This is a genomic window from Pseudomonadota bacterium, from assembly GCA_036339585.1.
Lineage (GTDB): Bacteria > Pseudomonadota > Alphaproteobacteria > UBA8366 > UBA8366 > UBA8366.
Map to the genome: position 1 here is coordinate 1 of JAYZAS010000019.1, position 86,216 is coordinate 86,216.

80 protein-coding genes are annotated in these 86,216 nt (G+C 44.9%); 40 read left to right on the forward strand and 40 right to left on the reverse strand.

Features of this window, described 5'->3' with window-relative positions; all coding sequences use genetic code 11:
• The 6 genes from VX941_11230 to VX941_11255 all read right to left on the reverse strand — a co-directional run.
• On the reverse strand, positions 1-234 hold a 234-nt coding region (locus tag VX941_11230; protein ID MEE2933974.1), incomplete at its 3' end, for a hypothetical protein.
• A 7-nt stretch (positions 235-241) separates the two neighbouring features.
• On the reverse strand, positions 242-1,795 hold the full coding sequence (gene guaA / locus VX941_11235; GenBank protein ID MEE2933975.1) for a glutamine-hydrolyzing GMP synthase: 1,554 nt from the start codon (positions 1,793-1,795) through the stop codon (positions 242-244).
• A gap of 64 nt (positions 1,796-1,859) precedes the next feature.
• Entirely contained in the window at positions 1,860-3,158 is a 1,299-nt protein-coding gene (locus VX941_11240) for an RsmB/NOP family class I SAM-dependent RNA methyltransferase (GenBank protein MEE2933976.1), read from the reverse strand.
• A gap of 27 nt (positions 3,159-3,185) precedes the next feature.
• Complete coding sequence (gene guaB, locus VX941_11245) at positions 3,186-4,649, reverse strand: IMP dehydrogenase (protein ID MEE2933977.1); 1,464 nt, start codon at positions 4,647-4,649, stop codon at positions 3,186-3,188.
• A gap of 123 nt (positions 4,650-4,772) precedes the next feature.
• Positions 4,773-5,468: an RlmE family RNA methyltransferase gene (locus VX941_11250; GenBank protein ID MEE2933978.1), complete on the reverse strand. Its 696-nt coding sequence runs from the start codon at positions 5,466-5,468 to the stop codon at positions 4,773-4,775.
• Complete coding sequence (locus tag VX941_11255) at positions 5,458-6,537, reverse strand: Ppx/GppA phosphatase family protein (GenBank protein ID MEE2933979.1); 1,080 nt, start codon at positions 6,535-6,537, stop codon at positions 5,458-5,460. Before VX941_11255 ends, VX941_11250 begins: the two co-directional genes overlap by 11 nt.
• 410 nt (positions 6,538-6,947) lie before the next feature.
• On the opposite strand from VX941_11255, the gene VX941_11260 reads away from it, so the two are divergent.
• The 6 genes from VX941_11260 to VX941_11285 all read left to right on the forward strand — a co-directional run bounded on the left by VX941_11260 (position 6,948) and on the right by VX941_11285 (position 12,549).
• On the forward strand, positions 6,948-7,181 hold the full coding sequence (locus tag VX941_11260; GenBank protein ID MEE2933980.1) for a hypothetical protein: 234 nt from the start codon (positions 6,948-6,950) through the stop codon (positions 7,179-7,181).
• Positions 7,182-7,710: 529 nt separating this feature from the next.
• Entirely contained in the window at positions 7,711-8,688 is a 978-nt protein-coding gene (locus VX941_11265; GenBank protein MEE2933981.1) for an amidohydrolase family protein, read from the forward strand.
• 228 nt (positions 8,689-8,916) lie between these two features.
• On the forward strand, positions 8,917-10,017 hold the full coding sequence (locus VX941_11270) for a mandelate racemase/muconate lactonizing enzyme family protein (GenBank protein ID MEE2933982.1): 1,101 nt from the start codon (positions 8,917-8,919) through the stop codon (positions 10,015-10,017).
• Positions 10,018-10,174: 157 nt separating this feature from the next.
• Positions 10,175-11,032 (forward strand): TauD/TfdA family dioxygenase, encoded by an 858-nt coding sequence (locus VX941_11275; GenBank protein ID MEE2933983.1) that lies wholly within the window; start codon positions 10,175-10,177, stop codon positions 11,030-11,032.
• Entirely contained in the window at positions 11,029-12,015 is a 987-nt protein-coding gene (locus VX941_11280) for an NAD(P)-dependent oxidoreductase (GenBank protein MEE2933984.1), read from the forward strand. Before VX941_11275 ends, VX941_11280 begins: the two co-directional genes overlap by 4 nt.
• A 384-nt stretch (positions 12,016-12,399) precedes the next feature.
• Positions 12,400-12,549: a hypothetical protein gene (locus VX941_11285; GenBank protein MEE2933985.1), complete on the forward strand. Its 150-nt coding sequence runs from the start codon at positions 12,400-12,402 to the stop codon at positions 12,547-12,549.
• Positions 12,550-12,562: 13 nt separating this feature from the next.
• Here the strand turns inward: VX941_11285 and pssA are convergent, their stop codons facing one another.
• From pssA to VX941_11300, 3 genes are all read right to left on the reverse strand, one after another.
• The gene (pssA, locus tag VX941_11290) at positions 12,563-13,414 is read right to left on the reverse strand and encodes a CDP-diacylglycerol--serine O-phosphatidyltransferase (GenBank protein ID MEE2933986.1); all 852 of its coding nucleotides are present in this window, start codon (positions 13,412-13,414) and stop codon (positions 12,563-12,565) included.
• A complete protein-coding gene (locus VX941_11295; protein ID MEE2933987.1) occupies positions 13,414-14,118 on the reverse strand; it encodes a phosphatidylserine decarboxylase in 705 nt (234 codons plus the stop codon). The genes pssA and VX941_11295 overlap by 1 nt, the downstream gene beginning before the upstream one ends.
• Before the next feature lie 132 nt (positions 14,119-14,250).
• Entirely contained in the window at positions 14,251-15,273 is a 1,023-nt protein-coding gene (locus tag VX941_11300) for a LysM peptidoglycan-binding domain-containing protein (protein MEE2933988.1), read from the reverse strand.
• Positions 15,274-15,416: 143 nt separating this feature from the next.
• Between VX941_11300 and VX941_11305 the strand changes: the two genes are divergently transcribed.
• Both VX941_11305 and VX941_11310 read left to right on the forward strand, forming a co-directional pair.
• Positions 15,417-15,974 (forward strand): TIGR00730 family Rossman fold protein, encoded by a 558-nt coding sequence (locus VX941_11305; GenBank protein ID MEE2933989.1) that lies wholly within the window; start codon positions 15,417-15,419, stop codon positions 15,972-15,974.
• Between the two features lie 114 nt (positions 15,975-16,088).
• Complete coding sequence (locus VX941_11310; protein ID MEE2933990.1) at positions 16,089-18,329, forward strand: NADP-dependent isocitrate dehydrogenase; 2,241 nt, start codon at positions 16,089-16,091, stop codon at positions 18,327-18,329.
• A 406-nt stretch (positions 18,330-18,735) separates the two neighbouring features.
• Here the strand turns inward: VX941_11310 and VX941_11315 are convergent, their stop codons facing one another.
• From VX941_11315 to flgB, 10 genes are all read right to left on the reverse strand, one after another.
• A complete protein-coding gene (locus VX941_11315) occupies positions 18,736-19,911 on the reverse strand; it encodes a VWA domain-containing protein (protein ID MEE2933991.1) in 1,176 nt (391 codons plus the stop codon).
• 102 nt (positions 19,912-20,013) lie between these two features.
• Positions 20,014-20,877: a MoxR family ATPase gene (locus VX941_11320; GenBank protein MEE2933992.1), complete on the reverse strand. Its 864-nt coding sequence runs from the start codon at positions 20,875-20,877 to the stop codon at positions 20,014-20,016.
• Positions 20,874-23,540, reverse strand: coding sequence for an alanine--tRNA ligase (gene alaS, locus VX941_11325; GenBank protein MEE2933993.1), 2,667 nt, complete (start codon positions 23,538-23,540; stop codon positions 20,874-20,876). Before alaS ends, VX941_11320 begins: the two co-directional genes overlap by 4 nt.
• 225 nt (positions 23,541-23,765) lie before the next feature.
• On the reverse strand, positions 23,766-24,893 hold the full coding sequence (recA, locus tag VX941_11330; GenBank protein MEE2933994.1) for a recombinase RecA: 1,128 nt from the start codon (positions 24,891-24,893) through the stop codon (positions 23,766-23,768).
• Positions 24,894-25,366: 473 nt separating this feature from the next.
• Positions 25,367-26,455, reverse strand: a complete 1,089-nt coding sequence (gene flhB, locus VX941_11335) for a flagellar biosynthesis protein FlhB (protein MEE2933995.1) — start codon at positions 26,453-26,455, stop codon at positions 25,367-25,369.
• A gap of 30 nt (positions 26,456-26,485) precedes the next feature.
• Positions 26,486-27,256 (reverse strand): flagellar biosynthetic protein FliR, encoded by a 771-nt coding sequence (locus VX941_11340; GenBank protein ID MEE2933996.1) that lies wholly within the window; start codon positions 27,254-27,256, stop codon positions 26,486-26,488.
• A gap of 3 nt (positions 27,257-27,259) precedes the next feature.
• Positions 27,260-27,526: a flagellar biosynthesis protein FliQ gene (gene fliQ, locus VX941_11345; protein ID MEE2933997.1), complete on the reverse strand. Its 267-nt coding sequence runs from the start codon at positions 27,524-27,526 to the stop codon at positions 27,260-27,262.
• Positions 27,527-27,553: 27 nt separating this feature from the next.
• Complete coding sequence (fliE, locus tag VX941_11350; protein ID MEE2933998.1) at positions 27,554-27,862, reverse strand: flagellar hook-basal body complex protein FliE; 309 nt, start codon at positions 27,860-27,862, stop codon at positions 27,554-27,556.
• Positions 27,863-27,905: 43 nt separating this feature from the next.
• Entirely contained in the window at positions 27,906-28,319 is a 414-nt protein-coding gene (gene flgC, locus VX941_11355; GenBank protein ID MEE2933999.1) for a flagellar basal body rod protein FlgC, read from the reverse strand.
• Positions 28,320-28,343: 24 nt separating this feature from the next.
• Positions 28,344-28,754 carry a flagellar basal body rod protein FlgB gene (gene flgB / locus VX941_11360; protein ID MEE2934000.1) on the reverse strand — a complete coding sequence of 137 codons (411 nt, stop codon included), beginning with the start codon at positions 28,752-28,754 and terminating at the stop codon, positions 28,344-28,346.
• 577 nt (positions 28,755-29,331) lie between these two features.
• Here flgB and VX941_11365 point away from each other — a divergent pair.
• Genes VX941_11365 through fliP form a run of 4 tightly spaced genes read left to right on the forward strand, consistent with a single transcriptional unit; the run spans position 29,332 to position 31,261 of the window.
• The gene (locus VX941_11365; GenBank protein ID MEE2934001.1) at positions 29,332-29,715 is read left to right on the forward strand and encodes an EscU/YscU/HrcU family type III secretion system export apparatus switch protein; all 384 of its coding nucleotides are present in this window, start codon (positions 29,332-29,334) and stop codon (positions 29,713-29,715) included.
• Positions 29,705-30,064, forward strand: coding sequence for a hypothetical protein (locus tag VX941_11370; GenBank protein MEE2934002.1), 360 nt, complete (start codon positions 29,705-29,707; stop codon positions 30,062-30,064). The genes VX941_11365 and VX941_11370 overlap by 11 nt, the downstream gene beginning before the upstream one ends.
• A 55-nt stretch (positions 30,065-30,119) precedes the next feature.
• Entirely contained in the window at positions 30,120-30,476 is a 357-nt protein-coding gene (locus tag VX941_11375) for a flagellar biosynthetic protein FliO (GenBank protein ID MEE2934003.1), read from the forward strand.
• On the forward strand, positions 30,473-31,261 hold the full coding sequence (gene fliP / locus VX941_11380) for a flagellar type III secretion system pore protein FliP (protein ID MEE2934004.1): 789 nt from the start codon (positions 30,473-30,475) through the stop codon (positions 31,259-31,261). The genes VX941_11375 and fliP overlap by 4 nt, the downstream gene beginning before the upstream one ends.
• 120 nt (positions 31,262-31,381) lie before the next feature.
• Here the strand turns inward: fliP and VX941_11385 are convergent, their stop codons facing one another.
• The 8 genes from VX941_11385 to VX941_11420 form a co-directional block, all read right to left on the reverse strand.
• Complete coding sequence (locus tag VX941_11385; GenBank protein MEE2934005.1) at positions 31,382-35,053, reverse strand: hypothetical protein; 3,672 nt, start codon at positions 35,051-35,053, stop codon at positions 31,382-31,384.
• Positions 35,050-35,772 carry a flagellar motor protein MotB gene (locus tag VX941_11390; protein ID MEE2934006.1) on the reverse strand — a complete coding sequence of 241 codons (723 nt, stop codon included), beginning with the start codon at positions 35,770-35,772 and terminating at the stop codon, positions 35,050-35,052. The genes VX941_11385 and VX941_11390 overlap by 4 nt, the downstream gene beginning before the upstream one ends.
• Positions 35,773-36,453, reverse strand: a complete 681-nt coding sequence (locus VX941_11395) for a hypothetical protein (protein ID MEE2934007.1) — start codon at positions 36,451-36,453, stop codon at positions 35,773-35,775.
• A gap of 45 nt (positions 36,454-36,498) precedes the next feature.
• Positions 36,499-36,885 carry a response regulator gene (locus VX941_11400; GenBank protein ID MEE2934008.1) on the reverse strand — a complete coding sequence of 129 codons (387 nt, stop codon included), beginning with the start codon at positions 36,883-36,885 and terminating at the stop codon, positions 36,499-36,501.
• A 95-nt stretch (positions 36,886-36,980) separates the two neighbouring features.
• Entirely contained in the window at positions 36,981-37,658 is a 678-nt protein-coding gene (locus VX941_11405) for a hypothetical protein (protein MEE2934009.1), read from the reverse strand.
• A 4-nt stretch (positions 37,659-37,662) separates the two neighbouring features.
• Positions 37,663-38,160: a DUF6468 domain-containing protein gene (locus tag VX941_11410; GenBank protein MEE2934010.1), complete on the reverse strand. Its 498-nt coding sequence runs from the start codon at positions 38,158-38,160 to the stop codon at positions 37,663-37,665.
• Between the two features lie 3 nt (positions 38,161-38,163).
• Positions 38,164-39,237, reverse strand: coding sequence for a flagellar motor switch protein FliM (gene fliM, locus VX941_11415; protein ID MEE2934011.1), 1,074 nt, complete (start codon positions 39,235-39,237; stop codon positions 38,164-38,166).
• An 88-nt stretch (positions 39,238-39,325) separates the two neighbouring features.
• Positions 39,326-39,832 carry a flagellar basal body-associated FliL family protein gene (locus VX941_11420; GenBank protein ID MEE2934012.1) on the reverse strand — a complete coding sequence of 169 codons (507 nt, stop codon included), beginning with the start codon at positions 39,830-39,832 and terminating at the stop codon, positions 39,326-39,328.
• Positions 39,833-40,259: 427 nt separating this feature from the next.
• Between VX941_11420 and flgF the strand changes: the two genes are divergently transcribed.
• Genes flgF through flgH form a run of 4 tightly spaced genes read left to right on the forward strand, consistent with a single transcriptional unit; the run spans position 40,260 to position 43,590 of the window.
• A complete protein-coding gene (flgF, locus tag VX941_11425) occupies positions 40,260-41,006 on the forward strand; it encodes a flagellar basal-body rod protein FlgF (protein MEE2934013.1) in 747 nt (248 codons plus the stop codon).
• A gap of 40 nt (positions 41,007-41,046) precedes the next feature.
• The gene (flgG, locus tag VX941_11430) at positions 41,047-41,832 is read left to right on the forward strand and encodes a flagellar basal-body rod protein FlgG (GenBank protein MEE2934014.1); all 786 of its coding nucleotides are present in this window, start codon (positions 41,047-41,049) and stop codon (positions 41,830-41,832) included.
• 6 nt (positions 41,833-41,838) lie between these two features.
• On the forward strand, positions 41,839-42,813 hold the full coding sequence (flgA, locus tag VX941_11435) for a flagellar basal body P-ring formation chaperone FlgA (GenBank protein MEE2934015.1): 975 nt from the start codon (positions 41,839-41,841) through the stop codon (positions 42,811-42,813).
• A gap of 12 nt (positions 42,814-42,825) precedes the next feature.
• Entirely contained in the window at positions 42,826-43,590 is a 765-nt protein-coding gene (gene flgH / locus VX941_11440) for a flagellar basal body L-ring protein FlgH (GenBank protein MEE2934016.1), read from the forward strand.
• 272 nt (positions 43,591-43,862) lie between these two features.
• Here flgH and VX941_11445 read toward each other — a convergent pair whose 3' ends face one another.
• Positions 43,863-44,282, reverse strand: coding sequence for a flagellar assembly protein FliX (locus tag VX941_11445; protein ID MEE2934017.1), 420 nt, complete (start codon positions 44,280-44,282; stop codon positions 43,863-43,865).
• Positions 44,283-44,608: 326 nt separating this feature from the next.
• Between VX941_11445 and VX941_11450 the strand changes: the two genes are divergently transcribed.
• From VX941_11450 to VX941_11475, 6 genes are all read left to right on the forward strand, one after another.
• Complete coding sequence (locus VX941_11450) at positions 44,609-45,709, forward strand: flagellar basal body P-ring protein FlgI (GenBank protein ID MEE2934018.1); 1,101 nt, start codon at positions 44,609-44,611, stop codon at positions 45,707-45,709.
• Positions 45,709-46,035: a rod-binding protein gene (locus VX941_11455; GenBank protein MEE2934019.1), complete on the forward strand. Its 327-nt coding sequence runs from the start codon at positions 45,709-45,711 to the stop codon at positions 46,033-46,035. The genes VX941_11450 and VX941_11455 overlap by 1 nt, the downstream gene beginning before the upstream one ends.
• Complete coding sequence (locus VX941_11460) at positions 46,032-46,481, forward strand: hypothetical protein (GenBank protein ID MEE2934020.1); 450 nt, start codon at positions 46,032-46,034, stop codon at positions 46,479-46,481. The genes VX941_11455 and VX941_11460 overlap by 4 nt, the downstream gene beginning before the upstream one ends.
• 33 nt (positions 46,482-46,514) lie before the next feature.
• The gene (flgK, locus tag VX941_11465; protein ID MEE2934021.1) at positions 46,515-48,626 is read left to right on the forward strand and encodes a flagellar hook-associated protein FlgK; all 2,112 of its coding nucleotides are present in this window, start codon (positions 46,515-46,517) and stop codon (positions 48,624-48,626) included.
• 11 nt (positions 48,627-48,637) lie between these two features.
• Entirely contained in the window at positions 48,638-49,591 is a 954-nt protein-coding gene (locus VX941_11470; GenBank protein MEE2934022.1) for a hypothetical protein, read from the forward strand.
• A gap of 108 nt (positions 49,592-49,699) precedes the next feature.
• Positions 49,700-51,769 (forward strand): tetratricopeptide repeat protein, encoded by a 2,070-nt coding sequence (locus VX941_11475; protein MEE2934023.1) that lies wholly within the window; start codon positions 49,700-49,702, stop codon positions 51,767-51,769.
• A 148-nt stretch (positions 51,770-51,917) separates the two neighbouring features.
• Here the strand turns inward: VX941_11475 and flaF are convergent, their stop codons facing one another.
• The 6 genes from flaF to VX941_11505 form a co-directional block, all read right to left on the reverse strand.
• The gene (gene flaF, locus VX941_11480; GenBank protein ID MEE2934024.1) at positions 51,918-52,364 is read right to left on the reverse strand and encodes a flagellar biosynthesis regulator FlaF; all 447 of its coding nucleotides are present in this window, start codon (positions 52,362-52,364) and stop codon (positions 51,918-51,920) included.
• Positions 52,351-52,743: a flagellar biosynthesis repressor FlbT gene (locus VX941_11485; protein MEE2934025.1), complete on the reverse strand. Its 393-nt coding sequence runs from the start codon at positions 52,741-52,743 to the stop codon at positions 52,351-52,353. The genes flaF and VX941_11485 overlap by 14 nt, the downstream gene beginning before the upstream one ends.
• Before the next feature lie 192 nt (positions 52,744-52,935).
• Positions 52,936-53,763, reverse strand: coding sequence for a flagellin (locus tag VX941_11490; GenBank protein MEE2934026.1), 828 nt, complete (start codon positions 53,761-53,763; stop codon positions 52,936-52,938).
• Between the two features lie 323 nt (positions 53,764-54,086).
• Complete coding sequence (locus VX941_11495; protein MEE2934027.1) at positions 54,087-54,914, reverse strand: flagellin; 828 nt, start codon at positions 54,912-54,914, stop codon at positions 54,087-54,089.
• A 225-nt stretch (positions 54,915-55,139) separates the two neighbouring features.
• Positions 55,140-56,249 (reverse strand): DegT/DnrJ/EryC1/StrS aminotransferase family protein, encoded by a 1,110-nt coding sequence (locus VX941_11500; GenBank protein ID MEE2934028.1) that lies wholly within the window; start codon positions 56,247-56,249, stop codon positions 55,140-55,142.
• Positions 56,250-56,280: 31 nt separating this feature from the next.
• Positions 56,281-58,023, reverse strand: a complete 1,743-nt coding sequence (locus VX941_11505; GenBank protein ID MEE2934029.1) for a tetratricopeptide repeat protein — start codon at positions 58,021-58,023, stop codon at positions 56,281-56,283.
• A gap of 76 nt (positions 58,024-58,099) precedes the next feature.
• On the opposite strand from VX941_11505, the gene VX941_11510 reads away from it, so the two are divergent.
• Positions 58,100-58,750, forward strand: coding sequence for a WbqC family protein (locus tag VX941_11510; protein MEE2934030.1), 651 nt, complete (start codon positions 58,100-58,102; stop codon positions 58,748-58,750).
• Here VX941_11510 and VX941_11515 read toward each other — a convergent pair.
• The gene (locus VX941_11515) at positions 58,747-60,915 is read right to left on the reverse strand and encodes a tetratricopeptide repeat protein (GenBank protein MEE2934031.1); all 2,169 of its coding nucleotides are present in this window, start codon (positions 60,913-60,915) and stop codon (positions 58,747-58,749) included. The genes VX941_11510 and VX941_11515 overlap by 4 nt on opposite strands.
• Complete coding sequence (locus VX941_11520; GenBank protein ID MEE2934032.1) at positions 60,908-62,995, reverse strand: tetratricopeptide repeat protein; 2,088 nt, start codon at positions 62,993-62,995, stop codon at positions 60,908-60,910. Before VX941_11520 ends, VX941_11515 begins: the two co-directional genes overlap by 8 nt.
• A gap of 66 nt (positions 62,996-63,061) precedes the next feature.
• On the opposite strand from VX941_11520, the gene VX941_11525 reads away from it, so the two are divergent.
• Positions 63,062-63,724, forward strand: coding sequence for an acetyltransferase (locus VX941_11525; protein MEE2934033.1), 663 nt, complete (start codon positions 63,062-63,064; stop codon positions 63,722-63,724).
• Positions 63,724-64,632, forward strand: coding sequence for a hypothetical protein (locus VX941_11530; protein MEE2934034.1), 909 nt, complete (start codon positions 63,724-63,726; stop codon positions 64,630-64,632). The genes VX941_11525 and VX941_11530 overlap by 1 nt, the downstream gene beginning before the upstream one ends.
• Here VX941_11530 and VX941_11535 read toward each other — a convergent pair.
• Entirely contained in the window at positions 64,629-65,438 is an 810-nt protein-coding gene (locus VX941_11535; protein ID MEE2934035.1) for a phytanoyl-CoA dioxygenase family protein, read from the reverse strand. The genes VX941_11530 and VX941_11535 overlap by 4 nt on opposite strands.
• Positions 65,439-65,478: 40 nt before the next feature.
• On the opposite strand from VX941_11535, the gene VX941_11540 reads away from it, so the two are divergent.
• From VX941_11540 to VX941_11600, 13 genes are all read left to right on the forward strand, one after another.
• Positions 65,479-66,120: a class I SAM-dependent methyltransferase gene (locus VX941_11540; protein ID MEE2934036.1), complete on the forward strand. Its 642-nt coding sequence runs from the start codon at positions 65,479-65,481 to the stop codon at positions 66,118-66,120.
• Between the two features lie 365 nt (positions 66,121-66,485).
• On the forward strand, positions 66,486-66,920 hold the full coding sequence (locus tag VX941_11545; protein MEE2934037.1) for a flagellar protein FlaG: 435 nt from the start codon (positions 66,486-66,488) through the stop codon (positions 66,918-66,920).
• A 286-nt stretch (positions 66,921-67,206) separates the two neighbouring features.
• A complete protein-coding gene (locus tag VX941_11550) occupies positions 67,207-68,817 on the forward strand; it encodes a flagellar hook-length control protein FliK (protein ID MEE2934038.1) in 1,611 nt (536 codons plus the stop codon).
• Positions 68,818-68,849: 32 nt separating this feature from the next.
• Positions 68,850-69,530, forward strand: a complete 681-nt coding sequence (locus VX941_11555; protein ID MEE2934039.1) for a flagellar hook assembly protein FlgD — start codon at positions 68,850-68,852, stop codon at positions 69,528-69,530.
• Between the two features lie 117 nt (positions 69,531-69,647).
• A complete protein-coding gene (locus tag VX941_11560; protein MEE2934040.1) occupies positions 69,648-70,976 on the forward strand; it encodes a flagellar hook protein FlgE in 1,329 nt (442 codons plus the stop codon).
• Between the two features lie 628 nt (positions 70,977-71,604).
• The gene (fliF, locus tag VX941_11565; protein MEE2934041.1) at positions 71,605-73,341 is read left to right on the forward strand and encodes a flagellar basal-body MS-ring/collar protein FliF; all 1,737 of its coding nucleotides are present in this window, start codon (positions 71,605-71,607) and stop codon (positions 73,339-73,341) included.
• A 26-nt stretch (positions 73,342-73,367) separates the two neighbouring features.
• A complete protein-coding gene (gene fliG / locus VX941_11570) occupies positions 73,368-74,387 on the forward strand; it encodes a flagellar motor switch protein FliG (GenBank protein MEE2934042.1) in 1,020 nt (339 codons plus the stop codon).
• 69 nt (positions 74,388-74,456) lie between these two features.
• A complete protein-coding gene (locus VX941_11575; GenBank protein ID MEE2934043.1) occupies positions 74,457-75,233 on the forward strand; it encodes a FliH/SctL family protein in 777 nt (258 codons plus the stop codon).
• A gap of 18 nt (positions 75,234-75,251) precedes the next feature.
• A complete protein-coding gene (fliN, locus tag VX941_11580; GenBank protein MEE2934044.1) occupies positions 75,252-75,626 on the forward strand; it encodes a flagellar motor switch protein FliN in 375 nt (124 codons plus the stop codon).
• A 17-nt stretch (positions 75,627-75,643) separates the two neighbouring features.
• Entirely contained in the window at positions 75,644-76,486 is an 843-nt protein-coding gene (locus VX941_11585) for a MotA/TolQ/ExbB proton channel family protein (protein MEE2934045.1), read from the forward strand.
• A gap of 61 nt (positions 76,487-76,547) precedes the next feature.
• Positions 76,548-77,888 carry a sigma-54 dependent transcriptional regulator gene (locus VX941_11590; protein MEE2934046.1) on the forward strand — a complete coding sequence of 447 codons (1,341 nt, stop codon included), beginning with the start codon at positions 76,548-76,550 and terminating at the stop codon, positions 77,886-77,888.
• Positions 77,889-77,927: 39 nt separating this feature from the next.
• Positions 77,928-80,033 carry a flagellar biosynthesis protein FlhA gene (flhA, locus tag VX941_11595; protein ID MEE2934047.1) on the forward strand — a complete coding sequence of 702 codons (2,106 nt, stop codon included), beginning with the start codon at positions 77,928-77,930 and terminating at the stop codon, positions 80,031-80,033.
• Between the two features lie 93 nt (positions 80,034-80,126).
• Positions 80,127-81,653 (forward strand): hypothetical protein, encoded by a 1,527-nt coding sequence (locus tag VX941_11600; GenBank protein ID MEE2934048.1) that lies wholly within the window; start codon positions 80,127-80,129, stop codon positions 81,651-81,653.
• Positions 81,654-81,733: 80 nt separating this feature from the next.
• Here VX941_11600 and VX941_11605 read toward each other — a convergent pair whose 3' ends face one another.
• The gene (locus VX941_11605; protein MEE2934049.1) at positions 81,734-82,147 is read right to left on the reverse strand and encodes a flagellar FliJ family protein; all 414 of its coding nucleotides are present in this window, start codon (positions 82,145-82,147) and stop codon (positions 81,734-81,736) included.
• Complete coding sequence (fliI, locus tag VX941_11610) at positions 82,147-83,730, reverse strand: flagellar protein export ATPase FliI (protein ID MEE2934050.1); 1,584 nt, start codon at positions 83,728-83,730, stop codon at positions 82,147-82,149. Before fliI ends, VX941_11605 begins: the two co-directional genes overlap by 1 nt.
• Positions 83,731-84,087: 357 nt before the next feature.
• On the opposite strand from fliI, the gene VX941_11615 reads away from it, so the two are divergent.
• Positions 84,088-84,786 carry a DUF364 domain-containing protein gene (locus VX941_11615; GenBank protein MEE2934051.1) on the forward strand — a complete coding sequence of 233 codons (699 nt, stop codon included), beginning with the start codon at positions 84,088-84,090 and terminating at the stop codon, positions 84,784-84,786.
• Here the strand turns inward: VX941_11615 and mobA are convergent.
• The gene (gene mobA, locus VX941_11620) at positions 84,783-85,415 is read right to left on the reverse strand and encodes a molybdenum cofactor guanylyltransferase MobA (GenBank protein ID MEE2934052.1); all 633 of its coding nucleotides are present in this window, start codon (positions 85,413-85,415) and stop codon (positions 84,783-84,785) included. The genes VX941_11615 and mobA overlap by 4 nt on opposite strands.
• A gap of 379 nt (positions 85,416-85,794) precedes the next feature.
• Between mobA and VX941_11625 the strand changes: the two genes are divergently transcribed.
• A partial coding sequence (locus VX941_11625; GenBank protein ID MEE2934053.1) for a radical SAM protein occupies positions 85,795-86,216 on the forward strand: 422 nt, incomplete at its 3' end.

An 86,216-nucleotide genomic window follows, 5' to 3' on the forward strand; every position in this document is an offset into this window, starting at 1 on the left:
AATTTTGTTAATAATTTGTTTTAATTTATGTTCAATTTCTACTTTTAAAAACTCTGAAACTTCAGAGGCACATTTATGAACTGCGGCATTATTCATTGTTCCAAAATCTTTTATGCATTCTGAATACTTGCTTGATTTATCTTTAGCAAATGCCGTAGTAAAAATTATATTTAATGGTATTAAGCAAACAAAAACAAAATATATTTTTTCAAATAAGTTACTGTTTTTAAACAATTTTTATTCACTCCCACTCAATAGTGCCTGGAGGCTTGGATGTGGAATCGTAAGTTACTCGATTGATACCTTTCACCTCATTTATAATTCTGGTCGAAACGTGAGACAGAAAATCAGGTTCAAAGGGATAAAAATCGGCTGTCATCCCATCAGTTGATGTAACAGCTCGGAGCGCACAAGCGTAATCGTAACTGCGAGCATCACCCATCACACCAACTGTTCTGACAGGAAGCAAGACGGCAAAAGCCTGCCAAATTTTATCATAAAGTCCTGCCTTGCGGATTTCATCAAGGTATACGGCATCAGCTTGCCGTAACGTATCTAACTTTTCTTTGGTTATGGATTGACCTGGGATACGTATAGCGAGGCCTGGCCCTGGAAATGGGTGCCTTGCAATAGCGGGCTCCGGCATACCGAGCTCGCGCCCTAAAGCACGGACTTCGTCCTTGAAGAGATCGCGTAAGGGCTCCACTAATTCCATATTCATACGATCGGGGAGCCCACCTACATTGTGGTGCGACTTAATTGTTACGCTTGGTCCACCATCAAATGAGACAGACTCAATCACGTCAGGGTAAAGTGTGCCTTGGGCAAGAAATGCGGCTCCTCCGAGTTTTTTTGCCTCCTCTTCGAATACATCAACAAAAAGACCGCCAATGATTTTCCGTTTAATTTCCGGATCAGTCACATCTTCTAATTGCCTCAGGAAAAGATCGCTAGCATCACGATGCACAAGTGAAATACTGAAGTGATCACGAAACATCGAAACTACATCGTTAGCTTCATTCAAACGCATAAATCCGTGGTCAACAAAAATGCAGGTAAGTTGTTCTCCAATCGCCTCATTTAGAAGTACGGCTACGACCGACGAGTCGACACCACCAGAAAGGCCGCAAATAACTCGTCCATCGCCTACTTGATTCTTAATTCGTGTCGTTACCTCTGACCTGAAGGATGCCATTGACCAACAACCGCTGCATCCTGCAATTTTGTGCGTAAAATTTTTTAAAAGTGCGGCTCCGCCGGGCGTGTGAACAACCTCTGGATGGAATTGAACACCGTAGTACTTCCGTTTATCATCGGCAACAATCGCATAGGGAGCCCCCTCGCTAATACCAACAGCTCTAAATCCAGGAGGCAAGTGCGTAACCCGATCACCATGGCTCATCCAAACCTGGTTAGAGCTACCCACATCCCATGTGCCATCGAGTAAACTACATTCTTCTGAGACTTCAACCATGGCTTTTCCAAATTCGCGATGGTCATGTGGCTCAACAACACCCCCCAATTGATTACACATTATTTGCTGGCCGTAACAAATACCAAAGATTGGCAAAGCACTCTCAAATACAGCCTCAGGAACCCTGGGTGCATTATCTTGAACTGCACTAGAGGGACCCCCTGAGAGAATTATACCGTTGGGCTTATAAGACGTGAAAATGTTATGATCGATACGGTTGTAGGGATGGATTTCGCAATAAACACCACTCTCGCGAACCCGCCGCGCTATTAACTGTGTAACTTGACTGCCGAAATCAATAATTAAGATATTATCTGTCATGATTACCGTTGATAGCTGACAAAAGTCAGACTCTACAAGTTCGGAACCAAGAAGAGACTCCTTATCACTTGATGCGCTTAAGAACAGCAGCAAAAAAACCATCAACTCCATGATGATAGGGGGTAAGTCGCATGTAATCGCCGCTAAACGGAGAGGAGTTACCAAAAGCAGATCTCCACACGTCTCTGATTGGAATGACAGTAAAACTGCCCGACTCCAATAAGAATTTTTCGATTTGTTCCTCATTCTCTTTTGCGAGAAAAGAACAAGTGGCGTATATCAACTGCCCATGAAGCGCCACCAGACGTGAAGCACTTTTCAGTAATTTTCCCTGCAAAAGGGTCAGTTCACTATATCGGGTTTGAGTTAGCGTGAAGCGTCCTTCTGGGTGTCTCCGCCAGACCCCAGATCCCGTGCAGGGCGCGTCTAGCAACACTCTATCAAAGTCGCCCATCGAAGATAGTTCTGAGGGGCTGCGATCCGGGTCTATTGTTTTTAATGTATAATTATTCGCGCCTGCACGTCTAAGTCGAATCAATGCACGATTTAGGCGTTTTTGATCAATATCACAAAGCGTTATGTTACCTTTATTTTGCATTATTGCTGCTAAAGCAAGGCTTTTCCCTCCCGCGCCTGCACAAAAATCAAGAACATTCATGCACTCTTGAGCCGAGCACAGATGTGCAATAATCTGAGAGCCTTCATCCTGTATCTCAATACAACCATTTTTGAACAATGGCAGCCGCTCAATTGATTGCGGCAACATGAGGCGCAAACCACTAGGTGCATATTTTGTTTTTAAAACTTTAATACCCGAGGCCCCAAGAGTGTCTTCGGCGCGGCCTCGGCTCATTTTGAGTTCATTAACGCGAAGATCTAAGGGGGCTATCGTATTAAGCGCAGCAAGTTCCTGCTCCACGTTACCATTAAAAACTCGTACCGCCTCATCATACAACCATCGAGGCAAATTACACCTGACTGCATCCGGCTGAATTGGGGAGAGATAGCCCCCACCACTCTTGAGCTTTCTTAAATTTTGAATCTCGCCAGATGTAAGAGGCCTAGGTCTATATTTTTGCCCGTCACACCATCCAACAAGATCTTCCATATTTGCGTTTCCTGAAAGTATGCTAGCAGCCAGCGTCAGTGATCGGGCCGATGCGTCTCCACCCGTCCACCAAGCAAGTCGATGAAAGTTACGCAGTACCGCATACATAAGATTTTTTATGAAAGCTCTATCCTTTGAGCCCGCATATCTTCTTTTGCGAAACCAACGCGCAAACAATCGATCTGCCGAATGATTGCCAGACATCAGCTCGTCAATTAGTTCAATAGTTTCTTGTATTCGCGCGCCAGGCGTCATAACTCAACTGAAAAATCGGAAGAGATATCAACCACCAGAACTGCGGTAGTTTGGAGCCTCATGTGTAACAGTTATGTCATGGACATGACTTTCTCGCAGCCCGGCATTCGTAATTTTCACAAACGTTGCGTCATTTTGGAGATCGCTGATTGTTTGACAACCCGTGTATCCCATAGCCGCTTTTAAACCACCGACAAGTTGATGAATAACGTTACCCACAGGACCTTTGTAGGGCACACGCCCCTCCACTCCCTCGGGCACGTATTTTAAAGTTTCTTCAACCTCTTGCTGAAAATAACGGTCAGCTGATCCTCGGGCCATAGCACCCAAAGATCCCATGCCACGATAGGTTTTGTAAGAGCGGCCTTGAAATAGGGTAACCTCCCCCGGTGCTTCATCAGTACCGGCAAATAAAGATCCGAGCATGGCGCAGTCAGCTCCCGCTGCAATAGCTTTTGGCAGGTCACCAGAGAATTTTATCCCCCCGTCCGCCACGACTGGGATATTCTGTTTACGCGCCTCTTCGGCAGCGGTCATAATTGCGGTAAGTTGCGGCACCCCGACGCCCGCGACGATACGTGTTGTGCAGATTGAGCCGGGCCCAATACCAATCTTTATTGCATCAGCACCCGAGTCAATCAGTGCCTTGGCACCATCACCTGTTGCAACATTACCAGCAAGCACCTGAGCAGAATTACTAATCTGTTTAACCTTTTCAACTGCCCGTAGCACCCCTACACTATGGCCATGCGCGGTATCGATTACGACCACATCGCAACCGGCGTCTAACAATGCCTCAGCTCGCGCAAGGCCATCATCACCTGTCCCGATTGCACCTGCAACCCTAAGACGACCGTGTTCGTCCTTGCACGCATCTGGATATTGTTGTGCCTTTTCAATATCTTTAACGGTTATCAACCCGACACAACATCCGTGACGATCAATAACCAGCAATTTCTCAATTCGATGTTCGTGTAAAAGTTTTTTGGCCTGAAGATGATCGACACCCTCGCTAACAGTGACTAGTTTTTCAGTCATCAGCTCTGCCACTGGCTGTTCCGGATCACTAGCAAAACGTACGTCGCGATGAGTCAATATACCCACAAGTTTTCCGTTTTTATTTTCAGTCACCGGGATACCAGAAATCTTGTGGTAATCCATCAGTTCATGCGCGTCGGCGAGTGTTTGATCAGGACGAATGGTGATTGGATTTACAACCATCCCAGCCTCAAACCTTTTTACGCGGCGCACTTCTTCCGCCTGGCGATTTATGTCGAGATTTTTGTGGATAACACCAAGCCCGCCAGCTTGAGCCATAGAAATGGCAAGTGCATGCTCTGTAACCGTGTCCATCGCAGATGATATTAGAGGAATGCCCAAATCAATTGTCGCTGTGAGACGTGTACTAGTATTTGTTTCAGATGGTAGAAAAACGGATTCGGCGGGCTGTAAAAGAACGTCGTCGAATGTCAACCCTTCCAAAATTTTCATGCAAACCCCTTATGAGCGATTTACAAGGCATCATACACAATGGATTTTTCCAGCCAAGCCTAATTCCACATTTGATCAGAGTTTTTTAGCCTATTGAAAAAGCCACTCCAAAAAGTTCTTTTTTTATTCCTTGATTTGCAAACCCATCGCCACCATGTACATTTCTGCAGATTCAACCCTACTTGATTTGGGTTTTGCGTGCCGCACTTTAGCAAAGTCGCGTTTCAATTTTTCAAGTAAGTCACGATCCGTACCACCTTGGAAAACCTTCGTTACAAACGTGCCCCCCTTAACCAAACGAGGCCTTGCAAAATCATAAGCCGCTTCAGCCAATGACATAATTCTGAGATGATCTGTAGAAGCATGCCCTGTACTGGGAGCAGCCATGTCGCTCAATACAACATCCACCTGAGTACCAATCTTTAAGTCTAGCAATGATACCGACTGTTCACTAAAGAAGTCAGCCTCTACCATATCTACGCCAACCAAAGGCTCGATCGATACCAGATCGAGCGCTACAACTGATCCGCTGTTTCCTACACGGTCTTTTGCAATCTGGCTCCACCCTCCCGGCGCTGCTCCCAAGTCAACAACTCGAGCACCCTTTTTCAAGAATTCATATCTGTCATCAAGCTCTAACAATTTAAATGCGGCCCTACTGCGGTAACCAAGCCGCTGTGCTTCCCTTACAAAAGGATCATTAAATTGCCGGTGTAACCAACGAGTGGATGACGTTTTGCGGCCGCGAGCGGTCTTTACGCGCACGTGTTTGCCACGACCATAACCACGGGCACCTTTTCCTTGTCCCTTAGACACCATAAATACCCCGTAGCTTATTGCCCGCTTTGTCCAATGGACCGCAATGTCCTTCGCGATCCGCCTCAGCCATCAATTCTCGCAGTATCCCCTCGCGAATACCTCGGTCAGCCACTCGAAGTTTTCCAACTGGCCAACGCCTACACATTGCTTCTAGAACGGCACAGCCAACAATCACCAAGTCGGCTCTATTTTTACCGATACAGGGTACTTTTGCTCGTGTGCTGATGTCCATGCGACACAGGTCATTGCAGAGTTTACGAATTGCTGCGAAGGTAAGAGTTGAACCATCAACTTGTTTGCGATCATAGTACACTAACCTTTTTTCAATACCAGCAAGCGTCGTAACTGTTCCGGAGGTGCCAATCATTTGCACCTGCCCAGCGACACAGCGCTCGGCAATCTTATGACAGGCGCAAAATGCAGCAAGCTTTTCGCCAACCTCATCTATAATCTGTTGGTATAGTTTTGGGTGAAGGCTCCCAGAACCATATTTTTCACACAATGTAACCACTCCAAACGGCACAGAAATTGTTCCATGTAGTAAATCTTTTTGACTATCGAGCGAAAGCCATGCCACCTGGGTACTACCGCCCCCAATATCGAAAACCACGGCGAAGGGCTCGGGCCCATTAAGTAGCGAACGACAACCAGAAACGGCAAGCCTAGCCTCTTCTCTCCGATTTATGACTTCGATGGTTATTCCGGTTCGCTCCAAAGCATCATCAAGGAATTTTTGTGCATTTTTAGCGCGCCTACAGGCTTCAGTCGCGACACTACGAAAGCGACTGACACCATGCCGCCTCATTTTTTTTGCACATATTTCCAGAGCATACAAAGTACGTTCTATCGCTCTTTGGTTGAGCTCATTTCCTGACTCAAGTCCTTCACCAAGCCTAACCGGCTTTGAAAAGGAGTCAATCACATGGAACCCATTTTGAGTGGGCCTCGCCACCAACAATCGACAATTATTGGTTCCGAGGTCTAGCGCAGCAAAAGTTTGACCCCTTCGACCATACTGCGATTTTAGATACCCTTCACGCGGTTTTCGCATTGGAGCGTATCTTGCCATAAATCCCCCCACCGAGATATTAACGTCTGGTAGTACTTAAAACATTTGCTGTTATTTTATCTTAAATGATTTGCATTTCCCTAAAACTTTGTGAAACCAAAAGTTTCCCTTGAGCAATCAATATCGGATTTCGTACTGATTAACATTCCATGTTTTTTGATTTCACTAATTTATTATTGTTGTCGCGCTAGTTGGTTTTAACGCTTTTGAAAAACCCATAATTTCCAATTTTTTCGACGCATTAAGAAAAATAGAATAACTGAGCCACCCGTCTTTGACGATAACTTTCGATGGCGTTCACATGAATTGTTAACTTATCGGCGAGACGGCAAGGAATTCAGCATCTAACCCCTACGACTTTGAATAGCTGAAAATTAATTTCTGCAGCTTGTCTTGCCCCGTCGGTCGGTTTGAGTGAATCATGGCAGTTGGTGATTGTCGCAGATCCCGACCGAAGGTCAGGGTTGCGCCGTAATTTTGAGGAAGATAATAACGACTCGCTAAATAGTTATGCCGGTGATAAGGCAAAACTATGTGCTAAGCTGAAACTTTCAGGCATGAGCACAGCGCCTCTCCAAATAGCAGTATTCGCAAATCAGCATACAAGACTAGGGCATGGCCTTGAGCCCAGGCGACGCCATTAACAGTGGCATACTCTTTTGCCACTGTTAATCAAACTATTTAGATCACTGCGAGGTCTGAAGGACTTGGTTTGGGTTGGGTGTCGATCCTTGACAAGGCTCTCGTTAATAAGGATTTGGAGGTTTCAGAAGATGGTCGTTCATTGCCTATCTGTGCATTGGCTTGCCGATGGCGGGCTCATCTCCTCCATCGCTGGAATATTCTAAAGCGGACGAAGGAGAAAGGTACCAAGCTTTATTTTTCGGGGATAGCTTTAATGAAGGAATAAGAAAGAACATGGTTATCGGCCTAGCATTTTTAACTTAACAAGAGCCAATGATTTTCCAGTGATATTCAACACCACGCCTTATTTAATGCTCGCTGGGCATTAAAATTCTTCCCCAAAGTGCGTCACAAGTAGTAACTACCCCTTACCGTATCAGTCGGCGGAGATAAAGATTGAATGTCTTAAACCGATCGCCCATGGAAAATACAAGATTAAAGATTTTATAAAATGTTAAAGGTAAGTCACTAACAATTAAAGAGAGTCAAATGGCAATTGATACACACGCCCATTTTATACCGCAGGCAATGCTTGAGGACCTTCGTAATCGGATTTCTGATTTCCCTAATATAGATATGATCGAACAAGAAGGCAGTTTCCGGCTCGCTTTCGCCGGCGGGAGCCCAAGCCGCCCAATAATGGCGCGACTGCGCGAGATTGAAAACCGCAATACCTGGATGAAACAAAATGGAATAGATCTTCAAATTTCTGGGGGTTGGGTCGATGCGTTTGGTAACCAATTACCTGCTGATGAAGGAGCAGAGTGGGCTCGATATTGTAACAAATGGCTGATCAAGGCATGCGCAGATGATTCTGGTGTCATACCGCTAGGTATCCTACCAACGCAAAGTGGTAAACACTCGGCAGAAGTAATGCAAGAGGCATTAAATGATGGGTTTAAGGGATTCATGATTGGGGCTCAAACGAGGGGTGTTGGGGGTACCCTGGATGATCCTGATCTCGATCCTTTTTGGGCAAAAGCCCATGAAACAAGTACCACTATCTTGGTGCATCCCGTTTTTGACGCTTCGGACCCTCGAGTTCGAGATTTCGATATGGTTAATGCCGTGTCAAGAATCAATGATCAGACAACTGCCCTAGCACGAATTCTATTTACTGGTCATTTAACACGGTATTCTGGGGCAAAAGTCATCGCTTCAACAGGCGGTGCGGCATTGCCGTATGCACTTGGTAGGTTGATTCGAAATTTTAAAGCTCACCCAGGTAAATATTCAGATCCAAGGGAGGGATTTTCGCAACTTTATTTTGACAGCATAGTTTTCGAGCCAGAAGTTTTAGATTTTCTTGTTGCTCGGGTCGGGGCTGAGAGAGTGCTACTTGGCTCGGATTGGCCATTTCCCATTGGAGATTTAGAGCCATGTGAAGTTGTAAAAAAATCATCATTGAGCTCAAACAACAAAGCACGGATTCTAGAAACAAATGCACAAGCTTTATTCGGACTTTAACATTCTCGGAAAACTACTTGTCAGATTTTTCTTAGACACAAGTGCTTACTCGGGTGCCATATCAACAATCTCAAAATCCTTATTTACTAAAATGCGCCGCAAACAGATTGAGATAAAGGCCCGCGATAGTAATTACCATCCAGTGATAAAACTTTTTCAGCATTACAAAGTTCGGTGCGCTCAGCGCCACCACGGTCTTATTCAATTCAGTGCGCCTCGAGATGTTCAATGTTGAAGGTGACCAGTGCCCGAGTTCATATCATACCCGTAAATCACCGCGGCAATTGGGTGCTAGTAGAGATCGAGAGCGCCAATCACCACAGGGGCTGGGGGGAAGCATCGGATAGCAAAAATGACAGAGCTTGCATTGAAGAAATTAAGCGCTACATCGAAAATTTAAAAGATAAAGATATCGATCCCATTGCTGCGGCTGATTCATTAATACATGGCGTGCCAAATAAGCGCTTTTTGCGAACAGCACCGAGCGCAGTGGCACAAGCTCTATATGATCTTTCTTGTCGCAACGAAGGGATCTCTGTAGCCGATAAGCTTTCGCAAGGGCATAAGGTGCCAAACACTGTTAAATTCTACTGTAACATTAATCGAAAAAGTGCCAGTCGGGCACCTGCCAGTATCGCGGCTGCAGGTTGTGAAGCATTAAAGGCAGGTTGCACCAACATAAAAATAGCACCATTCGACGAAGTCTCTCCACAAAATAATCCAACTGAGGTGAAAAATCTTCTAGGACCCGGCGTTGCGAGATTACGGGCCCTTCGCGATGCCGTTGGACCCCAAACACAACTGATGATTGATTGTCATTGGCGTTTTACAAAAGAAACAGCACCAATGCTTGCCGCAATTTGTAATGATCTAGAAATTACATGGATCGAAGATCCTCTCGACATCTGGGATAAGTCTACATGTGATGAGCTGCGAAACATTACAGGCGGACGCATTTGTGGCGGCGAGAATTTTTATACTTTCAACGAATTAGAAAACCTAGCAAGATCAGGTTGCATTGATGTTCTGATTGCTGACGTAAAATTTACCGGGGGCCCCGGGAAATTGGATGAGGTTTGCAAAATGGCTGCCACTCATGGCCTCACATTTGCTCCACACAATCCATCTGGCCCTATTTGTACTGCGGCAAGTGCCCAAGTCACCGCCGCCAACCACAATGCTGAAATACTTGAATATGCCTTTGGCGAAGTTCCTTGGCGACTGGCATTCGCAAAAGGAGAGTATCTGTTGGGTACTGAAATTGCTGTAAAGGGACCTGGGCTAGGAATCGACATCGATTTTTATTCTCAGGGGAAACCGGCAGACTAGACGATTCCTGATATTCTTTGCTAGACAATAACCTGAGGTTAATAGTGCAAGTTTTGGCGATAAGAAAAGTTCTTATTCCAAAAAAACGTCAAAGTTACTTTAGGGGCTTGTGCTGTTTTGCATTTACTCACTCTAATATTTATAGGGGCAAAAGTTTATGACTATGTCAATCAAACCTCTTCGCAACGGATTTGCGTCAGAAGTTACCGGACTAGATCTGCGTGTTAACCAAGAAGAAGAAATAAGAGCCGCTCTTTACCAAGCCTTCGCGGAACGCTCCGTCTTGGTAATAAGGAACCAAAAATTGGAACCCCCGGAGTTTCTAGATTGTTCGCGCATATTTGGTAATCCGATGATGCAAACCTTAGAACAGTTCCGCATTCCGGACTGCCCACTTGTTGGTTTCATCTCGAGTCGGGACAAAGGTTCAAATGGTAAAGTAATAACGAGGGGCAGCAACTGGCACACCGATCATTCGCATACAATCCAGCCTCCAAAAGCTACTATGCTCCATGCCATTACCCTACCTAACCACGGAGGCGATACCCAATTTTGCTCTATGCACCTCATGTATGACGCGCTATCCGAAAAATTGAAAAAGCAAATTGATAGGATACACTGTCTACACATATGGATGAGTCGTCGGTGTCCACGCCCTATGGCTCCAGCGGAGGAGGGCTTTGATCCACGTGTTTGGCACCCGTTAGTTCGAGTGAACCCAGATACAAATCGAAAAGCAATCTACATCAACACGGCTAGAATAGATGACTTCCAAGGCATTGATATGGAGGATGGATTTGAACTTCTCGATGAATTCATGAAAATGGCCGATCAAGCAGAGTTTGAATATCGGCATAAATGGGAAGACGGTGATATCGTTATTTGGGATAATCGTTCAGTCTTACACCAGGCCAATGGCGATTATGGTGACGAATATCGTCACCTGTATCGTATCATAATCGAAGGAGAGCCGGTGTTAAATGCAAATGGCGAACAGATGGAATCAGCGGCATGACCCGGCACAAGATTGCCATTTTAGACGTATGGGCCGAAGCTGTACGAGATCAAACTCGCGCTGTTGCACCAGAAAATTTCGAGTTACACTTCGCCGAAAGCTACGATGAAGATCATCAAATTGAGATAGCTCAAATATGCGATTTCATTGTTTGTGGAACTGCACCGATTTCCCGACGTTTGTTGGATGCGGCACCCAACGTTAAATTTATCCAGAAATGGGGCATAGGTTTTGATAAAGTGGACCTTGACGCCATACGTGACCACGGTCTTGGCCTTTGCAATACAGCCGGAGCGAATAGTTCAGTTGTCGCAGAACATACAGTCTTATTGATTCTGGCGGTTTATCGCCACCTCCTTGAAATTGACGCAAGATTAAGGAATGGGGAATGGTTAGATATCAAAATCATGCTAAGAAATAATGCGTTGCAGATGCGCGGGAAAACCATCGGAATTTTGGGGTTCGGGAATATTGGGCGGTCAGTAGCACAACGATTGATCGGTTTTGAAACAAATGTAATCTACAATGACATAACACGAGCAACCGAGGAAATAGAACGTAAATTTCAAGCAAGCTATGTCAGCTTGGAACACCTTTTTAAGAAATCTGACATATTAACAATACATACGCCTTTGGATGAATCGACGCGCAACATAGTTGACGCCAACGCTATCAACCAAATGAAAGATACAGCAATTATCATTAATTGTGCTCGAGGTGGTGTATTGAATGAAAAGGCACTTTTTAACGCGATTAAGGCAGGACGTATTCGCGGGGCCGGAATTGACGTTTGGGAGCCTGAACCTACCGAGCCTGAAAACCCACTCTTTTCATTAGATAAGGTTGTTGTTACGCCGCATGCAGCCGGATCAGCATTCGATAACGTCGGCAATGTTTCCAAACACTGTTTTAAAAATATTCAGCTATTTTTGGATGGTAAAGCATTGCCGGAGGCCGACGTCATCATTCCGATACCAGCGTGAATCCCTTGTGCTCCTTAAGGGGCCAAAGAATGAGCAACAACAGCAAAAAATAGGCAAATTAAATAAATACTCGTTGAAACGCAATCGGGGGGCGCTTAATCTACGTTCGAACGGATGTGTGATGCACTAGAGGTTCCCGACCTTGTTAAAGACCCACGTTTTTTAGACAATATGAAAAGAATTTAGCACGCCATAGAGTTAGACGAGGCATTGCAGACTGCAATCTCAAAATTCGACCGAGACCGATTAATCCAACTCTTCGGCCAGTCTGATGCAGCCGCCGCGCCTTGTCATAATATCGCAGAATTTTTTTAAAGTCCTCATTTTGCTGCTCGCGAGAAAATTATATCAATCCAAGATGCCGAACTAGGAGGACCAATAAGAATGCAAAATGTAGTCGGAAAACTATCCAAGAATCCAGGTGCAGTACGGCATGCGGGGCCCAAGCTTGGATCGAGTAATGCCGATATATTGATTAACCGGTTAGGCTTTAATAGAGAGGACCTCGAACGAGAGGGATATAATTTTGATTGAAGGCGCGCTTACTTTATCCAGTCGTTGTTTTGATATCGTGTTCGACTTTCGTGTCATCGGAATTTAGAAAACCATCACATGCCTGTATCCGCGCTGCCTCAGCCTCCAAACGCCTACGAGTAAAAACTGCAAATGGAATTGTTGTGACATAAATACCAGCAACAATGCTAAGTGTAAGCCAAGGTTTTATAATGAGAGCAGCTACAACCAGTCCGCCACAAGCCAGCACTGGCAAAACGAAGCCATGTGGCACTTTGAAACTTTTGAATGAATAAGTCGGCAAATGACTTACCATACAAATCCCTACTGTAACAATCCACACACCAACTATCCACTGTTCACCAACAAAACTGTTGCCAAACTGAAATGTGAGTACCATGGGCAGTATGCACATGCATGCGCCCGCTGGGGCGGGCATTCCAATAAAATAGTTGTATGCATATGGGGGTAGTTCGGTGATGTTGAATCGTGCTAATCGTAAGGCACAACAGATCGTAAAAAATAAGCCTGCGACCCAGCCATAGTCGCCAATATCCTGCAATGCCCATAAGTAAACAACAAATGCTGGCGCCACCCCAAAGGCAATCACGTCTGATAATGAATCTAATTCAGCGCCAAACTTGCTTGCAGCTTTCAGAAGTCGAGCCATCCGTCCATCCAAAGCATCTAAGACAGCAGCAACTAATATAGCGGCAACTGCGTGCATCCACTCACTCATGATTGCAAAGCGCACCGCTGTTAACCCCGCTGCAAGCGCACAAACCGTAATAAAATTCGGCACCATCCTATTTATAGTTTGACCTTTTAGGCGAGGTATCCGACGAAAATGTCGTCGCCGGACCACCTTCTTATGTTTTCGTGTCATTAATGTATTTTCCCTTCCCGGGCAGCTTCCGTATCTTGAAGGTCAGCTATTACGGTCTCCCCCGCAACAGCCCTTTGGCCCTCAATAACAAGGATCCTTGACTTAGCCGGCACAAAGATATCAACACGACTTCCAAACCGAATCATACCTATTCGTTCACCAGGACTCATCGCTTGGCCCTCAGCTACTTCGCAAAGGATGCGACGTGCAATAAGGCCGGCGATCTGAACGCACCCGATCTCCGTTCCATCAGCTGTTTTGAATAAGAGGCCGTGCCGTTCATTGTGCTCACTGGCCTTATCGAGACTGGCATCAAAAAATTTTCCTGGACGGTAACTCGAGCGTTCAATCGTTCCTGCAACGGGGGCTCGGTTCACATGAACATCAAATACATTCATAAAAATACTAATTCTGGTCCAAGGTCCTTCACCCATTGCTAACTCGGGCGGCGGTTTTATATCGACTATAGCCTGTACGACACCATCGGCAGGCGCGATCACCAGTCCGGCACCTAGCGGTGTTACTCGCTTAGGATCTCTAAAGAAAAAAACACACCATGTTGTCAGAATTATTCCAACAAATAAAAGCGGTGTCCAAAGCCACGTCATAAGTAGCGTCAGAATTGCGAATATTGCTACAAAAACCCGGCCTGCCTTATGGATGGGAAATAACACCGATTTTATAGTAGCCAGGTGTATACTCATGGCTTAATCAAATCCTTCTATACAGCTCCCCAGAAAGGACGTCCCCGACGCCTGCTCTGATGCTGTGTAGTCATACCATCAACGATGTTTTTGCAAAAACAGTAATAATAAAAAAAAGTACCAATTGGACACCTAATTAACCTTGGGAATTTCCAAAATTTGACCCGGGAAAATTAGGTTTGGATCTAAAACCTTTTGCTTATTAGCCTTATAGATAATCGTGTACCGCGTGCCACCCCCCAGCTCACGCCGAGCTATACGCCAAAGGGAATTCCCCGGCTGTACTATCACGAACTCCTTTGTCGTGTTTTTTATCGGTTTTTCTACTTTTACAAACGGTACTTCGATACGCATTTTAACATCGTTTCCATAACATTGGTCAACTCGAAGGTTGTGGGTACCTGGGGACAGCTTATCTTTAAGCCGAACTATCCACTCACCAGCATTGTTTACCTTACCCTCTCCCAAATTTTGGTTATCAGCGTAAATTTTAATCACGTGACCGATTTCGCCCGTACCAGCCATAATGGTATTTCCTTGATCATCATAATCAACTGATTTGAATATTAATTTTCTGTTTTGAACTGCTAACTCAGGTGCGTGTTTTTGTAAAATTCTCGCAGTGCCTTGCGGTTTACGCGGCAGAAGCACTACCAAGGGCTGTACTTTGCTATCTCTTTCTGGAACTTTCAAAACTACTACATGATCCGCGCTGACTTTTGCTCTACCATGCTGCTCGCTTTCAACTCTGAGCTCAGTATCACCCGGTGTTAGAGGCCGATTAGGAACGAGCACCCATTCACCCTGCCTATTAGCAGTAACAATGCCAATCACCTGGCTGCTATTTGAAACAGTAACTTTTGCTCCTGGTAAGGCACGGCCAGCCAATACTGCAGATCCATCCTTTGCAATTCTTACTACATCAAATTGCGGCAGCACTACTTCTGCATTCATGGGATTTTCTTGTGGATCCGTTGCCACTAACTCCTTTATTGGAAGATTGACTGCAACCTTTTCATGCGAAGCATTATTCTCGACGTTCTCAACGGTGCTACCCGCCATAAAGCGAGAAAATGTATAGATACTGCAAATCACCACAAAGATTATAACTGCGCCTGACCGTAATATGCCAAAATTAGAGAGAGGGCGTGTCAATTTATTACCTTTTCCAATAAATTATTAGTAACTCTTTGTGGTAATTTGTTTGTCTGCATATGTCCATGTATCCGATTTCTAGCAGGCAGATCGACTACCACTTGTTGGTAGCGAATAAAATAAAGGGGCAAGGGGAGTATAGCATGATTGCAGTGGCAAATATTTGCATATTTTGTGGATCATCCAACGCAGTATCACAAGATTATCTTGATTATGCATCTAAGATGGGTCGCCTTTGCGCAAACGCCCGCATAACCGTCATTTATGGGGGTGGAAGCATTGGCCTGATGGGGGCTCTTGCTGATGGTGCAATGGGTGCTGGTGGCACCGTAATTGGGGTGATACCAGATTTCCTCAACAAGAAGGACGTCGCCCACCCTGGCATCTCGGAAATGGTAATAACCTCAGACATACATCAACGAAAGGCAAAAATGGCAGAATTTGCCGATGCTTTCGTAGTATTACCAGGTAGCATTGGCACGCTCGAGGAAATGTTTGAAGTCATTGCATGGAAGCAACTAAAATGCTTTGACAAGCCTATAATATTAGCAAACGTAAATGATTATTGGGCTCCCGCCCTTGCTCTCCTGGACCATATGGTATGCGAGTCTTTCTTAAGCCAACAACACCGTAATTTGATACATGTTGTTGACCACATAGATGCTGTTTTACCCGCCCTTGGCGTTCGACCTGTCTCATAATGATAAATGGACTTTCAGCGCAACACGGTGCTTGTCGAAAATAACTAGCCTGCTATTGTGCGAGCAAAATCATTCTAATGAGCTCTTATTTATACAATCACGGGGAATTTCGACATGGTGGACAATAGTTCCGAACCAAATATAGTCTACACGAAAGTAGACGAAGCGCCAGAATTAGCGAGCGCGTCCTTTTTACCAATAATAAAGTCGTTTACGAAACCGGCAGGTATCACAGTAGGGCGACGTGATATTTCCCTCGCCGGCCGTATTCTCGCGAATTTTCCTGAAAATCTTACGGATGAACAAAAACAATCAGACGATTTGGGCATGCTGGGAGAAATGGTTGAAAATGCGGGAGCCAATGTCATTAAGCTACCTAATATTAGCGCCTCTATTCCACAATTACAGGCAGCCATACTCGAATTACAGGAAAAAGGCTACGAGATACCCGATTATCCAGAAGATCCTAAGTCTACGGAACAGAGGGTAATCCAAGCGAAATACAACGTGGTGTTAGGTAGTGCTGTAAATCCTGTTTTGCGGCAAGGTAATTCCGATCGTCGCGCACCAAACGCAGTTAAAGCTTATGCAAAGAACAACCCTCACTCCATGGGCACTTGGGATAAGACGTCAAATACCGAAGTAACCTCGATGCCCGACGATGATTTTTTTGCAAATGAGGTTTCTACAACACTTGATTCAACACAAACAGGTATGGGCCGTATCGAATTTCAATCTACTGATGGCAATGTATCGATACTTAAAAGCGAAATCGTCTTTGAGCTCGGCGATGTTATAGATGCTACCGTTATGCGAGCCGCAAAGTTACGTTCGTTTCTTGAGCATGAAATTGCGGACGCAAAGAAGAAGGGCGTTTTGTTCTCGATGCATGTTAAAGCGACAATGATGAAAGTGTCTGACCCGATAATATTCGGACACACCGTCGCTGCTTATTTCAAAGAAGCGTATGAAAAGCATTCTGATATTTTCCAAGAACTCGGGATTGATCCAAATAATGGCGTAGGCGACATAGCTTCGAAAATAAAAACACTTCCAATCGAAAAACAGAGAGAAATTGAGGAAGACCTGACGTCGTGTTACGAACAAAAAGCTGATTTGTATATGGTTAATTCTGATCGTGGGATTACGAATCTACATGTACCTAGCGATGTAATTATCGATGCCTCTATGCCGGCTTTGATACGTGCCGGGGGCAAAGGCTGGGACGCAAATGGAAAACCAGTGGATACGAAGTGTGTTATACCAGACAGGAGCTATGCGGTCGTATACGACGAAACCATTAGTTTCTGTAAGGCAAATGGTGCCTTTGATCCAAAAACAATGGGTGCTATATCAAATGTCGGCTTAATGGCACAAAAGGCAGAGGAATATGGTTCGCATCCATTTACCTTTGAGGCGCCGGGAAAAGGCACCATCCGCATTTTGGATGGTAATAATAACGAACTACATTGCCACTCTGTTAGTACTGGCGATATTTGGCGCATGTGCCAAACCAAAGACGCTCCGATACGTGATTGGGTGAGCTTGGGTGTTAGACGTGCGCGCGCAACTGGAGTACCCGCAGTATTTTGGCTCAATCAAAACCGCGCTCATGACAACCAACTTATCAAAAAAGTCGAACGTTATCTTTATGATCATGACACCACCGATCTTGATATCCTTATCAAATCACCACGAGAGGCGACTCGCTACTCTCTCGAACGCATGAAAAATGGAGTTGATACAATTTCGGTGACCGGCAATGTATTACGAGACTATTTAACCGATTTGTTCCCAATCCTAGAACTCGGTACCAGTGCAAAAATGCTATCAATAGTGCCACTAATGAACGGCGGTGGTTTATTCGAGACAGGCGCCGGTGGATCAGCTCCAAAACATGTTCAGCAACTTGCTGAGGAAGGTCATTTGCGTTGGGATTCACTCGGTGAATTCGCAGCATTAGGAGCGTCCCTGGAACATTATGCTGGCTATGCAGAAAACCACGAAGCTAAAGTCTTGGCCGATTGCTTAGATAAGGCAATTGAACAGGTTTTAATAAATGGTAAATCGCCTGGTCGCAAGGTTGGTGAGCTTGATACCAGAGGAAGTCATTTTTATTTGGCTCTCTATTGGGCAAAAGCATTGGCAGCACAAAATGATAATTTAAACCTCAAGGAACACTTCAAAAATATCGCCGCTTCTCTCACCGCAAAAGAAAGCAAAATTTTAGAGGAACTGAACTCCGTCCAAGGGACAAAAGTGGATTTGGGGGGTTATTTTCTCACAGACCCGGCTAAAACTGCAGCTGCAATGCGCCCGAGCCATACATTCAATGATATAATTGACGGTATGTAGGAAGGTTACTACAGCATCGGAAGTTGTATTACCGTGCGCTACGATCTTGAAAGCTGTCTCAATCAGGGTGTTGGCGCGATGCATAAAAATGTCACGCGTGCTTTGGAAACCACTGGACATTCATTTAATACAAGGTCGTGCGAAAAAATCCTCACGTTCGCACCGGGAAGGAGACAATTCTTTTGTGCGAGTTTTTTTATTGTGCCCTCGTCCGTGTTATCTGCATTATAGCATATAGATACATATTTTTGGTCTTGCGCACGAGGGAGATATTGTGGGTCTTCAGTAACAAACGGCTGTCCTCCGACGTTCATTGTAGGTGTGCAACTAGTCAGCATGAGACAACTTCCGACTACCAAAATCAGCGCAAATAACAGTTTAAAATGCATAACAATGGGGCTCCCCATCAACTTATCGCGCGCATAGCTTCATCCAAACCCTCAATAGTGAGGGGATACATTCTGTCTCCCATAATCTCACGCATAATTCTAATTGAGTCATAATAATCCCATGTTCTTTGTCCTTGTGGGTTTAACCATACAGCGCTTGGGTATGCCGATAGCAAACGTTGCATCCATACCCCGCCCGGTTCTTCATTCCAATGCTCCACACTCCCACCAGGGTAAGTTATCTCATAGGGGCTCATGGTTGCGTCCCCTACGATTATAACTTTGTAGTCCGACGAGTAGGACCGCAGTAATTCTAATGTAGATAGAACTTCAGAATGACGGCGCCTATTGTCGCGCCACACCCTCTCATATAAGCAATTATGAAAATAAAAAAATTCTAAATTTTTAAATTCGCTACGAGCAGCCGAAAACAGCTCCTCGCAAACTTTAACATGATCATCCATAGACCCGCCAGCATCCAAAAATAGTAAAACCTTGACCGCATTCCGGCGTTCCGGAACCATTTGTATATCAAGGTAACCGCCGTTGTGCGCCGTTGACTTAATGGTGTTGGGCAAATCAAGCTCAATCGCCGCCCCATCGCGGGTGAGTCTCCTCAACCGCCTCAGAGCAACCTTTATATTGCGAGTGCCGATTTCAATAGTGTCATCTAGATTTCTATACTCTCGTCTATCCCAGACCTTGATCGCACGGCGATGACGTGATTTGTCTTGGCCAATACGAACTCCCTCTGGATTATACCCATAAGCACCATATGGTGATGTTCCAGCAGTACCAATCCACTTACTTCCCCCCTGATGGCGGCTTTTTTGTTGTTCGAGCCGTTTTTTTAAGGTCTCCATTAGCTTTTCAAAGCCGCCCATCCGTTCGACTTCGGCTTTTTCTTCCTCGGTAAGGTGAAGTTCTGTTATTTTTGCCAGCCATTCCTCTGGCAATGCCGTCTCCATATCTTCACCTCCACCCTCCAAACCCTGAAAACATTGACTAAAAACTCGGTCAAAACGATCGAGGTACCGTTCATCCTTTACTAATGTCGAACGACTAAGATAGTAAAATTTATTTACTTCATAACACGCTAAATTGTGGGTCATGGCCTCTAAAAGGGTCAGGTGTTCTCTAAGTGAAACCGGAATCCCGGCGTTCTTGAGCTCAAAGAAAAACCTTATAAACACCAGCAACCTCTACAATATTTACAATTGCAAATTTCAACCTGCCATTGAATAAACCGCCTCGGCAGTAGATTTTTAAGTACGCTCGGGGACGAGCCCTCTCTTTTATGTCTTGCTTTTATCACGTCGTGCAATGAAAGCGAGTTGTTCAAATAGCTGCACATCCTGTTCATTTTTCAATAGTGCACCATGTAAAGGTGGAATTAACTTTTTTGTATTGCTGTCCCTAAGCGCATCTGCAGGTAAATCCTCTGCCAAGAGTAATTTAAGCCAGTCAAGAAACTCGGAAGTTGACGGTGGTTTTTTTATACCGGGAGTATCCCGAAGTTCGTAGAAAGTTTTTAATGCGTCTCGGACCAAAAATCCTGTCAAATCCGGAAAATGAACATCGACAATAGCACGCATCGTATTCTCATCCGGAAAAGATATGTAATGAAAAAAACATCTCCGTAGAAATGCATCTGGTAATTCCTTCTCATTATTTGATGTAATAATCACGATCGGTCTTTGTTTGGCTACAATACGTTCCTGCGTCTCATATACAAAAAATTCCATGCGATCGAGTTCCAGAAGAAGATCATTCGGGAATTCGATATCTGCTTTATCAATTTCATCTATCAAAAGTACCGGACGAGCCGTCGCAGTAAATGCATCCCACAGCTTTCCCCGTACTATGTAATTACCAATCTCATGCACTCGCTCGTCACCGAGCTGACTATCGCGGAGGCGCTTGACAGCATCATATTCATACAAGCCATGTTGGGCCTTAGTAGTCGATTTGATATGCCATTCAATCAGTGGGGCTCCAATAGCCCCGGCCACTTCATGAGCAAGAACTGTTTTCCCTGTGCCGGGTTCTCCCTTTATAAGCAGGGGTCTTTCCAGAGTAACAGCCGCATTAACTGCCACCATAAGATCTTCCGTTGCAACATATGTGTCTGTTCCTTGAAACTTCGTTTGTTTCTTCATTTTTCTTCTGCCTTACATAATGCGCTTTCAATATCGACAAGGGCTTGCGCTGCCCCAGCACTAATTGGGCCACCCGTCTGTGCCATGTCAGGTCGACCACCACCTGCTTTCCCTCCGATTGCGGGTGCGCCTACACGGACCAAATCTACCGCGTCTATCCGATCAACTAGGTCTTTGGTCACCCCTACTACCAATGATGCCTTTGAGGAATTCACTCCAGCGATAGCAATGATGCCAGAGCCCACTTGCTTTTTAAATGTATCAACCAAAGATTTTAATTCTTTAGCAGGAATTCCCTCGATTACTTTTGCTACGAATTCCATTCCGCCAATATTTTTGCTATCCGAAGTACCTCCTTTTGCCTTCCCATCACCCACGGCTAATTTTTGACGAAGTTGTGATACTTGCTTTTCTAAGCTGCGTCGTTCCTCTAACAACCCTGAGACGCGTTCTGGAATTTCACTAGAAGACGCTTTAAGCACCATTGAGGTCTCCATAAGCAGATGTTCCTGATTTGCCACATATTTTAAAGCCGCAGCACCTGTGCAGGCCTCGATCCTGCGAACCCCTGCAGCAACCGCACTCTCTCCCAAAATCTTAAAGAGGCCAATGTCTCCTAACCTTTGTACGTGCGTCCCGCCACATAGTTCTCTGGAAAATATCCGGCCCTCTGAGTCAGTATCGCCCATTGAAACAACACGAACCTCGCTTCCATATTTTTCCCCGAATAGCGCTAAAGCACCAGCCTCCACAGCATCATCTGGCGTCATCAGAAGTGTACTTACAGATCCATTACCACGTATTTGCTCATTAACCGACTCCTCGACTTGGGTAAGCTCCTCACGTTCCATTGGTTTCTGATGACTAAAGTCAAATCGAAGGTACTCTGTTGAAACCAAGGAACCTTTTTGGGTAACGTGCACTCCCAGTGTTGCCCGGAGTGCACTGTGCATCAAGTGTGTAACCGAGTGGTTAGCGCTTAGTTTTTTACGACAACCTTGGTCAACTTTCAGATCAAGTACACCACCAACATTTATTTCACCATGCACTACTTTGGCGCTGTGTAAGTACATGTCATCAAGTTTTTTCTTAGTATCAGTCACCTCCAATCTTGCGCCAACCGCCCCTACAGCAAGGCCGCGATCACCCTTTTGACCGCCTGATTCAGCGTAAAAAGGTGTCTGATTCATAATAAGTGTTATTTCATCACCCTCTTTGGCATTATCGGTTGTTTCGCCATCGACAATGATCGCAGAGATAATTCCCTCTGTACGCTCTGCGTCGTAGCCTAAAAACTCGGTTGGACCGATTTGCTCACGAAGATCAAACCAAAATGTTTCTGTTAACACCTCCCCGGAACCCATCCATGCTTTTCGGGCAGTTTCGCGTTGATTGGCCATGGCAATGTCAAATCCGGTAATATCTAGTTTTTGGTTCTGTCCCCGAAGGATATCTTCCGTGAGATCACGCGGAAATCCGTATGTATCATAGAGTTTAAAAGCTACGTCACCCGGCAGTTGGCCACCTGGGGGTATGTGGGCTGATTCCTGATCAAGCAATCTCAAACCTCTAGCCAACATTTCCTTAAACCGCTCTTCCTCGAGTTTTAATGTTTCGCCAATTAATGGCTCAGCACGAATTAATTCGGGATATTGTTGCCCCATAGCCAAAACTAGGTTTGGGACTAACTTACTCATCAACGGATCTTTACAGTTAAGTAAATGAGCGTGCCGCATTGCACGTCTCATAATTCTTCGTAGAACGTAGCCTCTACCCTCGTTCGACGGTAACACTCCATCAGCAATTAAAAAGCTGCAAGCCCGAAGGTGATCAGCGATTACCCGGTGTGAAGTTGCCGCCACTCCGTCAGGATCTGTACCACTAGCTTTTGCGGAGGCTTCTATCAAATCGCGCAATAAATCGATGTTGTAATTGTCATGTGTACCCTGAAGGACAGCAGCTATGCGTTCAAGTCCCATACCCGTGTCAATAGAAGGTCGAGGTAAGTTAATTCTCTTATTTTCCGACACTTGGTCGTATTGCATAAAAACGAGATTCCAAATTTCTACAAATCGGTCTCCGTCCTCATCTGCTGTTCCGGGCGGCCCGCCCGCTATATGTTCGCCGTGATCATAAAATATTTCTGAACACGGCCCACATGGGCCCGTATTCCCCATTGCCCAAAAATTGTCTGAACTTGATATTGGAATTATTCTACTATCGGGAAGGCCGGTTATTTTGCGCCAAAGATCGTACGCCTCTTCGTCCTCATTAAATACCGTTACCAGTAGGCGTTTCTTCTCAATCCCATAACCTTTTGTTATCAACGACCACGCACAATCAATTGCATGTTCCTTGAAATAATCTCCAAATGAAAAATTGCCAAGCATTTCAAAAAAAGTATGGTGGCGAGCAGTATGTCCAACATTCTCTAAATCGTTGTGCTTACCACCAGCGCGAACACATTTCTGCGACGTTGTGACTCTAGAGAATATTAGTGGCTCGACACCTGTGAATACGTTTTTGAATTGCACCATTCCTGCATTAGTAAACATCAATGTAGGATCGTTCCGCGGAACTAATGGTGAGGAATTTATGACCTCGTGACCATCTTTACGGAAAAATTCTAGAAATGCAGTTCTTATTTCGTTTGTGCTGGTCATCTCTCTCATTAACAAAAGATTCGGCGTAAAAACACTTATTTTGCCAAAGTCGCGTTTTAACTTGAGAAAAGCAGCCTGTCCAGCTTATCCGACCATCACTTGGAGTAACCGCGATAAAATCCATTAGCAATGGTCAAATAAAGTAGGCATTTGAATTATTTATTTATTTTGCAGTATTTATGCATTATTTTTAAATTACTTTTATTTTTTACTTTTACATAAAAACTATTTATTGTCTCTTGTTTCTATTTCAGGAAGAACTAATCCATTTTTTTCTTGTTCTGGACTAGTTTCAGCATCATTTTTATTACCCTCGAGCATCACTTCCTTTAAAATACCCGCGCTTTCTCTAACCTGGCGCTCAATATCACATGCAATATCAATATTTTCTGACAAAAAGGCCTTTGCATTCTCACGGCCTTGCCCAATACGTTGGTCCCCATATGAAAACCATGAACCAGACTTTTCAACAATACCTGCATTGACACCAAGATCGAGCAGTTCGCCAGTTTTTGAAATGCCTTCACCGTACATAATATCAAACTCAACAACCTTAAAAGGCGGCGCAACTTTATTTTTCACAACTTTCACACGTGTTTGATTTCCAACAATATCGTCTTTATCTTTAATTGCACCAATACGCCTAATGTCTAGGCGCACGCTAGAATAAAACTTTAGCGCATTTCCTCCTGTTGTTGTTTCGGGACTACCAAACATCACGCCGATCTTCATGCGAATTTGATTTATAAAAATTACCATGGTTTGAGAACGTGAAATTGAGCCTGTTAGCTTACGAAGAGCTTGACTCATTAGCCGCGCCTGAAGCCCAACATGAGTATCTCCCATTTCTCCCTCTAACTCTGCCCGCGGCACCAAAGCAGCAACTGAGTCCACAACTAAAACATCAATTGCACCGGAACGTACTAACGTATCGGCAATTTCAAGTGCCTGTTCGCCTGCATCCGGTTGAGAAATAAGAAGGTCATCAAGGTTCACTCCCAACTTTTTCGCGTAAGATGGATCAAGAGCATGCTCTGCATCGACGAATGCACACGTACCACCGTCTTTCTGAGCTTCCGCAAGTACATGTAATGCCAACGTTGTCTTACCAGAACTTTCGGGCCCGTAGATCTCAATAATTCTACCTTTGGGTAATCCACCGATACCGAGAGCAATATCAAGCCCAAGTGAACCTGTTGAGACTTCCTCAATATCTACTGCCTGATTCTGTTGACCAAGCTTCATGATCGAACCTTTCCCATAGGAACGTTCAATCTGGCCTAACGCCGCTTCAAGAGCTTTTTGCTTATCCATGGTGTCCTTTTCAACAAGACGCAATGCCGATTGCGACATACTAATTTTCCTTTCCCTTATTTCACAGCAAACTCTGCCTGGCAACCTAAGTACCAACGAGTGCCTAGCCCCTCCGCAAAGTTGAACAAACCAATATTGCTACAATATGTACCTGTTTTGTTCTTTATTGCAAGTTCTTTTTTTGTTCTTTTTGAAAAAATTTATCCAATAAGAACAGTGATTTATTAGAATCACTTTCCAGCGCATATTTTCGGTGTAGATTTAAAAACAATAAATATGGTTTATAATTTTTTTCCTAAAAATATGAACAAGTGGAATATTTAATTAGAATTCAAAATCTAATCATAGTCGGCCATTTTCTGTTCCCGATTCTCTGAAAAGTAGCCATCACAAATTAAAGTTAGGATTGTTGCCGTTCCCATTTTTAAAAAGATTTACTTACGCAATATCAATCAGCTCATCACTAAAAGGTGTGGCAAACTTCAAGTTGGAGTTTTGTAACAAGCGGTCTATTAGGCCAAGCCTTCAGTTTCCGTCTTCCCTCTTCGAAGTCCCCAAACATAGCTGATTACCTCTGCAACCGCCTGATAGTGTTCAGGGGGAACCTCATCATCCAGATCAACACTTGCAAAAAGAGCTCTGGCCAATGGCGGGTTTTCGACAATTGTAATGGAATTTTCTTCCGCTATCTCGCGAATGCGTTGTGCAATTAAGTCTTGTCCCTTTGCAACTACCTTAGGAGCTTCCATTTCATCTGAGTCATATTTAAGTGCCACTGCAAAGTGAGTTGGGTTTGTAATTACCACATCTGCATCAGGAACTGCTGCCATCATGCGCTGACGAGCACGATCCTGGCGAATCTGGCGTAATCGCTGCTTAGCAGTTGGATCACCTTCAGCTTGTTTGTGTTCTTCCTTTACTTCCTGTTTTGTCATTCTCAGTTGTTTTTTGTGCCGATGACGCTGAAAGATAAAATCAGCTATTGCTATCGCTGCAAGAACAGTCAACACCGCCACTAGCATCTTTAAAAGAGTATCATGCAAAATACTCAAAAAATCTTGCGTCGAGTAGGAAGTGAGCGAATCAAGCCCCGGGATTAGAGGCAGAACTGGAAGTGCCCCAATGATCGCTACTATGCATATTTTTAAAACTCCTTTTGCAAACTCATTAAGTTGGTTGCCAGAAAAAAGCCGCTTCGCACCTTTTGATGGGCTGATTTTTTCAAACTTAAATCCTACTGCTTTTGGAGAGAACACGGGTCCATTTTGGATCAACGGGCCTGCAATTGCCACCAATACGATAATCAATAAAACCCAAGCCAATGCACTTCCCACATTTAAAAGTGTGTTAGCAAACACTGCAAACACATCACCCGGTTGCATTATGAACAGATGAGGAGCCTCCACAAATGGAATCAATGCGACCTTTACACTATGCAGCGCAGAGGGAAATGCAAAAGTGATTAGAAGCCCCCCTGCAAACAGCATCAACCACGTATTGATCTCTCGGCTGACCGCTATGTTACCTCGTTCACGGGCTTCATTCAGCTTTTTCGGTGTCGGTTCTTCTGTTTTTTGAGACTCATCAGCCTGTTCGGACATCGAACTTTCCTTTTGCGACAGGTTCTTGCGCTAAGGCGCTAAAAAACGGCCCATATTAAATTGAAAATAATCAAGAAACCACATTAAGGCAGCTGGAAATGCTACCATCATCACAAATAATCCGATCCAAATTTGTACTGGAAGCGCCACGAAAAAAACTGGCAGCTGTGGGTTCAATCGAGCAAGTAGACCAAGTCCGGTATAAAAAAGAATTCCAACAAACAGAAATGGGGTAGCGATTTGGAAGCCGAGGACAAAACTGCGAGCCACAAACTTAACGAATGTTTCAGCTAGGTCTCCAAACTGCGGCACCATTCCGGGCACAAATAAACTGTAACTATCCACCACTCCCATCAACATGAGGTGATGGGTATCCGTTATAAAAATTAGTAGCAGTCCCAGTATCGACAAAAAAACCGCTGGTAAACCGCCAGTATCGGAAAGCAGTGGATTAAAAAGTAAAGCATTTGCGAAACCCGCATAAAACCCAAGAATTGTGCCGGCTGTAGCTAACCCCGAAATCAAAACTCTTGCGATACCACCGATAAAGAAACCGATCAGCATCTCACCAACAACAAGTATAATCAAAGAAATCGGATCAGTCGGAGCCGGAGGGAGATTAGGCTCTAAAACAGGAGCCAAAACGGCAGTTATCATCAATGCTGCCAGCAGCCTAATGCGAGCAGATATATAGACTTCGCTGAATCCTGGCATGACAGCCAGAGCTGCCCCTACTCGGGTAAAAATCAAAAAAAACGCGAAGGTCTCGGCTGGAAGAAATTCCTGCAGATAAGAATCCATGTGTTATGAAATGCCTACTATTCGATCGACAATTCCTTCCATATATTTAGTCATAGTTTCAAACATGAAAGGTAACAAAACGATCAAAGATACAAAAACAGCAAGAATTTTAGGGACAAATGTGAGTGACATTTCCTGTATTGACGTTAACGCTTGAAATATTGCCACTGCTAACCCAACAACTAACCCAATAAGCATCACCGGCGATGCCACGGTCAACATAACCAAAACCGACTCTCTAGAGAATTGAAGAAATTGCGTTTCGTCCATACACCAAAAACCATATAGTCTGTGCCATTAAATTGGCATTCGGAGAATTTCCTGATAGGCGGTAAGCACTCTATCTCTTACTGCAACGACAGTCTGCAAAGTGGTTTGAGCATTGTTGAGCGCCATAACTACATCGGTCAAATCAGCTTTACCAGCAACTGCATCAACGGTCACTTTTTCTGCTTCACGACTACTCTTCACCATCTGCTTGGTTGCCGAACCAACCATATCTGCAAAGGTACCAGATTTTGGGGTATCAGGCGCTGGCATACCCGAACCGCTGAGGTTTTGAGCTCGTTTAAAAGCATTTATTGCATCTGTCGGGTTAATTGCCATTTTAATTCCTTTTCAAACTTTTACGTAGGCGCAACTTTAAAAGCTAACGCAACAAATCTATAGTTCGTTGAATCATGCGTTTGGACGAATCAATCATACTTAAATTCGCTTGATAGGAACGCTGCGCCTCACGCATATCAACCATCTCTATCAGAGTATTCACATTGGGCATCTTAATGTAACCATCCTTATCGGCAGCCGGATGATTTGGGTCAAATTGAAGCCTGAATGGACTTTTATCTTTAAATGGGCCTCTCATTTTGACTAAATCTGCCTCAAGAGTTCGATCAAAAACATTCTTAAAGGTTACAACCCGACGGCGATATGGATCATCGCCCACCTTCTCTGGGCCCGAATTGGCATTTGCTAAATTCTCCGATATGGTGCGCAAACGTGCGCCCTGTGCGCGCATGCCAGAAGCCGATACAAACATCGAGGTTTTAAGATCGGAAGGCATTAAACTTCTCCTTGAGCTTTTTCACTATCGGCCTGCACCGCGGCCAAGCGCGATACGAAACAACGATATATGCTTACGATATAAACTAGTAACTAGCTGGTGATCACCCGCATTTTGAGTAGATTTCAACATCTGCTCTTCAAGCACAACACTATTACCTGATGGGTTTATCTCGTAATCTGCATTTTCACGAGTGATGCGAAAAGACTGGGCAGTACCAGAGCCTTTTATGTGTCCTTCGTGTGTTCTAGTCAACGCGTTACTAAATACCTTGTTGGTAGGCACCTTTCTAAAATCGATCTGCTTCAAATCTTGAGCTCGATAATTAGGCGTATCAGCATTTGCGATATTCTCTGCTATCACCCTCTGCCGCTGGTTCAACCAACCCAACTTTTGTTTCATCATACGAAAAACAGGAAAATCACCTAAATCCATTTCTGCCTCTTTTTGCTCAATACCGCCAAACATACACCAGTATGGATTTAACGAGCTGCACGACCCGTGCCAGACCCAAACGTACAATTTGAAACACTGCCTAGTAAAAAAAATACTGTACTTAAAAAATCCTATGCAGTGTTTGTAAACATCTATGCTGTTATTATAGTAATTTTTTAAGTAAAAGGTCAAAGTTATTATTTGGTTTTATTTAGTATGTCTTTACTAATATCAAACGAACTACGTTGATTTCACATTGTCTTTTCCGCATGTTCGCCCAAAAACGTAAACAGCGTTTTTACGATTCTATGTTTTTGAGAGACTTCTCCTCGTTCGCAGCAATGTGTAGTTTATTTTACAGATGCAAATGCCCTATCGGCGGAATGAGTAGGCAAACGAGATAATAATAAGTAATTGATTTTACAATTTTATTTATTTATTTCAGCAGTAAGTTTAAATTACACCCAAATATTTAAGTTTTTTAAATGTAGGAGAGAAAATCTTTGTGAAGACCGCGAGCACAGGGTAGGTTACTACTACTCCACCCTTGGCCATCGCAGGCAAACCGAGGAATATTTTGCGTCACAAACCATCCGAGAGAAGTAAGTCTAATATCAGACCGGCAAGAAAACGCCCCGGTGTAACAAATACTTTAAATAGGGCAAAATCTGCCGTCGATGAGAAAGTAGCAGTTGCTCTCTCATACGATCCAAGGGATGAATACAGTGCTCCAGAAGTTGTAGCGACCGGTCGTGGACATATCGCAGAGCAACTTCTTAAACTAGCTCTCGAATACGGAGTTAAAATACACGAAGACGCCGATTTAGCAGAAATACTTCATGCACTTGATATAGGCGACGAAATACCCGTCGAAGCTTTCGTCGCTGTAGCTGAAATATTACGCTACATTTACGATAATGAGGGCGTCCAACCACCGGAGATTGCCGCCAATGCCAAGTAAATCAGACCTTCTAAATGATATAAACGCCATGGCTACGGAAGTAGGCACAGCGATGGAAAAACTTCAAACTAATGAGATGGTGACTCTCGATGAGATCGAACCAAGGATCCGTGAAGTTATGGAGGCTGTTGCCGACTTGCCGCCTGATGACGCAGTAGAGATGCGGCCAGCGCTCGTATCACTCCTCGAAAAAATGGAAACTTTTTCAAGTTCATTACAAGAAAAAATAGATCAGCTGAGAATTATAGAAGCAGATACATCTCAAAATCCGCCTACTTCAAATACGGATTCCACCGACATAACAGAAGACAACAAAAATCTGGATGAAGATATAAATGCGAAAGATTGAAAGCCAAACACACTGCAAATAAATCGGTTCCAGCTTTATCTCGAGAACAGCCTAAATGATAGAATTAGACTACTCCCGGTTCGTTTTGGCACTCATGATTGTCGTGGGGCTTATCGGCCTATTCGCTTTCGTGCTCCGTAGAATCGGATTCGGCGGTATAAGAACAAGTTCGAGTTCCGGACAGCAACGGCGCTTGAAAATACAAGAAGTAGCATCCATTGACGCGCGTCGGAAGTTAGTTTTAGTCCGCAGAGACGACACTGAACACCTCGTTTTGCTTGGCCTATCACAAGACTTGCTTATCGAGAGTGGCATCCCCGTTTCTGACAGCGACGAAACTTTTACAAAAGGCATAAAGGAAGAAAGCTCATTCAAACGGGCAATAACAGATGTGCTGAGTAAAACAAAATGACTATACACTCACGCTTACCCCTTGATGGCCATTTAGTAAGCAAAGGCGTCGTGCTTGTCATAATCGTGGGTGTGCTGATCCTATCCTGTAAGACGTCATTTGCACAAAACGTTACAATGGATTTTGGGCAAGGCGGTGCAGCCGCGGGTCGTATTGTGCAACTCATAGCTTTATTAACAGTGATTACGCTGGCACCTTCTATATTGGTGATGGTTACATCCTTTGTTCGTATTGTTGTAGTGCTGTCACTTCTTCGCACTGCTCTTGGCACCCAGGGCACACCGCCTAACACGGTCATCATTAGCCTCGCACTATTCATGACCTTTTTCATAATGCAACCCACACTTGAGAAAGTCTACGATGATGGAATATCACCCCTTATTTCCGAAAGTATTACTGAAGAGCAAGCCTTCGAAAGATCTGTAGCACCGCTGCATGCATTTATGATTAGGCATGTCCGCGACAAAGATTTGGCACTTTTTTTAGAAATGGCAAACGTGCCAAAAGTAGAGGAAGTAAAGAATACGCCACTACGAGCTCTTATCCCGGCTTACATGATATCAGAATTACGGCGTGCCTTCGAGATTGGCTTTTTAGTGTTCGTTCCCTTCTTGATCATAGATATGGTGGTAGCCTCGGTGCTCATGTCCATGGGCATGATGATGCTACCTCCGGTAATGATCTCCTTACCCTTTAAACTGATATTCTTTGTGCTAGTTGACGGCTGGTACTTGATCACCGGAAGCCTAGTAAAAAGCTTTAATATTGGCGCGCCCATTGGTTAACCGTGGCATGCCAAGCTTATTTTTCATGTGAGGTATTTCATTTTGTCCCACTTTAACACCAAGGGTGGTATTTAAATTTCGACTATCCGTATTTTGACTATTTACTTGATACGTCCTAAATCATTTCTCTTTCGACTCACTTTTCAAAAGTCGCTTTCGGTAATTGTCCAAAAATGCTTCAAAGTTGTCGATTTCAGTTATTTTTTTGGATATGCCTTCCATGTCACCCGTCACTGTCTGACGTGGACTGGCTATGTACGAAAAAGAATCACCCAATGGACTATTTTTCATTGCCGGGCCGTATAGCTCCCGAGCCAGTTTAAGTCCTTGTTCGTCCTCATCAAGACGCATCGCTACGGCCCAATTAAGGACCCTCTGCGCACCTTTAAGATCGTATCGATCTTTCGTTAAAGGCTCACCCGCTAACCGCTGCAACACCTTACCTGCCTCGCGATAATTCTTGCCTCTCCAATAAATATCTGCACGCAACTGATCAGCAGCAATACTCACATCGCCAGCAAGAAGTGCTATTGCCTCGTCATCTTTGCCAAGCTCGAACATGGCTTTAGCACGGATCCGTCGCCTATCATCTTGGGTATTTTGTGATAACCCGGGACTAAAAGTAGCCCTAAGTGTCTGAAGAGCCTCACGTGGCTTCCGGTTCATCAGGTGGACGAGTGCTAATCTAGTGCCTGCTTGTGACTTCTTGACGCCTTTGAGCCTAAAGCGGATATGATGTGCCAGCAAATCTGTCGCACGATCTAAAAGATCTACATCAACCAACCTGTCGGCAAGACGTCCAATCATAAAATCTCCATCCGGCCCGGCGGGCGTGAGCTCCCGATATTCGTCAAATATAGCCAATGACGTAAGTGGTTGTAACTTATCCGCTTCCCCGTCTAAAAAAAGTTTCCTAAAAGTTTTTGTCATCCGCTTGGCTATATCAACAGTACGTTTACTTTTGGGGAAATTGCTCATCGCAACACGCAAGCGTAGCAAACCCTTACTATATTCGCCTTTATCAAGATAATGATTTCCAAGTGTCTCTAAGACGTTCAATTCAAGCTCGTCACCACGCCAACGATAGCGAAGCCGCTCTAGACGCTCTATGGCCTGATCTCTAGTCACTATTTCTTGTTTTATACCCAATTTGATTAAGGCTAATTCGCTTCGCGCTCCGCTAAACGGATCCCCACTGTCCTTAGACTGCTGCCAAAATGTCTCTGCACTATCTAAGTCGCCGTTTGCCCTTGCAAGAAGTCCCAAACTATATTTAAGCCGTGCCCGATGATCACGCCGCATATTCTTTTCGTTTGGTTTGATAAGGTCCACCCAATCTTTTGCTGATTCTGAATTGAATGAACGAAGCGCCGCCTCAATTCTCTCCAGACCAATTATGGTTTTCAATGGCTCGGGATAAGTTCTGAGTACCGTATCACTATTGCGAAAATCAGACGATGCCTGTTTCCACTCGCCACGTCTTGCATTTAAAAAGCCACGCCAGAGTTTGGCTTCACGGAATTTGTTTAAACGCGGATCATCAAGATCCTCTCTTGCTAGAACTAAACGATTAGAGAGCACCCGAGATGCGCCCCGCAATGCGATAAATTCTGTTCGCATCTTCATTTTTGGATTAACTCGCTCGAGAACGCGAAGAATTCCCAAAGCTTCAGGTCCAAGACCTCGAGCAAAATAGAAGCGTGCAAGGTTCAGTCGAGCTTGCTCTCGCTGCGCCTCAGGCACTTCAACTACACTCAGTAAAGCTGCCTGCCGTTCAGGTATAAAATCAGCATCTCCGCCGTTTTTCCAAACCTGCGGCTCAAACAGTCTCTCGCCAAGCAATGGATCATTCCGTATTTTATTTTCCTCAGGGGAAATGGCTGATACAAATAACCCTCCATCAGTAGCCACAAGCATTCCCCTGCCACCCGAATTTCCGAGGCTTAATTGGTCCGACAGAGGAATCAGTGCTACTCCTTGGCTTGATGCCAACACCTGAAATTCAGGATAGACGTGCTTTTCCCCTATACCCCTTCCAGGCACCGCCATGGGCGCAACCTTTATCGAATCACCAATATCAGGATCCTTGATTGTAACTATGCTGTCAGCTGCAACACCAGCAAAAAGGAGCTGAGCCCCCCCTCCTTCATCAGCTGTAAAATCAATTGGTATCGGAATGTCGGGGGTGATAGGCCAACTACCAAAACTAACTTCCCAATTTGTGCCTATTTGGCTCACTTTTGGGTTTATTCCTGCCTTGGTTTTGAGGCGTAATACCGTGGCTTCATTAGCAGGAAGCTGTACAATATTACTTACCAGCGTTTGGCCAGCGGCCCTGAGTGAGTCCAGCTTGAGCGGCTTTGCACGGTCGAAAACCACCCAAATAAAATCCCCTCGCCGAAACACCGCAGCACCGACAGATTCTGGCCAACCAAAGACAAAGCTGACAGATTTTGACAAAGCTTCATTGTCGACACCATTCGCGTTGTTATTAGATTTTGCAGACGATCTTAGAGATCGGTCGGCCTTATTCTGCACAAAGAGTTTAGATAGGGTTTTTTGAGCGGTTTCCTTGTCTACCTTCAGGTTCACCGAAGGTGGTGATTTGGAAGCTGCTTTAACCGATGGAGCCGGTAATAATTTTGGTGATATTTCAACCTTTGGCGTTGGAGCCGCCTGCGGCGTTACATTAGGCACCACTTCAGCTTTTTCCTCGCTAACTGCACCTGGCAATACTACTGAAGAAACTTTGTCATTGGCTGTGGCAGCTATAGAAGAGTTTTGAATAATCTTGCTTTTATTTGCAGTATGCTCTCGCTGTTTTTTAGTCCCGGCGAGTGACTTTAAACCAACAGCCTTTTTGATACTTTTTCTATCAACTGATTTAGGTTTTGATAACGCCAACCCTCTCGAATTCCCTGACTTTTTCTGTTTGCCCCCCCCCGAGATATTTACCGATTCTGTGTTTGTTGTTTCCGATGGTACATTTGAACTTTTTGCTTTCTTACGTGGCTCAACACGACTTATTTTTGACGGGATAATCCGCTTAGCATTCTTTTCTGCTGCAGGTTTGGGATCATAGATATCCAATACAATACGATTACCAGCACGAAAACTGCGCGATGCTCGGTTAGGGGTTTTTTCAACAGAGAATTCTAATCGCCCAGCGAGATTTAAAGCGATCGGATTGGTTATACCTGATGGCAAACGTTTTTTTAGCTTAGGTAGATCAAGTTTAGCCTCTTGATCAAAACTAAGCGAAACCTTTGTGGGCGAACTGCGAACACGATAGTTAATTCTGCGTTTCCAATCGAACACCAAGCGTGTGAATCCCTTATTACTGCCTACCCTAACGTTAATGCTAGTTGGCGCCTCGGCTTTAGGAAGAGCCAGCCTCTTCCCCTCTATTTCATTTACTCCTAAACGTCTCAGATCTAAAATAATTGAATTACCCCGGGGGTATGTTCGAAGCTGAAAGTTACCTTTCAAACCGAACGTCACCACCCGTCCTTGGCCGGAGACTGTACCTTCAACAAGGTAGTCTTTCAGAGTTATTGGTAACTGTTTCAAATCAGAATTAAACTGACGTTCAAAACTAACAATTAGTTTGCTGCCGTTTATCACCGCCTGATATTTTACCGGGCGTGGCCAATCGAAAACAATTCTTCCGAAACTTTCGCGCGCCCACCCTTGAACTGCTACTTTTTCCTGGGCTGACAACGGAGCGATCAAAGTTGTTCCGTAGATAGCCGCTGCATATGCCACAATCCTGAAAATGAGTGTGAGCCTCATCTGAAATCGCCTTTTTCAGGATGAATTATTATATCAACACGTCTCGCCAATTTATCTGGCCAACCAGAGGCGAAGCGTTCATCGAGCAACTGAGACTGCGACGCACCATGCCCGAGAACTACAAGCATTTTGTTATAGCCACTTTTTTCAAGTTCAGTTGAAACTGCCAATGCTCGAGCCAATGACAGCTTCCAATCAGACGCTAAAATCTCATTGTGATCTTCATTCGGTGCACTGTGCCCCTCAATATCAATTCGATTTCCAAGTGTCGAAATTACACCGCCTAGGTTGAATAGTATTTTCTTGGCTTGGTCGGATAAATCTGCTTCACCAGCACTGAAAAGAGCTTCATCGGGTAAAGTCACAATTAAGGAATTCTGCACTTGGTAAACACCTGTTGTTTTTAATATTGGATCTGCCTTAAATGTCTCCTTTAATACTTCACTGAGATAGCCGAGCGGTAATGCAGGTGCACGCTCTCTAAAAGTTGGTGCAGCATTCTTGCCTGGAATTGGCTCCTCCCTCTCAAGACCGGATTTGGATGAAGCCAGCCCGGGAACTAATTCTTGCCATTTCTCTGATTGCAGTGTTGACATGGAAAACAGCAGGACAAAAAACGTTGTCAATATTGCGGTGAGGTCTCCGAAACTTAAGAGCCATGAAGGAGCCGCTCCTTTTTCCGTTTTGCTTCGAACTTCGAAGTTGTTGAAGTTGACCATCTACCGCACCAGTCTTTGTAATTTGTATTTCAGCTGACTGATATTATTTATTCCAAATTTTACCAGCACCGAATTTTCTTTGCCTTCATACAACCCTAACGAAACTCTGGATGCCGGAGCACCAAAATCTATAATTTTCTGAGCGAGCACTTCCGCACGTTTAATAGCTAATTCTGTGTCATGCTGCATTCGTCTGCTAGGTTCATTTTTACAGCTAAAAATTAGTTGAATGTAGCTGACAAAGCCTGGCGTCTCAGCACTCAATGCAGTTGCTGTCCGATTAAGCAAATCGTGACGGTCACGTCTCAATTGTGCCTCGCCGCCAAGAAAAAGTTCATTCGCTGATAAAATGATCTGTACATTGTTTGGCATATGCGAGGTTATGAGATTTTCTCTTTCGACAAAACTAACCCACAAATACTTTATCTTTGACAGAAATGCTTCTGGTGAAAGCATTTTCCCGAAGACGGGCAAAATAGACCGATCAGGACCATCAGAAAAATTGTTTGTTTGAAAGGTCTCTGCGAGCGAAATCAACACACCCCTTACTTTACTCGCTTCAAATTTTGCGGTGGCGTTCAGAAGTATGAAAAAAGCGAGCAGCAACAGAAAAAGGCATATCAACAAGTAAGGGTTCTTGTTTTCTGACAGGAGTAATTTCTGTTTATCATATCGATTCATCTGAAAACCATAGCTCCGTTACGCAAAAAACAGCCTGACATAAAGTTAAAAATTACCTACTAAGGTTGTTAATTTAGATTTCAATTCTGCCACATTGAAGGGTGTTTGAATGTAAGTGGAAAATTTAGCAAATGACGGATCAGTTATTTCAGACTTCTTGCCTTGGCCAGTCACTAAAAAACAGGGAGTATCTTTAAATTTACGATCCGAACAAATTTTATCTATCACACCCAGTCCCCCCACATGAACCATGTTATCATCTGCTATAACCAAGCCGTATTCCTTGCAATGCAGCATTTCCACAGCTATTTTTCCTCCAGGAGATTGATCGATATTCTTAAGCCCCAGTTGCTTAAGTAAGTTACGGACAATCTGGCGCATTTCCAAATGATCATCGATAATTAGGACGGGCATATTCAGGTCAACATTCAACTTCGTCGCGCCTCCTGAAACTAAAAAACTTCTACCTCAAACAGCCTTGAACCCCACCCACGATACCTCGAGCACAAATTCGACAAACTCTCTATTTATTTTGGCAGGGAAAATGGTTTCTTTTGCTCAGCTAGCTCGCGTGTAACAACACGGGCTTTTTTCACTTCCATAGCTGAAATGATCATTGCCACCTTCCGAACACTCATTTTAGCAACAACTCCCATTAAAACATTCATATCAAGTTCATTAAAAATTCGCGCAGCATCTTTTGGTTTCATGCTTTCATAAATTTTTACCAAATTTTGCAACCGAGCCTTTTCTTTCTCATCGGCCGCACCCAACAATGATTTGATATCCTGACGTATCTTTTTTAATTCGCCCTGCTTGGTGACTAATTTCAATTCTGCAGCTTGCAACAAACCCTCTCGACGCGTTATCTGCCGCTCCCGACGATCTAACGCCTTGCGACGCTGAGACAGTTCCTGAAGAATCAAAATTTCGGAACGACTGAACTCTAAGGGATCGATATTTTCTTCCTGAACTTTATCACCAGGCTGAGTTGAAACAGGCGACTTTCTTGTTTTGTTCGCCTTCTCCTCGTCGGATTTCTTTACCTGTGGGTCAAGCTGCGGCGTCTCCTGCGCTCGCGCTGTTTGCACTTCAATACCCCCCTCAATATCACCGAACTCAACCCAAATGGAGCCCGCCTTTATAGTCAGAATTAAACTGGCAACGAAAATAAATACCGGCAACAAACGAACACGGCTAAGCATTTTTTCACCTCATGCCTTCTAGAGCTCTGAGAAGATCCGATTTTTTTTCTTGGCGCTTGCTCTCGGTATCGATACCGTCATCCTGTTTTAGGCTTAAATCCGAAACACTCTCGTCATCTGAGGCAGCGGCCACGGATTTATCTTGCGATCTACCAAAACTCTTTGGTTGAGATCGCCGACCAGTATTAATTGCGGCCTCTAACCTGTCAGCCATTTCATTGGCCCGCTCTACCATAAATGATAGTTCATCGCGCAACTTAACTGCATTCACTACTTTTTCTTCCAGCACCTCCACCGTTTCACTAGCCTTACTTTTGAGCCTTAAAATACTATCTTCAGCGCGCTCCGTGGATGTAGCAAATGTCGTCAGCAATTTTTCCAACTCAAACTTATCGTTTCTTAGATCACTAAGTTTCTCGTTAAGGCGCCAAGCATAATAAATCATCATTGCCAACATACCCACGAGCAATATCTCGAATAAAATGGAGATTTCGGGGAACATAAATTAAGTCTCCATATCAGTTTCAACACGCACAGCGATATTGCCATCTCTTTGTCCCATTGAACCATGAAACATCAGCAATTCACCACAATGGAGGGCAACTAGAGATTCTGGTGTCGCCTGCAATTGGAGTCGCGAACCTACACGCCAGTTTACAACATCGTTGAGTGTAACTGTTACCTCGTCAAGAACCGCTTGCAACCCAACCTCGGTATGCCAGACTTCTGTTGCCAGATGATTTTCCCAGATGGGATCACGACCAAACTTTTCACCCATAAACATTTGAAGCAAAAGCTCGCGCACTGGCTCTATCGTCGCATACGGGAGTAATAGTTCGAGTTGCCCTCCACGGTCCTCCATATCAATGCGAAGTTTTGTCACTATTGCTGCATCTGTAGGCCTTGCAATAGTAGCAAAACGAGGATTTGTCTCAAGTCTGTCGAACTGAAAAGCAATTGAGCTGAGCGGATCAAAAGCCGCTGATAAATCAGAAAGGACGACTGCAAGCATGCGCTCCACTAGACTACGCTCGATAGTGGTGTAGGGCCGCCCCTCGATCCGCATAGCTGCGGTACCCCGACGCCCGCCCAGCAACACATCAACGATTGAGTAAATCAGCGAACTATCAACCGTGATGAGACCAAAATTATCCCACTCCTCCGCTTTGAAAACACCAAGCATAGCAGGTAGAGGCAATGAGTTGAGATACTCGCCAAAGCGGATCGATGTGATACTATCGAGGCTCACTTCCACATTATCCGAGGTGAAATTGCGCAAACTTGTAGACATCATTCGCACTAAACGGTCAAAAACCACCTCAAGCATGGGGAGCCGTTCATACGACACCATCCCACTATCGATAATAGCCTTAATCCCGGTTTTTTGGATTGCGCTGTCGCTTCCCTCATTGATCCCTAGGAGACTATCTATTTCTTTTTGATTAAGAACTCGCGATGCAGCATCAGGGCCATCGATTTTCGCGCTTGGCTCTTCTTTCTCCTCGCTACCTTCGTCTTGCGCCGAAGCATCTAGCTCTTGCTCGACTTCCGTCTCTAGATTTTCGTCTTCATCAGCCATGCCATCAACCCTTCAGTTTTTCGGCCATTCCTCAACAGTAACAGCCAAAGCTCATCCGCCACTTTCTGGACATGTAGAAAGCAGCCCGTCACTGAACTAGCATTTCCTTAAATAAAACATCTTTAATTTTTACTGGGTGTGCAGCAGCGTTCACTCGTGCGAGCAGTTCTTCCTTCACCCTGTATAGCCCATGTGAGCCCTGCAATTCCTCGATCCGAAGTTCGCGCAAAAACACTTGAAAGTTATCTACGATACGCGGCATGACCTGCTCTATTCGCCCTTGATCACTAGCCTTTTGCAACTCTAGATTTATTCGCATTTTGAGAAAACTTTGTTTGCGTCCTGGCCCAGCACTAAGTGTCACGACCATTTCGTCTAACTCCAAATAACTTCCGGGCTCGTCAGCCTCGGCAGGATCGGTCGCAATTTCTGTCTTCTCAGCTTCCTCGCTTGTTTCAGAACTAAACATACCAGAAAAATATGCACCGGCCCCCCCACCTATTAACAGTACCAACGGAACCACTACAAAAAGAATGATTTTTTTTCCGCCTTTTTTGCCGTCCGCGCCGTCAGCTAAATCGTCATCTTCGGCCATTTATTTTTCCCTTACCGATCCTGCGAGTACTTATTTTGATAATTACAAATAAAAACAATAATTACAAATAAATTTTTTAAAAAAACATAGTCAATGCAGTCAAATGTAATAATAGCAAATGATGAGAACAGTTAAAAACAAGTCAATGTAAGTGAAAAACAAATTCAACAAATTGAATATTTTTACATGATTTTACACGTCTATCTCAAAATCATTCAAACAGCCACAGATACTTTTTAATGTTGGGACAGCCAATGGCACGGCAGAAAATACCCGGCAAAGCCTGCCAGACAACAACTAATTGCTTGATATAGTGAGGGAAATATAATCTCAAATCATTGAAAAATAACCTTAATTTTTATGGCACAAGGCATGCACAACGATATTGGGATTGTAGAATGATTTATTAAGGAACAGCAAAAGCAATATGGAAAATACCATTTACATTGCGCTTTCTAGTCAAATGGTCTTGCGGCGCCAATTATCCATGGTGGCAAATAATTTAGCCAACGTTAATACGCCCTCATTCAAAGGCGAGGAAATGCTGTTTTCTGAGTATTTAACAGACGCAAAAAATACAAGATTTGGTTCTAATGACTCAAAATACCATTTTGTCAAAGCACTCGGCAATATGCGCGATCTTGCCGAAGGGCCAATGACCCGGACAGGCAACGAGCTCGACGTTGCTATTGATGGTGAGGGCTACTTCGTTGTCAATACGGAAGAAGGCAAACGATACACACGCCATGGTCGATTCCAACTCAACCAAAATAATGAGCTGATAACGGCGGCGGGCCACGTTGTGCAATCTGAGAACGGCGGACCTATCACGATACCGATCGAAGCAGTAAACATATCCATTTCAACAGATGGCACCGTGGCAGATGGTGACCAAAACATTGGAAAGTTAGCATTAGTAACTTTTGAGGATCAGCAAAAACTCGAACGAGGCCAAAATAACTTATATCAAACCGATCAGATTGAGAAACCACCGGAACGAACAAATGTTGTTCAAGGAATGCTTGAGCAATCGAATGTAAATTCAATTATCGAATTGACGCAGATGATCGAAATACATCGCAAGCACGACAGCGTCAAACGGGTTATTGATGACGAACATAGGCGTATTGAAAGAATGATTAATCGTCTAGGGCAATCAAGTGGCCAATCTTAACAAAAGTATAATGAACAGTGACCTCTAAAGGAAAATAACGATGCGTTCACTTAATATCGGCGCTACTGGCATGTTAGCTCAACAACTCAATGTTGAGGTAATTTCCCACAATATCGCTAACATGAATACTACGGCGTACACACGCCGTAGAGTGGAATTCCAAGATCTCTTATACCAAAACTTGCGGCGTGTCGGTTCGACATCATCCGATACGGGGACGATTGTACCGGCGGGTGTCCAGGTTGGACTAGGCGTTAAGACTGCTGCTGTATACCGTATTACCGAGCAAGGAAATTTGACCCTTACCGAAAATTCCCTGGATGTAGCAATTAATGGAGAAGGTTATTTCCAAGTAACATTGCCGAGTGGAGAAACCGCCTATACTCGATCAGGGGCATTTCAGTTGAGTGAGGACGGAGAGATTGTGACTGTAGATGGCTTTACCATCCAGCCCGGCATCACGGTGCCTAGCGATGCCGTAGATGTCACTATCAATTCGAGTGGGCAAGTAGAAGTGAAACTCGACGGAACCGTAACACCAACCGTAGCCGGACAATTAGAACTTGCAGTCTTTGCAAATGAGGCGGGGCTGCTTGCAATTGGCGATAATTTATTTCTGGAAACCCCAGCTTCCGGCACAGCTACTACGGGCAATCCTGCTGCAACCGGATTTGGGAGTTTGCAACAGGGATTTCTTGAAACCTCAAATGTAAATGTCGTTGAAGAGATTACCAATCTCATCACCGCACAACGAGCTTATGAAATGAATTCAAAAGTAATTGAGACTTCGGACCAAATGATGGCGACCATAAGTAACATCAGGTAAATTCAAATGAAAATGATGACGATGTTTCTAACAAAATGCTTTTACCGATCAGTTCTTACATTACTGGTTCTCGGCATAGGGCTTATAGTTTCATTGCCAGCTTCGGCGGTATCGCTTCATCGGCACATTATGTTGGAGGGAAAAAATCTTACACTCGGAGATGTTTTTGATGGGGCAGGTAGATATGCTGACCGAATAATTGCCCGCGCTCCGGCACCCGGGAAGCGGGCCACTTTGACACCCGAATGGCTAGCTTATGTTGCGCGCTCCTATAATTTACAGTGGGCGCCGTCTTCAGCCCAAGACATCGCTATAGTGCAAAGAACAAGTCATATTATCGGAAAAGAGGAAATTGGAGTAAAAATACTTGCCGCACTTAGGCCCGAATTACCCCGCTCCGAGCTCTACACCGTAAATTTCGACAAACGGAAAATAGAAGCGCATCTCCCAACTAACATACCACCGTCGCTCAACGTCGAACGCATTACGCGTGATAAAATTAGTAACCGCTTTTTTGCAATTCTCACGGCTGATAGAGGCCGTCACCGCCATACAGTATCTGGCACATTACTGCGCATGATAGAAATTCCCGTGGTAACCCGTCGAATACGTAAAGGTGAAATAGTCGATCATGATGATATTCGAGTCATAACGGTGAGCGCTAAGCAAATCGGTCCAAATGTCTTAGTGGACCAAAATGAGCTCATTGGAAAAGCACCGCGTCGAACGCTGATAGAAAATAGGCCAATACGCGCCAGAGACGTGCGTCAACCACTGCTGGTTAAGCGCGGCGGGCTTGTCTCAATGATTTATCAAACCAAGTTCATGCGTATCTCAGCGCGAGGTAAAGCTAAGCAAAATGGCTCGCGAGGCGAAGCTGTGCGAGTAGAAAATATAGGAAGCAAGAAAGTCGTCGAGGGAGTGATCACGGGCCCTGGCGAAATCACGGTAACTTTTGACCATCCGGTTGCCAGAAAATAGGAGCTGTGTCTGATGCCACAGATTGTAAAACCTTTTTTTAACAAACGCCTTGCTGCAATGCTGCTTGCTGGCACGATGCTAGTTAGTTGCAACTCACTTGATAGACTGGCAAACGTTGGAGCAGAACCTTCGATGACAAACATTCAGAACCCTACACACCAAAATGGGTATAAACCAGTCAGCATGCCAATGCCAAAACCAGTGGTCGCAAATCAAGAAATCAATTCTCTTTGGCGACCAGGCTCAAAAGCCTTTTTCAAAGACCTGCGCGCAAGCGAGATAGGCGATATCGTTACTGTTATCGTTAATATAAGCGATAAAGCAGATATTGATAATGAAACAGATCGCACCCGAACCAACACAGAGGATGCAGCAGCCGGTTCCGCACTTGGTTACGAGACCCAGCTCAACCAGATTTTGCCTGAAGCAATCTCCCCAACAAGTTTACTTGATTTAGACAGCTCTAATCGTTCGAATGGTAAAGGTACCATTGACCGCTCTGAAATTGTTCAAGTGCAGGTCGCTGCTGTCGTAACTCAGGTTCTTCCTAATGGTAACTTGGTAATTCACGGCCGACAAGAGACACGCGTCAATTTCGAAAATCGTGAACTCCAAATCGCTGGCGTAATAAGACCTCAGGATATAGATAACTCAAACCAAGTTGCATTTGAAAAGATTGCTGAGGCTCGACTTGCTTACGGTGGACGCGGCCACATTACTGATGTGCAGCAAGCAAGATACGGCCAGCAAATTGTCGATATAATATTCCCATTCTAATGACATTGTTGAATCCATATTTAGAGATCTAAAGTCATCCCATCAAAGTAAAATGCGTCGATCCTAAGCTCTCTTTACCCCTCCCAAGCAAGATCTACGCATTAGTCGAGGCTGGCATCTAAAAGATGCCGGCCTCGTTATTAGTGAGGTGGCGCGAGCAGTCTACAACCCTCTCCCTTTTTACAATTACCAGATATTATTTTGTGATTGATACGGCATTGCACCTTGCGGAGCATAGATCCATTAATTGTGAGAGGATCGCTTCTGTTGTCTCAACGACGAAATTTTGCAATTTCTACTCTAGCCCTGAGCTCAATTTCATCTAACACCTCGTTCAACTCTGGATCTTCCACTTCGCCGCGACCTTCCCTCAACATTTGAGTAATAGCCTCAAGGTCATTTGGGGGAATCACCCCACCAATAAGACCTATCCGCAGCTCCTCAAGCTTATCAAGAATGCTTTCGCCCCACCGCTGTCCCTTGCGAGACCGACCATCAACGGCATCGTCCACCTCCTGTATGGCTAGTAGCGCATCCACCGCCTGAGCCGGAGCCGCCCCACTAACACCTCCCACCCCTCCGCCTACTTGATCAAGGGCCTCACTAAATTTAGCATCGCCAGACTTACCTGTTTTCCCAGTACGTTTCACTGGCGTAGAAGGTCTGACTGATCCTGTTCGTTGTATTTTCATATGAATAGCATAGCCCTTTTTTAAGAAATACAAAACGCCTTAACTTTTTAATTTTAAGTCTCAGATGTTTCAAGCCACGAAGGGCAATCTTTGCCGGCCAATCGGCAGCCCTTGCCCCAGAACGTCTAGCACAAAAGCGAGAGAAACTCTCTGCCGTATTTTATATAGCAAATTCAGTTATTTAGGAATCTACAAAACTGGCACGAGCTTCGCTTCTGTATACGATGGATAAACATGCCCGAAGAAAGGCTAATGAAATGCGGTATGTGGCAGAACAGAATGTTGCCTTTAATTTTTTGCTGGTTTGGCAAAATTTTCATCGCAAAATGATTTCTGTAGTTTTGGGCATCATAATCTTAGTTGGATCCACCCAAAATATCGCTGCCCAGTCACGTATTAAGGATATTGTAGACTTTGAGGGTGTCCGGGAAAATCTGCTCGTCGGTTATGGCTTGGTCGTCGGATTGAATGGAACAGGCGACAGCCTTGGTAGCGCAATATTTACTAAAGAAAGTCTTATCGGCATGCTTGAACGTCTCGGCATAAATGCACGTGATACAAGCCTTGATACAAAAAATGTCGCAGCTGTGATGGTCACAGCAAAACTACCGCCATTTTCTCGCCAGGGCACTAACATAGATATTACAGTCTCATCGTTAGGTTCTGCATCGAATCTACTAGGGGGCACGTTGTTGGTGACACCTCTGCTTGCAGCCGACGGAGAAGTATATGCTGTGGGCCAAGGAAATTTGCAAGTCGGCGGATTCGCAGCCGCTGGCAATGCTGACCAGGTGGTTAAAGGCGTGCCAACGAGCGCCCGTATTCCGAACGGGGCAATTATTGAACGAGAAATACCATTTCAACTTGCAACCTTAAAAAAAGTACGTCTATCACTCCGCAATCCTGACTTTACAACTGCTCGGCGGGTCGCACGCGCAGTAAATGCTTTTGTTGGTAGGCCAGCGTCACGGGTAATCGACCCAGCGACGGTCCAACTTACAGTGCCAGATAATTATCAAAATCAAGTAATTGAGCTTTTAACAGATATCGAGCAGCTCCGTGTAGAACCTGACCAAATTGCTAAGATTGTAATAGACGAACAATCGGGAATAATAGTAATGGGCGAAAATGTTCGTATCTCTAGTGTTGCCATAGCGCAGGGTAATTTGACAATACGCATCACTGAAACGCCTCAAGTCTCCCAGCCCGCGCCATTTTCAAATACAGGCGAAACAAAAGAGGTAAACCGCACCAAAATAGAGGTTGAAGAAGGTAAAAGTAAACTTACCGTTCTTGGAAGTAGCGTGACCCTTCAGGAATTAGTGAATGGCATAAATGCGTTAGGCATAGGGCCACGAGACATGATCAGTATTTTACAAGCGATCAAAGCTGCCGGCGCAATGCAAGCAGAAATTGAGGTGCTGTAATGGATATATCATCAAGCCTTGCTAAGGCCCAATTCAGTAACGTGCAAAAACCGAATGAGATTTCGGCTTCAAAAGTAAAAACATTTAGCGAAGCTCAAGCTCGAAAAGCCGCCGAGGATGTAGAAGCTTTTTTTCTTTCCCAAGTATTTGAAACAATGTTCGCCGGCGTAAAGACAGACGGCCCTTTTGGCGGCGGCCAAGGCGAGAAAGTATTCCGTTCTATGTTAGTCCAAGAATATGGAAAAGCCGCAGCCAAAGCAGGCGGGTTTGGATTAGCAGATGAAGTGCGGCGTGAAATCTTAAGTTTACAGGAGGCCCAGAAATGAACCCGAATGCACTTGCCAGCGAACTTTTAGATGCGACAGAGTCGATTATAACAATAATTGAACAAGAAAATTCTTTGCTCAAGGAAGCGCGTGTAGATGCAATAGAGCCATTAATTGAGGCTAAAAAATCGCTTGTGGAAGTATATGAGCATCGATTGCATGACGCTGCCCAGAATAAAGCGTTTCTTGATGACGTTGACAGAGAACTGCGTGAAAAACTTCATAAATCTAATTCGCGGTTTCAGGATGCGGTTCGCAGTAATGTGCATGCGCTCCGCGCTGCGATGACAGTAAATCACCAAGTTGTGGAGACCATTGCCCACTCTATTGAGAACCAACAAATAGCACCTGCGGGATATTCCGCCACCGGCCAAGGTAAAAGGGCACAAGCAGACAAACAAAAAATGGCGGGTAAGATCGCATTTACATTAAACGAAGAATTTTAAACTCATAATTGGCAGCCCACAGGGAATAAAAAAATGAGCCTAACGCTCGCAATCCAATCAGCAGTAAGCGGTCTTCAGTCAACTCAGAGAGCGCTGCAGGTCACCTCTGAAAATATCGCTAACGTCAATACCGATGGTTACTCGCGTAAAGATGTTTCGTTCTCTCAAACAACGCTTGCCGGGGTTGGGGTTGGGGTTGAAATAGCTGCAATTACACGCACTGTAGACGAATTTCTATTGCGACAGATTCGAGAAACTCAAACCATAACCAATAATTATGAAGTGCGCGATAAATTCATGTCTGAAATTCAGGCATTGTTTGGCACCCCATCAGACGATAATTCTGTCGCGACTTCCCTAGTCGCCTTAAAAAATGCTTTCGAAGCGCTAGCACTAACACCGGAAAATCAGGCTTTTCAGTTTGAAGCCATTGCCGAGGCGCGTGAGCTAGCGCTCAGGATTCGTACTCTTGGAGAAAATATCCAGCGTCTCCGCACCGAGGCAGATGAAGAAATTGCGCGCCTTGTAAGCCTTACCGATGCCAGCATCGAGAATGTCTCTGCACTCAATGTGCAAATTCAGAGGGGAGAATTAATTGGTGAAGATACCAGTTCACTCAGAGATGGCCGTGACCGTGAGCTGGAAGCACTATCGGAAATGATTGACATTCAGGCAATAGAGAATTCAGACGGCCGGATCGATCTTTTTACAAAAGGTGGAAGAACACTTTTAACTGGTAGCATTGCGATTGCTATGGATCATAGTGCAGCAGGAGGATTGAATGCCGTCACACAATATCTTGACCCAGACGATCCCGCTTATCCAGGTGGTATTACGGGTATTTTTCTTAATGGCTCGACAGCCGCAGCGGATGATATCACCTCAGAAATAAGTGGTGGACAACTTCAGGCACTCATTGCCTTGCGGGATAGGGTCTTACCAGATTTACAGTCTGAGTTGGACCAACTGACTAAAACCATTGTGCATGAAGTAAACAATCAACATAACAAAGGTACGGCGACACCGCCTCCGACCAGCCTAACGAGCACACACAGCTTTGCGACAACCGACGACATACAAGGCACTGGTGCCGTGCGAATATCGGTAATTGACCGTACAACCGGTGCGGTCGTTGAAAATCTTGATATCGCTGATCTTAGTACCATTGGCGATGCCGGATCCATGGTGAACTCAATAGATCTTATGACCAACGCATCTGCATCAATTAATTCTAATGGCAACATTGTGATCAGTTCCGATGATGCAGCAAACGGTATCGCAATTAATGTGAGTACAAGCGCATACACTACAATCGGAGGGAATACCCGAAATTTCGCACACTACTTTGGGTTTAATGACATGTTCCAAACGGTTACCGATAATTCCGATTACAATTCTTTTGTGTCTTCTCAACAGGCTGATAGTACTACTGCTTTAGGAATAGCTGGAACGCTTACTTTTGATATCGACCAAAGTACCGCCGCAACCGTAAACTATGCCGCAGGAGACGATCTTGAGGCCATAGCGAATAATATAGATACAACGGCCGCGATATCGAGCGCCAATATTACTGCTTTCGTGGCTAATGATGCAAGCGGCAGGCGACTTGTTATAATGAGCGACGACAACAGTAACTTTATTGTTACCGATAGCGGCACCCTTCTATCGGGCATCAACATGGATATCGATGAACGCAGATTTTCCAATGTGTTAGAGGTTCGCTCCGAGATTGCCGACGACCCAACGCTGGTCGCGCGCGGCACACTTAGCTTAACAGCCGCAGCGACAGAAGATGGAATCGTCTCTGGGGATGGCACCGCGGCAAATAACATTGCTGGACGTTTTGATGCCCAGTTAGACTTTGCAACATATGGGGGCATAGCGGGCACAAGCACAACCATATCTGGGTATGCATCACAAATGTTATCGTTACAGGCCTCACTTGCTGCAGAGGCAAAGAATCAATTTGAATTTAATGGTGCCTACCTTGAGTCCCTTAAGTTCCGAAGTGATGGAGAAAAGGGCGTCAACTTAGATGAAGAACTTTCTGAACTCGTTATTCTCGAACAAGCATTCAATGCTGCAGCAAGAATAGTCTCGGTTGTTGATGCGATGTTTGATGAACTCTTTAACTCCGTCACATAGAGGCTGTTAAAATGGTTACCAGGATAGGATCCCATGCTCAAAGCCAAATAGTTCTGCAAGCCACACTTCGTACACAAGCAAGATTATTTGATAGCCAAACTCAAGTAGCAACAGGTAAAAAGACGCAGACTTTTTCTGGACTTGCGGGTGATGCACAACGCCTTCTGAATGCTAAAGCTGATCTTGCCAAAACCGATCAATTTCTTGAAAATATAGAAATCGCTGAGCAGCGCCTCGATATGATGTTATTCTCAGTAGATCGGGTTGATGAGGTTGCTCGAGAGATGCGTTCACTTTTCCAGAGTGCTCGTAATGGTGACACCGCAAATGTTCTCGACGTTCCCAATATGGCCGAACAGTTTCGTGACCTGGTTGTCGATCTGCTAAATTCAAAAGACAACGAACGCTTTTTATTTTCTGGGGGAAAGACCGATACAAAACCCGTCGATCTTGGCAACGGCGTTTATACAGCCCCTGCTCCACCGCCATATGATGACGGCCCGGACACTGGCTATTATGAAGGGGATGACACTGTTAATTCGGTGAGAATCGATAATAGTTTTGTTGTCTCCTACGGTGTTTTAGCCAATGCTGACCCTTTCGAGAAAGTAATAAGGGCGTTGGATAATATAGCGCAAATGTCTTTTACTGAGCCTCCTACTGCGGACGAACTCGCAGTCGTAGAAGCAGCTATCACAGAACTAAATGAGGCAATAGAGGACAATGGCGTCAATCCAACCCTTCAGAATATTGCATCGGGAATCGCGCTCGATCAAAACCTGATTGCAGAACAACGCAGCAAGCATAGAAGTGTCAAAGTTTTCCTTGAAACTAAAATTGGTGATATTGAAAACGTGAATACAGCTGAAGCAGTTGCTAAACTAAACTTTGAGCAAGTACAATTAGAAGCATCGTTTCAGGTCATCTCGCGCATACAACGCCTCACCTTAAACACCTTTTTTTAAATGTCTGATAAAAAGTAGACTGCTGAGGTATGCATATTTTAGATAACGTAAGAACCTATGTTTCTTGCTTTGCGCAGTGCAGGGTCTCCGATTATGGATTCGACATAAATGGCATCACGGTCCGAGGATAAATCACCTGACGGTTTTTTTGTTGGGTCTGCAAATCAAGTACTTGATCAAATCCTATTACGCATTGATGATGGCCAGCACGAGAGCGCGGAAAATATCCTACGCCAATTGATTAAAAATCGCCCCGGCCACGCTGAATCTTGGAACCTGCGAGGAGTGAATGCAATCAAAGGAGGTGGTATTGAGTTAGCGATTGAGTGCTTCACAAAAGCATCCAATATAAACAGCAATAACGCTGTCTATGCTGCAAACCTCGGCAACGCTCTGGGGCTGGATAAAAGGTGGGGGCAGGCGGCAGGGGCTTGGTCACGTGCAATATTACTAGCACCAAAAAATCCGGAGCATCAGCTAGGGCTCGCAATCTGCATGATGCATCAAGGTAAGATAACGGAGGCTTTAGAACAAGGAGACCATGCTCTGCAGATGCACCCGCCACCGGAGGTAATATTTACGTTTGCTAAATCACTTTCCAAACACGGCCAACTTAAGCCTGCAATCAATGCTTACACGGCTGGTCTTTCTCAACAACCAGAGAATACCGAAGCTAAATTCCAACTCGGTGCGTTATTTCAAAAGTTGGGCGATCTTAAAAATGCCGCAGATTGCTTTCGGGCAATTCATTTGCGTGATCCTAATAACGTAGAAGTACTCTGCCGCCTCTCTGCAATAGCCCGTGAACTAGGGCAAACAGAAGAAGCAATTCAAGCCGGGGAGCGAACTCTTTCCCTAGACCCCGATTCCGCCGAGGCTCACAATAATCTCGGGCTGGCGCTTTGTGATTTAAGCAAATATTCAGAGGCGGTTGAGCATTTTGAGGCAGCACTTACAACCACCAGCGCCCGCTATGAAACATTGAATAACCTTGGGGTTGCTCATCAGGCTCTCGGGAATTTGGATAAAGCGGAACATGTCTTGCGCCGTGCCCTCATGATTAGCAGCTCATTGCCCGCGGCTGAACGTAACCTTGGGAACGTATTGCGGCAAGCCGAAAGGTTTGATGAGGCACTGTCATGCTATCAGCGTGCGCTCAAAAAAAACCCGTTAGATTTTACGACTTATGCAAACATTGGGCTATTACTTATCAATCTTAATCGGCCAGCCGATGCAATTACAATTTATGAGAAAGCACTATCACTCAAACCTAATCATTTGGGTATTCGTAAAAGTCTAGGCATAGCTCAATTGCAGTGTGGCAATTTACAAGAGGGCTTTCGTAATTACGAAGCGAGGCTCCCAAAAAAAGACTGCTTCTCAAAAATTCCAAGATGGTTTCCTGATTGCAACGCTCACTCTGTGCTTGTTACAGCTGAACAAGGCTTCGGTGATACGTTGCAGTTTTGCCGGTACCTCAATCGACTTGTAGAAATGGGATTAAAAGTAACCTTTGCCTGTCAACCTACCTTGGTCCGTCTGATGAGAACTGTAAATGCTGCAATTACTGTGATTTCAAAAAATGATAAATTACCTGAAACTGACGCGCACATTCCGTTACTTAGCCTGCCATTCGCTCTTAAGAGTACTTTAGAAACGATCCCAGCAGATTGCCCGTATCTTTCGGCGGATGCGGCTCTCACTCCAAAATGGCGTAAAATTACCGACAAGGCGGTTAAAAGCGTCGGTCTCGTTTGGTCAGGAAATCCGCACCGCCAGGATGATCGCATGCGCTCATGTCCACCAGAATTATTACGCAAGTTGTTATGCATGAAAGAAATTGACTTCTATTCATTGCAAAAGGAAGGAACCCCAACCGACCTTGAAGGAATTATGGATTTGGGCTCTCATCTTACAGACTTCGCTGAAACAGCGGCCCTAATCAACTCGTTAGATATTGTTGTTACGGTTGACACAGCAATGGCCCATTTAGCCGGCGCTCTCGGCAAGCCTGTGTGGGTGATGTTGGGTAATACGGCGGATTGGCGATATTTTTTAGAGCGCAATGATAGCCCGTGGTATCCTCAGATGCGGTTATTCCGACAAAAAAGGCCCGGTGCTTGGGCCGATCTGATAAGTGATGTTGCAAAGGCATTGAGAGTTTGGGCTGCTGCTTGAAACGAGCCCCCCAAATAAACCATAAGCCTTTAACTGGCTGTTAGGCATCTACAAATAATAATAATCCTTCCTTCTTGAAACCAAGCAACTGCCATTTGACAACTCCACCATCGCTGCCATTTTTAAGACAGACACCGCACAGTTCAGGCTATGCGACAATTTCCTCATTCCTGAGGTTTGTTCTAACTTCAGCTGGCGGCTCATCGCCCGATACAGATACATCGATATCATCTTCATCTGGCGTAGTTAAAAGCCCGGAAGCAATGTTTTTATTAATATCAATCAATACATTCAGTTTCTGAGTATCTGGTTCCGCCAAAGCGTTCACCGTGTGCTTATCTATGAATACACTCAAGCTCAAAACATTTTGTTTGATATTTTGGGGTAATGGATTTTCATCGGATGATATATCCGCCTGAAATATTGTCCATAACCGCCAATTTAACCTTAGAGCAGCTTTATATGAGTCAATATCCCCTGGGTTGGAAAGACAGTCATCAAGCATTCGAGCTGCCTCTAAAAGAGCTTTCGCTTCGTTTTGAGAAGTGTTTGTGCCAAATTTTTCATAAGATTGATAGGCGCTAGGCTGTGACATGCTTCAACACCTCTTGTTCATATTTCATTAATTTACGGCATTTTTTTAAAGCACCGTATACATCGCCGGTAATAACGTCTTTTCCAATCTCAAATACAATAGAAGTTGAACTCGGAACGGCTTTTATGAATTGTTTAACCAACTGATTAAATTTCTGCTGATAATAACGATCTTTTTCTGGGAACATGTAAAGCATCTGGACCATAAAATATATCCGTTTGGCAGGTGTATCTGCCTCCTCTTCTGACATAATATCACGCTCCCGCAAAATACTGGCTTTGTTCTCAAGTACGAGTTCTGACTTTTCCCCGCCATTTAAGATAACAGCCTGATTGATAGCCACTTTTTCTCCAGGCTTTAGGACTATTTTTAATGGCATTACAGAGAAGCCTCAAGAATTATAACAATTGTACTTTACCGAAACAAAAATGCTTACTGCGAAAAGGGTATTCAATTTCCGTACCAAAATAGCATTTTTCAAAGTTTTATGATCTTTGATCCCCAGAATAAGGTAAAAAAAGGGGGCCCAAGTTAGACGGGCCCCCGAATTAAGCTTAGTTTTTTATTATTTTTAACCGAAGAGAGCCAGAATTGACCGCTCACTCTGGGCGGCCAGAGCCAAAGAGTTGATGCCGAGTTGCTGACGTGTTTGTAGGGCCAGCAGATTAGCACTCTCCTTATTCAGGTCTGCAAGGGTCAATTTGCCCGCGCCGTCCTGAAGCGTGCCAATTAAATTATCACCAAAATCTAATCGCGTCTGCAATATCGATGCGCTAGAACCTAGAGTTGACGCATTTGAGCGTAACTCGGTGATAGCACTATTCACTGCCGTGATTGCAGTATCGATTGCAGTGGTGTCGGCAAAGTTATTGGTAGCATTGGCAATATTTAAGCCCGTAGATGCTGTCGTCGAATCGAGACCCGAAATCGTTAAGGTACTCGAAGCATCCTCGTTAAAGTCAATGATTAGGTTATCAGCCGAAGCCTTAACCAAATTTGTGCCATTAAAACTCGCATCGTTCGCCAAATCATCAATCTGACTTAAAATGTCGTTAAATTGCACTGCTAAAGTAGACTGCTCCGAGGTATCACCGGTTGCCTTAGCGTTGTTCGCAAGGCCCTTGGCCTGCTCAACTAGTTCTGTAATGGCGTCAAGACCGTCGATCGCAGCTGCAACTGACGAAATCCCCAAGTCAACATCATTGCGTAAAGCCGCAAAGTCATCCGCGCGGTTGTTTAGAGCCCCCGCGGTGAAAAATGCACTGGCTCCGTCTATCGGTGAACCAACTGCTAGTCCAGAGGCAAGACGATCTTGGGTCTTGCTAACAAGTGTAGAAGTGCGTTGCAGTGTCAAAAGGTTTGAACGCACAGCTGTCGTAAGCGTAATTTCATTACCCATTTTTAGCTCCTTTTCTAGGACATATCAGCCGCTTTCTGCGACCGCTGAACACCCCAAGCCGGTTTCTCCATTTTAGGGCACCACTCACAAATCGAATGATAAAGTTCGACTGTTGTCACGCAACAGATGTGCCACAGTATTGACCCACAAGTGACTGGGCATAAGCCTATGATTTTGAACCGGATTTTCTGACAGCTGCTTTTAAAAATTAGGAGAAGCGGCAAAATTTTCCTAAAAAACGGCAAAATGTGCCCACCGGGCGGAATATTCTGCCCGGCAGTTTAATTCCCGAGGTGTTACCGCAGGTCAGTTGGACTTAATAACTAACCGAACAAGGCTAACACGGCTCTCTCGCTTTGCGAGGCCAATGCCAGAGAATTGAGCCCAAGTTGTTGTCGCGTTTGAAGCGATAAGAGATTAGCACCTTCCTCATTCAGATCTGCTAAAGTTAATGTGCCAGAACCCTCCAGCAGAGTGTTTGCCAGGTCCTCGGTAAAACTTAACCTTGTCTGCAAAATGGAGTTATTCGACCCAAGTGTTGCTGCGTTCCCTCTTAATTCGACAAGAGCACTATTAATTGCTGTCAAAGCAGTATCGATCGCAGCGCTATCAGCAAAGTTATTGGTAGCATTAGCAATGTTTAACCCAGTTGTTGCAGTTGTTGAGTCAAGCCCGCTAACCGTGATGGTGTTGCTACTATCTTCATTGAAATCGATAATTAAGTTGTCTGGCGTTCCCTTGATGAGGTTGATACCATTGAAGCTGGCATCATTTGTCAAATCATCGAGCTGAGTAAGAATATCATTGAACTGCACCGCGAGAGTTGATCGTTCGTTGGTATCACCAGTAGCAGCGGCGTTATTGGCCAAACCCTTAGCTGTGCCCACAAGTTCGGTAATTGCCTCGATGCCTTGTAACCCGGCCGTAACTGTGCTTATACCAAGCTCAATATTATCTTTTATCCGCGACAAATCATCTGCACGAAAATTTAATGATCTCGAGATAAAAAAAGCGGTAGCATCATCTTGTGCGCTATTAACCTTCAAACCAGTAGCTAAGCGCTCTTGAGTTATATCGGTTAGGCCAGCGGTTCGTTGAAGTGTCAGTAGGTTAGACCTTACTGCCACGGATAGGTTGATCTTATCTACCATCTGTCATGTCCTTTCTGACTTTGACAATGGCGCTATGTGTGGCGGTTATACCTTTGGTGCGGATTTCCACTGAAGCGCCAAACCTATTCCGAAAAGCGCAACGGACATGCCAACAATTACTAAGCCCTAAGCATATGTTTTATATGAATATTTAATGCCAATTCCGATCCCAAAAAAGTTGGCGGCCGATTTCTACCGGGCATTTCTTACCACTAATGGAATATATTACCCAGCTCGGGTATTTTCTATGAATTCAACTAATTTGCGCTTTATCCTAGCTATGTCCTGCGCATTCAAATCTATCGAAAATGGCAACCCAAGTACTCGATCTGCTAAGTCGTTTGTGACCGACAACTCTGCTTTGGGCGCATTCGCAAAGGCAGGCTCTCGATGACATCCACGGCTCCACCACTGTCGAACCTCAATCCGCTGAGTTTGCATAAACACTTTTGCTGCCTCTACAGACGTCTCCCGCAAAATTACGTTAAAGGTAGATTTAGCAAAATCTGTTTCCGATCCTGGCGCTAGTGTAATGCCGTCCACATTAGACAATGCACGCCTAAGCTGCACGGCACGCTCCCGTAAACGGCACCGTAAATCCGGCCATGCGTCTAATGCCGCATGGCCTACAGCTGCTGAATATTCACTCATCTTCCCATTAAAACCGGCACCCTCTGCCAGCCGTTTCTTATGAAACCCAAAGTTACCATGCTGAAATAAAGCCTCGGCTCTATTGCTATCTCGACACATAATAAGACCACCCTCGCCGATACCAAGCGGTTTGGTGGCATGTAGACTAATCACAACAGGGCTCTGGCCAGCTTGGGCACTATCTATCCCTGCTGCAGAGTCAATCACAACAGGAATTCCTGTTTTAGCAGCTAGCTCATCCCATATATCAATATCAAGTGGAGCGCCAAACGGGGCCACAGCTAAGATAGCCCTCACCGGCTGGTTCAAATCTTCAAGAGCTTCGAGCACTAAATTCCGATCTAGGGCCCAGCTATCCGGATCAACGTCCAGAAAAAATGGCGTAAGGCCCGCAGCTATAGCTGCGTGCGCACTAGCAACGAAAGTAAAAGACGGCATTAAGCATAGCCCGCTTTCGCCCGCCGACGCCTCACGCAAGGCCATAGCCAATCCGAGTGTTCCGCTCGAGGTCATTACGATATTCTGATAGTCGACCGAGAACATATCGGCGAAACGTGAGCGCAATCTTTGCTCCAATGGGCCATAATTGCTGTACCAACGATTGCTGTCGATTTCTGCCAAATATGGCATGATCACTTCCGCCTGTGGCAAAGTTGGCCGCATCAAGGGAATATCATAATCCATTTTGATAGGTTCCCACTTTTTGTTGCATTTATTATTTGTCTCGTTGCAAGTGTGCTGCCAGCGCTTTATGTACCCTACAAATCACGGGACCCCAATCACTCCTCGAGTTTTGACGGAAAATCCTTGCTGTTGGATACCACGGACTGTCTTCTCGCTCTAGAAGCCAACGCCAATCAGGGCCATGAGGTACCAGTATCCACACCGGTTTACCCATGCCGCCGACAAGGTGCGCAAGAGCCGTATCCACCGTAATAACTAAGTCAACGCTGGAGACAATCGCAGCAGTGTCTAGGAAATTTTTGAACCCACTCCCAAATTCCTTCACACCAAGTTTTTTGAGAGCTCTCCGGTCCTCATCATCCAGCTCTGTCTGCAGGCTTATAAACTCCACTGCTTCCTGATGAAATAATATTTCAAAATTAGACAACGAACATGATCGATGTCGCCCTTTTCTGTTTGTTTTGCTCCCACGCCACACAAATCCGATTGTAAATTTCCCAAAGTCAACCCGTGGCTTAGGAAGCGGCAAATAGGGTACTGCAGCTGGCACCGTTTCAAGTGTTGTACCAAATTTATTAGGAAGGCTCATTAGGGCAACATGCAAATCAACCGAAGGCAGACTATTACCGAGAGGAACAACCGTATTGAGCCAAGATATTTTCGCAAACAATGGAACCAAAGAAGAGGGACATTCGAGAACTACGCGCGCACCTGCCTCCGCGAGCAGTGCGCCATAACGCACAAATTGTAATCCATCTCCAAGACCCTGCTCGTGATGAATTAGAACGGTTTTACCCGCGACTGGCTCACCATTCCACTCAGCTCCATCAAATTGGCGTTTTTCTAAAAATGGAACTGCGGCCCAACGCCATTCATATTCTGCCCAACCACGTTTATAGTCACCATCCAACAGAAGCGCTAAAGAACGGGTCCAAGCTGCTTCCGCCATCGCTGGTTCAAGAGCAAGCGCCCTTTCGGCAGCCTTCAGAGCAAGCGCAATGTTCTCAAACGCTAATTCTACTGTTGCAAGATTGGCATGAGCGTCTGCATAATATGGATCAATTTCTATCGCTCGCTTGTAGCAAAGGCGCGCGTCACCGGGCCGATCAAGCGCGCAATATGCATTTCCCAGATTATATTGGGCTTCTTTGCAAGTTTGGTCCAATGATGTAGCTCTCTCTCCATCTTGGACAGCTCCTTTTGGGTCATCAAAATCTAATCGAAGGCTACACCGATTAGCTCTAAAAACTGAGTTTCCTGGTTCCAACCGACATGCTTCCCAATTGGCTTTCAATGCTTCCTCAATGCGGCCCAACTGTTGCAAGGCTATTGCATAATCATTTTGCGCAACCGCGTGAGATGGCGATATTTTTACGGCCCTACTCAACATATCACGTGCTTCAATGGCACGCCCCACACTGAGGAATACTCTACCCGCATTATAATAGCCATCGGGCGAGTGTGGGGCTAAAGTAATTGCTTCTTCTAACTCAGCTAGAGCATCCCTAACTTGATCACAAGCAGCTAAAGCAATCCCATAATTTATTTTTACCGGGGCAAATCCCGGGTTAAGCTGTACGGCCTTTTTTAATAGCAAACATGCAGCTTTGGCATCCCCGCGGTCAAGAACAAGGGCACCTGCTAATTGAAGCGCTTCGGGATTTTCGGGGCTCTCATCGAGGATAGCATTATATATCTCGTAAGCCTCGTCGAGATGACCTTTAAGGTGACACAAAAGCCCTTTTTTTAGTCTTTCATCAAAACTATCATCCATGAGCTCATTGTAGTGATCAAATGCAGAGAGTGATACAAGCTTTGCAACATACCGGTGTATTGTCTAGTATCTAAATATGACCTGCATAGCAGTAATTCAGCCATATTTCGTGCCTTATGCCGGATATTTCCGGCTCTTTGCAGCCGCCGACAAAGTGGTTTTGTATGATTGTGTTCAATTTCCACGTCGAGGACGGGTGCACCGCAATGTACTGCCAGATTCGAACTCAAATCGACAATGGCTGACGCTGCCACTCCAAAAAGCTAACGTAAAGGTAAAAATACGAGACCTTAGTTTTGCCGAAGATGCAAAAGAAGCAATGATACAACGCACTTCTCGGTTCCCATCCCTGTCGACCGCTCCATGCGAATTAATGTCTCTGATACATCGCCCGGTAGGAAGTGTCGTAGATTATCTGGAATCTACATTGAAGGTGACTTGTAAACTATTAGGTTTGCCATGCAACACAACACGTTCCTCTTTGCTAGAATTACCCCCTCAGCTGAGTGGCACACAGCGGATTATAGCCGTCGCCAATTCATTGGGCGCGGATACATACGTCAATCTCTCCGGTGGACGAAACCTTTACAATAAATCCACATTCCTAAAACAGGGCATCAAGTTAAAATTTTTAAACGAATGGCAAGGCTCAAAATGGAGCATTTTGCAGCACTTGGCATTAGAAGAAAGAGCCCTCATAGCGAAAGACATTTGGGCTCAATGCTAGCCCCGCGCTACCCTAAGGATGAATTCACTCAGTGCATTTATGTGACACATGTCACCAAATATGGAGTCAGAACGTTCTACTACTCGCTCGCGGACATGCCTGTGAAAGTCATAATCCTTCGCAAACCGCACCGCACGGCTGACGTATTCTTCACCGCTATCAACGACTGGCTCTCTAATATCCATTAATTGATAGAGTGCCGCGGTATAGCGCCCTCGAAGGAAACGACCCGGCCACGTTAACATTGGTGTTCCAGCGCCAATTGCCTGCCAACTTGTATTTCCACCACCGAATGGGCGGGTATCAAGAGAAACATCGGATATAGAAAGTACATTCATAAAGTCCATGTGGCTCATCGCCGGTAAAAATTTAACACGATCTACGACGTCGGGAATACTGCATTCAAAGCGAGCCTGCAGCCTGTCTGAGAGACCAGGGGTAAACCCGGCAGGTATTAGTATATAGCCTTCTGGGTCTGCTCGAAGGATTTCGCCTAACAAAATATCCATCTCTGGGTGAATTTTAAACAGAGTTTGCGCACAGAAATAAAGCGATCGTTTTTGAGGCAAGCCAATTTCTGCCCGCGTCTTCAGGTTCTTCGGGAGTTCGGGTCGATCGTAATAGGTTGGAGCACCAGGAAGCCGAACTAAGCATTCTGCATAATGGTTATCTGCATTATTTGGCTCTTGTAAATCACTGCTCAAATAATAGTCTATGTTGGGCACCCCAACGGTATCTGGGTGTCCACCAAGCACACACTGCACCGGCGCTAGCCGTGCAAAACTCAGGAAATAGGTCAGCGGTTCCATTCCTATATCGGTATAAATTAAAACATCAAGACCGGTCTTCGCTATTTTTTTACGAGCTTCCCCTAACCGTGGCGGCAAGACAATAGCTTGATCAACATCGTGTGCAATTGCCGACCAAAGTGGATCCGACCCTTTTGAGAAGGTAAATGCTGTCACATGAATGTTCTCCCGCGGCATAAATCGGATTATTCCGTGGAAGCATCGACCCACAGAGTTTAACTGCAACTGGCGCGAGATAAATCCAACGCGTACCCTTGAATCTTTATAACGCTGTTCACAATGAACCTTTCCCAGACCTGGACAAGCATTAAGATAAAGTTCAGCCAGATGCTTTTGGGTGTTTTTATTATTAGTGTCGTGATATGAAATTAAAAAATTGCTGGCTCCAACCTCAATATATGGGTCGTCCAGATGGCAATCCAACCTGGCTATGTTCTGAAGACTGTTGTCTAATTCTATGCGAGCTGCGTTCATCTCTTCAAGCGAAGACGCCACGACCGGTAGCAACGTTGAGAGACGAAATAGCAACCCATCGTCGTTGCCTAATTCCAGAGCTCTTCGCCAATTAGCTCGCGCAGCTGTTATATTTCCAACCTTCGCATCCAAATTACCGATATTTTTTAGAATTTGTTTATTACTAGGTTCTAAGCGAACGGCTTCCTCTAAATTTTCACCCGCTTCAACGAGATTTCCAGTTTCAACCAAGGCAAGTCCTAAATTGTTAAGGGTCTCAGCTGAGCTGGGTGTTAACTTTACCGCTTGGCGAAGTATTTTCAGGGCTGCTTCCGGCTCACCCTGTTCGAGTAAAATTACACCAAGACTATTTGATGCCCCCGCATGCTTCGGTGCTAGCCTTATAACCTCAGAAAACACCCTAGCAGCTGCCTCTACGCGCCCGAGCTCTCGTAGAGCTACCCCCTTGTTGTGAAGCAGATTTGGATTATCGGGAGATAAGGAAAGTGCTTCTTCATAAGAATCAAGTGCCGCCTGAAATTCCCCGGTCTCTCTATATAAATTTCCCAAGTTAAAATGACCCATCGATTGCTTTGGGTCGAGGGCAAGGGCTCTCAGGAGATAAACTTTGGCTGCCTCCGTATCCCCCATTTCGCGAGTGACAACACCTAGATTTATCAGGAGTGCGGGGTTTTTCGGGTCTTCACTTTCAGCCCGTTTGAGCAAATCTAGTGCTGCTGAAGTTTCTCCAGATTTATGAGCTAAGATACCTAGCATCTGCAAGGCACCCGCGTGACGTGGATTGATAATGATAATTTGCCTGTATATTTCTCCAGCCATATCAGACCTTCCGGCCTCATAATGCCAACGCGCAGAGTTGTAGAGTGTATCTGTCTTAGTCACTGATTGATACCGACCGCAGAAATTTTATTAAATCTTCAATAACGTCCGTATCATTAAAAATTAGTTCCGATCGCTCAAGAATTTTTGACGATATCATTGAGCGTAATTTCTTATTTTGTCCAAGCTTTAAGGCAATATTGAGATAATCTTCCGGTGAAGCTGCAATACAATCGAATATTCCCATATGCTTATACAAAGCTTTTGCGCCAAGACCACGAATAAACTCACCGGGTAGAGTTACAACTGGAAGACCAAATCCAAAAGCTTGGTAATTGGTATTTCCTCCCCCAAAGGGCCAAGTGTCTAAGATAACATCGCCGAGGCTTAGTATGGCTAAAAACCCATCCCAATCTGTTCGTTTCAAAACTATCACTCGGTCGAGTGCATTGCCAAAAATCGGTCGCCAGCGAGAAATGAGTTTACTGGTCAAGGTTGGCGGATCCCCCTCAAAAATTACAAGTCGACCATTAGTGTCGGCTTTGATGAGCCTCGCAAGCCACTGATCCATATCCGGATGAATTTTGAACAAGCTCTGAGGGCACATGTATAAAATACGGTTTTCGGGCAAATTAGCATCACGCCGTGTGAGATTATCGGCCGTTATAGGCCGTTGGTAGCATGTCTGCACACCTCCAAGCCGGATTAATTTCTCAGTGTAATGATCCTGCGCCTTGCAGGGTTCTGCCTTGTCGCTAGATAGATAATAATCGACAGTACTGACACCACTTGTGACCGGGTGCCCCCAAAGCATGCATTGGACGGGAGCTAATCGTGCAAAACTGAGGTAGTAGCTAAAAGGGTCCATGCCAATGTCCGCGTAAATCAAAATATCAAGATGCAATTCGGAGATAACTTTACGAGCGGATATTAAATCGTGCGGCAGTGCAACCGAATGTGAAACTCTAAGCTTTAGGCTTTCCCATCCTTTATCTTCTTCATCGGCAAGAGAAACAAGTACCACCTCAATTTCATTGCCTGCCTTATCGACTAATCCTTCAAGTAGACCCTTTAGAGTATATCCCACTGCGTGACTTTTTAGGTAACGGGAGAAAAATCCAACACGGCGTCTGGAAGAATGCGGCGCAATAGCATCAGAAACATAATTCAGTGATGGACATGCTTGACGCCAGAATTCGGATAGCTTTTCCATGAGAGGGCGATCATTGTTTCCATGGTACGCTAAATAGAAATTCATAACCGGGACGCTTAACGGATCACCGCTGTATTTTAAGCGCTTTGCATGCAGCACGTCGAACCCCTCCTCAAAGCGCTGCCGCCACAGTCCGATATCCTCCGATGAGGATGGTATTGCTTGCATAAGCCCAGCTCGGGCTATAAAAAAATGCGGCTGCGGCCGCTCGTCTATTAACCGAGCAAGAATATCATCTGCTTCGTCAACCCTACCTGCGCCAGCCAATGAGAGTGCCCAATTATAGCGTGCGTCTAAAAAACCTGGCCGTGCAGTCAAAGCAGCTTCAAATGCAGTCGCGGCCTCATCGTAGCGCTTTTGACGTTTTAGCAGGTTACCAAGATTATTATGTGCTTCTGCAATGCTAGAATTAAGTTCTATCGCAGCTCGATAACTTGCCTCGGCCTCCACACTACGGCCTAACTTGACCAAAACCTTTCCACGATTTACCAAGATATTAACTGACTGTTCATCTTGGGCAAGACCCTGATTTAGTACAACTAGTGCCTCCTCACACTGTCCAGACAAGTCCAATAAAACTCCAAAGTTTGAGTATGCATCGACATATTCCGGATCACACTCAATAGCAGTTTGGTAATGCTTCATTCCAGAACCGAAGTCTCCCAATGCAACTGCCACAACCCCAGCATGTGTGTGAAACATCGCCTGACCCGGTAAAAGTCTTATGGCCGAAGCAATTTTTTCTGCCGCCTCTTTCAATCTCCCCTGAGCATGCAATGATAGACCGAAGAGATGCAAAGCATCGGGATCATTCGGAGCTTTTTGGAGCGTCACCTTAAATGCTTTCTCAGCACCTTTGTGATCTCCCATCTTTTGTAAAGCTAAAGCTTTCTGCAAATAGTCGTCAACCATTACCAAACAGTCTACCATTGGGATGTTATCTTTTGGCAAGAAGAGGATTTGCGTAATAATAACCCAATGCTTTAGGTATAAAGAATGAAAAAGCTAATCATCTTTGGAATCGGCCAGATTTCTGAAGTAGCGCACTACTTCTTTACAGAGGACAGTGAGTACGAGGTTGCAGCGTTTACAGCAAATAGCAATTTCATCGACCGAGACTTACATTTAGGTTTGCCAACAATTCCTTTTGAAGACATTCATGAGAAATGTCCGCCGGATGAATTTACTATGTTTATCGCGGTGGGGTATGAAAAAATGAACTTGCTACGGCGCAACAAGCTCGAGGCCGCGCGAACTTTAGGTTATGACATAGCACATTACGTTTCAAGCCGTGCTTTCGTACCAAATAATTTTAAAGCACGGGATAACTTATTCCTACTCGAAAATAATAATGTTCAGCCATATGCAATTATCGGAGAGAACGTAACGCTATGGAGCGGCAATCACATCGGTCACCACTCCGTGATAGAGAATGATGTGTTCGTTTCAAGTCAAGTCGTAATTTCTGGATCTGTAAGGGTAGGTCGGGCGAGTTTTCTCGGAGTAAACTCAACTATAGGCGACAATATTTCGGTAGGTGTTGAAAATATTATAGGTGCAGGATCATTAATAATGACAAATACTGACGATAAGGCAATTTTCAAGGCAAACCCAACTTACAAATCTCGAATCACAAGCGACCGCCTGAGATCATTCTAATGCTATGGCGTGGCTTGGGACATATTTTTACTGCAAAGGGCCAGCGTTCCTGGATGCAAAGCCACTGCTCAATGCCTTTTGCTGAACCTCTTACCGGCACGCGCTGTCGGATTTGGTTTACGGCCAGGAATAAAAATAATCACTCGCACGTGGCGTGGCTTGAAATTGACCTACAAGAGCCCAAAAAAATTCTGGCACTGTCCCAACGTCCATCACTCGCGCCAGGTTTCCCACGGACATTTGACGAATTTGGAGTAATGAATTCATGGGTTGTCAGGAAAGGCACCGAAAATTGGCACTATTACATAGGTTGGAGTGACGGCGGTGCCAAGCCTTTCCATGTAGCGATTGGCCTTGCGGCCCAACGTGGAAATCAACTCCGTCGTCTTTCTTCATTGCCAGTACTCGACCGGAGTTCGACTGACCCATATTTTGTGTCGACACCTTGCGTCATCAAAATAGGAACCTCATGGCACCTGTGGTATCTTTCTGGCACCGGATGGTCAACCACTCCGCCCACCAAAGCACGATATAAAATTGCCCATGCTACCAGTGAAGATGGACTAAATTGGACACCGAATACAAACGCCCGTTTCGAATTTACAAATGAGTATGAAACTGCTTGTGCTCGTCCCTCCGTAATATTTGAGAAGGGAGTATTTCATATGTGGTTCTGTGTTCGGGGCGATACTTCCCCCTATCGGCTGGCGTATGCAGAATCTTCGGACGGCCAGCGATGGAACCGAAAAGATAAAAATGTTGCATTCCGAAATTCACCTGGAAAATGGGAGAATGAGATGCGCGCTTACCCGCACGTGTTTGACCAAGCTGGCCGCCGTTGGATGATAACAGCGGGAAATGGCTTCGGCAGAGGAGGAATGGGATTGGCAATTCTCGAGAATTCTTAATTCTTGTCAAAGAATCGATTCAAAAAATGAACATCCGGGAAATGCTCGTCAATCAGGTCAAATTTTGATTTATAAATGTAGGGATTAGGAAATCCTCGCGATATAAAGTTAGGTTCTAGCATATTATTGTATCGAAAGCTGGCCGCCCAACGCACCCCGGCACCCTTAGATCTCCCAGTTCGGTGAGCAAGGAACATTGAGAACACAACAACGTCTCCGGGATTAGCAATTACCTGTGTATAGGGGAATCCACTGAGCTTCTCATCTGATACCGCATTTCCAAACTCGTGCGGCTTGGCCTTCAAAAGCCCCAAACGATGGCTAAAACGTGCAACCTCAAGCGGCCAAAAAGCTCGGCTATGCCGTGTCAATGGCAGCCACAATACCAGACCGTCAAGGCTACCCTGTACGCTCCGCCAATCTTGGTGTGATGGAGTTCCGTGGTAACCTTTGGGCACTGCCAATCCATTACCCACAATGTGAACAACAGGACGAGTAGATATAACAGGAGTTGCGAGCCCTAATTCGGAAACGAGGTCAACAATAATCTGACTGCTACCAACGGCATGTAGCTCAGGGTTATGTTGTGCAAGCTTCGCGGCTGCAAAATAACGCTCCATATCTGCATCAAAAAGACATTGAAGTTTTTGATTATTTTCGGGTTTCAGTCTCAAGTGCGATATTTGTGCATTAAATGGCTCCTCCAGTTTGGACTGTAGGTGCGAAACTTCCGCCGAAGACAAAACGTTCGGCAAGACTGTTATTCCGGTCGTCCATAAATCCTTTTTATGTGCGGTAATACTCAAAAGACTTTTCTCTTAACCTTAGACATGCCACCCTGCCCTCATGGATACCAAAAAGGCAAGCCCCCCGTACCAAATAATTATTGATCATTACGAAACTTGCTTAGAAAATCATGGAGACAACCATCTTGGTGTTGATTGGCCAGACAAATGTGATGCAGCCACTAGATACCGGGTGATGCTAGATATTGTCAAAGGATCTGGTAGTGAAACCATAATCGATTTTGGCTGCGGGGCCGGGCATTTACTGGATTATATTCAGTCCCATAATATAAAAAATATTGACTACATTGGTCTCGATATATCGCCAAAATTTATCGCCCTATGCAGGAGTAAGTGGCCTAATCATAATTTTATACAACAAGATGTGCTGAAAAAATCTGACACAATTCCAGAGGCAGACTACATAATTATGAATGGTGTATTTACTGAGAAACGCGCCCTTCCGAATAAGGTTATGTTTTTATACATGCAGAGAGTAATCAAGCTTATGTGGTCAAAAACGAGAAAAGGACTGGCCGTCAATGTTATGTCAACCAATGTTGATTGGAAGCGCAAAGATCTGTTCCATTTGTCAAAAAGAGATTTTTCCAATTTTTTGACTGCAGAAATTTCGGAAAGTTTTTTTTTTCGCGAGGATTACGGACTATATGAGTACACGACATATGTGCATCGAGACGCTTGACACCGTCGCTCGGCAAACTTTGCCCGGCAAAACTAGTGTTGGTAGGTAAAATATGCCTACCAAAAGTTTAGTTTTTTTCATTTCGAGGCCATGAGAAGCACAAAAGTAAACAAAAACCGGCTCTATTGCAGTTTTTTGGTTTGATGGCACCAGGTTTGCATCCTAGGGATTGGAAATCATGTGTAGATGCATAGCACAGTCTCGCTAAGCCGATCCTGATTTCACGAGCGTTCTCCGCGAAGTGAGAGAAAGTCACGAAACGGAGGGCAAACGCAACCAGATGCGCGAATAGTTTATGAAGGAAATAATACCACATTCGCGTTTTTGACCATCATGGGTGGCAGAAGGCCATTCGGGAGGGTAAAATGGAATTTCCGATATCTAATGCACCGTCACTTTCTAATCAGACGGGCCAAAGTCAAAATAATTCTTCAATTTCTCAGGTAAGTGTTGGTAGCAATGCATTGCAAGGTGATGCATCTACAACCGTGAACCTGGTTGCAGATACCGGTGACTCCGGCGGAGAGCAACAACACAACCGACTGGGTGCACAATTCGAGCAAGCTGTAAGTGCACAGGAAACGTTAAACGACATGCAGCCTAAAGGGCGTCGGGTTGATATCAATTTTAACTCTGAACTTAATAAACTTCTTCTCCAAGTAGTCGATACAAGGACAGATGAAGTCGTCGAAACCATTCCGCCAGAAACTCTAGTGCGACATCTTAAAGATCAGGTTGCACCACCTGAGACGCTTGAGGAAACGTTAAATGCCTCTTCAGCTGTTGATAAAGAGGTTTAACTTAGTCTACGCGCATAAACCACTGTTGGTATTCGAGTAGGACTTATGTGCTCGCGAAGAATTTGTTGAGCACAACTGATGTAGGGAGGGGCAGCAGAAAACTACGGTACTCTGCCCAATGCAGGCAAAATCTGCCTAAACGTGCGTGTATTATTTGCCGCGCGAGTACAAGTTTGCCTGCCTTCCAAGCCAAGCAGAAATAATTTTTCATTATATATCAGACATTTAGCGATATGGCCTATCTCTTGCGGGTTAGGGCACAACTAAATAATATTCGGGTGCCACCATGAACACGCCAACCAATGTTTCTCCGATCGAAACTTTATATGCGACTAGCGGCGCAGAAAAACGCCGTAACGTGATCAAAGAAGACGGTATAGACCGACGGGAATTATTTTCGAGTTTAGTTAATGGAGCCTCATTAAGCCAAATCGCTTACGCAGGACTCAGTCAAGAATTCAATCTAACGCTATCCCTACAAGACAATAATTTTAATAGTGAATTGCGTGCAGTAGACCAAGACCCTATCCACAACCAAACATTTGCACCAACCCCAGATAAGAGAGACACAGTCACTAAGTTGGAAGATGCACCGGCTACTTTGGATAATGAACAGTCAGTTGAGGAAAGTGTCACTGAAAATGCAGGTCCCCAGATTGAAAATAATTACTTTTCGGACCCTGATGTTGATCAAAGCCCAATAACCGAGTTTAAAGGGGCTAAATCAATAAACCAAACGGAAAAGATAAACGATAGCACATCAATAACGCCACAAACGCCGGAAATGCAGGTTGCGGTTCCAATAACATCGCGGCCAGAATCCGCAACCCAAGGACCACGCGAGGTTGCCCGTGCGAATAACGCTGCTACTGTCGCTCAATCTCAAACTCGGGACTCTGTCTCTTTGCAAGTTACAAAAGCGGAGGAGGTAAGCTCTAATGCGGTAATGCGCAATGCGGAAAATGCGAAGGGTAATGGGCTGCGAGCTAAGGTTACGGAGGCACCTGAGGAATTAGTATCTCAGCCATCCGCTAACCTCGCAGCTAGTTCGGCTGTTTCTGCTCAGGCAAATCAGCAGAATCGAGTTGGAGGAGATCCAGTTCGCCTTCCGGCAGGTGATCTCGCCAATGATGGTGACATTGCGTTAAACGGGGCTGTAACTAGACAAGGAAGCAAGCAAGGAACGGCCAACCAACAAAATAATAATTCACTAAATCAACCAGGAACACAGGCTAAAAATGACTCTCAAGGCACTGCATCAGGCGCCCAACAGTCAGCTGAACAGGCATTGGCAGCAGCTACCCAACGAAATAATCTCTTCGCAGCAACACTTGCCCGCTCTGGCGTTACTCAGAGTCAACCTAGCATCCAACCGGTTGGTGGAGATCTTGGAGTAGGTAATGCGACTAATGGACAACAACAGCCCACAAGAACCACTGACCTACCACAGCCACAGAGAGCAAGACCCCAGCTACCTCCTCGATTCGTAAGTGAACAAATCTCGGTGCAGGTTCAACGTGCTCTCGGTCAGGGCACCGACCGCATTAATATACAGTTAAAACCAGCAGAGCTTGGCAGAATAGAAGTTAAGCTAGAGGTCGCACATGACGGCAAAATAAATGCTGTAATCGCTGCTGAGCGCTCCGATACGCTAGATTTGCTGCGTCAGGACGCGCGCCATTTACAGCAATCTTTGCAGGGTGCCGGGCTTAATGCCGACTCTTCTAGCCTGAGCTTCACACTCAAAAACCAAGACAACAGCTTCCAGCAAGCACTCGGCAAAGATGAAAGAGATGACGCCGAGGAGGCAGAAACATTAGACAATGATGCCGACGCTGGCTCTGCACCAACAGACCGCCAAATTGTTAGCGACGATAAGATAGACGTCCAAGTTTAAAAAATTTACAAAAAATGCTGGAGTTTCAATAGATGTCAGACATCGCAGCACTTACCTCAACTGCAACGGCATTAGCCGGAGCAAACAATACTCAGTCAGAATCTGCACTATCACAACTGACTGAGGACTTGGATAATTTCTTAACTATCCTTACGACACAACTGCAGCATCAAGATCCACTAGAGCCACTAGACACCCATGAATTCACTCAACAACTAGTTCAGTTTAGTTCAGTAGAACAATTGATCGCCCAAAATAAGAATCTCGAAAGCATTATAGAGCTACAACAAAATGCTATGGCGATTTCGGCAGTTTCATATATGGGCAAACAAGTCTCGGCCACAGGTCAGGAAAATATGCTCGAGGAGGGGCAATCAACATTTAGTTATACTCTTCCTCAGAATGCAGCAGCGGCATCTGCAACAATCACGAATGAGGCTGGCAGCACGGTTTACTATGGTGCAGCAGAAACGACTTCAGGCAAACATTCTTTTGTATGGGACGGAAGTTCTACAACGGGAGTGGCGCAACCTGATGGTAAATATCAACTCACAATCAACGCAACAAATCCTGACGGGCAGCCTATTACGCCGTCCTACGGAATTACCGGTTCTGTAACTGGGGTCGAGTTTGACGGAGGAACTGCAGTTCTAAGTATAGGATCCGTCAAGGTACCTTTGACAAATGTCACACAAATCCACGATACGGAATAAAGTAAAATTTTGTGAGCAATAACGAGGCATTATCAAAACAACGAGCAACCAATCCCAGTCACAGGGGACACCATTTAACTAAACCATCACAAGGTTTGAGATTAAGAGGGACATGATATGAGTGCATTTAGTTTATTCGGTGGCATGCGGGCAGCAGTGTCTGGCCTATTTGCGCAAAGCCAATCACTTGGAATGATTGGAGATAATATTGCCAACGTAAATACACACGGTTACAAAGCAGTGCGCAACAGGTTCTCATCCCTTGTAACGACCGCATCTAATCAAACAACCCATTCCCCGGGAGGAGTACAGTCTAACGTTCTGAGAGGAGTTGACCAGCAGGGTCTTCTTGAAGCAGCGTCCTCGTCAACTGATTTGGCAATCTCTGGCAATGGAATGTTTGCAGTAAATGCTGAAGCGGATAGTACTGGCGATTATCTTTTTACCCGAGCAGGTTCATTTCGTGCAGACCTTGATGGCAACCTTGTAAATGCCGGAGGTTATTATCTTTTAGGATTTCCGGTTACAAACCAAGTGCCTCAGGAAACTAATATCCTCACTGAACTTGAGGTAGTAAATATTTCCGATGATGTCGGCGTACCAGCTGAAACAACGACGATCGACCTTGGAGCAAACTTAAAGGCATCCGCTGCGACTGGTGACACTTTTGACCTTGGTATACAGGTTATCGATAAACAGGGTACACCTGAAACGCTTACATTAACGTTTACCAAAAATGCCACCGTAAATACCTGGGACATAACAGCTGCAATAACGAACGCAAGTTTCGTCAATACTGCCTCGGACGCCCTTCTTACGGGCACTCAAACCCTGGGTCAGGTGGTGTTCAACGCCGACGGAACGCTTGATTCGACAAATCTAACAAGTCAAACCATCGATACTGCACTTACGACAAATTCTGATGGATTTACGTTCAGCCTCGACTTCGACAACGATTTTGCAACTGGCACCTCTGAGGACAGAACATCGATAACACTTGGCTTGGGAACTGTCGATACTGCGTTAGGCCTACATCAATTTGAAGGGGTTTATACACCCAACTACATTAGTCAAGACGGCAGACAGTTCGGTTCCATAACTGGCGTTTCGGTTGCGGAAGATGGTGTTGTCACGGCGCAATTTGATAATGGCGAGTTACGCGTTATCAGCCAAGTGCCTATAGTAACATTTGCCAACCCCAATGAGCTTACAGAGGAGACTGGCAATGTTTACAAACAAAATGCAGAGTCTGGGGCTGGCCTCATAAAGACCGCGAATTCTGGTGGAGCAGGCCTTATACAAGCTAACGCATTAGAGTCTTCAACAGTTGACTTGGCAGATGAGTTCACTCGAATGATCATGACACAGCGAGCATTCTCAGCTAACACAAGAATGATTACTACTGGCGATGAAATGCTCGAGGAACTCGTAAGGTCTGTGCGTTAAAGGAACTCTGTAAACAAAAGATTGAATTAAGCGGCCTGCAAAAGCAGGCCGCTTTTATTTATGGCGTTGTAAATGTCTTGTTAATCCGCACGACCTTAATTGGCTCCCTTGTTATCTTTCGAACGAAAAATCTCACGTTCAAACATCTCAACCACACTGTATCCTGCGGTTCTTAAAACCCTTAAAAAAATCAATTAATTATTCAACAAGTCACACTAACAGCAGAAGAGGTGGAGTTTTATTGAATTGGCCACACAGACCTCATTATCAAATACAACCTATCCTAAACTTTGTATTGGTAAAGTTTTCTTAGAGTTTTTAGTGCAATTTACATTGAATTTGAAATTATCGCTTGCCTTTGTTTAATTTATTCTCTTTAGTAGGCAATTTTTACCCACTTTTAACTTCATTTATATTTCATATTGCTTTATTTTATTTATAATATTTTATAAAGTTTACAGAGTCGATAATTCCGACTTTAGAAATTTAAAAAATGATGGTGATGCTTTTGCATGTTTAAGCACGAAGAATTTGAGTTCTACAAAAAATGCGTTGGGATACTCATAGCAATCAATACGAGTAACAGCGGGATGCCTAATAGTGTCGAGAGCGTTATGGGCAAGCAGTCATGAATTCGTTGTTTGAAACAATAAGAAACCTAGGAGTCGGACGCCTCGTCGCAATGGCCGGGGTCACCCTCGCAATAATTGGTTTTTTTCTCTTCATGTGGAATCGGCTGAGCACTGGCCAACTTGCTGTGCTTTTCACTGATCTTGATAGTCGCGATAGTAATCAGATTATTGCAAATTTGCAGGGTGCCAACGTGCACCACAAAGTTTCCAAAGATGGCAGCCGGATAATGGTGCCTTCAGACCAAGTTAACCAGCTACGTCTAAGCTTAGCGCAACAGGGAATACCAGCATCAGGTTCAATCGGCTATGAATTATTCGATCGTGATCAGTCAATCGGCACTTCAAGTTTCGTACAAAACATAAACCGTATTCGTGCATTGGAAGGTGAGCTTGCTCGAACCATAGCTGGTTTTCAGTCGGTGCGCAGTGCACGAGTGCATCTTGTTCTGCCGAGGCGTGAACTGTTTTCCCGCCAGCAAGTTGAGCCTAGCGCATCGGTGATATTGCGCATGAGGGGGGCGGTCAGACTTGATCGCGCTCAAATTCAAGCTGTTCAACACCTTGTAGCGAATGCCGTTCCATCCTTAAAAGCCAGCAGAATTTCAATCGTTGATGACCGAGGTGCCCTTCTTGCCCGTGGCGGCGACAAGGGTGATGGACAAGGGGCAGGCGAAACTGCAAATGAGCTTAAAGTTGCTTTTGAGGGACGGATGACTAGAACCTTGGAGCAGCTACTAGAGCCCAGCGTTGGTATAGGTAATGTGCGTGCAGAAGTGCGAGCTGACATGGATTTTGATCGCATCGTGACGCAGGAGGAAAAGTATGATCCCCAAGGCCAGGTCATTCGATCCTCGCAAAATATAACAGAGTCATCCAGCTCAAGCGAGGCAAAAAATGACGCCGTATCTGTAGCCCAGAACTTGCCCGATGCTCCCAACCAAGATGCCGGTCAAGGCGGAACTCAAACGGGCAGCCAGAGGACAGAGGAATCTACGAATTTTGAGATTTCGAAGACAGTAACAAATCATGTAAAAGAAATAGGAAGCGTTAGGAGGCTCTCGGTTGCGGTTCTTATCAATGGCACTATCACTACTGAGCCAGACGGTACAGAGACGTACAAGCCCCGCTCTAAAGAAGAGCTGGACAACATAGAAAAACTGGTAAAGTCCGCTATCGGGTTTGACGCAAGTCGAAACGATAAGATTGAAGTAGTAAATATGCGTTTCGCACCGTTACCACAAACAATAGATGATGAGCGCAGCACGTTCTTTGGCTTCACCACGGCTGACATACGTCGTATTATCGAAGTGCTCGCCCTCGCTTTTGTCGGAATTCTGGTGATGCTGTTATTTGTTCGACCCATGGTGCTGAAGATTTTTGAAAGCACTCAAGCAGCATCCAGAGCACGGATAGGAGCGGACGGAGAAGCGCAATTACTGGCAGGTGCTGGCATGGCTCAGATATCGGCCCCCCCTGAAGGGCAAGTCGATGAAAACGGAATGCCTGTTCAAGCATCCGCAACAGAACCAACAACGTCGACTCTAGATTCTGGTGAAGAGACTGTTATGCCAATTACGCCAAAGAAAGCCAGCCGCATAGATATTAATCTCGATGCCCTTGAAGGTAACTTGGAAGAAACCTCGCTGATGAAAATTGGTGAAATTGTCGACAAGCACCCGGAAGCAGCCATTGCGGTTATTCGAAATTGGCTAACCCAGGACAAAGGCTACTAGGTTGAACAGAGAGTAGGTGGAGGTAAATGCGCGTACGCGAAGATATTAGAGGCCTAACTGGCCTAGAGAAAGCTGCAATTTTGCTGCTCGCGCTTCATGAAGAACACTCATCCGTTCTATTTTCGCGGTTAGATGAGGAAGAAATCCGAGAATTATCTACGACAATGTCTAGCCTTGGGAATGTTAGCGCCAATTTGGTAGAGCGATTATTCGTCGAGTTCGCAGAGCAACTAGGGGCTAGCGGGTCTCTTGTGGGTACTTTCGAAAGCACCGAACGTCTTCTTGAAAAAGTACTCGGTTCGGAAAAAGTTGGCGACATGCTTGAGGAAATCCGTGGGCCTGCCGGACGCACCATGTGGGACAAGCTTGCTAACGTAAATGAAGTTGTTCTCGCAAACTATTTAAAAAATGAATATCCACAAACGGTTGCCGTAGTGCTGTCGAAAATTCGACCTGATCATGCTTCTCGTGTGCTTGCTTCTTTGCCAGAAAACTTTGCGATGGAAGCTATTATGCGTATGCTCCGCATGGAAACGGTGCAACAAGAAGTGGTGGATGATGTCGAAATGACCTTACGAAAGGAGTTTATGACTAATCTTGCACGTGCGCAGGGTCCTGATAGCCACGAGATGATGGCGGAAATTTTTAACGGTCTAGATCGTAATACCGAAGAGAAATTTATGACAATGCTTGAAGAGCGAAACCTTGAAGCATCTGAAAAAATTAGATCTCTAATGTTCACGTTCAACGATTTAGCCAAACTCGACCCACAGGGCGTCCAAACATTCTTGCGCGAAGTCAATACAGAGACGCTTGGAATTGCTCTCAAAGGGGCAACAGATAGTTTACGCGATCTCTTTTTTAGTAATATGTCTGAACGTGCGGCTAAAATTCTTCGAGAAGATATGGAGGCTATGGGGCCTGTAAGATTGTCTGAAGTCGACGAAGCACAATCAGAATTGGTAACTGCTGCAAAAGATCTTGCTGAGCGTGGCGATATTCTAATCGCAGAAGGCGACGACAAAGATGACGAGTTAATTTATTAGAAGAACAATTGAGGACATACAAAGTTAATCTGCAGGTTTTTTTAAACCCCTATTAGTTGTAAGGTAAAAATGAACGCATTGGCTAAACCAAATCAAACTCAAGACAGCACTATGGATGCTCAGCCTTTTGATTTTGGCGTATCATTTGACAAGCCAAAAGTTACTGAGCAAGAGGAAGTTGAGGAAGTTGAGGCAGAACCAACATTCTCGATGGAAGAAGTGGAGGCCGCCAAACAAAAGGCCTTTGATGAAGGACAAGCAGCCGCTAATGAAATTGCTCAGAATTGCTTTGAGTCTAAAATCACAGAAGCCCTAGAAAAAATTGCGATTGAAATAGGTGTTCTGGAAGACGAACAACAACGATTACATAGAAGCACGCAGGCATTAGCAAGTGAGTTAGTCCGCCGCATTGGTGAGCGTTTACTTCCTCAGACGGCAGCAGTACACGGATTTGAGGAAATTGAGCATGCTCTTGAACAATGCTTAGACCTAATAAATGAAAATGTTAGGGTTACAATTCGGGTTCATACTGATTGCGCAGCGGAGATAGAAAAGCGCTTCCAGAGCATGCTTGGAAGCCATAAATGTCAGGCAGACATCACCATAGTAGGCGATGAGAAAATGGGCCCCGCAGATTGCGCAATCATGTGGGGTGATGGGGGTGCTGAGCGTGATTTCGATAGTCTTTGGGGCACCATTGATGCCACATTGTCAAAATTTGAAAAAAATATCACCAAGAACCCTCACAAATCTGAGATAGATCAAAGCGAAGACCATTTGGGAGCTGAATTGGAGCATAACAAGCTTGACAACAAAATCACTGAAACAAAACCTGCCGGCACCTGACGGCATTAGGAGGCCATGATGGCTGATGAAACTGATCTGGAATTGAATGAAATTGACGATGAAGCAGATGGCGCGCCAGATCAAGCGCAAAAAAGCGGTTCCCAAGAACAGGTTGATGATGAAACTTTAGATGGGCCAACTGGAGCACAAGATTTGGAAGCAGTTTATGAAATTCCAGTTCGTGTCTCTGCAGTTTTGGGCACCGCGACCATGCAGGTCAATCAGCTTTTGAAGCTTGGCAGAGGCGCGGTTGTTGAGCTTGACCGTAAGGTTGGTGAAGCCATTGACATCTATGTTAATAATCGACTTGTTGCTCGTGGAGAGGTAGTCGTTGTTGATGATAAGCTCGGCATCACCATGACAGAAATTATCAAAACTGATCAAAGCACCTGAGAGGTTGCAGCTAAAAAATGGTTTCTAATATTGGCCCCGGCGAAGACTTGGCAAGAGCCACTCTACCCCGAGCACCTCGTGCTAAGACATCAATCGATATTGCTACTATAGCTGGTATACTAGGGGCATTTCTTCTGGTTACGACTGCGATAATGCTAGGAGGTTCACCTGACGCGTTCCTCGATTTAAATTCAATATTAATTGTTATTGGCGGCACATTAGGGATTGTAACGGCGTGCTTCTCACTAGATGAGATAAAGGGCTCCTTTAAGGTTGTTTTACAAGCCTTTTTTCATGCTAGTCGAGACACTGAAGCAACAGCACAGCATCTGCTTCACATTGCAGAGATCGCAAAGAAAAAAGGTGTCCTAGCTCTCCAAAAACATCTCACTCACCTCAAAAGCGCGAGTATACTTTATAAGGGCATTGAGATGGTTGTCGATGGTTCATCTGGTGATGATGTGGAGGCTATGATGAAGCAAGAATTTCAAACCTTGGCCCATCGTAATGATTCTACAATAAGAGTTTTACAAAAAGCCGCTGAGATATCGCCGGCTATGGGGCTTATTGGCACACTGGTTGGCCTAGTGCAAATGTTAGGCAATCTCGAGGATCCCAGCACAATGGGACCGAGCATGGCGATTGCATTGCTCACCACCTTTTATGGGGTTATTCTCGCCAATATGGTGTTTACACCGTTAGCTTCAAAACTCGAACGAAATTCCTCAGAAGATATGTTAATCGCCTCACTCTATGTGATGTCAGCTGCCTCAATTGGACGAAAAGAAAGTCCAAGACGATTGGAAATGTTATTAAATACAGTGCTTCCTCCAGAACATCGTATCAAGTATTTCGACTGATATTACCGGAGATTTTGGACAAATCAAATTTGCGCCTTAGAGCGTCAGAACGGGAAAAGAAATGAGATTATTAATCGTTGGAACCCTTGAGGGACATATCACTACTGCCGGTAAAATTGCATTGTCACGTGGTGCCAAAGTTGCTCAAGCGGGCAGCATTGATGAAGCGATGAATGCACTTCGAACAGGGCAAGGTGCAGATTTGGTGATGATCGATGTCAAGCTCGATATCGGAAGCATGATAAAGCGCTTAGATACTGAGCGCATTGCTGTGCCTGTTGTCGCTTGTGGTATTGGAACTGATGCAGATGCTGCCGTAGCAGCGATTGAACAAGGGGCTAAAGAGTATATACCCCTACCCCCAGATGCGGAATTAATTGCAGCAGTGCTTGAGGCTGTTTCCGAGGAAAGTAGTGAAATTGTATTCCAGGACCCAGTCATGGACGCTGTAATCGCTCTTGCAAACAAAATAGCGCCATCTGAGGCATCAGTGTTGATTACGGGTGAGTCTGGAACAGGCAAGGAGCTTATGGCCAACCACATCCATAAGAAGAGTAAACGATCAACTGCTCAGTTTGTAGCCGTGAATTGTGCTGCAATTCCAGAAAATCTTCTTGAGTCGGAGTTGTTTGGGCACGAGAAAGGAGCATTCACCGGTGCAGTTGCCAGACGTATTGGAAAGTTTGAAGAAGCCAACGGTGGTTCACTTCTATTAGATGAAATAAGTGAGATGCACCCACGCCTTCAAGCCAAACTTCTCAGAGTTATACAAGAGCGTGAAATCGACAGGGTGGGTGGCACACAAACTATTCCAGTTGATGTGCGGATTCTTGCGACATCAAATCGTAATTTAGAGCAAGCAGTAAATGATAATGATTTCAGAGAAGACCTATTTTTTCGCCTTAATGTCGTCAACGTTGCTATGCCACCGCTACGCGAGCGGCCAAAAGACATTTTGACCTTAGCAAAATATTTTGCAAAAAAATATGCGGAGTCAAACGGTGTGGACTACCGGCCATTTACTAAATCAGCTGAAGAAACGTTGAAATGCCATACTTGGCGCGGGAACGTACGTGAACTTGAAAACACAATCCATCGTTCGGTACTCTTAGCACAAGGTGACGAGATTGATACTGACGCGATAATGTTGAACTTAAGTGAAGGCCTACCAACTGACGACGCTACCGCTGTCGCTGCAGCAGCGGCAAACAAAGCTGAAACTATGGTTGGTAAAACTGTTGCCGAGGTTGAGAGGGATTTAATAATAGGAACCTTAGAACACTGTCTTGGCAATAGAACCCATGCAGCTAATATTCTTGGTATTTCGATACGAACGCTGCGGAACAAACTAAAAATCTACAGTCAAGAAGGCGTTGCTGTTCCGATGCCTGGCGAGGGATAACTGGTAACTTCATTTGAAAATGGAAGATGCACTTAGGTTATGACGGACACTAGCCCGGATCAGGCTCCACGAAGTTCTGAAAACGGTCTGCTTGCAGCCATCAGTAGCCGCAGCGACATAATGCTTGCTGTTGCTATTGTTTTTATGCTGGGGCTTTTATTGTTGCCGGTGCCAACCTGGTTTTTAGATACGAGCCTTGCTGTTTCGATCACATTCGCCATTGTGATTTTGATGACAGTTCTATTTCTCAAAGATCCACTCGAGCTTAATTCGTTCCCATCCATTCTTTTAATCGCGACAATGCTTCGATTAGGACTGAATGTTGCGTCGACCAAATTAATCCTTACCGATGGGCACACTGGAACTGATGCAGCTGGCCAAGTCATCGAGGCTTTCGGGAATTTTGTAGTTTCTGGGAATTATGTGATTGGGATTATCGTATTTTCAATCTTAGTGATAATAAACTTTATCGTAATAACAAAAGGTGCGGGAAGAATTGCAGAAGTTGCAGCACGCTTTAGCCTTGATGCGATGCCCGGGAAACAAATGGCAATAGATGCAGATCTCTCGGCTGGCCTGATCAACGAGGACCAAGCACGCGCAAGGCGCACCAAGTTAGAGGACGAAAGTTCATTCTATGGGGCAATGGATGGCGCCTCAAAGTTCGTGCGTGGCGATGCAATTGCGGGTTTACTAATAACGTTGATCAATATTGTTGGTGGGATTGTGATAGGTGTTGCGATGCAGGACATGACGCTCGCTAACGCTGCCTCAACATATACATTACTTACGATTGGGGATGGATTAGTAAGCCAAATTCCAGCGCTTATCGTATCTACCGGGGCTGGCATGTTAGTTACAAAAGCTGGCACGGCAGGCTCTACAGACAAGATTGTATTTGGTCAGCTGGGGCATTATCCAACTGCCCTCACCATGAGTGCGACGTTATTAATTCTGATGTCACTACTGCCAGGCATACCACTGCTTCCTTTTTTCGGACTGGCGTTACTTACGGGTGGGCTTGCATTCTTGATCTATCAACGCGAAGCGACAGCGAAGGCTGAGGAGGCGGCAGCGGTAGCTGCTGCCGATGAGCCTGACGCACCCACCGAGGAGCCGATTACAGCAGCTCTACAAATAGATAATATAAGACTTGAGCTAGGATATGGCCTACTTGCGATGATAAATAATGCTCGGGAACCCCGGCTAACAGACCAGATCAAAGCTCTGAGAAGGCAATTGGCTGTAGAACTTGGTTTTGTTATGCCAGCTGTTCGGATACAAGACAATTTACAATTGCCCACCAATAATTATGTCATTCGAATAAAGGAGATAGAGGCCGGCAGTGGTGAGTTACGCCCTAATATGCTCCTCATCATGGACCCGGGCGGAGAGCCTATCACACTCCCTGGCGAAGCCACTACAGAGCCGACATTTGGCTTGCCAGCGGTTTGGATAAACGAGCAGCATCGCGAGGAAGCAATGTTTCGAGGCTACACTGTGGTAGATGCGCCCACAGTTATAACCACACATCTTACTGAAATTATTCGCGATAATATGTCCGAATTGCTTTCCTACGCCGAAACACAAAAACTCTTAGACGAACTAGATCAGCCGCAGCAGAAGCTCATTACCGATTTAATACCTGCACAAATTTCGGTAGGAGGCGTGCAACGGGTGCTTCAAAATCTTTTAGGCGAACGTATATCTGTGCGCGATTTGTCGACCATCCTCGAGGGTATTTCAGAGGCTACTGGCTATACTAGAAACATAGGCCAAATCACAGAGCATGTAAGAGCACGCTTAGCTCGCCAAATTTCTGATACTGCAACCAATGAACAAGGTTTTATTCCCCTGATAACCCTCTCGCCAGATTGGGAACAGGCATTTGCCGAGTCAATAATAAGCCAAGGAGATGAACAACAGCTTTCTATGGCACCAAGCCAGTTACAGCAATTTATAAATGCGGTACGAACTGCTTTTGAACGGCACGCAATGCAGGGGGAGTCTGCTGTACTCCTCGTAAGCCCTGCAATTCGCCCATTTGTTCGCTCTGTAATTGAGCGTTTTCGGCCTGTAACAATAGTAATGTCTCAAAATGAGGTTCATCCAAAAGCACGTATCAAAACACTCGAACAGATCTAGTAGAATAAAAAGGACGCCCCTACGCTCAACCACCCGTATGCTAGCACTACAACATAATATTTCTCAACCTTAGCTCAAAAGCAGTATTCTGAGATGACAGAAGCCATAAAACCCCCGAAAGGAGAACCAAAACAATTCTCGTCGCAGCAAATATCGACAACAATTAAATCAACCCTTCTTCGTCTCCCAAATGGACACTCCCCTCTTGAAATCGGACAAAATCTCTCTGGCATCGTACTCAAATCATCGGTCGTTGGTGAGACCCGTATAAAACTGGATACGGGCGAAATATTCTTAAAATCAAACGACTCGTTATCAACTGGCACTAAGATAATGGTTCGGGTCATATCAGGCGGAAACAAACCGCAGGTATTATTGCAGATACACCCCGACCTTCCGCGCAATAGTTCTTTGCCCGAGTCTACAACCCATACCGCCCGGGAAGAGTATCCTCAGGTCAATACCGGTTTCGGACGGGCACAGTTACCATCTTCGATAAGATATTCAAACAATCCACCTCCTGTCCACCTCTCTGGCTTGCTAGCTAAAGGCGAGTTGTTCTCAGGGCAGGTTTCAGGTCCTCCACAAACCAAAACCACATACACAAACCGATCTCCGACCCCTCGGTTGGGGAACACCGAAAATAGCGTGTCAAGACCCGCATTGGATGTCAGTCAACCTCAGTTTTCGTTAGGAACTTCTCTAACCATTCAATTGATGTCCATCAGTCAATCTGGAGGTAAAATTAAAAGTCGGCTTACAAGTAATGATGCCCCTTTAGGGTCTCCCGGCACAAAACTAGTCGGTACAGTTACAAATAGTACTCCGGACGGTAGACCAATCATCACAACTCCTTTAGCCACAATTACAATAGACATAAAAAGCGCTATACCAATTGGAACTAGGTTGACCATGGTCGTGTATGGTTCATCTCAACCCAATGAGCGCTCATCATTCGCGCCTATTAACCCGCTAGGCAATTGGCAATCCCTGCAAGACGCCATACAAATCGTTAGGCAAGCCGATCCAATAACACATTCGTCGTTAATTCGAAAGATTCCAACCGCTGGGCCACAACTAACTGCATCCATGCTCCTTTTTTTATACACAATGAAAAATGGTGGCATGTCTCGATTCCTTGGCGAGAGTGCAAGTCAAATTTTGGAAGCTGAGGGAAATCTTTGGAAATATTTGCAGGAAGATGTCGGCCAAGCACCCCGTCAAGCCCCAGAACGTCCTAGCTCAGATTGGCGTGCATTCCTAATCCCGTTTCTAACCCATGGTGGCATACAGCAGTTTCGCTTTAATGTGCGACCTGATGACGAATCAAATGATGGAAGTTCTGAAACAGATCCTGTTTTCCAATTTATCGTTGAGGCAATACTCGGAAAGCTCGGCCAGATACAAATAGACGGGCGGGTCCAGAACAAGATAATCGAGTTAATTATGTACTCACAAAATACGGTATCGGACGAAATACGCATCGGCATAAATAAAATTTATACTGATACCCTATCAGCTCTTGGTTTTGCAGGTACTCTTTCCTACCGCAAAGTTGAGAGTTTGGATGAGATGCCAAAAAGTACCGCAGGCACTTCCCATAGAGGTATTTCCGTGTGACAAATTTTACATACCGAACACCAGTCAAGAAGAGAGCCCGCCGCCGCTCCATCAATTCAAAATTACTTTACAATAACGATTTAATTTCTTCTCCTATGACCATTTAGCGCAATCTCATCCAATTCGCTACGCTCACGGCGTTCATTTTCTCTAAGCTCTTTTTGCACTCCAGCACTATCAGTAATTTCATATTTTTTTACATCCGCAAATGCCTCTCGCACTTCTTCCCGCGCTGCCTCTACCTGCCCCAACGCTAATTCACGATCCTTCCGCTTTTTTTTTATTCGTGCAAATGAAGCTGACAAGAAATTGTTTAGGTCTCGATTTCCCTCGTAATTTTGCGATGCGAAATTTTTTTCGTGCTCAATTTGGGTCTTAATTTCTGTTATTTCTGCATCAACCTCCATCAATTTTTCTTCTAACCTTTTCAAACCACGACGCCTCTCGTCTAGTTGGAACCGATGGAAGCGTATTAATTTCTTAATTGCACTCATTATGACGGATCCCCACTATGTGTCGGTTTTGGCGCTGATGCCAAAGGCTCAATTTCCACTTTTGACGCCGCAGATGAAATGCGGCGTTCCTGCGAATTGGGCAGAGCATCCGGATCTTTTTGCACTAAGTTTTCTGTAGGTTGCGGAGGTGCCGCAGCAGCTGGAACTGCCGGTGTCTCGCCCCCAACTGCATTAGCAGACTTCCCAACCCTATTTTCATTATCCACCGGGGTGACACTGTCTTCAATTATCTCTTCCATTGGAATATCAAGAATGTCAGCTAATTCCCGATAACCCTCCTCCAAGCATGCCTTGTCTTGTTTGTTTTGACTTAAAAATTTCTCGATCCCTTGATGATACCGAATAGCTTCATCTACCGCTGGATCACTTCCATGACGATATGCGCCCAACCGAATTAATTCCGCCATATCCTCGTACACAGCCATTAAGCTCCGCGCCCGATCAATTATTCTATTTTCATCGGCTGAGTTACAGGTGGGAAGTGTCCTTGAAACGCTTCGAAGGATGTTAATGGCCGGATATCTATTACGTTCAGCAATGGTGCGATCAAGAACAATATGCCCGTCCACGATGCCACGGACTGAGTCTGAAATGGGCTCGTTGTGATCATCCCCTTCGACTAAAACCGTAAATAATCCTGTAATACTTCCTTGACCTATCCCGGGACCCGCCCTCTCTAGGAGCTTTGGCATTTCTGAGAATACCGTCGGGGTATAACCTTTACTCGCCGGAGGTTCCCCCGCAGATAATCCAATCTCGCGCAGTGCCATAGCGAAGCGTGTAATGCTGTCCATCAGACAGAGTACATCACGTCCTTGGTCCCGGAAGTATTCAGCGACAGCCATGGTCATGAATGCCGCTTGCCGTCGCATAAGCGCAGATTCATTTGAGGTTGCCACAACTAAAACACTCCGCGCCAAACCCTCAGGCCCCAAATCTTCCTCAATAAACTCTTTTACCTCACGTCCTCGTTCGCCAATTAAACCAAGAACAATGACATCCGCCGTAGAATGCCGCGTAAGCATTGACATTAAAATTGATTTACCAACCCCCGAACCTGAAAAGATACCCATTCGTTGTCCCCGACAACATGTAATAAAGGTATTGATAGAGCGAACTCCTAAATCTATCTTTCCGGATACACGCTTACGTTGGTGTGCTGGAGGGGGTGAAGCACATAGTGGATAGGCCTCTGCGCCTTTCGAAACTGGAGGCCCACCATCAAGAGGGTCACCAAGCGCGTTAATCACACGCCCCAACCATTTTTCATTCGGGTAGGCAGCAGGCTGGCTCTCACCCACCAAAGCTCGGCTCCCTAGTCCCACGCCATCAAGTGGTCCGAATGGCATCGCAAGAGCACGGTTATCGCGGAATCCAATAATTTCACAGGTAACAGAAGATCCGCCCCGAACTTCGAGGTGACATCGTTCACCTATTGCTAATCTCTCTCCGAGGCCCTCAATCTCAACTAGCAACCCTTGTATTGCTTTTACGCGGCCATAAAGCTTTAGCCTATCTAGTCGAGATATCTCCTCGATAACAGTTTTCAAATCATCGTTCATTATAACATTTTATCGTTTGTGGCCCATATAGCAAAAAAAGATACATATATTGTGTCACCCACGATTTATTGATTTAGGCGTGGCGATATTGAATGCAATAATTTTCACCTTTAATCATTTTAAATACAAAATCATAACAGAAAAAGTTAACTACAAATTTTTTCATAATTCTACTTCTAGGACGTGTGCAGCACCTTAAGAGAAAATTTTTTTCACAAATGGTTTGATAGCTCCCAAGATATAGATCCTCCAATGAATTGAAAAAACTACCAAAGCTTATTAACTTAACGATATTTTATTTGGCAAACACCGTTGCACATAAATGATAATGTTGTGATTTCTTGAAGGCTATTTACCATGCTTAAATGCTTGGCCGATTCAATCTCTGGAAAAGCTTCTATGGTTGCGGTTGGACTTAATTGGACTTTAGTCGAGGGACCGGATGGGATAGGATTGGCACATAGCCCTGTAAAGCGAACAAGTGGTTGCTATAACCTAAAAGGTGCTGGGCAACAACGCGGAAAACCATTAGCTGAACTCGCTGCGAGCATTCATTCAGAGAATCCGTTTGATCGAGCACTGGCTCTAGCTTCAATAAATGCGCATTTTAATCGACCGGATCAAGAAGGCACAGTCGACAATGGGCTAGATTTATTCACCAAAAATGATTGTCTCAATACTGTGGCGATTGGCAGATTTCCCAATATCGAAAACCGATTTCCAGGCGTCAAAGTAATCGAAAAAAACCCTAGCCAAAATGATTACCCGATTAGCAAAGCCGATCAATTATTAAAAACTGCCAACCAGGTCATTATTTCGGCTTCAGTGTTATCTTCGAAAGAAATCATAGATTACCTAAATGCCGCCGCGAATGCTAAGATAATGCTCATCGGCCCCAGTACTCCAATGAGCCCAGACCTATTTAAAAATGGAATTTCGATTTTAGCCGGCTTTATCGTTACAAAACCCAGCCACGCTATCGATGTTGTCATACAAGGTGGCTCAATTAGCCAATTACGAGAATGTGGACGTAATATTTGCTTACATCAAGCCTAACTTAACAAAATCTTCTCTGCCAACAACAGGTCTTCAGGGCAATTCATGTTGGCGAATGGATCAATTCTTTCAACCTCATAATCGACCAAAACGATACTATGCCGCTTTGCCCAAGTTTCTACTCGCCTAATACCGTCATGCAGTAAGGCGGACCGCAATCTATCTTTTTGGCTAACAGGCCAAAGGCCAATTGTGTAGTGGACATGTGCAGCCGAAGCGGCGAGCGCTAGATCCGCCTGTTTTGCGTCTCTCTCCACCAGCAACTTCCCAACCAAGTCTTCAGGAAGAAATGGACAATCTACGGGAGCACTAAAGATATAATTAATGTCGGGATATTCACGAGCAGTCCATTCCATTCCAGTAAGTATACCTGCTAGTGGGCCCAGGTGCCCCGAACAAGAGTCGCGCTGAGTCGGCAAACCGGCACTTAAAAAAGGCGACGGATCGTCATTTATATTTAGAAGAAGCTTGTTTACTTGAGGCTGTACATGCTCGACTACATGTTGGATTAGAGTTTGCCCACGCAAAAGTGCAAATGATTTTTGCTTTCCACCCATCCGTCGCCCTCTGCCACCCGCCAGTATAACACCATTTACCAACGACGACATGGTTACGCGTCTATCATGCATGCATCGATGTTAGTGATGCTGACAATTAACGAGGAATATATGAAAAAATTGTTGTAATAGTACGATATATAATGCATCCGAACCTTTAAGCAATTATTACGACATATGCATTTGATATGCGTTTTTTTATAATAAACGCCATTGTCACCAAACTTGTATAAAAAAACTTGCTGTTGGAAGACAAATATTTCCGTTTCCTGCACTTTTGATATTCAGTACAAAGTTTTCTATAGTCCAACAGCCAACTTTTCTGGTTTATACTATAGTTATGACCGCAGGTGAAAAACTCATTGCATGTTAGACAACTAGTTTTTGACTTTATAAAGATAAAGATTATTGGAAGACTAATAAATTGAAACGATGTCGATAAAACAGTGCCATGCAACAATTTAGCAAAGCTTCAGTGCTCCCATTAATTGACCCCTTTGACCGAGCCATCTCATATCTCCGTGTCTCGGTTACTGATCGTTGCGATTTTCGTTGCGTGTACTGTATGTCAGAAAATATGTCCTTTCTTCCAAAAACCGAAGTTTTAACTTTGGAAGAGCTAGACCAAGTGTGCACTGCATTTGTTAAGCTCGGCGTTCGAAAGCTTCGTCTAACGGGTGGTGAGCCTTTAGTACGACGGAACATTATGTGGTTAGTACAAAGGCTAGGGCGACACCTAAATACTGGAGCGCTCGATGAATTAACAATCACAACAAATGGTAGCCAATTGGAAAAACATGCCGCCGGTCTAGCCACAGCTGGCGTGAAACGAATCAATGTATCCTTAGATACACTTCAAAAAGATAAATTTTC

Bases quoted from the DNA above. Each gene is read 5' to 3' on its own strand.
- guaA (MEE2933975.1), bottom strand. From the start codon at position 1,795: ATGACAGATAATATCTTAATTATTGATTTCGGCAGTCAAGTTACACAG.
- VX941_11240 (MEE2933976.1), bottom strand. From the start codon at position 3,158: ATGACGCCTGGCGCGCGAATACAAGAAACTATTGAACTAATTGACGAG.
- guaB (MEE2933977.1), bottom strand. From the start codon at position 4,649: ATGAAAATTTTGGAAGGGTTGACATTCGACGACGTTCTTTTACAGCCC.
- VX941_11250 (MEE2933978.1), bottom strand. From the start codon at position 5,468: ATGGTGTCTAAGGGACAAGGAAAAGGTGCCCGTGGTTATGGTCGTGGC.
- VX941_11255 (MEE2933979.1), bottom strand. From the start codon at position 6,537: ATGGCAAGATACGCTCCAATGCGAAAACCGCGTGAAGGGTATCTAAAA.
- VX941_11265 (MEE2933981.1), top strand. From the start codon at position 7,711: ATGGCAATTGATACACACGCCCATTTTATACCGCAGGCAATGCTTGAG.
- VX941_11270 (MEE2933982.1), top strand. From the start codon at position 8,917: ATGTTGAAGGTGACCAGTGCCCGAGTTCATATCATACCCGTAAATCAC.
- VX941_11275 (MEE2933983.1), top strand. From the start codon at position 10,175: ATGACTATGTCAATCAAACCTCTTCGCAACGGATTTGCGTCAGAAGTT.
- VX941_11280 (MEE2933984.1), top strand. From the start codon at position 11,029: ATGACCCGGCACAAGATTGCCATTTTAGACGTATGGGCCGAAGCTGTA.
- VX941_11285 (MEE2933985.1), top strand. From the start codon at position 12,400: ATGCAAAATGTAGTCGGAAAACTATCCAAGAATCCAGGTGCAGTACGG.
- pssA (MEE2933986.1), bottom strand. From the start codon at position 13,414: ATGACACGAAAACATAAGAAGGTGGTCCGGCGACGACATTTTCGTCGG.
- VX941_11295 (MEE2933987.1), bottom strand. From the start codon at position 14,118: ATGAGTATACACCTGGCTACTATAAAATCGGTGTTATTTCCCATCCAT.
- VX941_11305 (MEE2933989.1), top strand. From the start codon at position 15,417: ATGATTGCAGTGGCAAATATTTGCATATTTTGTGGATCATCCAACGCA.
- VX941_11310 (MEE2933990.1), top strand. From the start codon at position 16,089: ATGGTGGACAATAGTTCCGAACCAAATATAGTCTACACGAAAGTAGAC.
- VX941_11320 (MEE2933992.1), bottom strand. From the start codon at position 20,877: ATGAAGAAACAAACGAAGTTTCAAGGAACAGACACATATGTTGCAACG.
- alaS (MEE2933993.1), bottom strand. From the start codon at position 23,540: ATGACCAGCACAAACGAAATAAGAACTGCATTTCTAGAATTTTTCCGT.
- recA (MEE2933994.1), bottom strand. From the start codon at position 24,893: ATGTCGCAATCGGCATTGCGTCTTGTTGAAAAGGACACCATGGATAAG.
- flhB (MEE2933995.1), bottom strand. From the start codon at position 26,455: ATGTCCGAACAGGCTGATGAGTCTCAAAAAACAGAAGAACCGACACCG.
- VX941_11340 (MEE2933996.1), bottom strand. From the start codon at position 27,256: ATGGATTCTTATCTGCAGGAATTTCTTCCAGCCGAGACCTTCGCGTTT.
- fliQ (MEE2933997.1), bottom strand. From the start codon at position 27,526: ATGGACGAAACGCAATTTCTTCAATTCTCTAGAGAGTCGGTTTTGGTT.
- fliE (MEE2933998.1), bottom strand. From the start codon at position 27,862: ATGGCAATTAACCCGACAGATGCAATAAATGCTTTTAAACGAGCTCAA.
- flgC (MEE2933999.1), bottom strand. From the start codon at position 28,319: ATGCCTTCCGATCTTAAAACCTCGATGTTTGTATCGGCTTCTGGCATG.
- flgB (MEE2934000.1), bottom strand. From the start codon at position 28,754: ATGGATTTAGGTGATTTTCCTGTTTTTCGTATGATGAAACAAAAGTTG.
- VX941_11370 (MEE2934002.1), top strand. From the start codon at position 29,705: ATGCCAAGTAAATCAGACCTTCTAAATGATATAAACGCCATGGCTACG.
- VX941_11375 (MEE2934003.1), top strand. From the start codon at position 30,120: ATGATAGAATTAGACTACTCCCGGTTCGTTTTGGCACTCATGATTGTC.
- fliP (MEE2934004.1), top strand. From the start codon at position 30,473: ATGACTATACACTCACGCTTACCCCTTGATGGCCATTTAGTAAGCAAA.
- VX941_11385 (MEE2934005.1), bottom strand. From the start codon at position 35,053: ATGAGGCTCACACTCATTTTCAGGATTGTGGCATATGCAGCGGCTATC.
- VX941_11390 (MEE2934006.1), bottom strand. From the start codon at position 35,772: ATGGTCAACTTCAACAACTTCGAAGTTCGAAGCAAAACGGAAAAAGGA.
- VX941_11395 (MEE2934007.1), bottom strand. From the start codon at position 36,453: ATGAATCGATATGATAAACAGAAATTACTCCTGTCAGAAAACAAGAAC.
- VX941_11405 (MEE2934009.1), bottom strand. From the start codon at position 37,658: ATGCTTAGCCGTGTTCGTTTGTTGCCGGTATTTATTTTCGTTGCCAGT.
- VX941_11410 (MEE2934010.1), bottom strand. From the start codon at position 38,160: ATGTTCCCCGAAATCTCCATTTTATTCGAGATATTGCTCGTGGGTATG.
- fliM (MEE2934011.1), bottom strand. From the start codon at position 39,237: ATGGCTGATGAAGACGAAAATCTAGAGACGGAAGTCGAGCAAGAGCTA.
- VX941_11420 (MEE2934012.1), bottom strand. From the start codon at position 39,832: ATGGCCGAAGATGACGATTTAGCTGACGGCGCGGACGGCAAAAAAGGC.
- flgF (MEE2934013.1), top strand. From the start codon at position 40,260: ATGGAAAATACCATTTACATTGCGCTTTCTAGTCAAATGGTCTTGCGG.
- flgG (MEE2934014.1), top strand. From the start codon at position 41,047: ATGCGTTCACTTAATATCGGCGCTACTGGCATGTTAGCTCAACAACTC.
- flgA (MEE2934015.1), top strand. From the start codon at position 41,839: ATGAAAATGATGACGATGTTTCTAACAAAATGCTTTTACCGATCAGTT.
- flgH (MEE2934016.1), top strand. From the start codon at position 42,826: ATGCCACAGATTGTAAAACCTTTTTTTAACAAACGCCTTGCTGCAATG.
- VX941_11445 (MEE2934017.1), bottom strand. From the start codon at position 44,282: ATGAAAATACAACGAACAGGATCAGTCAGACCTTCTACGCCAGTGAAA.
- VX941_11450 (MEE2934018.1), top strand. From the start codon at position 44,609: ATGATTTCTGTAGTTTTGGGCATCATAATCTTAGTTGGATCCACCCAA.
- VX941_11455 (MEE2934019.1), top strand. From the start codon at position 45,709: ATGGATATATCATCAAGCCTTGCTAAGGCCCAATTCAGTAACGTGCAA.
- VX941_11460 (MEE2934020.1), top strand. From the start codon at position 46,032: ATGAACCCGAATGCACTTGCCAGCGAACTTTTAGATGCGACAGAGTCG.
- flgK (MEE2934021.1), top strand. From the start codon at position 46,515: ATGAGCCTAACGCTCGCAATCCAATCAGCAGTAAGCGGTCTTCAGTCA.
- VX941_11470 (MEE2934022.1), top strand. From the start codon at position 48,638: ATGGTTACCAGGATAGGATCCCATGCTCAAAGCCAAATAGTTCTGCAA.
- VX941_11475 (MEE2934023.1), top strand. From the start codon at position 49,700: ATGGCATCACGGTCCGAGGATAAATCACCTGACGGTTTTTTTGTTGGG.
- flaF (MEE2934024.1), bottom strand. From the start codon at position 52,364: ATGTCACAGCCTAGCGCCTATCAATCTTATGAAAAATTTGGCACAAAC.
- VX941_11485 (MEE2934025.1), bottom strand. From the start codon at position 52,743: ATGCCATTAAAAATAGTCCTAAAGCCTGGAGAAAAAGTGGCTATCAAT.
- VX941_11490 (MEE2934026.1), bottom strand. From the start codon at position 53,763: ATGGGTAATGAAATTACGCTTACGACAGCTGTGCGTTCAAACCTTTTG.
- VX941_11495 (MEE2934027.1), bottom strand. From the start codon at position 54,914: ATGGTAGATAAGATCAACCTATCCGTGGCAGTAAGGTCTAACCTACTG.
- VX941_11500 (MEE2934028.1), bottom strand. From the start codon at position 56,249: ATGGATTATGATATTCCCTTGATGCGGCCAACTTTGCCACAGGCGGAA.
- VX941_11505 (MEE2934029.1), bottom strand. From the start codon at position 58,023: ATGGATGATAGTTTTGATGAAAGACTAAAAAAAGGGCTTTTGTGTCAC.
- VX941_11510 (MEE2934030.1), top strand. From the start codon at position 58,100: ATGACCTGCATAGCAGTAATTCAGCCATATTTCGTGCCTTATGCCGGA.
- VX941_11520 (MEE2934032.1), bottom strand. From the start codon at position 62,995: ATGGTAGACTGTTTGGTAATGGTTGACGACTATTTGCAGAAAGCTTTA.
- VX941_11525 (MEE2934033.1), top strand. From the start codon at position 63,062: ATGAAAAAGCTAATCATCTTTGGAATCGGCCAGATTTCTGAAGTAGCG.
- VX941_11530 (MEE2934034.1), top strand. From the start codon at position 63,724: ATGCTATGGCGTGGCTTGGGACATATTTTTACTGCAAAGGGCCAGCGT.
- VX941_11540 (MEE2934036.1), top strand. From the start codon at position 65,479: ATGGATACCAAAAAGGCAAGCCCCCCGTACCAAATAATTATTGATCAT.
- VX941_11545 (MEE2934037.1), top strand. From the start codon at position 66,486: ATGGAATTTCCGATATCTAATGCACCGTCACTTTCTAATCAGACGGGC.
- VX941_11550 (MEE2934038.1), top strand. From the start codon at position 67,207: ATGAACACGCCAACCAATGTTTCTCCGATCGAAACTTTATATGCGACT.
- VX941_11555 (MEE2934039.1), top strand. From the start codon at position 68,850: ATGTCAGACATCGCAGCACTTACCTCAACTGCAACGGCATTAGCCGGA.
- VX941_11560 (MEE2934040.1), top strand. From the start codon at position 69,648: ATGAGTGCATTTAGTTTATTCGGTGGCATGCGGGCAGCAGTGTCTGGC.
- fliF (MEE2934041.1), top strand. From the start codon at position 71,605: ATGAATTCGTTGTTTGAAACAATAAGAAACCTAGGAGTCGGACGCCTC.
- fliG (MEE2934042.1), top strand. From the start codon at position 73,368: ATGCGCGTACGCGAAGATATTAGAGGCCTAACTGGCCTAGAGAAAGCT.
- VX941_11575 (MEE2934043.1), top strand. From the start codon at position 74,457: ATGAACGCATTGGCTAAACCAAATCAAACTCAAGACAGCACTATGGAT.
- fliN (MEE2934044.1), top strand. From the start codon at position 75,252: ATGGCTGATGAAACTGATCTGGAATTGAATGAAATTGACGATGAAGCA.
- VX941_11585 (MEE2934045.1), top strand. From the start codon at position 75,644: ATGGTTTCTAATATTGGCCCCGGCGAAGACTTGGCAAGAGCCACTCTA.
- VX941_11590 (MEE2934046.1), top strand. From the start codon at position 76,548: ATGAGATTATTAATCGTTGGAACCCTTGAGGGACATATCACTACTGCC.
- flhA (MEE2934047.1), top strand. From the start codon at position 77,928: ATGACGGACACTAGCCCGGATCAGGCTCCACGAAGTTCTGAAAACGGT.
- VX941_11600 (MEE2934048.1), top strand. From the start codon at position 80,127: ATGACAGAAGCCATAAAACCCCCGAAAGGAGAACCAAAACAATTCTCG.
- VX941_11605 (MEE2934049.1), bottom strand. From the start codon at position 82,147: ATGAGTGCAATTAAGAAATTAATACGCTTCCATCGGTTCCAACTAGAC.
- fliI (MEE2934050.1), bottom strand. From the start codon at position 83,730: ATGAACGATGATTTGAAAACTGTTATCGAGGAGATATCTCGACTAGAT.
- VX941_11615 (MEE2934051.1), top strand. From the start codon at position 84,088: ATGCTTAAATGCTTGGCCGATTCAATCTCTGGAAAAGCTTCTATGGTT.
- mobA (MEE2934052.1), bottom strand. From the start codon at position 85,415: ATGCATGATAGACGCGTAACCATGTCGTCGTTGGTAAATGGTGTTATA.